We start from the raw sequence: 113,008 nt of genomic DNA, 5'->3' as shown, positions 1-113,008 counted from the left end.
AGTGGCCAAGTGGCTGAACCAATGTGCGGGTGGCGTCGCCCCTACGTCAAGGATGCGCCCGAAGATTGGTTCAGCCACTGGGCCATTCCTTCGGTCCGCTGTTACGCTGCGGAACCCCAGGGAGGAGGGCCCCATGACCGACGCACTGCGGCCGATGACGGCCAGGCCGCGCCTGTACGAGCAGGTCCTCGACCGGCTGCGCGCCTACGTCGCCGAGGGCGGCCTGCGCGCCGGTGACCGCCTCCCGCCCGAGCGCGACCTGGCCGCTCGCCTGGGCGTGAGCCGCGCCTCCGTGAAGCAGGCCATCGTCGTCCTGGAGGTCCAGGGTCTGGTGGAGGCCCGGCACGGCGGCGGCACGTACCTCATGCGCGACAGCCTCGACGCGGAGCCCGTCGAGCACATGGTGGAGCGCAGGCGCCGGCTGCCCGACGTCCTGGAGGCCCGAGAGGCCCTGGAGACCAAGCTCGCCGAGCTGGCCGCCGAACGCCGCACCGACGAGGACCTCGCCGCCCTGCACACGGCGCTCGACCGCATGGCCGCCGACATCGAGGAGGGCGGCCACGGCGTCGAGGGCGACCGCCTCTTCCACGCGGCCGTCACCGCGGCCGCCCACAGCGCGCTTCTCGCCGAGTTCATGCGGTCCATCGCCGACCAGGTCACCGAGTCCCGCACCGAGTCCCTGCGCCAGCCGCGCCGCCCCGCCCGCTCCCTCGCCCAGCACCGGGCGATCCTCGAAGCGATCGAGACGGGCCGCCCCGCACAGGCCGCGGCGGCGATGCGCCGCCATGTGCGGACCGTGGCGAAGGTGCGGCTCCTGGACTGGGACCCGGACGAGGGTGAGTAGCCGGTCCCTGCCAGGGGGGTTGTTAGCCTGCGGAGCGCTATTCGTACGACCGCACCGACGTATGGAGTTCCCGTGGCAGACGCCCCCAACGGCAGCACGAGCCGGATCGCTCTGGTCACCAGCCGGCCCGGCATCGAGATCGACGGGGACCTGCCGCTGCTCGCGAAGGCGCTGAGTGAGCGGGGCGCCGAGGCCGCGACCGTGTTCTGGGACGACCCCGAGGTCGACTGGGCCTCGTTCGACCTCGCCGTCATCCGCTCCACCTGGGACTACAGCTGGCGCACCGCCGAGTTCGTCGCGTGGGCCGAGCGGTGCTCGACGCTCACCCGGCTCGCCAACCCGGTGGACGTCGTGCGCTGGAACACCGACAAGCGGTACCTGGGCGAACTGGCCGGACGCGGCGTGCCCGTCGTCCCGACCCGCTACTTCGCGCCGGGCGACACTCCCGAGCTGCCCGCCGACCGCGCGTACGTGATCAAGCCGACCACGGGCGCGGGCGCCCGGCTGGCGGGCCGCTACCGGCCCGAGGAGCGCGACACCGCCCTGCGCCAGCTCGCCCGCATGCACGGCGACGGCCTCACCGCGATGGTGCAGCCCTACGTCACGGACATCGACGTCACCGGCGAGCGCGCCGTCGTCTTCTGCGGCGGACGCCTCCTGCACGCCATACGCAAGGGCGCCGTCCTCGCCGAGGGTGTGGCCTACGACGCGCACAAGACGCCCCACCCGGCGCTGGAGCCCTGGGAGCCCACGACCGCCGAACTCGACGTGGCGGAGCGGGCGCTGGCCGCCGTGCCGGGCGCCCCCGAACTGCTCTACGCGCGCGTCGACCTGGTCGACGGTAACGACGGGAAGCCGTGCGTCATGGAGCTGGAGCTCGTCGAACCCAACCTGTTCCTCGGCACGGTCCACCCCGGCTCCCTGCCGGTCGTCGCCGACGCGATCATCGAGGTGGCCACCGGCGTCAGCCGGTGAGCGTCCAGCGCTGGAGCAGCCCGTAGGTGAACTCCGCCCTGACCTCCCGAAGCGTCCCCTCCGCGTCCGGCGCCGCGAAGGCGAGGCCCCAGCGCGTGGGCGCCGAGCCCTCCAGCGGGCGGGCCGGCGGGAACGCCCCGGACACCTCGTCCACGGTGCAGGACCAGGGGACGAGGTCGTCGAGGGTGCGGAGCGCGGGCGCGGGTGCGCCGGGGGCCCGGACCAGCCACTCGTTCCACACCGCGCCGTTCGGGCCGGCCAGCGCCTCGAAGAGCAGACCGGGCCAGAGCGGCACACGCCATTGGAGGGCCTCACAGGTCAGGTCCCCGATCTGCCGGGTGACGGTCTGTTCGGGAGCGCCGAGGAGCGAGCGGTACAGGGACCGCGTGGTGAGCGGGCCCCTCACATGGCGCCTGGCCTGGTAGCGGCGGTTCGCCTCCCGCATCTGCGCCACCGACGCGCCGAGTTCCCGGCGCGCGTCCTCCACCAGTTCCGGGTTGTGGTCCGCCATGCGGCGCAGCAGGACCAGCTGGAAGTCGGTGACCGTGAAGGGCTCACCGGTGGGGGCGGGCCCGCGTCGCGCTGACATACGGTCCATGGTCGCGCACGGCGGCCGCGCCGTCAGGGCGACATCCGATCGAGCAGCCGCTCGTGCTCGTCCTCCGGGACCTGCTCGCCCGACGAGGGCAGGAGCTGGGGGATGCCGTCGACGATCGGGTAGCGGCGCCGCAGCCGGGGGTTGTAGAGCGCCTCGCCCGGCAGGAGGGCGTCCTCCTCGGGCGGCAGGAGGTGCAGCGGGCCCTTGTCGAGCGGGCAGGCCAGGATCCTCAGCAGCGGGTCATCGGGCTTCACGGTGGGCCAACTCCTTGGAGGGCGAGGGTGGTGGGGGCGGCCGGTCGTCGTGCTTCGGCATGAGGAGGAGTACGGACACGGCGAGGACCGTGCCGGTCAGGCGCAGCGCCAGGGGCACCGGCTCGCGCGGCAGTGACTCGCCGAACGCGAGCGTGCCGAGCACGGCCGTGAACAGGCACGTCACCGTCGAGCACACCGGCACGATCAGGGAGGCGCGGCACCGCTGGAGCGCCGCCTGCGACATGACGAGCCCGAACCCGCCCGTGCACAGCAGGAGATAGGGGTAGGGCGAGGTCAGCAGGTGCAGCGCGGCCGCGCCGGGCCGGTCCGTGGTCAGATACCCGGCCACCCCCTTGATGGCCAGCGAGCTCACGCCGTAGAGCAGGCCCACCGCGACCCCGTACTCGACGCCGGTCGTCGGGAGGCGGTGCCGGCGGCGCGTCCTGCGCTCGGCGAGGCCGTACAGGAGGAGCCCCGCCGCGAGCGTCGGTACGCACACCCCGAGGATCAGCGCGGCGGGTGCGCCCTTGCTGACGGTGTCGCTGCCCTGGCGCAGGGACAGTACGACCATGAGGAGCGCGGCGAGGATCGCTCCGATCGCGTACCGCTCCCGGCCCGTCGTGCGTTCCCCGAGGAGCGCCGAGGACAGGAGCAGCAGGAGGACGAGGCCGGAGACGAAGATGGCCTGCGCGGCGGCGATGGGCAGCGTCCGGTAGACCGCGAGCTGTGCCCCGAACCCGGCGGCCAGGGCCAGGGAGCCGCCGAGCCACAGGGGGCTGCCCGCGACGAGGCGCACCAGGTGGGCCGGGCGGCGCACGCTGACCTGCGGCAGCGCGGCGAGCGCTCGCTTCTCCAGGACGAACCCGGTGCTGTAGAGGACGTTCGCGAGCAGCGCCGCGCCGACGCCCCACCACATGGCGGTCATCCCGCTCACGTCTTCCTGGCGTGCAGCAGGAGGATCGAGGAGAGGGACGGCGCCGCGCAGGCGAGCCGGTCCAGGGGGCGCAGCGGGCGCGGCACCCCGTGGAAGGGCGCGCCCGTGACCCGTACGACGTCGAAGCCCGCCGCCGCCACGAACGAGCGCAGCGCGCGGGCGGTGTACAGCCGCAGATGGCCCACGACCTCGCTGCCCGGGCGGCCGTGCACCCCGCGCAGGCTGACCTCGGAGAAGACGGGCTGCACCCCGGCGAGCAGCAGCGCGCGGTTGTACCAGGCGGCGAGGTTCGGCGTGGACAGCATGAGATGGCCGCCGGGGCGCAGGATCCGGCGGATCTCGTCCAGCGCGGCATCGGGGTCGACGAGATGCTCGATCACCTCGCTGAACAGGACGGCGTCGGCGGATCCCGCCGCGAACGGCAGCCCGCTCGCGGTGAGTTCACCGCGCACCACGTCCGGGATGCGGGCCCTGGCCCGCTTGAGGGCGTCCTGCGACCAGTCGACGCCGACGATGCGGTGGCCCGCGAGGAGCGGCGCGGCGGTGGCGGCGGCCTGTCCGTCTCCGCAGCCGATGTCGACGACGGTGGCGGGGACGGGCGCGGGCCGGCCGAGCGCGACGGCGAGCGCGCGGGCCTGGCGGTGGGAGCGCTGTTCGCCGGAGGCGACCGGGGTCGCCGGGTCCTCGTAGAAGTCCCGCAGCCCGGGCGGGGCGGACGTGGTGGTCATGGCGTCGCCTCCTGCGTCGCGTGCAGGTAGTGCTCGAACAGGTCCCGCAGCCGGTCGCCGTCGCCCGGTCCGAGCAGGGTGCGCGACCAGCGCAGGGCGAGGTGCAGCCGGCCCGCCGTGGACGCGGTCGTCACGGTCAGGCCGCGCGGCATGCGCGCGGGGGCCGAGAACCAGACGGCGTGGGCGCGGCCCGCGTCGCCGAAGTCGAGCGGGTAGGGGACGCGGCCGATGTTGCTGAGCAGCGTGGTCGACGTCCAGGGTGCGGCGGCCCTGCGCAGCCCGCGGGTGACCGCGGCACGCCAGGCGACCGGGGCGAGCGGAGCGGTCAGGAGGGCGGCGCCGTGACCGAGCTGGGGCCGGTCGAGGGCCTTGAGCGCGCGGGTGCGCACCGAGGTGCGGTGCAGCAGGAGCGGAATGCCGGTGGCCGTCAACTCCTCTGGTTCGAAGGTGACTTCGACGAGCCGGGTGCCGTTGCCGATGGGCATGTCCGCGCCCCGGGGCCGGTCGTCCACCGGCATCGTGATGCGCAGGGGGCGCGGGCGCGCGCCCCGCTCCCGGTTCCAGTGCGTGATCATCAGGGCGGTGGCGGCCATGAGCTGGTCGTTGACGGTGTACGGGGCGCCGGCGGGCCGGTGCGGCACGGGCAGGTCCGCGACCAGGAGGCCGTTGCCGGGCGGGACGGCGGGGGAGGTGTCGGGGGTGCCGGGGGCGACGCGGGCGGGCGGGGTCCACGGCGAGGGCCCGCGCAGGGCGGGCCCCGGCGCCCCATGCGGCGCCCGGTGCGGCGCGGGCGAGCCGGGGGCGTCGTCGTGGCCCCCGTAGATCTCGGCCGCCGTCGCGAGGACGCGCAGGCAGGCCGGGCCGTCCAGAGCGGTGTGGTTGATGGTGAGGAAGAGGACCGCGGCACCGTCCTCCCGCTCCCGCACCACCTCCAGACGGATCGGCGGCGACGCGGTCAGCGGCGGGGCGTGCGTCAGCGCGCGCGTCCTGGCGTCCTCGAGCGCGTCCGGTCCCGGCGGCGGGAAGGTGACCACGTCCACATCGGGTCCGCGGGTCAGCTCCCACTCGTAGCGCCGCCGGTACCAGGGGCCCGCCGCCTCCCGCATCAGGATGCGCGGATGGCGGCGCAGCGCCTCGGCGAAGGCGGCCGTCAGCCGGGCGGGGTCCGGGGCACCCGGCAGGTGGACCTCGATGTGGACGGTCTCCGGCTCCTCGTCCTGGAGACAGTGCCGGGCGACCTCGTCGACCACGGGGAACGGGACGCGCCGCGGCGCGACGGGGGCCGGCACGCTCATGCCGATCCTTCCTGCGAGGGGCCGCCGGGCGGCCGCGACGGATCGGCCGGGGTCCTCGCCGGCCTGCGAGTGGTCGTCAGTGCCGCGAACAGGGCGACCAGCGCGAGGAGTTGGGCCACCGGGCCGAAGGCGCCCACCGACGACCGGGACGGCTCCCCGGATCCCGCCGCGGCGGCGATGCCCGCGCCCGCCATCGCCAGGAACGCGATCGGGACGAGGAGCGCGTGCCGCCGCCACGCCACGAGCGCGAGCGCCGGGACGAGCAGCGCGAGCGGACCCGCGATCACCGCGCCGACCAGGGTGAGCGCCACCGTGCCGAGCAGCAGCCCGGGTGGCGGGGCGGGCGGCGTCACATCCGTGGTCGTGGCACGCCGCCGGAAGAGGGCGATCCCGGCGAGCGCGAGCACGCCCGCGGCCCCGCCGAACAGCCCCGCCTCGTACGTCCGCGCCGGTTCGTAGCTCAGCCTCACGGTGCCGCCCGCGCCCTGGGGGACGAGGAAGCCCTGCTGCCAGCCGTCCAGGCGCAAGGGCGTCAGCTCCTTGCCGTCGAGGGTCGCCTTCCAGCCGTCGTTGACGTTCTCGTACGTCGTCAGATAGGTGGCGGGGCCGGAGCCGACGGTCACCTCCCTGCGGTCGCCGAGCCAGTCGCGGATGCGCAGGGCGCGACCGGCGGGCGGGGTGGTGGAGGGTGCGTCGGTGCGGGTGAGGGTGGCGTCGGTGAGGCGGAGGGGGCCCTTGTCCTGCGGTGTCTCCAGGGTGTGGGTGCCGGCGGGGAGCGTCAGCGGCGCGGGGGCCTGTCCGCACAGCGTCACGTCGATCGGGCGGCGCTCCACGAGGTCCCTGACCGTTCCCTTCGCGCCGGTCCGGTGGCGTGTGCCGTCGACCGTGACGTCCGGGCCCTTGCCGCACGGCAGGCTGAACGTGCGGGTGGGCGACGGCTGCGGGGTGCGGTACTGGTCGAGCGCCGGGAGGTACGCCTCCGTCAGGCCGACCGGCAGTTGCAGATCGGCGTCCGCCACCGGGTTGTGGACGGTGAGGGGAGCCGTCGCGGTGACGGTGATGTCCAGGCGGTCCGTGGTGATCGGGTCGAAGCGGGCCACGCCGTTCTCGTCGACGCCCGCCACGGCCGCCCCGTCCGGCGAGCTGATCTCGATCTTCTCGGGGCGGGTGGACAGGCCGCCCGCGGCGGCGAGTACGACTTCTCCCACCGGCTGCTTGTCCGGCCAGCGCAGATGGATGGTGGGCCGGTCGCCCGCGATCCACGCCGTGGTCAGGTCGCCGTCCGTGAGATTGCGCGCCGACAGGTCGCCGCCGAGCGCGGACGTGGAGTCCGCGGTGGCCGTGAGGCGGCGGCGCTGATCGGGCGCCACCTCGTAGAGGAGCTTGTCGAACGCGTCGCCCGGAGCGGGCCGCGCGCTCGCCCTGAGGGTGTACGTGCCGCCGTCGGCGGTCGTGAACCGGCGTCCGAGGTTCGGCTCCTCGCCGGTCGTGTGGAAGCTGAACTGCTGCGCGTCCGTGGAGTCCTGGGGCAGCCGAAGCAGCCGGGTCACCCGGACGCCCGGGATGTCGACGTCCGAGAAGCCCGCTCCCGCGAGACCCGTGTGTCCCGCCTGCGCGCCCAGGATGGTGATCCGCAGCCAACTGCTGACGCCCGCGGGCGCCTTGACGGTCTGGCGCCTGCCGTTCGGCTGGAGGGTCGAGGTGGCCGAGCCGGATTCCGTCTGTATGCGGATCCGGGTCGGCGCGGCCCTGACTCCCTCCTGCGGCAGGGGAGTCACCCGGAGCGTGCCGGGCACGGGTGTCTTCGAGGAGAACGCGATCCGCAGCCACTGCCCGTCGGGCGTGCCCGGTGTGCCCTCGGCCCACGCCGTGTCCGGGTTCCCGTCGAACGCGTTCACCGGGTCGTACTGCGGCAGGTGGAACAGCCAGTTCCCGCTCGACGACGCCGTGACCTGCGCGGCGCCGCGCAGCACGGCGGTCGTCTGATGGCGGATCCCCTCGCCCGGCAGGATCTGCCGGGGCTTCGCCCCCGGGTCCTGCGTGCTGCCCGGGGAGTTCCGCTCGGTCGGCGTGTACGTGTACGAGGTGTTGGAGCCGACCAGCCCGAAGCGGGTGTCGGCGCGGCGCAGGCCGTCACCGGCCGTGCGCAGCGCGGGCGTACCGATGCCCGGGTGGTTGTCGCCGGCCAGGACGGTGGGCCGGCCGCGCATCGCCGGGTCGGCGGACAGCGGCAGGAGCGACTCGGGGCCGCCGCTGACCTCCGCCGTACCGGAGACCGGCAGCAGGGCGGCCTGCCCGGGGCGCCGCGCGGAGCCGGGCGCGTAGATCTCCACCGCCCGCTGGCGCGGATAGAGCCCCTCGACCTGGAGCGGGGTGCCCTCGGCGATGCGCCCACCGGTCGTGACGGGCCCGAACCCGGTGACGCGCCGGTACCCGGACTCCTCCAGGGTGCGCTTGACGGTCGCGGTCGGTACGTAGCCCAGCTGGTCGGGGTCGAGGTCATTGCGAACGACGACGAAGTGCAGGCCGGCCCGGCTCAAGTAGTCCTGCAGGCCGGGGACTTCACCGCCGGTGGTCAGGGCCTGCTCGACGGCGTCGAGGGCGCGGCGGTTGCCGGGCGTGCCGAACGGGACGTAGTCGCGCTGCGCCCAGCGCGAGTCGGCGAGGACGTCGAGGGGCTGGTCGATGGGGGAGCCCCAGGTGTAGATGCCGTGCGCGGTGGCGGGCACGACGAGGGCGCGCGAGTCGGGCGAGTGCTTCTTCAGCCAGTGCGCCGTCGTGTCCCAGTACGCGGGCAGGGAGCGGAACGAACCCGGTTGCAGGATCGAGCCGTTGAGGTACGGCCAGGCGAGACCCGGCAGGATCAGCACCGCCGCCAGGAGCGGCGCGTACCGGCGGTGGCGCAGGGGGCGGGCGCCGCGCGGCTCGGCCGCGACCGCCGTCACATGCATCAGCCCGAAGGCCAGGGCGAGCCCGAGTCCTGTCTGGAACTTGTAGATGTTGCGGAACGGGACGAGGCCGCCGTTCAGCCAGGACTGCACCGTGGAGTGGAAGGGTGCGCCGAGCGCGCCGCCGTAGCCCGCGAGGGTGATCAGCGCGACCGTGAGGACCGTCAGGACGAGCCAGCGGCGTTCCGGCAGATCGCGGCGGGCGAGCCCCGCGAGCCCGAAGGCCGCCGCGAGCGCCGAGCCGACGACGGTCACGGCCGCCGTCGCGACCGTCCAGCCCGCCGGCAGCCAGGCCTCGCCGAAGTGCAGGTACGCCACCCAGTTCCCGGCGCCGCGCAGGGACTCGGTGGCCGACATGGTGCCCGTCGTGGTCTGTGAAGTCTCCACGTACGGAAGGAAGTTCTCGCCGTAGATGCCCAGGAGGAGCAGCGGAAGGATCCACCAGGCCGTCGCGAGGATCACCGACGGGGTCCACCACGCGATCAGCTTGCGGCGGCGCGGGCCCGGCGGGCGGGAGAGGAGATAGAGGCCCACCGGGAGGAGGGAGGCGAGGGTGGCCGCCGCGTTCACCCCGCCCATGAACGGGATGAGGAGCGCCGAGCGCGTCGCCGCGACGCGCGCGCTCGTGCGGTCGTTCGTGAGCGGCAGCAGCACCCACGGCAGGAACGCGCCCGGCAGGGCGGCCGCCGACGTCGAGCCGACGACGATCGTGAATGCCGGCCACAGCGCGTACGCCACCGCGCCGAGCAGCCGGGTCCGCGGGCTGCCGATCCGCAGGCGCTCCGCGAGGCGCAGGGCGCCCCAGAACGCCACCGTCACGATGATCGACAGCCACAGCCGCTCGGCCAGCCACACCGGCAGATGCGTCAGCCGCGCGAGCCCGTAGTAGGGCAGCATCGGGAACGAGTAGCCCACGTACTGGTCGAAGATCCCACCGAAGCCCGCCCGGTCGTGCCACAGGTCGCCCAGGTCCGTGAGGAACTTCCACGGGTCGAGCGCGACACCCAGCTTCGTGTCGAACGTCATGCGCCCGGGCGACACCGCCACGAACAGCACGAACAGCGTCGCCCAGAAGGCCAGCAGCCAGCGCCGCGAGCGCGGCCCCCGCCCGTGTCCTGGCCGGGAGGGGGCGGGGCGGGCCGCCGCCGGGGGCGGCGCCTGGACCGTGCTCGTCATGGGGAACACCGCCGGAGGATGAGGAGGAGGTTCCAGGTGGCGAACTCGCGCACCCCCGGCACCTTCGCGACGGTCGCCGCGAGGAACGGCCAGTAGCGGGAGCGCGCGGAGACGACGGTGATGTCGTCACGGGCCCTGACCTGGCGCAGCGTCGGGCCGATGTGATGCGCGAAGAGGTTCTCGCCGAGCGTGTGCTTGGGCGGCCTGCCCGTACGCCGCTGGTAGCGGGCGCGGGCCCGGTCTGCGCCCAGGTAGTGCCAGGGCGCCCACTCGTGACCACCCCACGGGGAGAGCCAGTTGGTGAACGAGAGATAGACGATCCCGCCGGGCCGCGTCACCCGGACCAGCTCGCTGAGGAAGGTCTGCGGGTCGTCCACGTGCTCCAGGACGTTCGAGGAGAACGTGACATCGGCGGCGCCCTCCGCGAGCGGCAGCAGATAGCCGTCCGCCACGACAGCGGGCGCGCCCGGCCGCGCGCCCAGCTCCCGCGCGTCGGGCTCGAAGAGGAAGCCGTGCGCGCCGCGCCGCCGGAACTCCCGCGTGAAGTGGCCGGACCCGCCGCCCACATCGACGACGACCTTCCCCGCCACGCCCCCGCAGACCGCCTCGACCTGGTCGGCGGCGTCGCGGGCCAGCAGGGAGTAGCAGGCCTCGGGGTCCTGCTGTTCGCGCAGGAAGGCGCGGAACAGGGCGAGCGAGCGGCGTAGCGACGGGTCGGGCGGGGACGTGCGTGTCGAGTGCGTCATGACGCGGGACTCCTCACCGCCTCGGCGGCCACGGCTCTGAACTGCCGCACCGTGTGGGCCCAGCGGAAGGTCGCGGCGCGCTCCTCGGCGGCCTTGCCCATCAGCCGGCGCCGCTGCCCGGACAGGGCCAGGGCGCACCAGGCCGCCGCGAACGACGACTCACCGCGTGCGAGCAGACCCGTGACGCCGTCCTCGACGGAGTCGCGCAGACCCGGCACGTCGAAACCGATCGCCGGGGTCCCGCGCGCCGCCGCCTCCGTGACGACCAGACCCCACCCCTCCACGGCGGAGGGGTGCAGGAGCAGCCACGCCTCGCACAGCAGCCGGTTCTTCTCGGCCTCGGAGACATGGCCCATGAACTGGACGCCGGGGCCCGCGAGTTGTTCCAGCCGTTCCCGCTCGGGTCCGTCGCCGACGATGAGGAGCCGGCCGCCGGTGACCGGCCGCACCCGCTCCCACAGGCGCAGCAGCAGATCGATCCGTTTGTACTCGACGAGCCGGCCCATCGCGAGGAAGAGCGGTTCACGGGAGCGGTCCGCGCGCGGGCCCGGCTCCTCGACGCCGTTGTGGACGACGCGGATGCGTTCGCGTTCGATGCCGAGCGCCCGCAGCGCGGTGGCCGTCGACGGCGAGACGGCCACCAGCAGACCGCGGCGCTCGGCACCGGACAGCGCCCAGTGCTCCAGTCGTCGCCCGAGCCGCGCGGCCGGCGCGAGCGGCCCGCCGAAGCGCATGCGCCACAGATCGGTGTGGACGTGGTTGACCAGGCGCAGCGTCGGGCCGCGGTGCCACAGCGGCGCCAGATACGGCATGCCGTTGCACACCTCCACGAGCAGGTCGCAGTCGCCGACCTGGCGGGCGAACGCGGAGCGCGCCCGCAGGTAGTGGCCGAGGTCGCCACCGGCCGACACGACGCGGTAGTCGCGGAACGCGGCGGGCCCGCCGCACAGCAGCGTCACCTCGTGGCCCAGGCGGGTCAGCCCGTAGGCCAGCCGGTCGACGAGGAGTTCGGAGCCGCCCGCGGCCGGGTTGCCGAGGTCGCGGTGGGCGAGGAAGACGATCCGGCGCGGCGGTGGGGGAAGTGCGGGGTGGGGACGTGCGTCGCCCGGGTGGGGCGTGCGCAGGGGGGTGGGCACGTGCTGGGGCATGGGTGCTCCAACTCGTCTCGGGGTGCGGAACTGTGTGTGGGGGGACGTGTGCGCGGAGCGTTCGGGGACGACGCCTTTGCGGACGCCTTCACGGGGACTGGCTCAGGCTGCGGAACGGGGTGCCGGGGCGGCGGTCACGAAGGAGCTGTGCCGGGGCTGTGCGGGGGCCGTGCACGAACTGTGCGGGGGGTGGGGTGGGACAGTTTTCGCCGAGCTGTTCGATGCGGCTACTCACCGAGGTGACAAATTCTCAGCTTTCCGGAGCTGACGTCTCATCACATCGTGGAGGGTTCCAGCACTGTTGGGGACGAATCGGGATTCGACGGTCCGCTCCTGTCCGTACCGCCCCGTCCGCCCCTGCCCCGTACGACGAACACGGCACCCAGTGCCGCGAGCACCAGGCCGGCCGCGCCCGCCCCGAGCGGGAGCGTGGTGCCGAGGAGGTGGAGCCGGCCGCTGTCGTCGTCGGCGAGAGCGACCTGCTGCCGCTGGGTGGCCGGGGTGAACGCGATGCGCTCGCTGTCCAGGAGCACCACCGCGTCCTTCGCCGAACCGGGGGCGCGCAGCGTCTTGCGCGGGCCGATCGCCGCGTAGACGATCCGGCCCGTCCTGGGATCGGCGACCAGTTCGATGCCGTGGTTCGCGTACCACTCCTCGGCGAGCACCTGATTCCGCTTCGGCTGTCCCACGATCGTCCCGGGCACCAGACGCGACCCGGTCCTCGTGGCGGGGACGGTGCCGGTGAAGCGGTAGCCCTCGTACCCCTGGACCCTCTTCGTGCCCCGGTAGGAGAGCGTGACCGTCGCGCCGAGCGTGTTGTCCCACCAGCGGTAGGCGCGCTTCTGCACGTCGAAGGGGAACTTGAGGTAGGCCTCGCCCTCGAAGGACGGCTGCTCACCGCAGCAGTGCACCGGAGCGTTGGTCCTGCGGTCGGTGACCCAGCGCTCCAGGGTCCACTGGAGCGCGTCGTGCGGGTCCGCCGCGGGCAGCGACGCGTCGGTGTCGACGGACGTGGACACGTCCCACACCGCCCGGCCGCTCTTCTCGGACGCGGCGACGTCACCGCGCACCTGGCGCGTGACGGTGATCCTCCTGTCGTGCACGGTCTTCACCGCGCCGGTGTCGAAGTAGCTTCCGGTTCCGGTGAACACGGTCGTCGTGTCGACGTCGACGGGGGTGCGTTCGGCGCGTGGCTCGACGTACCACGCGAGCAGCGGGGCCAGGGCGAGCAGGAACGCGCCGAGACCCAGCGTGAGCAGGGAGAAAGGTGAGACTGTCCGACGCATCCGGCACTCCTGGGGGTGGGGGAGGGAGGTCTGGTGCGGGCGCAACGCGGCTTTGGGCCGGGAACCGTAGGCGCACCCTTGACGGAGTGTCAATGCATTGCAGAGACTGGGCACTTGCCGGAACGGGGCCCGGCACGCGCTGCGCACGGGTGGGGATTCGACCTCCAGAACGAGAGGCTGACCCTGCGATGAACCGACTGCTGGCCGCCGCCCTGACCGTCGCGGCAGGTGCCGTGCTCGCCCTCGGCGCCTCCCTGGGCGTCGTCGCCCTCCTGAACGCCACCCCGGACCAGCCGAACGTGCCGCTCGTGACGTACGAGACGGCCGGCCGGGAGCGCTGAGGGGTGCCCCCCGTTCCCGTCGGCGGCCCCGCCGCCCACAGCGGCGTGCGGCCCGAGCGCTCGGCCTGGCGCGATGTGCCCCGGCTCCAGGTGAAACGGTTCGCCGGGCTCGCCATGGCCGAGGCGCCCGCCCTCGCGGAGGACATCCTTCGGGAGATCCGCCGCGAATACCCCCACTTACCCCTTGTGCTCGACGAGTCCGGCGAGCCCATGGCGCTCGTCGGCATCCGCAGAGCCATCGAGGGCTTCGTGCAGCTCCAGCTCGCCGACGCGGAGGACCGGCCGCGCTCCCACCCGGCGGTCTTCCAGGAGTTCGGCCGCGGCCAGAGCCTGCACGGCCGCAGCCTCGACTCCCTCCAGGCCATGTACCGGCTCGGCGTACGCCTGGCCTGGCGCCGCCTCGCCGAACTCGGCCAGCGGGCCCTCATCCCGCCACCCGCCATGTACGAACTCGCCGAGTCGGGCTTCGAGTACCTCGACGGACTCGTCGACCAGTCCGTACGCGGCTACGCCGAGGCCGCCGCCCGGCAGGCCGGCGAACGCCTGCGCCTCCAGCGCAAACTCATCGACCTGCTGCTCACCGAGCAGACCGAGCACACCGGCCATCCCGAACGCGGCGGCACCGCCCCGCCCGACCCCGCGCGGGCCCTCGCCGAACGGGCCGCGCGGATCGGCTGGACCCTGCCCTGCCGGGTCTCCGTCGGCGTGCTCCTGCGCCCCGCGCGCGAGGCCGTCGCGCCCGCCGTCGGACAGGGCGTGCTCCTCGACATGGAGACCGAGCAGCCCCGCATGGTCGTGCCCGACCCCGACGCGGCGGGCCGCCCCGAACTCCTGCGCCGCGCCATGGCCGGCTGGTCCGGCGCGATCGGCCCGCCCGTGCCGCTGCCCGACGCGGCGAAGTCCCTGCGCTGGGCGGAGGCCGCGGTCCGGCTCGTGGAGCGCGGGCTGCTCCCGGCGGGCGAGGTGCTCCACTGCACCGAACACACCCAGGCCCTTGTGCTGCTCCAGCCCGAGGAACTCATCGACGACCTGTCGCGCCGCGCGCTCGCGCCCCTCGCCCACTGCGGCCCCACCCACGCCCGGCGCATGGCCGACACCCTCCTCGCCTGGCTGGAGACGCGCGGCGGCGCACCCGAGGTGGCCGCCCGGCTCGGCGTCCACCCGCAGACCGTCCGCTACCGGCTGCGCCAGATCCGCGAGCTGTGGGGCGACGAGATCGACGACCCGGACCGCCGCTTCGAGCTCGAACTGGTGCTGCGGGCGCGGCGGTTGAGGGATCTGCGCGGCGGGCCGTGACCGGCCCGTCAGTCCTTCCGCCGGCTGCGGGCCTGCCGCACCTCGCGGTCGACCGCCCACGGGTCCGACACCGGGCCCAGGTGCCCGAGCTTGTCGGGGTTGATCACCAGGCGGATCGTCTGGATCTGCCCGTCGAGCACGTCGAGGGTGACGGTGTTGAGGACCCTGCCGTCCCGGTCGCGCAGGATCGCGCCCGGCTGACCGTTCATCTCGTGCGGCTCGGACGTCACGTCGATCCGGAACATCACGGGGAAGACCGAAGCCAGCAGCCGGGCCACGTTGCTCGCGCCCGCGACGGGCCTGGCGAGCTGCGGGGCGTTGCCGCCGCCGTCGCCGACGAGGGACACATCGGCGGCGAGCAGCTCTTGCAGGCCGTCGACGTCGCCCACCCGCAGCGCGTCGAAGAACCGCGCCGCCAGTTGCTCCCGCTCCTGGCGGTCCGCCTCGAACCGGGGGCGGCCCGCGTCCATGTGGCGCCGCGCCCGCACCGCGAGCTGACGGCACGCGGCCTCCGAGCGGTCCACGGCCGCGGCGATCTCCGGGAAGCCGAACGCGAACACCTCGCGCAGCACGAACACCGCCCGCTCCAGCGGGCTGAGCCGCTCCAGGAGCAGCAGGGCCGCCATGGACACCGAGTCGGCCAGCTCCGCCGAGCGCGCCGGATCCTCATAGGGGTCGGACAGGAGCGGCTCGGGGAACCACGGCCCGACGTAGGCCTCCCGCCGCACGCGGGCCGAGCCCAGCACGTCGATCGAGATCCGGGTGACGGTGGCCGACAGGAACGCCTTGGCCGACCGGGGCTGTGTCGTGGACGCCGCGAAGCGCAGCCACGTCTCCTGCACCGCGTCCTCGGCCTCGCTCACGCTGCCCAATATCCGGTAGGCGATCGAGAACAGCAGCGGCCGCAGCTCCTCGAACTCCTCGAACTCCTCGACCCGTCTCACGCAAGTTCCTCCCCGTCCTCGGCGGACAGCCCGCACCCGTAGATCATCACCATGCGACGGGACCGAGGCGGTCGGTGAAGGTTCCGGTCGGCCCGTCGGCGTCGAGCAGCGCGAGCCGGACGATCGAGTCGGTGCCCTCGGTCACGGTCAGTGTGCCGGTGTGACCGTTCATGTCGGTGGCGGCGAACGTGCGGTTGGCGACTTCGCCGGGGGTGACGGCGTTGAACTTGATCGCCGGGAGCGCCTGCGCGTACCGGACGGTGAGCATGTTCAGCGCCGCCTTCGACGAGCTGTAGCCGAGCTCGTGGATCTTCGAGAAGGGCTGGTCCGGGTCGGTCACGGTCGCGAAGGAACCGCCGGCGCTCGACACCATCACCACCCGCGGGTTCCCCGCCGCCTGGAGCAGGGGGAGGAACGCCTGCGTGACCCTGATCGGTCCGTACACATTGGTGTCGTAGACGGCATGGATGTCGTCGGCCGTCGCGTCCGCCGGCGCGGTCCCCTTCCCCGGCGCTCCGGCGTTGTTGACGAGGACGTCCAGCCGGTCGGTGTGCTCGCGGACGAGCCGTACGGCCGCGGCCACCGACTCGTCCGATGTCACGTCCAGCGGGACCGTCACGACGTTCGCGCCGCCGGCGGCCAGCTTGTCGGCGGCCGCCCGCCCGCGGCCCTCGTCGCGCGAGCCGAGGAAGACCGTCCAGCCCAGTTCCCCGAGCCGCCGGGCGGTCTCCAGGCCCAGTCCCTTGTTGGCTCCGGTGATGAGTACCGAGATCTGCTCCGAGGTGTGCTCCGTGTTCGTCATGCCCCCTGAGACGATCGGGCCCCCTCGGCTGTGACACGCGTGCGGGGCATGTGAGCGTCGTCACAACGCTGCGGCCCGGTTCGCGGAGGCGCTTGCGGGCCCATTGCCCGCTCAACACGGCTGTGAGTAGCCTATGTTCGTGATACCGACCGACTGTTGAAATTTCGAACATCAGAGAGGGGGCCGGCCGTGGGGCGTCTCGTACCCGCCGTGACCCGGGCTCTCGACATACTCGAGCTGTTCCTGGACGGGGATGGCACTCTGTCCGCCCCGGACATCGTCCGCAAGCTCCAACTGCCGCGCACCACCGTGCACGAGCTGGTGACGACGCTGACCGCCCGCTCCTACCTCGTGACCGTCCCGGGCGAGCCCGGCCGCTACCGCCTGGGCGTGCGCCCGTACCAGCTCGGCAGCCGGTACGCGGAGCAGCTCGACCTCGCCGCCGAGGGCCAGCAGGTCGCCCGCGAGGTCGCCGAGACCTGCGACGAGACCGTGCACGTGGCGATCCTCGAGGACACCGACGTCATCTACATCGCGAAGGTCGACAGCACCCACGCCGTGCGGATGGTCTCCGCCGCGGGGCGCCGGCTGCCCGCGCACTGCACGTCCGTCGGAAAGATGCTCCTCGCCTCGCTGCCGCAGCCCGAACTGGCGGCCCGCGTCCCCGACGACGCCGAGCTGGCGGCGATGACGGAGAACAGCATCACCGACCCGGCCCTCCTGCGCGAGGCCCTCGCCGGCATCCGGGAGCGCGGCGTCGCCGTCGAGAGCCGCGAGTCCAACCCGGACGTCAGCTGTGTCGCCGCCCCCGTGCGCGACCGCTCCGGACGGGTCGTCGCCGCGCTCTCCGTGTCGGTGCCGATGATCCGCTGGAGCGCGCCCCGCGAGGAAGAGCTGACGCAGCTCGCCGTGAAGGGCGCCGCCGACCTCTCGGAGCGGCTCGGGTACCGGGGGGCCGGCCGATGAGGCCGGAGGTGGCCGTCCGCGCGGAGGCCACGCTCGGGGAGGGCCCCACCTGGGACGCGGAGGCCGGCCGGCTGATCTGGGTCGACATCCTCGGCAGCCGGGTCCACACGTACGACCCCGCGACCGGGCGCCGCACGGTCATGGCCACCGAGCAGCACGTCGGCGCGGCCAAGCCCCGGGCCGGCGGCGCGGGACTCGTCGTCAACCTCCGTGACGGCATCGGTCTGTACGGCCCCGGCGGCACCGACTTCCGGTGGCTGCACCGCGACCCCGTGCCCGGCCGGCGCGGCAACGACGCGGCGATCGCCCCGGACGGCTCGCTCTGGGCGGGCAGCATGGCGTACGACGAGTCGCCGGGCGGCGGCAACCTCGTGCGGATCGCCGCCGACGGGACCGCCACCGAGATCCTCGACGACGTCACGGTCAGCAACGGCACCGGCTGGAGTCCTGACGGCTCGCTCATGTACTACGTCGACACCCCGACGCGGCGCATCGACGTCTTCGACTTCGATGGCCGACAGGCCGTGCGACGCCGGGAGTTCGCGGTCGTCGAGGAGGGCGCGGGTCACCCCGACGGGCTGACCGTCGACGCCGACGGGTGCGTGTGGGTCGCCCTCTGGGACGGCTCGGCGCTGCGCCGCTACACCCCGTCCGGCGCGCTCGACCGCGTCGTGGAGCTGCCCGTGAAGCGCCCCACCGCGTGCGCCTTCGGCGGCGCGGACCTCACCGACCTGTACGTCACGTCGGCCCGCGTCGGCCTCGACGCCCCGTCGCCGTACGCCGGTTCGCTGCTCGTCCTGCGTGACCTGGGCCATGGGCTGGCGCAACCCGCGTTCGAGGGCTGAGCCCGGAGCGAGTGCCGACAGGTGCGGGACCCCCACGCGGGTGGGGGTCCCGCACCTTTGTGTTGCGCAACCCATTGACGTCGCCACGTCCCGAACCTACGGTCCCGTTCGAAGTTACGAGCATCATTCGATATATCGAACAGTAAGGGCAGGGAATGGGACGACCTGGCCTGAACCGCAGGCAACTCCTCGCCGGAATAGGCGGGTTGACCGTGGCGGGCAGCATCGGCTTCGCGGCGCTCGGTACCGGCGCCGACGCGCTCGCCTCCGGCGCGGACACCCGTGTGCGCTACTGGAACCTCTTCAGTGGCGGCGACGGCTACAACATGATCGCGATGCTGGACGCCTTCCGTAAGGCGAACCCCGGCATCGACGTGAAGGACTCGACCCTCCAGTGGGGCAACCCCTTCTACACCAAGCTCGCCATGGCGGCCGCGGGCAACCGCGCGCCCGACCTCGGCGTCATGCACCTGGGCCGTGTCACCGGCTTCTCGCCGGGCCGTCTCCTGGACCCCTGGGACATGGACCTGCTCGCCAAGTACGGCGTGAGGGAAGCGGACTTCAACCCCAAGCTGTGGAAGCGCGCCGTCATCGACGGCAAGCTCTACGCCCTCCCGCTCGACATCCACGTCCAGCTCTGCTTCTACCGCAAGGACGTCCTGAAGAAGACGGGCCTGATCGGCGACGACGGCAAGCTCGTCCCGGTCACGTCGGTCGACGAGTGGTTCGGCATGCTGAAGGAGGCCAAGAAGGTCACCAGGAAGGGACTGCAGACCATCGGTCTGTGGATCAACGACCAGAACTTCCAGTGGTGGTTCTTCGTCGCGTTCTACACCCAGCTCGGCGGCACCTGGTTCAACGCCGGCAACACCGAGGTCACCTTCGACGTCGACAAGGCCACCCAGGTCCTGGAGTTCCTGCGCCGGCACGTCGCCGACGGGTACGCGAACACGGGCATGGGGACCGTCGGCGCCGAACAGTTCGTCAACGGCACCCCCTTCACCTGGGAGGGCAACTGGTCCGTACCGGTCTTCTCCGGCGCGAAGCTGGAGTACGGCGCGACCCCGCTGCCGCCCGTGTTCGGCAAGCAGGCCACCCACGCCGAGTCGCACTCCTTCGTCCTGCCGCACCAGGCCGGCCGTGGCGGCGCCACCAACGAGGGCGCCCACCGACTCGCCGCGTACGTCGTCAAGCACGCCCGGCAGTGGGCGGCCGGCGGCCACATCCCCGCCTACACACCGACCCTGTCCACGGCCGCGTACAGGAAGCTCGAGCCGCAGCACGAGTACGTCGGCGCCATGAACCACCAGGCCAACGAGCCGAAGGTGTGGTTCGCGGGCTCCACCGGCATCCTCGCGCAGGAGGTCGGCCCGACCGTCGTCTCCTCGACCGTGGGCTCCGCCAAGCCGGCCGCGGCCGCCGCCCGCATGAGGAAGCAGCTCGCCGAGCTCCTCGCCATGAAGAACCCGATGGACGGGCACACCGCCGCACAAGGAGGTGCGGTCGCATGACGACGACCAGCGCTGAGACCGTCATCGCCCCGGCACGGGCGAGAACCGCCGCGGACAGTGCCACCGTCCGCCGCAAGCAGGGCTTCCAGCACGGCGGCTGGTTCGTGGCCCCGTTCCTTCTCCTCTTCGTCCTGTTCGTGACCTGGCCGCTGCTGCGCGGCGTCTACCTCAGCTTCACCGACGCCAACATCGCCGGCGACACCGCGAGCTTCATCGGGCTCGACAACTACCGCGAGGCCCTGCACGACTCGATGATGTGGGACTCGCTCGGCCGCAGCGCCTACTTCACGCTGCTCGTCGTCCCCTGCATCACGGTCCTCGCCTTCCTCCTCGCGATGCTCGCCCACCACATCGAGCGCGGAAAGTGGCTGTGGCGACTGTGCTTCTTCATGCCGTTCCTGCTGCCGTCCACCGTCGCGGGCAACCTGTGGCAGTGGCTGTTCAACTCCGGTACGGGCATGGTCAATTACGTCTTCGGCCTCGACACGCCCTGGCTGACCGACAAGTCGTACGCCATGCTCGCCATCGTCATCGAGACGCTGTGGTGGACGGTCGGGTTCGCGTTCCTGCTCTATCTGGCCGCGCTCCAGGGCATCCCCGGCCACCTCTACGAGGCCGCGAAGCTGGACGGCGCGAACGCCTGGCACCGCATGGTCCACATCACGCTGCCGATGCTGCGCAACATCACGGGTCTGGTCGTCGCGCTGCAGATCCTTGCCTCGCTGCAGCTCTTCGACCAGTCCGTCGTGATGATGGACTTCGGCCCGGGGCCGGAGAACAGCACACGCTCCTTCGTCCAGTACACCCTGGAAGAGGGCTTCACCAGCTACCGCGTGGGCTACGCCTCCGCCATCTCCATCATCTTCTTCGTGATCATCGCGGCCGTCGCTCTCGCGCGGATGTGGCTGCTGCGCAACCGTGAGGAGGGCGCGCGATGACCACCGACGCCGCGCAGATACGCATCAAGTCCCGTACGCGCAAGGCCTGGACGCCCAGTCAGATCGTGCTCACCCTCCTCGGCGTCGCCGTCTCCGCCGTCTTCCTGGCGCCGCTCGCCTGGGCCCTGTTCACCTCGCTGAAGTCGGAGACCGAGGCCGTCGAGGTGCCGCCGCACTGGCTGCCGAAGGAGTGGACCGGCCAGGCCTGGAAGGCGCTCTTCGAGACCGGCAACATCACCGACTGGTTCGTCAACTCCCTTGTGGTGTCGGTCTGTGTGACCTCGATCGTCCTGACGGTGAGCGCGCTCGCCGGCTACGGATTCGCCCGTACCGAGTTCCGCGGCAGGAACGTCCTGATGGGCGTCGTCATGGCCGGACTCATGGTCTCCCCGGCGGTCCTCGGCGTGCCCCTGTTCACCACCGTCCAGCAGATGGGGATGGTCGACACCTACTGGGGCATGATCCTGCCGCAGTGCGCGCCGGCCGCGATGGTCTACATCCTCTACAAGTTCTTCCAGGGCATCCCCAAGGAACTGGAGGAGGCCGCGTTCATCGACGGCGCCGGACGCTGGCGGGTCTTCTTCACCGTCGTCGTGCCGCTCGCCCGGCCCTCGCTCGCGGCGGTGGGCATCTTCACCTTCATCGCGTCGTGGAACAACTTCCTGTGGCCGTACATGGTCACCAACAACCCCGACCTGATGACCATGCCGAACGGCATCGCGACCGTCATGAACTCGTACGGCATCCAGTGGGCCCAGCTGATGGCCGGCGGCCTCATGGCGGGCCTTCCCCTGATCGTCGTCTTCGTCTTCTTCCAGCGCCAGATCGTCAGCGGCGTGGCCCACACGGGCCTGGCCGGCCAGTAAGGGAAGGAACCCATGCACACCGCACGCTTCACCCTCGACCCCGCCTTCACCGTCGGTGAGGTGGACCCACGCCTGTTCGGGTCCTTCGTCGAGCACCTCGGCCGCTGTGTCTACACCGGGATCCACGAGCCCGGTCACCCGGCCGCCGACGAGGCGGGCCTGCGCACCGACGTCCTGGCGCTCGTCCGCGAGCTCGGCGTCACCGCGATCCGCTACCCCGGCGGCAACTTCGTCTCCGGCTACAAGTGGGAGGACTCGGTGGGCCCGGTGGACGAGCGGCCCCGCCGCCTCGACCTCGCCTGGCGCTCCACGGAGACGAACCGTTTCGGCCTGTCCGAGTACATCGCGTTCCTGAAGAAGATCGGCCCCCAGGCCGAACCCATGATGGCCGTGAACCTCGGCACCCGAGGTGTCGCCGAGGCCCTCGAACTCCAGGAGTACGCCAATCACCCGGCGGGCACGGAGCTGTCGGACCGCCGCATCGCCCACGGCGACAAGGACCCCTTCGGCATCAGGCTCTGGTGCCTGGGCAACGAGATGGACGGGCCCTGGCAGACCGGGCACAAGACCGCGCAGGAGTACGGCAGGCTGGCCGCCGAGACCGCGCGCGCCATGCGCCAGATCGATCCCGGGGTCCAGCTCGTCGCGTGCGGCTCGTCGGGACAGGGCATGGAGACCTTCGCCGAGTGGGAGGCGACCGTCCTCGCGGAGACGTACGACCTCGTCGACCACATCTCGCTGCACGCCTATTACGAGGAGCACGACGGCGACCGCGACTCGTTCCTGGCCTCCGCCGTCGACATGGAGTCGTTCATCGAGAACGTCGTGGCGACCTGCGACCACGTGGGCGCGCGCCTCAAGTCGCAGAAGAAGATCAACCTCTCCTTCGACGAGTGGAACGTCTGGTACATGTCCCGGACCGAGGCCGAGGTCTCGGCGCTCGACTGGCCCGAGGCGCCCCGGCTCCTGGAGGACGTCTATTCCGTCACCGACGCCGTGGTCTTCGGCTCGCTGCTCATCGCGCTCCTGCGCCACGCGGACCGCGTCACCGTCGCCTGCCTCGCCCAGCTCGTGAACGTCATCGCGCCGATCATGACGGAGCCCGGCGGCCCGGCCTGGCGGCAGACGACGTTCTTCCCGTTCGCGGCGGCGTCGCGGTACGGGCGCGGCGAGGTCCTCGACGTCCGCGTGTCTGGACCGACGTACGACACGAAGCGCCACGGCACCGCGGACCTGCTGCACGCGACGGCGGTGCGCGCAAAGGACGGCACGGTCACGGTCTTCGCGGTCAACCGCGGCCAGAGCGAGGCCCTGCCCCTCGAAGTGGCCCTGAACGGTCTCGACCTGACGTCGGTCGTCGAGCACAGTGCCCTCGCCGACGCCGACCCGGAGGCCCGCAACACCCGTACGGAGCCGGAGCGCGTCACCCCGCACCCGGTCACCGGCACGGTCCTGGCGGAGGGCACCCTCACGGCCACCCTGGAGCCCCTGTCCTGGAACGTGATCAGGCTGGCCTGACACGCACGCGAAAGCGGGCCGGCCCCCCGTGGACCGGCCCGCTCTTGCGTGCGCGGATGGATCTACGAACCGACCTTGCGCTTGTTCCACACGTCGAAGCCCACCGCCGCGAGCAGGACCAGGCCCTTGATGACCTGCTGCCAGTCGGTGCCGACGCCGACGAGGTTCATGCCGTTGTTCAGGACGCCGAGGACGGTGCCGCCGATGATCGCGCCGAGCACCGTGCCGACGCCGCCGCTCATCGACGCGCCGCCGATGAACGAGGCGGCGATCGCCTCGAGTTCGAAGTTGACGCCCGCCTTCGGCGACGCGGCGTTGAAGCGGGCCGCGAAGACCAGGCCCGCGAGCGCCGCCAGCATCCCCATATTGAGGAAGACAGCGAAGGTGACCTTCTTGTCCCGGACGCCGGAGAGCTTCGCCGCCGGCAGGTTGCCGCCGATCGCGTACACATGGCGGCCGATCACCGCGTTGCGCATCACGTAGCCGAAGGCGACGAGGAGCACGGCCAGGACGATCAGTACCACGGGCGCGCCCTTGTAGCTGGCGAGCAGCAGGGTGAAGACGAGGACGGCGGCGACCAGCGCGGTGAGCTTCAGCGCGAACAGCTTCGCGGGCAGTACGTCGAGCGCGTACTCCTGCTGGCGCTTGCGGTCGCGCACCTCCTGCCACACGACGAGGGCGATGAGTCCGAGGCCGAGGAGCAGGGTGAGGTTGTGGTAGTTCGTGTCGGGGCCGACCTCGGGCAGGAAGCCGTTGGCGACCTTCTGCAGTCCTTCGGGGAACGGGCCGAGCGTCTGCCCCTTGAGGAAGATCTCCGTCAGTCCGCGGAAGAGCAGCATGCCCGCCAGGGTCACGATGAACGACGGTATGCCGAGGTAGGCGATGAAGAAGCCCTGCATGGCCCCGGCGACCGCGCCGACGGCGAGGACCGCGATCGCGGCCACCGGCCACGACCAGTGGTGCGTGACCATGAGCACCGCGGCGAGCGCCCCCGTGAACGCGGTGATGGAGCCGACCGACAGGTCGATGTGGCCCGCGATGATGACGATCATCATGCCGATCGCCAGGATCAGGATGTAGCTGTTCTGCAGCACCAGGTTCGAGACGTTGCGCGGCAGCAGCAGGTCGCCGCCCGTCCAGACCTCGAAAAGGATCACGATCAGGCCGAGGGCGAAGAGCATCCCGTACTGCCGCATGTTGCGGCGCATGCCGTCGATGATCAGCCGGCCGAGACCGGCCGCGTGCCCGGTGTCTCCGGACTCGTTCGGGGCCGCGGCGCCGGCCGGTGGCCCGGCCTTCAGGTTCGTGCTCATCGGTCCTACCTCTTGTCCTTGGTCATGTGCCGCATCAGCACTTCCTGGGTGGCCTCCGCTCGCGGGACCTCACCGGTGAGCCGTCCGGCCGACATCGTGTAGATCCGGTCGCACATGCCGAGCAGCTCGGGCAGTTCGGAGGAGATGAAGACAACGGCCTTGCCCTCGGCGGCCAGTTGGTCGATCACCGTGTAGATCTCGTACTTCGCACCGACGTCGATGCCGCGGGTCGGCTCGTCGAGGATCAGCACATCGGGCCCCGCGAAGATCCACTTGCTGAGGACGACCTTCTGCTGGTTGCCGCCGGACAGCCGGCCCACGGGCTCGGAGACGTTGGGTGCCTTGATGTTCATGGACTTGCGGAAGCCCTCGGAGACCTTCCGCTCCTCGTGCTCGTCGACGACCCCGCGCCGGGCGACCTTGCGCAGCGCGCTCAGCGAGATGTTTCGGTTGATGGAGTCGATGAGGTTGAGGCCGTAGTGCTTGCGGTCCTCGGTGACGTACGCGATGCCGTGGCCGACCGCCTCGGGGACGGTGCGGGTACGGATCTCGGTGCCGTCCTTGAGGACGCTGCCGCCCGCGTATTTCCCGTAGGCCCGCCCGAACACGCTCATCGCGAGTTCCGTGCGGCCCGCGCCCATCAGCCCCGCGATGCCGACGATCTCCCCGCGGCGCACGTTCAGGGACACCGAGTCGACGACCTTGCGCTGCTGGTCGATGGGGTGGAAGACGGTCCAGTCGCGGATCTCGAGGGCCGGCGCCGCCGTGTGGTCCTGCGGGTGCGGGGTGCGCTCCGGGAAGCGGTGGTCGAGGTCGCGGCCGACCATGGCGCGGATGATCCGCTCCTCGGTCGTCTCCGCGGCCTTCACGTCGAGCGTCTCGATGGAGTGCCCGTCGCGGATGACCGTCACGGAGTCCGCGACCCGGGCGATCTCGTTGAGCTTGTGCGAGATGATGATCGAGGTGATGCCCTGGCCCTTCAACTCCAGGATCAGATCGAGGAGTTTGCCGCTGTCCTCGTCGTTGAGCGCGGCCGTCGGCTCGTCGAGGATGAGCAGTTTCACCTCCTTCGACAGGGCCTTGGCGATCTCGACCAGCTGCTGCTTGCCGACGCCGATGTCGGCGACGCGGGTCTGCGGGTGCTCGTTCAGACCGACCCGCCGCAGCAGGTCCGTGGCGTGCTTCAGGGTCTCGCCCCAGCTGATCACGCCTCGCGTGGCGTGCTCGTTGCCGAGGAAGATGTTCTCGGCGAGTGAGAGGTACGGCACCAGGGCGAGCTCCTGGTGGATGATCACGATGCCGCGCTTCTCGCTCGCCCCGATGTCCTTGAACCGGCACGGCTCGCCCTCGAAGAGGATCTCCCCCTCGTAACTGCCGTGCGGGTGAACGCCGCTGAGGACCTTCATCAGCGTCGACTTCCCGGCGCCGTTCTCCCCGCAGACGGCGTGGACCTCGCCCGCGCGCACGCTCAGAGAGACGTCCGCGAGCGCCTTGACGCCGGGAAAGGTCTTGACGATCGAGCGCATTTCCAGGACGGGTCCCGCCATGGTCGTGCCTTTCTGCTCCGTGTGGACCGGTGGTGTGGGCGGGCTACTTGAGGTCGCTCGCCTTGATGTAGCCGGTGTCGATGAGCTCCTTCTGGTAGTTGCTCTTGTCGACGCTCACCGGCTGGAGCAGGTACGACGGCACGACCTTCTTGCCGTTGTTGTACGACGTGGTGTCGTTGATCTGCGGCTTCTTCCCCTTCAGCACCGCGTCGACCATGCTGGACGCGACCTTGGCCAGCTCCCGGGTGTCCTTGTAGACGGTCTGGGTCTGCTGGCCCGCGACGATCGACTTCACCGAGGCGACCTCGGCGTCCTGCCCGGTGACGACGGGCAGCGGCTTGCTCGCGGAGCCGTAGTCGTCGGACTTGAGCGCGGACAGGATGCCGATCGAGATGCCGTCGTACGGGGACAGGACGGCGTCCACCTTGGCCGAGGAGTAGGACGAGGTGAGCAGGTCGTCCATGCGCTTCTGCGCGGTGCCGCCGTCCCAGCGCAGCGTCGTCACCTTGTTGAGCGCCGTCTGGCCGGACCTGACCACGAGCTGCTTCTTGTCGATGTAGGGCTGGAGCACCTTCATCGCGCCGTTGAAGAAGTACTTGGTGTTGTTGTCGTCGTTCGAGCCCGCGAACAGTTCGATGTTGAAGGGCCCCTTCTTGGAGCCGTCCTTCAGACCCAGCTTCTCGGTGATGTACGTGCCCTGGAGCCGGCCGACCTTCTCGTTGTCGAAGGAGGCGTAGTAGTCGACGTAGGGGGAGTTGAGCAGGAGGCGGTCGTAGGAGATGACGGGGATGTTCGCGTCATGGGCCTCCTTGAGGACGTTGGAGAGCGCGTCGCCGTTGATCGCGGCGATGACCAGCGCGTCCACGCCCTGCGTGATCATGCCCTCGAGCTGCTGGACCTGCTGGTCGACGTCGTCCTCGCCGTACTGGAGGGTCGTCTTGTAGCCGGCCTTGTGCAGCGTGGTGACCATGTTCTTGCCGTCGGCTATCCAGCGCTCGGAGGACTTGGTCGGCATGGCGATGCCGACGGTCATCTCCTTCTTGTCCTTGGCTTCCTTGCTGCCGCCCTCACCGCTCTGCCCGCAGGCGGTCAGGGCGAGGGCGAGAGCGGCGGCTCCCGCCACGGCGGAAACGGCACTTCTGCGGTTGCGCATGGTCATCAGTCCTTGTCGGTCGCGTCGGGGGAGCGGAAACGTCAGCGGGAAACGCCGGCGGAGATTCAGTGGGAGACGGTCAGCGGGAAACGGTCGAGAGTGCCCGGCAGCCGCGAGCCGAGCGGCGACATGCCGCCGTCCGCGCCGTGCCGGGCCAGCAGGTCGAGGGCGAGCCGGCCGCGGCGCACACGCTCACGGGCGGTGTCGAGAGTGACGTCGCGCAGGTGGGCGCCGTACGGGTAGATGGCGGGGGCCTTCGCGAGCCCGAACTTCAGGTACAGCGGCGCCCCGCGGCGGATCAGTTCCGCGATCTCGTACATCCGTACATAGCCGCCGAGGTCGTCCGGCGCCTCGACGTACAGGTCCATGGGGGCGGCGGAGACCCGGCGGATCTCGGTGAGGTGGGCCAGTGTCAGGTCGCTCGGCACATTGAGCGAGTCGGCGCCGAGCCGCTCGAAGACGGCGTAGGAGGCCGGGTTGACCGGGCCGATGAGCGCGGAGACCTTGAGCGTGGTGTCACCGGGGATCACCCCCTGCTCGCGCGCCCGGTGCAGCGTCCACAGCACGCCCTCGTCGGCGACGAGCAGGCACTTCACGCCCAACTCCGTGGCCCGGACGGCGTCTTCCACGCATCCGGCGACGGCGTCGTGGCCACGGGCGCGCAGGCCGGCGCCGTGCGAGTCGGTGCGCACGGAGGCACCGGTGTCCCAGGTGCCGCGCGGTCCGGTGAACAGGCACAGTTCGATGTCCCGCTCGGCGGCCGACTCGACCATCTCGGTGATCTCGGCGTCGGTGAGCATCCACACGCCGCTGCCCTGGCTGATCCGGTGGACCGGCACGTCGAGGCGCGAGGACTCCTTGAGGACGACGGCCAGTGCCTCGGGGCCCTCGACGGAGGGGATCTCGGTGCGCCAGGTGCCGCCGTCGGGGAAGGCGTGCGGGGAGGTGTCGCTGTCGTCGGTGGAGGGGGCGGACAGGCCCAGGGCCGCGAGGGCGGGTTCGCCGGGGCGGCGGGGAGAGAGGGAGTCGGTCACGGGCAGTCCTTCACGTTCGGTGTTGTTCGGTATTCCGAACGAAGTTCGGATCGGTGGGTGCGGGCACGCCCGGAAGGTGCTGGGCGGCAGGGGCCGGTGGCAGGCCGGGGCTAGGGGCGCAGCAGCACCTTGCCCACCTTCGGGTCACCGGATCCCACCAGCTCGATGGCGTGCGGGAATTGATCCAGCGGCAGCTCGTGCGTCACCAGCGGCAGCGGATCCAGGAGCCCCGCACCGAAGACCCGCACGGCGTGCGCCCAAGCGGCCGGCGGCGCCCCGAACACGGTCCGCACCTCCAGCTGCCGCACGACGAGGCCGGTCGGATCGAGCCCCGCCGCACCGGACGCCGGGAGCCCGGTGAGGACGAGCCGCCCCCCGCGCCGCAGCAGCGACGCCGCGGTACGGGCCGAGTCCGCGGACCCGGCGGTCTCGATCACCACGTCGAAGTCGCCGGGCAGCCCCTGGCCGGGCGTACGGAAGTCCGTCGCTCCGAACTGCCGAGCCAGGACGGCCCGTTCGGGCCGGGTGTCGACGGTGAGGAGCTCGGCGGGGGAGTTCGCCGCGAGGAACTGCACGGCGAACATGCCGAGGGTGCCCGCGCCGACGACGGCGACCCGTTCGCCGGGCCGCGCGTCCGCCTTGAGCGCGGCCGCGGCGACGCAGGCCGCGGGTTCGAGCAGTGCGGCCGCCGTCAGGTCGGCGTCGTCCGGCAGGACGTGCAGGAGACGGGCGGGCAGGGTCAGCGTGGCGGCCATGGCGCCGGGCTGCGTGAACCCGGTCTCCTCGTACCCGGCCGTGCACAGCGTGGTCTCGCCGGCGTGACACCGGTCGCAGACCTGGCAGTTGCGAAAGCCCTCGCCGACGACCTTCCTGCCGACGAGCGACTCCGGGGCGCCCGGCCCGACGGCCTCGACGGTGCCGGACCACTCGTGGCCCGGGGTGAGCGGGTACCGCACGTACCCCTCGGGCCGGTTGCCCTGGTACACCTCGCGGTCGCTGCCGCAGATGCCCACGGCGTGGACGCGGACCAGCACCTCGCCGGCGCCCGGCGGCGTCGGCCCGTGAGGGACGATCCGGTGCGCGCCCGGCGCCTCGACGACGACCGAGCGGCTCACTTCGGTTGCCTCTTCTCCCAGCCCTCGGCCCACAGGTCGAACCGAGCCTGCTGCTGCGGGAACTCGGCCGCCGCGTCCACGTCCAGCTCCACCCCGAGCCCCGGCTCGTGCGACAGCTCGAAGCACCCGGTCTCCGGATCGACCTGCGGCGCGCCCTTCACCACCTTCTTGATGTCCGCGTCCGCGAAGTCGTTGAAGTGCTCAAGGACCTTGAAGTTCGGCGTGGTGAAGCCGACTTGGAGCGAGGCCGCGGTGAGCACGGGACCGCCCACGTTGTGCGGGGCGACCAGCACGTAGTGGGACTCCGCCGTCGCCGCCAGCTTCCGGGTCTCCCAGATGCCACCGATGTGGCCGACGTCCGGCTGGATGATGTCCGCCGCCTGGCTCTCGAACAGCTCACGGAACTCGATCCGGTCATGGATCCGCTCACCCGTGGCGACCGGGACGTCCACCTTCGCGGCCACCTTCTCCAGCGCCTTGAGGTTCTCCGGCGGCACCGGCTCCTCCAGCCACGCGGGTTTGAAGGGAGCGAGATCGCGCGCCAGCCGGATGGCGGTGGAGGGCGAGAACCGGCCGTGCATCTCCAGCATCAGCTCGGCGTCGGGCCCGATCGCGTCGCGCACCGCCTCGATCAACGACACGGCGTAGAGGCTCTGTTCGTGGTCCAGCTCGTAGTGCCCCGTGCCGAACGGGTCGATCTTCAGCGCCCGGTAGCCGCGCTCCATCACGGCCCGCGCCGCCTTGTGGTACGCCTCCGGGGTGCGCTCGGTGGTGTACCAGCCGTTCGCGTACGCCTTGACCCGGTCCGTCACCTTGCCGCCGAGCAACTGCCACACCGGCACGCCCAGCGCCTTGCCCTTGATGTCCCAGCAGGCCATCTCGACGACCGCGATGCCGGACATCACGATTTCTCCGGCCCGCCCGTAGTCCCCGTACTTCATGCGCCGCACGAGGTCCTCGGTCGCGAACGGGTCGGAGCCGATGATGTGGTTGGCCTGAGCCTCGTTCAGATAGCCGACGAGCGCGTCGGTGTGGCCCAGCATCCGGGTCTCGCCGACCCCGGTGATTCCCTCGTCGGTGTGCACCTGGACGTAGGTCAGGTTGCGCCAAGGCGTCCCGACCACGTGTGTGCTGATTCCCGTGATGCGCACGGCAGTTGCCCCCTGCGACGTTCGATATTTCGTCATGCGTTCGAAATCTTGGCGTGACAGTAAGGAGGCGCGTGCGAGGTGTCAATGGTTCGCGCACCGGATCGCCCGGTACGTCGTGCACAGAAGCCGTATGGAGGGTCAATTCTTCGGAACACGCGGTTCCGCACAGAACATTCACAGCACCGGCTTTTTCCGTTACCGGCGCTGCGCCTAGCCTCCATGCGTCATGGATTACTGCCACCCGTGCCGAAGGCACCTCAACGGCGCCCTCGCCTGCCCTGGGTGCGGCACGCCCGCCGAAGCCTGCCGCGAGCACGCGGAGGCGATCGCGGCACAGGAGTCGGCCGAGAACGCCGGCGCCCCCTACGCCGACGAGCCCACGCACACCCGCCGCTCCCGCAGGGAACGCCGTGAGCGCGGCGCCCGCAGGGCCCACCGGCGCCGGCGCAACAAGATCGTGATCGCCGCCGCGGGGCTCGCGCTCGCCGCGGGCGGCCTCAGCTTCGCGGAACTCGGCACCGAGTCGTCGGCGGACGGCGACGGGCGGGGCTCGTCCACGTCGGCCGAGGAGGCCGCCGACCAGGAGGCGGAGGCCGCCGCTTCCTCGGCGGCCGCCACCCCGACCGGCGCCGCGGCGGCCGAGGCGGACCCCCGGGCGTCGAGCGCATCGGCGTCCCCCTCCCCGTCCGCGTCGGAGTCCGAGGACGCGAAGGACGGCAAAGACAAGAAGACGGGGGAGACGGAAGAAGGGACCGAGGGGCGCGCCACCTCGGTGCCCGCCGCCACCCCGACCCCGGACACCCCGGCCGGCCCCGGCACGCCCGCCCCTGCGCCCACCACGACACCGCCCCCGCCGCAGCCCACCCCGACGAAGACGTGCGACCGCTTCCTGTGGTGGTGCACCTGAGGGCTGGGCCTGGCGGCCGACGTCGATTTCCCGGCGGGAGTCACGGCTTGTCGCCGGACGCCGCGGCCGGCGTCAGGCCGTGGCGTCGCCGTCCATCATCTTGGCGAGGAGCCTGCGCAGCGCGTCCCGCTCCTCGCCGGTCAGTGAGGCGAGGGCCCCGCGGGCGAAGCCCAGGTTCCCCTGCACGCCGCGCGCCATCCGCACGCCCTCTTCCGTCGGCGCGGCCAGCTTCACGCGCCGGTCGGCCGGGTCGGGGCGGCGCTCGACGAGGCCTCGCGCTTCCAGACGGTCGATGAGCCCGGTGATGTTCGACGGCTCGCAGTTCACCTGCTGGGCTATGCGCCGCATGGGCATCGGCTCGCGGGACAGCAGGTCGAGGACCCGCGCCTGCGCCGTGGTGAGTCCCTGGCCCCCGGCGGCCTGCTCGTACTCCTTGTAGTGACGTGAGACCAGCGTGCCGATGAGCTCGACCAGGTCGGCGGTCACCGGATCGGCTGTCACGGGGTCGTCTGTCACGTGTTTCGGGGCGGAGCTGCTTGCGGCCATGTACTCCAGAGTACCCATTTACTTGACACTATGAAATATCGAGGAGCATGGTTGTTTCAGTAAGTGAAGCAATCAGGAGGCGCCCCGCCATGTCTGTCGACACCCCTCAGATCCCCGCCACCAGCCGCGAGTGGCACCTGACCAGCCGCCCGGTCGGCTGGCCCAAGCCCGAGGACTTCCAGCTCGCCGAGGTGGAGATCCCCCAGCCCGGCCCCGGCCAGGTGCTCGTCAAGAACCTGTACGTGTCCGTGGACCCGTACATGCGCGGCCGCATGAGCGCCGCCAAGTCGTATGTCGCCCCGTACGAGCTCGGCAAGGCGATGCAGGGCGGCGCGGTCGGCGCGGTCGTCGCCTCGAACGACGAGGGGGTGGCCGTCGGTGACCACGTGCTGCACTTCAACGGCTGGCGCGAGTACGCCACGTTCGACGCCAAGCAGGCCGTGAAGGTCGACCCGCAGGCCGCGCCCCTGTCGGCGTACCTCGGTGTCCTCGGCATGACGGGCCTGACCGCGTACGCGGGTCTCCTGCGCACCCTCTCCTTCAAGGAGGGCGACACGGTCTTCGTCTCCGGCGCGGCCGGTGCCGTCGGCAGCCAGGTCGGCCAGATCGCCAAGCTCCTCGGCGCCGGCCGCGTCGTCGGCTCGGCCGGCTCGGCCGAGAAGGTCAAGCTCCTCATCGAGGAGTACGGCTTCGACGCGGCGTTCAACTACAAGGACGGCTCCGTCTTCGAGCAGCTCAAGCAGGCGGCCCCCGACGGCATCGACGTCTACTTCGACAACGTCGGCGGCGACCACCTCGAAGCGGCGATCGGCCAGCTCAACCGGGACGGGCGCATCGCGATCTGCGGCGCGATCTCGGTCTACAACAACACCGAGGCCGCCCCCGGCCCGCGCAATCTGTCCCGCCTGATCCAGACCCGCGGTCGCATCGAGGGCTTCCTCGTCGGCGACCACTACGACCTCCAGCCGCAGTTCGTGCAGCAGGTCGGCGCCTGGATCCGCTCCGGCGAGCTCAAGTACCGCGAGACCGTCGTCGAGGGCATCGAGAACAACCTGGAGGCGTTCCTCGGGGTTCTGCGCGGCGACAACATCGGAAAGATGGTCGTCAAGCTGGGGGAGTGACCCCGGTCACGCTCATTCCTTCCGGGATTCGGTAATCTCTTTCCGCCTACCGGATCGAATGAGGGAGTACGGGATGCCCATCCAGCAGTCGGACGTCGTCTACACCGCCGTGGCCACCGCGGAGAACGGCCGTGACGGCCGCGTCTCCACGGACGACGGCAAGCTCGACGTCGTCGTGAACCCGCCCAAGGAGCAGGGCGGCAGCGGCGCCGGCACCAACCCGGAGCAGCTGTTCGCCGCCGGCTACAGCGCCTGCTTCCAGGGCGCGCTCGCCGTGGTCGCCCGCCAGGAGAACGCCGACATCTCCGGCTCGACCGTCACCGCGCACGTGGGCATCGGCAAGAACGACGAGGGCTTCGGCCTCATCGTCGAGATCGCCGCCAAGATCCCGAACGTGGACGAGGCCACCGCCAAGTCCCTGGTCGAGAAGGCCCACCAGGTGTGCCCGTACTCCAAGGCCACCCGCGGCAACATCACGGTCACGCTCTCGGTGTGACCGATGCGACCCGGTCCCGGCCCGCACCCCGCGCAAGGGGTGCGGGCCGGTCCCATAGGGTGGTGCCCATGCGTGATCTCGGGGCGGGCTTCGGCTACTTGATGAAGGGCCAGCGCTGGGTCTCCCAGCACGGCAAGCAGTTCGGCATGGGGCTCCTGCCCGGCCTGATCACCCTCGTCCTGTACGCGGCCGCGCTGATCTGCCTGGCCCTGTGGGGTGACGACTTCGTCACCTGGGCGACCCCCTTCGCCGACGACTGGACGTCGCCGTGGGCCGGCCTGTTCCGCGGCTTCCTGACCGCCGTGCTCTTCGCCCTCGTCCTGCTGCTCGCCGTCCTCGCCTTCACCGCCGTCACCCTCCTGATCGGCCAGCCCTTCTACGAGTCCCTGGCGGAGAAGGTCGACCTCGCCGAGGGCGGCCACGCGCCCGAGTCGGGCCTCCCGCTCTGGCGCGAACTGTGGGTCTCCGCCCGCGACAGCCTGCGGATCCTCGTGCGCGCCGCGCTCTGGGGCGTCCTGCTCTTCGCCCTCGGGTTCGTCCCGTTCGTCGGCCAGACCGTCGTCCCGGTGCTCGGCTTCTTCGTCACCGGCTTCTTCCTCACGGAGGAGCTCGCCGCGGTCGCGCTCCAGCGCCGCAGCGTCGAACTCCGCGAGCGCCTCGCCCTGTTGCGCTCCCGCAAGGGCCTCGCCTGGGGCTTCGGCACGCCGCTCGCGGTCGCCTTCCTGGTGCCGGTCGTCGCGGTGTTCCTGATGCCGGGAGCGGTGGCGGGCGCGACCCTGATGGCCCGGGACCTGCTGGGTGAGACGACCCCGGAACCGGCCCCGGAGCCCGGGGAACCGGCCACGCGCTGACGCGGAAGCCCGGGGAACCGGCCACGCGCTGACGCGGAAGCCCGGGGAACCGGCCGCGTGCCGGAGCCGGGCCTGGGGAACCGGCCGCCGCGCCGACGGCGGGCCCGGGAAACCGGCCGCCGCGCCGACGCCGGAATCCCGCGAACCGGCCGTGCATTGACGCCTCGGGGCGCGGGCACGGGCTAGCGTCGGAGCATGGAAAAGATCGCCTTCCTCGGCCTCGGCCACATGGGCGCGCCCATGGCCCGCCATCTCCTCGACGCCGGACACCCGCTGACCGTCTGGAACCGCACCCCGGCGAAAGCCGCCCCGCTCGTCGAACGGGGCGCCGTACTCGCCGACAGCCCCGCCGACGCCGTGCGCGACGCGGATGTGGTCATCACGATGCTCGCCACCCCGGACGCCGTGTCCGAGGTCGCCGACGCCATCGCGCCCGAGCTGCGGCCCGGCACCTGCTGGGCGGAGATGTCGACCATCGGGCCCGAGGCCGTACGGCAGCTGGCGGCCCGCCTCGGTGACGGGGTGACCCTCGTCGACGCCCCGGTCATGGGCAGCACCGACAAGGCCGAGTCGGGCGAGCTCGGCATCCTCGCGGGCGGCGACGCGGACCGGATCGAAGGCGTACTCGCCCACCTCGGTACGGTCACCCGCACCGGCGCGCCCGGCTCCGGCGCCGCACTCAAACTCGTCGTCAACACCGCCGTCATCGGCGGCGTCGGCCTGGTCGCCGAGGCCATGGCGCTCGCGGACGCCCTCGGCCTGCCCGAGGACGTCGCGAAGGGCGCCCTCGCCGCGGGCCCTCTCGGCGGAGCCGTCGCCCGTGCCTTCGCGCAGGGCGTGCACTTCGGCTCGGACCTCGCCGTCAAGGACATCGCCCTGGCCACCGGGACCACCGAACTCCCCGCGATGGAAGCCGTGTTGGGCCACTTCAAGAAGGCCGCGGCGGACCCGTCCCTCGCCCACGAGGACATCGCGCGAGCCGTCACCCGTATCCGCGAGCGGTAGGCCGTCAGGCCGGGGCATACTGCGCCCATGAAGACGGCGAACCTGGGTGTGCTCTTCCTGATAGAACTGGCGGCGCTCGGGGCCGTCGGGCGCTGGGGGTTCACCCGCGACGTCTCTGCCCCGCTCGCCTGGCTGCTCGGCCTCGGGGTCATCGCCGTGATGATCACGCTGTGGGCGCTGTTCGGGTCCCAGAAGGCGTCGTACAAGACGCGGGGTGCGGGACGGGTCGCCTTCGAGCTGGTGTGGTTCGGGGCGGGCGCGGCCGCGCTCCTGCTGGCCGGGGCCGTCGGCTGGGCCATCGCCTACGTCCTGGTGTGCGCGGTGAGCAAGACGCTCGCGGTCGTCTGGCGCCAGTAGCCGCCGCGCACACGGGAGTTCACCCGGGGTCTGCGTCCCCTGTGTCGCTCCTGTCACCCGGGTCGCCTTCGATGAGTGCCAGGAAGTCGCGGAACGCGCCCGGCATGTCGACCGACTCGGGGTCCAGCAGCCACTGGTACTGCAGCCCGTCCATCACCGCCACGAGCAGCGGCGCCGCCCGCTCGGGTGTGAGGCCGCCGGGCAGCCGCTCCCCGTACTCGGTGCGCAGCACGGAGGCCATGCTCTCCCGCACGTTCCCGTACCGCTGTGTGAAGTAGGGCCGTGCCGGGTGGTCCTCCGTGACGCTCTCGCCGAGCAGCGCGGAGAACGTCTGGACGATGCCGGGACGCATCGCGTTGTACTCGACCAGTGAGGCGAGCAGGTCGAGGCGCCACCGGCTGTCCGGCACCGCGTCCCACTGGTCGCGCTCCTCCAGGACCGCGACGAGCAGCGCCTCCTTGGTGCGGAAGTAGTGCAACAGCCCCTGCTGCGTGAGCCCGACGCGCTCGGCCACCGCCCCCAGTGTCGCGCCGCGGTACCCGCGTTCGGCGATCACCTCCAGGGCGGCACGGAGGATCTCCGCGCGCCGTTCTTCGCTCCTGGCGGTTCTCGTACCCATGCCGTCACCGTACGACATCAATCATAACGGCGAGATAACGAAACCTACCGATCTACAGGTAATGGGTGCAGGATGACGGACAAGGGCCGGACTTCAACGAGGAGGCGCCGTCGTGGCGGACACCCAGCAGGACCAGGCACGCGAGGCGGTCGTCGAGGCCGCACTCGGCAAGCTCGACCTCGACACCAAGGCGGGTCTTCTCGCCGGGCAGGACATGTGGTCCCTGCCCGCCGTCCCCGGCATCGGCCTCGCGTCCCTCGTGATGTCGGACGGCCCGATCGGCGTCCGCGGCATCCGCTGGACCGCCGACGACCCCTCGATCGCCCTTCCCTCGCCGACCGCGCTCGCCGCCACCTGGGACCCCGAACTCGCGTGCAGGGCAGGTCGGTTGCTCGCCCAGGAGGCCCGGCGCAAGGGCGTGCACGTGCTGCTCGCCCCGACGGTCAATCTGCACCGCGCGCCCGTCGGCGGCCGGCACTTCGAGGCATACAGCGAGGACCCGTACCTGACCGGCGCGATCGGCACCGGCTACGTACGCGGTGTGCAGTCCGGCGGAGTCGGCACCACCGTCAAGCACTTCGTCGCCAACGACGCCGAGACCGACCGCTTCACCGTGGACAACGTGGTCAGCGCCCGCGCACTGCGCGAGCTCTACCTCGCCCCCTTCGAGACGATCGTCGAGAACGCCCACCCCTGGGGCATCATGACCGCCTACAACACGGTCAACGGCACGACGATGACCGAGCACCGCTACCTCGTGAACGAGGTGCTGCGCGGCGAATGGGGCTTCGACGGCTTCAACGTCTCCGACTGGATGGCCGCCCGCTCCACGACCGGCGACATCGAGGGCGGCCTGGACGTGGCCATGCCCGGCCCGGAGACGGTGTACGGGCCCGCGCTCGCCGCCGCCGTCCGTGCCGGAGAGGTCGAGGAGTCCACCGTCGACGAGGCCGTGCGCAACGTGCTGCGCCTCGCCGCCCGCGTCGGCATCCTGGAAGGCGCCGAGCCCGTGGTCACCGACACCCCTGCCGAGATCGACGGCGAGGCACTCGCCCGCGAGATCGCCCGTCGCGCCTTCGTCCTCGTGCGCAACTCCGGTGCGCTTCCGCTGCGTTCGGACGGCAGTGTCGCCCTCATCGGCGCCGCCGCACGCGACGCCCGCGTCCTCGGCGGCGGCTCCGCCACCGTCTTCCCCGCCCACGTCGTCTCCCCGCTCGACGGACTGACCGGCGCGCTCCCCGAGGGCACGCTCACGTACGCGATCGGCGCCGACCCGAACGAGGAACTCGCCGCCGCGGGCGCCGGGTTCGAGCTGCGTGCCCGCTGCCTGGACGCCGCGGGCGACGTCATCGGCACCGCCTCCGTGCCCGGCGGCCGCATCCAGTGGATCGGCGCCGACCTGCCCGAAGGCGTCACCCACGACACCCTGGACACCGTCGAGTTCACCGGCACCTTCACCCCGCGCGCCTCCGGGCCGCACACCTTCGGCACCCAGGGCATCGGGGGCTTCACGCTCACCGTCGCCGGTCAGGTCCTCTTCGACGGGGAGCAGCCGCTCGCCTCCGCCGCCGACCCGTTCGCGGCGTTCTTCGGCAGCCCCGTCGGCCGCGGGGACGTCGACCTCGTCGCCGGCGAAACCGTCGACGTGTCCCTGCGCTACGTCGTCTTCAAGCCCGAGGGCGCCCCGCTTCAGGCCGTCGCGTTCTCGCTGGTCCACCGCGAGCCGCAGCGCGACCCCGACGAGCTGATCGCCGAGGCCGTCGAGGCCGCGCGTTCCGCCGACACCGCGGTCGTCGTGGTCGCCACGACCGAACGCGTCGAGTCCGAGGGCTTCGACCGCAAGGACCTGCGCCTGCCGGGCCGCCAGGACGACCTCGTCCGCGCCGTCGCCGCCGTCAACCCGAACACCGTCGTGGTCGTGAACTCCGGCTCCCCGGTGGAACTCCCGTGGCGCGAGGACGTCGCGGCCGTGCTCCTGAGCTGGTTCCCCGGCCAGGAGGGCGGTGACGCCCTCGCCGACGTCCTCACCGGAGCCGAGGAGCCCGGCGGCCGGCTGCCCACCACCTGGGGCACGTTCGACGACGCACCCGTCACCGAGGTCACCCCCACCGACGGCCGGCTGGCCTACACCGAGGGCGTGTTCATCGGCTACCGCGCCTGGGAGCGGTCGGGCGCCACCCCGTCGTACGCCTTCGGCCACGGCCTCGGCTACACCGACTGGACGTACGAGGGGATCGAGGTGCGGGACGCGGGCGCGACGGCCGTGGTCCGGGTGCGCAACTCCGGCGCGCGGTCCGGCCGAGAGGTGGTCCAGGTCTATCTGGCGCCCGAACAGGCCGACCCTGCCCGCCCGGCCCGCTGGTTGGCCGGCTTCGCGGGCGTCGAGGCGGCACCCGGCGAGAGCGTCGAGGTCACGGTCCCGCTGCCGCGCCGCGCCTTCGAGATCTGGGACGAGAACGCCGACGCGTGGGCCCACCAGCCGGGCACGTACGAGGTCGAGGCGGGCCGCTCGGTCGCGGACCGCCGTGTGAGCACGCGGGTCAAGGTCTGAGCGGATTCCGCCGGGGACGAGGGCGGGTGCGGGTGCCCGGGCTGGTGGGGGTGCGGGTTCCGGTGCCGGCTCTGGCTCCCGCGGTTCAGGCGCGGGTGCCGAACCCGTACACCGTCTCCGACCGGAACACCTGCCCCGGCCTCAGTTCCGTCGACGGGAACCGGGGCCGGTTGGGGGAGTCCGGGAAGTGCTGGGTCTCCAGGGCGATGCCGGCGCCGGGCGCGAACGGGAGTGTCTCGTCGAAGTGGTCGGCTGTGTACAGCTGGAGCCCCGGCTCGGTCGTCGCGACGGTCAGCGTCCGCCCCGACGCCGGGTCGTGCAGCTCGGCGACCTCCACCGGTGTCTCGGTGACTCCCTTGTCGAGCGCGTAGTTCCGGTCGTGGCCGAGCCCCGGCTTCCGCGGCTCCCGGAAGTCGAAGGCCGTCCCGTCCACCTCGGTGAAGTCGCCGGTCGGGATCAGGTCCCCGTCCGCCGCGGTGAACCGCGAGGCCGCGATCCGCACCTCGTGCCCGCCCGCCGCGTCACCGGAGTCCGCGCCGCCCAGGTTCCAGTACGAGTGGTTCGTCAGGTTCACGACGGTCGGCGCGTCGGTCACCGCCTCGTACGCGATCCGCAGCGCCCCGCCCTCGTCGAGCGTGTACGTCGCCGAGACCTCCATGCGCCCCGGGAAGCCCTCCTCGCCGTGCGGGCTCACCCGGTGCAGGCGCACACCGTGCTCCAGCTGCTCCGCGTCCCACACGCGCTTGTCGAAGCCGCGCTCGCCGCCGTGCAGCGCGTTCGTCCCGTTGTTCTGCGCCAGGTGGTAGATCCGGCCGTCGAGCGGGAAGCGGCCGCCCGCGATCCGGTTCGCGTACCGGCCGACCAGCGCGCCGAGGAAAGGACCCGGATGGGCGAGGTACCCGTCCAGTGAGGGAAACCCGAGTGCCACATCCGCCGTGGCACCGGCCCGGTCGGGAACCTCCGCCGACTGCACGATCCCGCCGTACGTCAGGACGCGCACCCGCACCCCGTCGCGTTCGAGGATCCAGCGGTGGACGGGCGTGCCGTCGGGGAGCGTGCCGAAGAGTTCGCTGCGCATGATCGAGACCTTACGCCCGGGAGCCCCTGGCTCAGGTGATCGGCTCCTTGGCCGTCACCCGGCGATACGCCATCGCGGCGAGCCGCGACTGGCCGTCCTTGCTGGGGTGGAACCAGTCCCAGTGACTCAGCTGCCGCCCGTCGAACCGGTAGTCGAAGACCGCCCCGCCGTCGTACCGGCACCGCCGGTCCTTCGCGCACACGTCCTGGAGCACCTCGTTGTACGCCACCACCCGGTCCTGCACCGACGCCCGGCGCCGCGTCGCCGCCGCGGCGAGGTCGTCCGGGTCGGCCAGCATCGACGAACAGATGCCGAGCTTCCACACCTGCTTGCCCAGCGGGTTCGTCCGGCCCGCCGACCACAGGCGCTTGAGGTCCGGCACGCTCGACACGTACACCTGCGCCTTGGGCACCTCGCGCCGCAGTGTGCGCATCGCGTCCTCGAAGTCGGCGCGGAACGTGTCGACCGGCGTCATCGAGGCGGGTGTCGGCCGGCACGCGTCGTTGGCCCCCGCCATCACCGTCACCAGGCCCGGCGACACCGCGGCCGCTTGCTCCATCTGCGCGGGAAGGTCAGCCATCCGGGCGCCGGTGCGCGCGTAGTTCCAACTGTGCGTGGCGGCTCGGTCCTTGCCCAGGAGCCGGACCGCGAGACTGCGCACCCCGGTGTCGGAACCGGTCGCCCACGACACCTCCGGGCAGTCCGTGAGGACCGAGCAGGCGTCGAAGCCGCGCGTGATGGAGTCGCCCACGGCGGCAACGGAGCGCGGGCTCGTGTCCCACGTGGGGGTGGGCTTGGGGGACGGCTTCGTACCGGCCGTACTGCCCTTCGGGACCGGGGAGTTGCCGCCGATCGCGTCGCACGCGGCGAGGCCCGCGGCGCCGAGCAGAACCGCCGTCACACCGGCGACGGCGGCCTGGACGGCAGCTGACCGGTGGCTTCGGATCCGCATCCCGTTGTCCTCTCTCACCGCTTCTGGCCGCTGCCGGCGCCTCTGTCGTCGAACGTGACGCCGTGCACCCCGCCGCGGTTGAGTCCCCGCGGGTGAAACGTCGGTGTTTGAGGGCGCCGGGACCGACGGTACGTCACACTCCTTGCGCCGCCACACGGTAGCCTCGCCCCGTGGCGGCCCGGCCACTGTTGTCACGGCAGCGACAGGGCGGTCGGCCGACCCGGTGACACCCCGCAGTACAGCTTCCGCTAAATTACATCACGTCACATCTGTCCCATTTTTCCTGGTTCCCCTGGTTCACCTGGTCTTTGGGGAAAACTGCTCGGCACGGGCGCGAGGTCGCCGGGGAAGGCGAACCTCGTCCCACACTGGAGGTCCCGGTGACGACACGTGGAGTCCTGTACGTGCACTCCGCACCGCGCGCGCTGTGCCCGCACGTCGAATGGGCAGTCGCGGGCGTGCTCGGCGCGCGCATCAACCTCGACTGGATCCGCCAGCCGGCGGCGCCGGGAACGTGGAGATCCGAGTTCTCCTGGCGCGGTGAGGCGGGCACCGCCTCCAAACTGGCCTCCGCGCTGCGCGGCTGGCAGCTCCTGCGCTTCGAGGTGACGGCGGAACCCTGCGCGACGGCCGAGGGCGAGCGCTACAGTGCCACCCCCGAACTGGGCATCTTCCACGCCGTCACCGGCATCCACGGCGACATCCTCATCCCCGAGGACCGGCTGCGCGCCGCGCTCGCCCGCTCCAAGAGCGGCGAGACGGACCTGGAGGCCGAACTCGCCAAGCTCCTCGGCAAGCCCTGGGACGACGAACTGGAATCCTTCCGCTACGCGGGCGAGGGCGCCCCGGTGCGGTGGCTGCACCAGGTGGTGTGAGGCGTACGAACGTAGTGGTTCGCAATAGACGCAATAGACGTAGTGGTTCGCAATAGCCGAAGGGGCCCCCACCGTGATGGTGGGGGCCCCTTCGGCTACGTACGTGTACGCGGGGGTCAGACCGAGCGGAACGCCAGCACGACGTTGTGACCGCCGAAGCCGAACGAGTCGTTCAGCGCGGCGATGCGGCCCTCGACGGGCAGCTTGCGAGCCTCACCGCGGACGATGTCGGCGGCAGCCTCCGCCTCCGGGTCGAGGTTCTCGACGTTGATCGTCGGCGGAGCCACCCGGTGGTACAGGGCGAGCACCGACGCGACCGACTCGATACCGCCGGCGCCGCCGAGGAGGTGGCCCGTCATCGACTTGGTGGCGGAGACCGCCATGTGGTCGGTGTCGTCGCCGAAGACCTTGCGCAGCGCCTTGAGCTCGGCCACGTCACCGGCCGGCGTCGAGGTCGCGTGCGCGTTCACGTGCACGATCTCGGCCGGGTCGAGGTCGGTGTTGTCGAGCAGGTTCTGCAGGGCCTGCGAGATGCCGCGGCCGCCCGGCTCCGGCTGGACGATGTCGTGGCTGTCGGCGGAGATGCCCTGACCGACTGCCTCCGCGTAGACGCGGGCACCGCGCTTGGCGGCGTGCTCGGCGGACTCGAGGACCAGGACACCGGCGCCCTCACCGAGGACGAAGCCGTCCCGGCCGACGTCGTAGGGACGCGAGGCGCCCTGCGGGTCGTCGTTGTTCTTGGACATCGCCATCATGTTGCCGAAGGCGGCGATGGGCAGCGGGTGGATGGCGGCCTCGGTGCCACCGGCGACCACGACGTCCGCACGGCCCGTGCGGATCATCTCGATCGCGTAGCCGATGGCCTCGGCGCCGGACGCGCAGGCGGAGACCGGGGTGTGCACACCCGCGCGGGCGTTCACGGCCAGGCCGACGTTGGCCGAGGGGCCGTTCGGCATGAGCATCGGGACGGTGTGCGGGGAGACGCGGCGTACGCCCTTCTCCTTCAGCACGTCGTACTGGTCGAGGAGCGTCGTCACGCCGCCGATGCCGGAGGCGATGACCGCGCCGAGCCGGTCGGGGGCGACGGCCGGGTCCTCACCGGCCTTGTCGGTGTAACCGGCGTCGGCCCAGGCCTCCTTGGCCGCGATCAGCGCGAACTGCGCCGAGCGGTCCAGGCGACGGGCCTGCGGGCGCGGGATGATCTCGCTCGGTTCCACGGCGATCTGCGCCGCGATGCGGACCGCTTGGTCGGCGGCCCACTCCTGTTCGAGGGGACGGACACCGGAACGACCGGCGACCAGACCCTCCCAGGTGGACGTCGCGTCGCCACCCAGCGGTGTGGTTGCGCCGATACCGGTGACGACCACGGTGCGATTGGTCGGGCTCACAGGAATTCTTTCTCCAACGGATGCGAGGGATTCAGCGGCGCCACCGCCGGGTGGCGGAGCGGCAGCACTAGGCGAACTGTTGATCAGGCCTGGTGCTTGACGATGTAGTCGGTGGCGTCACCGACGGTCTTGAGGTTCTTGACGTCGTCGTCCGGGATCTTGACGTCGAAGCGCTCTTCGGCGGCGACGACGACCTCGACCATGGACAGCGAGTCGACGTCCAGGTCGTCGGTGAAGGACTTGTCCAGCTGGACGTCCTCGACCGGGATGCCGGCGATCTCGTTCACGATCTCCGCGAGACCGGCGACGATCTCTTCCTGAGTGGCGGCCATGTTGGCGCTCCTTCTTATGTATCCAGAGGGTGTGGCGGCGTTTCCGCCCGGAGTGATCCGGACGGTCTGCCTAGGGGAGGGTAACGACCGTGGCGGCGTAGACGAGACCCGCCCCGAAGCCGATGACGAGGGCGGTGTCGCCGCTCTTCGCCTTCCCGGTCGCCAGAAGCCGCTCCATCGCGAGCGGAATCGAGGCGGCCGAGGTGTTGCCGGTGGTCTCGATGTCACGGGCGACCGTGACATGCTCCGGCAGTTTCAGAGTCTTCACCATCGAGTCGATGATCCGCATGTTTGCCTGGTGCGGAATGAAGACGTCCAGGTCGTCCGCGCTGATCCCGGCCGCGTCCAGCGCCTGCTGGGCGACCTTCGCCATCTCGAACACGGCCCAGCGGAACACCGCCTGGCCCTCCTGCGTGATCGCAGGGAACTTGATGTCGCCCTTGCTGTCGAGCGGCAGCTTCGAGACATCGCCGACGCGGAACTCGTCCCACGGCACGGTCTGCTTGATCGTCTCGGACTTGTCGCCCTCGGAACCCCAGACGGTGGGGCCGATGTGCGGCTCCTGCGAGGGGCCCACGACGACGGCGCCGGCGCCGTCACCGAACAGGAAGGCCGTCGCGCGGTCCTCCAGGTCGGTCAGGTCGCTCAGCCGCTCCACGCCGATCACCAGCACGTACTCGGCGCTGCCCTCGACGACCATGCCCTTGGCGAGGGTCAGGCCGTAGCCGAAGCCCGCGCACCCGGCGGAGATGTCGAACGCGGCCGCCTTGGCGGTGCCGAGCTTGTCCGCGATCTCGGTCGCGATGGCCGGGGTCTGCTTGAAGTGCGACACGGTCGACACGACCACGGCGCCGATCTGCTCCGCGCTGATCCCGGCGTCCGCGATGGCCTTGCCGGAAGCCTCGATCGACATCGCGGCCACGGTCTCCGCGTCGGAGGCCCAGTGGCGCGTCGCGATGCCCGAACGGGAGCGGATCCACTCGTCGGACGAGTCGATCTTCTCGAGGATCACCTCGTTCGGCACGACCCGGGTCGGCCGGTAACCGCCGACGCCCATGATGCGCGCGTAGGGGGCGCCCTGACTGGGCTTGATCTTCGACATGCTCTCGGGGCTCCTTGTCAGGCCGTCTGCGTGTCCGCCGCGGCGGAGGAGTGCTCGGCGATCAGGGCGCGGGCTGCGTCGAGGTCGTCGGGGGTCTTGAGGGCGAGGGTCTTCACACCCGGCAGGGCGCGCTTGGCGAGACCGGTGAGGGTGCCGCCCGGGCACACCTCGACGAGCGCGGTCACGCCGAGCTCCTTGAAGGTCTCCATGCACAGGTCCCAGCGGACCGGGTTGGCCACCTGGCCGACCAGTCGCGAGACGACCTCGGCACCGGTGGCGACCGTCCGGCCGTCCTTGTTCGACACGTACGCGACCGTGGGGTCGGCGGGCGTCAGGGCCTGGGCGGCCTCTTCCAGCTTCGCCACCGCGGGAGCCATGTGACGGGTGTGGAACGCGCCGGCCACCGTCAGCGGCACGACCCGGCGTACGCCCTCGGGCTTGTCGGCCTCGAGCGCGGCGAGCTCCTCGAGGGTGCCCGCGGCCACGATCTGGCCGGCGCCGTTCACGTTCGCCGGGGTCAGACCCAGCTTCTCCAGGTGCGCGACGGTGACCTCCGGGTCGCCGCCGAGCAGGGCGGACATACCGGTCTTGGTCACGGCGGCCGCATCGGCCATGGCCAGGCCGCGCTTGCGCACGAGCTGGAGGGCGGCGGTGTCGTCGAGAACCCCGGCGAAGGCCGCCGCGGTGATCTCGCCGACGCTGTGGCCCGCGACGGCGTCGGGAGCGATGTCGCCGAGTGCGGCGGCCGACAGGAGTCCGGCCGCGACGAGCAGAGGCTGAGCGACGGCCGTGTCGCGGATCGCGTCCGCGTCGGCCTGCGTGCCGTAGTGGGCAAGGTCGAGCCCGATGGCGTCCGACCACGCGGCGACGCGGTCTGCGGCACCGGGGAGGTCGAGCCAGGGAGTCAGGAAGCCGGGCGTCTGAGCGCCTTGGCCGGGAGCGACGAGTACGAGCACTCTCACACTCTCTCTTGTGGACGGCCACGGCCGCCCGTGGGGACAGGGACGAAGAACCGAAGGGGGAATTGTAGACCCCCGACAAAGGGCTACGACTGAGGATCTGCGTCGGCCAGGCGCCCCAGGATCAGCGCGATCCGCAGCGTGAACGCCGACCTGACATCGGAGGGTGACCAGCCGGTGACGTCTGTCACACGTCGGAGCCGGTAGCGGACGGTGTTCGGGTGGACGAAGAGCATCCGGGCCGCTCCTTCGAGACTGCTCGCCTGTTCCAGATAAACGCTGAGCGTCTCCAGAAGAGCCGAGCCGGCCTCCTCCAGCGGTCTGTAGATCTCCTCCACCAACTGCTCGCGCGCGGCAGGGTCGCTCGCGATCGCCCGCTCCGGAAGGAGATCATCCGCCAGAACGGGGCGTGGAGCGTCCTGCCACGCCCCGCACGCCTTGAGCCCGGCGGCCGCGGCCTGCGCCGACCTGGTGGCGGCGAGCAGGTCCGGCACCACGGGGCCGGCCACCACGGGACCCGCCGCGTACGGGCCGATCAGCGACTTCGCGACCTGGAGCGGATTGTTGTTGCCGCCCGCGATGACGACGAGACGGTCCCCGAGTACCCCGGTCAGGACCTGGAGCTTGGCGTGCCGGGCGGCCCGCCGGATGGCCTCGACCGTGAGCTCGCTGTCGCCTTCGGGAGCGGTGCCGAGCACCACGCACACGTGCTCCGGCGAGTTCCACCCGAGCGCCGCGGCCCTGCTGACGGCACCCTCGTCGGCCTCGCCCGAGAGAACCGCGTTGACCACCAGGGACTCCAGGCGGGCGTCCCACGCGCCTCGCGCCTCAGCCGCCTGCGCGTAGACCTGAGCGGTCGCGAAGGCGATCTCCCTCGCGTAGACGAGGAGTGCCTCACGCAGGATCGACTCGTCGCCGGGCGCCGCCACCTCGTCGATCGCGGACTCCATGACCTCGATGGTCGTGCGGACCATCTCCACGGTCTGGCGCAGCGTGATGGCCCGGGTCAGCTCGCGCGGCGCGGTGCCGAACACGTCGGTCGAGATCGCCTGGGGGGCGTCCGGGTGCCGGAACCACTCGGTGAAGGCCGCGATACCGGCCTGCGCGACCAGCCCGATCCAGGAGCGGTTCTCCGGTGGCATCGCCCGGTACCACGGCAGCGTCTCGTCCATGCGCGTGATGGCCTGCGCGGCGAGGCTCCCGGACGACTTCTCCAGGCGCTTCAGGGTCGCGGAGTGCGGGTGGGGGTTCGCACGGCGGTCGCGATGGTCCGGGGCTTCGTTCGCTGAGGGTTCGGGCACGGGGACAAGACTGCCTTATCGGGACGGCTCAGCGGTGTGGAGGGTGCAAGGTGGCCGCGCGGACGTCCCCGTCCGGGGGTCTACCGTGTATGACGTGATGGATGTACGTCGCTCCGGCGACCGGTACCCCGGCGGCGAGCCGGACGCCGGAATCGAGTCGTTCCACGCCTTCTCCTTCGGGCCCCACTACGACCCCGACAACCTGCGCTTCGGATCGATCCTGGCCTGCAACGAGGAGCGCCTCGCACCGGGTGCGGGCTTCGACGAGCATCCGCACAGCCACACCGAGATCGTCACCTGGGTCGTCTCGGGCCGGCTCACCCACCGCGATTCGACGGGGCACGAGTCCGTGGTCGCACCCGGCGATGTGCAGCGCCTCAGCGCGGGCGGCGGAGTGCGCCATGTCGAGCGCAACGACGGCCCCGACCCGCTCGTCTTCGTCCAGATGTGGCTCGCCCCCCTGGAGCCGGGCGGCGACCCGGTCTACGAGGTCGTGCACGGCATCGCCGACTCCACCCCCTACGACGTGCCCGAGGCCGGCTCCCTACTGCATGTGCGCCGCCTCGGACCGGGGGAGCGAGCCGCCGTCCCGGACGCGGCCCAGGTGTACGTCCATGTCGTCCGCGGTGAAGTGCTGCTCGGCGGCGAGGAGTTGGGACCGGGGGACTCGGTCAGGATCGCCGGTCAATCCGGTCTCGAGGCCGTGGCGTCGGGACCGGCGGAACTGCTGCTGTGGGAGATGGCCGCCACCCGCTGAGACCTCCACGGTGAACGGCCGCGCGCCCTCACGCCGAGCCCACGCACCCGGCCCCTCACGCCCGGCCCGCCCGCCGACCACAGTCGCTCGAGGTCCGGCACGCTCGACACGTACACCTGCGCCTTGGGCACCTCGCGCCTCACGCCCGGCTCACACCTCGGCGAGCACCGCGTCCGTGAAGGGGGGCCACACCTCGGCCGCCCACGGTCCGAAGGCCCGATCGGTCAGCGCCACGCATGCGACGCCCGCGTCGGGGTCGACCCACAGGAACGTGCCCGACTGGCCGAAGTGTCCGAACGTTCGCGGCGACGACGAACTGCCCGTCCAGTGCGGCGACTTGGCGTCCCTGATCTCGAACCCGAGGCCCCAGTCGTTCGGGTTCTGGTGCCCGTACCCCGGCAGTACGCCCTTGAGGCCCGGGTACTGCACGGTCATGGCCTCGGCGACGGTGCGCGGATCGAGCAGCCGGGGAGCCTGCACCTCGGCCGCGAACCGTGCCAGGTCGTCCACCGTCGACACCCCGTCCTTGGCGGGCGAGCCCTCCAGGGCGGTCGAGCTCATCCCGAGGGGCTCGAGAACCGCTTGGTGGAGATACTCCGCGAACGGGATCTCCGTCGCCTTCGCGATGTGGTCCCCGAGCACCTCGAACCCCGCGTTCGAGTACAGCCGCCGTGTGCCGGGCGCCGACGTCGCCCGGTGCTCGTCGAAGGCGAGTCCGGAGGTGTGCGCGAGGAGGTGGCGCACCGTGGAACCCTCAGGTCCGGCCGGGTCGTCGAACTCGATCGCGCCCTCTTCGTAGGCGACGAGGGCCGCGTAGGCGGCGAGCGGCTTGGTGACCGAGGCCAGCGGGAAACGGTGGGCCGTCGGGCCGTGCGCCCCGAGGACCGTGCCGTCCGCGCGGACGACGGCTGCGGCGGCGGTCGGTACCGGCCAGTTCTCGATCATCGCAAGGCTCTGCATGGCCACGAGCCTAACGGGCCCGGCGAGGACGCCCTCCTGTGCCCACAGGCCGGGCCGAACCGTCGCGCGGTTCGAATCGCATCGACGGACACCGTCCGGAATTCCTCCCCGATGTGCTTGCTTGGAGTGCACTTCAACGTTCTAGCGTGGGGGTATGACGGTGATGGAGACCACCCCCGCACCCAGCAAGGCCGACGTCTGCGCATCGGGCCCCACCGCTCACCCGCGCCCGGACGGCCAAGACCACTACACGATCAGCGAGGTCGTGGCCTTCACCGGACTGACCGCCCACACGCTGCGCTGGTACGAGCGGATCGGGCTCATGCCCCACGTCGACCGCTCGCACACGGGCCAGCGCCGCTACAGCAACCGCGATCTCGACTGGCTCGCCTTCGTCGGCAAGCTGCGGCTGACCGGGATGCCGGTGGCACACATGGTGCGCTACGCCGAACTCGTGCGGGTCGGCGAGGACACGTTCGAGGAGCGCCGCGAGCTTCTCGAATCGACACGCAGGGACGTGCTGTCCCGGATCGCCGAACTCCAGGACACCTTGTCCGTACTCGATTTCAAGATCGACTTCTATGCGGGCGCCCGGCGGGCGTCGGAGAGGGCCTGAACCGCATGAGCAGCACGGAGCAGATGCAGCACACGGGGGAGCCGCAGCGGATTTCCACTGTGGAGTTGGGAAACAACGGGCCCTTGGTGGGCGTGCAAGGCCTCGGCTGCATGGGCATGAGCTGGGCTTACGGTCCGACGGACGCCGACGAGGCGCGGGCCACCCTGGAGCGTGGCCTGGAACTCGGCGTCACCTTGTACGACACCGCCGACGCCTATGCCGCCGGCGAGAACGAGAAGTTCCTTGCTCCCTTCATCAAGGCGCACCGTGACGAGGTGGTGCTGGCCACCAAGTTCGCCCTGGGCGTGGACCCGAGCGACCCCACAAAGCGCGTCATCAACAACGATCCCGCGTACATCCGTGCCTGCATCGACGCCAGCCTCCGGCGTCTCGGCGTCGACACCATCGACCTCTACTACATGCACCGCCGCGATGTGAACGTGCCGATCGAGGAGACCGTCGGCGTGATGGCCGAACTCGTCGCCGCCGGCAAGGTCAAGCACCTCGGCCTCAGCGAGGTCACCGGCGGCGAACTGCGTGCCGCCCAGGCGGTCCACCCGATCGCCGCCCTCCAGTCCGAGTGGTCGCTGTTCAGCCGCGACATCGAGAAAGAGGTGGTGCCGACCGCCGCCGAACTGGGCGTGGCCCTCGTGCCGTACTCGCCGCTCGGGCGCGGCTTCCTCACCGGCTCGTTCGTCAGCGCCGACAAGGAGCTCGATCCGGACGACTTCCGCCGCCAGCAACCCCGCTTCACCGGCGACAACGCCGCCGCCAACGCGGCCCTGCTCGAGCCGGTGCGCCAGGTCGCCGAGGCCCATGGCGCATCCCTCGGCCAGATCGCCCTGGCCTGGGTACAGCAGCAGTCGCAGGCCTTCGGACTCCCCGTCGTCCCGATCCCCGGCACCCGCAAGCGCAGCCGCATCGAGGAGAACGCCGCGGCCACCCGCATCACCCTCACCGACGACGAACTCGCCCTGGTCGCCCCCATCGCTTCCCAGGTCGCGGGCAACCGCTACGCCGACATGACCTTCACCTCGGCGGGGCGCGAGTAACACCCCGGAGTCACCTGCCCGGTCCGTCGCCGGCGGCATCTTTTGCCCCGGCGGCGACCGGTCGGCACCTCACGCGAGCCCCAGGGCGAACACGGCGAACCCCGCTGCCAGCAGCCCGGCCAGCGCGCGCCGCACATGCGTGGCCCTCTTCCAGGGAGCCTCGAAGCCCCGCGTGTACCTGCCGATCAGCACGAGCAGCCCCGCGAAGACCGGAAGCCACGCGATCCTCGCCGCTATCCAGCCCAGCGAGTCCGGACTCGTCGTCAGCCCCGGTATCGCGCCGGCGAAGGAACTCGGTATCGCCGCTGTCAGCAGCGCCGTCTGATGCCAGCAAAGGATCGTCATCGCCGAGAGGTTGATGATCACCACCGGCGCCCACAGCGCGGGCCGCCGCAGCAGCCTGCCGATCCGGTCCCGCAGGAGCATCGCCGCACCGCTCTGCGCAGCCGCCAGTGCGAGCACCAGCAAGGACGGCGGATGGGAGTTCGTCCGCGACTCACCCGGCACGCCCACCATCGACTCCGGGTAGTGGAACGCGAGAAGCAGTGTCGCGAACAGGGCAGCGCCGCCGATCAACAGCGCCCACGCGCCACGCCTGCCGATCCTCTTCTCGCCCCAGCAGACCCCCAGTTGGTAGGCGAACATCCAGCCGGGGAGCAGATTGAGCAGACTCAGCCAGGACGGCATGGCGTCCGCGCACGGCCCGTAGCGCAGGAAGTCGATCACGGCTACGGACCCGAGCAGTGGCGCCGCCGCCCACGCCCCCATTTTCCGGGTGGCCCGCACGCAGTACGGCGTGAGCGCGGTGATCACCGTGTAGACGCCCACGAACCACAGCGGTTGTATCACCAGCGTCGATCCTGTGTGGAGGGTCTGCTCCGGCACTCCGAGCGCGTACAGCGCGGGGATCAGCGCGGCGCACACCGCCGTCACCCCGAGGACCGGGCGGCCCAGGCGAGCCAGCCGGCCACGCAGCCAGGCGCTCGTCGATCCGCCCGCCGCCAGCGTCCGCCGGTACGACAGAACGGATGCGTAGCCCCCCACCAGGAAGAAGATGCCGAGCATCTGCAGGACCCAGCTGATCGGGGCGAGGAATCCGAACGAGGACAGCGGGCTCGCGTTGTGCAGCGCGCCCTGGCCGTCGAGGGAGAAGCCGCCGAGGAGCCAGTGGCCCATGGGCACGGCGAGCAGCGCGAGCGCGCGCAGACCGTCTATCGCCCGGTCCCGGTGGGCCGGTGTCTTCGCGTCGATGGCGGACGCGGTCCTGCGCAGGGTCGAGATACTCATGACGTGGCTCCGGTGGCGATGCGGGTGAAGGCGCGCAGCGAGTCCGTGCCGGGCGCGAAGTAGCCGGTGTGGCCCTCGGCGTGGTGGGCCGGAATGCGGCGAGCGCCGAAGGAAGGGTCGGTGGGGTCGGTCCCGTGCCCCAGGCCGAACAGCTCGACGTTCGGCACGCGGCCGATCCAGTCGCTGTCGTCCCGCGCGGCCCATACACGGGCCTTGGTGCGCAGATCGGCCACCGAGTCCGCGCGCAGACCCGGGGAGCCGAGCACCACGAGGTCGGACGCGGGCAGCCGGGCGGCGGAGAGTCCACAGACCACCGATCCGTAGCTGTGGCAGAACAGGACGGGACGCGGCGCGCCCGAGGCCGTCAGTCCCTGGACGAAGCGGGTCAGCCTCGGCACGCCCGCCTCAGCGAGCCGGCCGGTGGCGGCGTCGGGTCCCAGGCCGACAGGCGTCGTGTATCCCACCCACGCCACGACCGCAGTGCGGCCGCCCGACGCCTCGTACAGCGAGCGGGCCATTCCCGCCGGGGTGCCGTACGGGTCCTTGGCGCGGTCGAACGAGCTCAGGTCGATGTCCGAGCCGGGCACGACGACGGAAACATGCTCGGCGACCGCCAAGTCCCCGAAAACTTCGGCTACTTGGCCACGGCCTCGCGGGTCGAAGGCCAGTATCTGCCGTCCAGGCTCGAGAAGTTCGGTGTATCGCGTGACGAGGAAGCGGGCCTGCGCGCGGTCCTGGGGCGTGAGGGACGCGTCCCCAGCGCGCGCCCGGACTCGGTCACGCTCGGCCTTCAGCGCACGGGTGTTGGCCTCGTAGCGAAGGTCGGCCGGAGCGCCGTCCAGATTGCCGACCACGGCCGGATGCCGCTCGACCAGCTCCTGCCGCTCGGCGTCGTCCAAACCGCCGAAGAACGCCGTTACCTGGGCCGGCTTCGCGGTTGCCGGATCAGGCAGCCTGACACCGAGCGCATGGTCCGCACGCCACGATGCCGCGCCGGGCGGCGGTCCGGTGAGGGGGCTCTGCTCGCTGCCGACGGCCCAGCCCGTCGTGCCCGCCACGACAGTCGTCGTGAGCGCGGCGGCGACCAGTGTCCTTCGGCCGCGTTGTTTCCATGAGCGCAGGCGCATCGCCCGTCTCCCCTCCGTCCGGTGGCGTGACGAGGGGAAGGTAGGGAGACGACGCCCGGCTCCACGTCACACCGGAGAGCCAACTCTCGGGTGATACCGGGGTATTCGGAGGTGCTACTCAGGTAGGGGGTGCGTTGTGAAGACCGGCGCCGACCTGCGCGCGGCGGGTGATACCGGAGCCAGGTCCTATTGGTCGCCGGGCGTGACGAGGCCGGTCTCGTAGGCGAAAATCACGGCCTGCGCCCGGTCCCGCAGCCCCAACTTCGCCAGCACACGGCCGATATGGGTCTTCACGGTCTGCTCCGCGAGCACCAGCTTCTCCGCGATCTCCTGGTTGGAAAGGCCCCGGGCGATGAGTTCGAGGACCTCGGTCTCGCGTGGCGTCAGACAGTTCAGCTCCGGCGAGCGGTCCCTGCGGCCGGACGGGCGCTGCCTCGCGATGTCCTCGATGAGCCGGCGCGTGACCGTCGGGGCGAGCAGCGCCTCTCCGGCGGCCACCACACGCACCGCCGCGATGAGATCGGCAGGCGGGGCGTCCTTGAGGAGGAACCCCGAAGCGCCCGCGCGCAGAGCCTCGTACACATAGTCGTCCACGTCGAACGTGGTGAGCATCAGGACCTTGGGGCGGTGGATCACGCCCGGCGGAGGGTCGAGGAGCGCACGCGTCGCGGCGATCCCGTCCATCTCGGGCATCCGCACGTCCATGAGGACGACGTCGGGATGTGTGGTCCGGCTGACTTCGACCCCCTGCTTGCCGTCCGGAGCCTCGCCCACGACGTCGATGTCGCTCTGCGCGGCCAGCAGCGCGGCGAACCCCGCTCGCACCATGGCCTGGTCGTCGACGATGATCACACGGATGGTCATGCGGTGCCGAATTCCTTTACGACGAGGGGGAGTCGGACTCGGCCAGCGGGAGTCGGGCCGCGACGCGGAAGCCTCCCCCGGGCAGCGGGCCCACGTCGAGTGTGCCGCCGACCAACCGTACGCGCTCGTGCATCCCGATGAGACCGTGTCCCGTGCCGGTCGTTTCCACGGGTGACGCGTGCTCGCCCGCCGGGCCGTTGACCACGATCACCAGCAGGGCGTCCTTGTCCTTGGAGACGGAGATCTGCGTGCGGGCACCGGGAGCGTGCCGCACGACATTGGCCAGGGCCTCCTGCACGATGCGGTATGCCGAGAGGTCCACCGCGGGCGGTACATCGGTCAGCTCCCCGACCAGGGTCAGCTCGGGCATCGACAACTCCGCCGGGACACCGCCCCGTACCGTGGCCTCCACCAGTTGTTGAAGCCGGCCGAGACCCGGCTGGGGTGCACGCTCACCACCCGATGCGTCCTCGCTGCGCAGCACCGCGAGGAGCCGCCGCATCTCACCGAGCGACTCCCTGGCACCCGCCGCTATCGAGCCGAACTCCTCGCACGCCTCGGGCGTCAGGCCCTGGAGCCGGTACGGAGCGGAGTCCGCCTGCACCGTGATCACCGACATGTGATGAGCCACCACGTCGTGCAACTCCCGCGCGATACGCGCACGTTCCTCGAGAAGGGTGCGCCGGGAACGCTCGGCCTCGTTGATCGTCTCCTGCTCGACGAGTCTGCGCTGCGCCTCTCCGCGCTCGCGCAGCAACGCCCCGAACAGCAGCACCCCACCGCTCAGCACGATCATCAGCACGCTCGTGGCCTGGCTGTCCGAGGGACGGAACATGTCGAGGACGAGTCCGGACACCACCGTGACCAGCCAGACCCCCAGGACCGTGCGCCTGCCCTCCCGCAGGGACAGGGCGAAGCACAGGGCCAGATATCCCACGATGACCATGGGGGTCCAGGGCGCGGCGTGATGGGAGGCCGAACCCTGGATGACGATCGCCCCCACAATGTCCGCGACGATCACGATGCCCCACGCGAGCAGTGGCCGACTGACGGCGAGCATCAGGGGCGCGGCCTGTGCGACCGCCAGGGCGCCGGCGAGACCACCGGGGACCCCGTAGTCGTTCGACAGGACCTGGGTGGTGACCGGGATCAGCGTGGCGACGAAGCCCAACGCGATCACATAGGGGACCAGGCGCACCCAACGCCTCGACGACCGGCCGAGCAGAGGCTCGGCCGGTCCCGCGGGAGCGGCGAGTGATGCCCCGGCCAGCCGCAGCCCGCCGAGGACGGTGGCGAACATGCGACGCAGACCCCCCGGCGATGCGGCCTTGCCGTCCGGCGGGCGGGGCTCCTGGTCAGGTGCAGTCGATGTGGTGCTCATGGCCTGTTCAGCGTAGGCAACAACCACCCGCGGCGCCGTCATACCGAGGAGCTCAACCGACCCCGTACCCAGGTATGACATGAGGGGCCCGTCGACGGACGCCGAACCTCGGCGAGGCCGCCTGCGCCCGGCCGTCCGCGGAGCCGCACCCCGTGCCGGGGTGCCGCCTGCGCCCGGCCGTCCGCGGAGCCGCACGGAGCCGCACCCCGTGCCGGGGTCGCGCCCCGAGGCCGCCCTACAGCTCCGCCAGCAGCTCGGCCTTCTTCGTCGAGAACTCGGCGTCGGTGACGAGGCCCGCCTGGTGCAGCTCGCCCAGGTGACGGATGCGGTCGGCGATGTCCGCGGGGTCGCGCCGGGAGGGGGAGGCGCCGGACGCGGGCACGGGAGAGCTCCCGGCCCGTACGGCGGCGAGGATGGACGCGGCGAAGGGCAGCGACTCGTGCACGGGCCCGTACCCGAGACCGAAGATCACGGCGGCCGGGTCCTGGTCGGCCTGGGCGGGCTGCTCGGACGCGTCGCGGCGCAACAGTCGCAGATGGCCCTCGAAGACCTCGGGCGAGCGCCATTCGACGCCGCTCAGATCCGAGACGGGAAAGCTCTTGTCGCCGGCCTTCCACTTCGCGGACGACGCCCCTGTCCAGAACCATCGGAAAGCCACGGACTTGCCGTCGAAGGAGGCCTTGCCGTCGTAGGCCTTGAAGTTCAGCGGCGCCTCGGGTGCCGCCACCAGATAGCGGCCCACTGGTGCGCCGTCGTCCAGGGCCAGCACGCCGCGCAGCTCGTCCGCGTAGTACTCGGCGAGCGTCTCGCGCTCGGCGGGCAGGACGAGCCGGTAGGGGTCGCAGCCTTCCTTGAGCTGTCCCGCCGCCGCGTCCATCAGCGGATCGGCGCCCGGTCTCGGCACGGCGCGCAGGACGACGGTCCCGCGCTTGCCGGGAGTGAGTGTCACCGCCGCGATCGCCTCAAAGGGGATGCGGCGCTCACCGAGTGCATTCAGCAGCTTCGGCGTGCGGATTCCCCGTTCGAAGCGGATGAGCACGGAGTCGGACTCGAACTCCCAGGCGGCATGAAATCCGGCCAGTACATCACCCATGCGGCTCATCGTATGCGGCACGCGCGCCTCCGTCCCCTGTTGCGTCGTGCCCCTGTTTCACCGATTTCTACGCGCGTCAGGCAGACGTGGCGCCGGAAGATCCTTCACGACAGGTGTCATGCCCTCTCGCACACCGCAGGGTGCTGTACGAACCGACGCCGATGTCGGCGAAGTTGCTGAGGCTCTCCGTACCGGGCTCGAAATAGCCGGTGTGCCCATGTGCGCCGGCTGCCGACAGGACCCGGGCGCCGAATCCCCGGGAGACGGGGTCGGCGCCGTGGCCGATCCCGCCGACCTCCAGATACGGCACGTCCTGGATCCAGTCGTCGCTGTCCCGCATCGCCCACACGCGCGCGTGGGTACCCAGTTTCGAGACCTTCCCGGCGCGCATGCCGGGGCTGCCGGCCACCGCTATGTCGCTCACCCGGGAGGGAAGCTTGTGTGCGGCGACACCGCACACCACGGAGCCGTAACTGTGGCAGTACAGGGCCACGGGGGCGCGACCCGGCAGGGCGCGCACCAGGGCGTTGAGCCGGGTGGCGCCCTCCTCCGCGCGCATCGCGGTGGCCGCGTCGACGCCGAGACCCGCGGGCGTCGTGTAGTCGGCCCAGGCGATCACGGCGGTCCGTGTGCCGGGTCCGGCGGCGCGCTCCGCGTCGTACAGGGAGCGAGCCATGCCGACGGGCGCCGAGTACTTGCGGAAGGTCCGCTGGAACGTGAGGAGGTTGGTGTCGACTCCGGGGACCACGACCGAGACACGCTGGGCCTTGTCGAGGTCCCCGAAGACCTCGGCGACGCGGCCGGTGCCCAGGGGGTCGAAGGCGAGGATCTTGCGGTCGGGTCGCATCAGGGACGCGTACCGGTTCATGCGCTGGCCGGCGTCGTGCTGTCCCGCGGCGGAGAGCCGGTTGTCGTGCGTGCTCTTCCGCGCCACTCTGCGTGCCTGGTCGAGGGCGATGCGGTTCGCGCGGTAGCGCAGTTCCACCGGCGCGCCGTTCATGTTGCCGACGGCGAGCGGGTAGCGGGTGACGAGCCGGGTGCGCTGCTGGCTGGTGAGTGAGGCGAAGAACTGCGCGAGGCGGGCGGGCGAGCCGTCCGGGTCCGGCAGGGCGCGCCCGTTGAGGTGGCCGTGTTCCCACGCCGTGATGGCGGCGTTGACCGGCGAGGTGACGCCCTTGTGGCGCACGGCGGTCCAGCCGGTGGTCGACAGCATGACGAACACGACGGCCAGTGCGAGCAGTGCACGCCAGACGCTGAGTTGCGGGGATGAGTCGAAGGAAGTCACTGCGGGACACCCTAGGAGACCCGCGGACCAACCCGCGAAATCGGTGAGGCAGATCACGTTTCCGGTGGGTCAATTAGGGCAAAACGGGCCTAGCTTAGGTGGTGTCATCACACTGCGTAGGTGCCGATTGCGCCCCTCGCGCACGGGAGTGCACGGACGGTCACTCTGTGCGCCACTTCCCCGCCAACACCGGCCCCAGCTGGTCGAGATAAGACTCCGTGAGCTCGCGGATCGACTCGACGCTGATGTCCTCACCGGCGCCCCACAGCCGCCCGGCCATGCGCATCACGCCGCTGAACGCGGCCACTGTCACGCGGGGGCGCGGGTCCGTCTCCATGTCGAGGCCCTCGCGCTCGGCGATCACGCGTGCGATCTCCTCCTCCAGCTCCGTGGAGCGGCGCAGGTGGACGGCGACCAGGGAGGGGGTGGATTCGATCATCTGGTAGGTGCGCATGTGGAGTTCGACCGGAACGACCTCCTCGATGGGCTCGCCGAGGGTGTCCCAGGCATCGAGCACGGCACCACGCAGGGCCTCGAACGGGCTGTCGGTCGCGGGGCGTTCGCGCAGGAGGGAGACGAAGCGGGACTCCACCATGTCCTGGACCGCGAACGCGGTCTCCTCCTTGCTGGTGAAGTACCGGAAGAAGGTGCGCTGCGAGACGTCGACGGCCTCCGCGATTTCGTCAACCGTCGTGCGGTCGTACCCCTTTGTGGTGAAGAGTTCCAGCGCGGAGCGCAGCAGGGCGTCGCGGGTGCGCTGCTTCTTGCGTTCCCGTAGTCCTGAATGCGCTTCCCGCGTCTTCACCCGCGCCCCTCTTTGCGTCTGTTTGCCCAGCTCAGCTTACCTGTGAGCAACGTGACAGTTACCGACTTGTGAATTGGTTTGTCAACTGTCAGTGACTGTCATTAGCCTCGCACGCATGACTAGTCAGACCACCGTCGACAAGGCGGACAAGGCCCCGGAGCCCGTGTCCGTTCCGGCCCCGGCCAAGGGGCTTCGCGGCCACCCCTGGCTGACGCTGTTCTCCGTCGCGATCGGCGTGATGATGGTCGCCCTCGACGGCACCATCGTGGCCATCGCCAACCCGGCCATCCAGAAGGACCTCGGCGCGAGCTTCGCCGACGTCCAGTGGATCACCAACGGCTACTTCCTCGCCCTCGCGGTCACGCTGATCACCGCGGGCAAGCTCGGCGACCGGTTCGGTCACCGGCAGACCTTCCTCATCGGCGTGATCGGGTTCGCCGCGGCCTCGGGGGCCATCGGCCTGTCGGACAGCATCGCCCTCGTGGTCACCTTCCGGGTGTTCCAGGGCCTGTTCGGCGCGCTCCTCATGCCGGCCGCGCTCGGCCTCCTGCGGGCGACCTTCCCCGCCGAGAAGCTGAACATGGCGATCGGCATCTGGGGCATGGTGATCGGTGCCTCGACCGCGGGCGGCCCGATCCTCGGTGGGCTGCTCGTCCAGCACGTCAGCTGGCAGTCCGTCTTCTTCATCAACGTCCCCGTCGGCGTCATCGCCCTCGTCCTCGGGCTCCTGATCCTCAGGGACCACCGCGCCGAGAACGCGCCGCGATCCTTCGACATCCTCGGCATCGTGCTGCTCTCCGGCGCGATGTTCTGCCTGGTCTGGGCGCTCATCAAGGCCCCGACGTGGGGCTGGGGCGACGGCCTGACATGGACGTTCCTGGCGGCCTCCGTGCTGTGCTTCGCGGCCTTCGCGATCTGGGAGACGCGCGTCAAGGAGCCGCTGATCCCGCTGGCTCTGTTCCGCTCGGTGCCGCTGTCGGCCGGTGTGGTCCTGATGGTGCTCATGGCCATCGCCTTCATGGGCGGGCTCTTCTTCGTCACCTTCTACCTGCAGAACGTGCACGGCATGAGCCCTGTCGACTCCGGTCTGCACCTCCTGCCGCTGACCGGAATGATGATCGTGGGCTCGCCGCTGGCGGGCGCGATGATCACGAAGGTGGGTCCGCGTGTCCCGCTCGCGGGCGGCATGCTGCTCACCGCCGTCGCCATGTACGGCATGTCCACGCTGGAGTCGGGCACGGGCAGTGGCGTCATGTCGCTGTGGTTCGCCCTCCTCGGCCTGGGCCTCGCTCCCGTCATGGTGGGCGCCACCGAGGTCATCGTGGGCAACGCCCCGATGGAGCTCTCCGGCGTCGCGGGCGGCCTCCAGCAGGCCGCCATGCAGATCGGCGGAAGCCTCGGCACCGCCGTGCTCGGCGCCGTGATGGCCTCGAAGGTGGACAACGACCTCGCGGGCAACTGGACCGACGCCAAGCTTCCGCCGCTCACGCCCGCCCAGCTGGACCAGGCGTCCGAGGCGGTCCAGGTCGGCGTGGGCCCGGTCCCGAAGGGCACCCCGGCCGCGCTCGCCGAGAAGATCACCTCGGTCGCGCACGACACCTTCATCTCCGGCATGAGCCTGGCCTGCCTGGTCGCCGCGGGCGTCGCCGTCGTGGCGATCTTCGTCGCGCTGCTGACCAAGCGCGGGGCGAACGCGGAGGAGGGCGCGGGGGCCGCACACATCTAGCGCGCATCGGGGGAAGCGACTCTCGGAGAACGCCTTCGTCGGAGGGCAGCACCCATCGGGACCATCGCCCCTCGGGGGAAACCCGCAGACCACCCCCGAACCACCCCCGTACGCACCGCGCAATGCCCTCAGGGAAATCCTGGGGGCATTTCGCTTGTCCGAGTGATCTGATTCGTCAGCTCTTCCCGTCCGATCGTCCAGCGGTTCAGAGTGCAGACAAGTGACCGGCACGACACGGGGGTTGATCGATATGGGTACGAGGATGCGCGCCGCGATGGGGACGACGTTGCCGATGACGGCCGCGGCCGCGCTGGCGGCCGTCCTGCTGACACCGGTTCATGCGGGCGCCGCCGTCCCGCCGACATCGGGGGACTGCGCGGCGGGGGAACTGTGCCTGCGGGAGAAGCCGGAGTTCAAGGGGCACCGGCAGGCGTACGAGTTGTCCGGGATCGACATCGAGAGCTGTGTCGCGCTGCCGGAGGGGGGCAGCGCGCAGGCTCTCGCCAATCGCACCGGACGCCCGGTCACGGCCTATCAGTCGGCCGAGTGCGCGGAGACGGGGGAGTTCCAGACCTATCCCGGCAGCGGCACATGGGCGCCTCAATCTCCTTACCGGGTGAGGGCGTTCAAGGTCTGGGAGCGCTGAGATGAAAGAAAGCGAGGTGCGGTGCGGCCCCCGTGGCCGCACCGCACCTCGAACCTCTACGACAGTCGGGACCAGGTCCCTACGCGTCGCCGCCCGCCGGGCCGGGGTCGGCCGCCGTGACGTCGAGGAGCTGGTAGCGGTCGATCGCCTGCTTCAGGACCGAGCGCTCGACCTTGCCCTCCCGGGCCAGCTCCGTGAGCACACCCACCACGATCGACTGGGCGTCGATGTGGAAGAAGCGCCGGGCCGCGCCGCGCGTGTCCGCGAAGCCGAAGCCGTCCGCGCCGAGCGACTGGTACGTGCCCGGCACCCAACGGGAGATCTGGTCGGGCACGGACCGCATCCAGTCGGAGACCGCGACGAACGGGCCCTCCGAGCCGGACAGCTTCTGCGTGACATAGGGGACGCGCTGGTCCTCGTCGGGGTGCAGCAGATTGTGCTGCTCCACCTCGACGGCCTCGCGGCGCAGTTCGTTCCAGGAGGTCGCCGACCAGACGTCCGCCTTGACGTTCCACTCCGTGGCGAGGATCTGCTGCGCCTCCAGGGCCCACGGCACCGCGACACCCGAGGCGAGGATCTGCGCCGGGATGGTGCCCGAAGTGCCCGGGCTGAAGCGGTGGATGCCCTTGAGGATGCCCTCCACGTCGACATCGGCGGGCTCGGCCGGGTGCTGCAGCGGCTCGTTGTAGACGGTGAGGTAGTAGAAGATGTCCTCGCCGTGCGGGTGCTCGGCGGTGGCGCCGTACATCCGCCGCAGACCGTCCTGCACGATGTGCGCGATCTCGAAGCCGAAGGCCGGGTCGTAGGCGACACAGGCGGGGTTGGTCGAGGCGAGCAGTTGCGAGTGACCGTCCGCGTGCTGCAGACCCTCACCGGTCAGGGTCGTCCGGCCGGCGGTCGCACCCAGCACGAAACCGCGCGCCAGCTGGTCGGCCATCTGCCAGAACTGGTCACCGGTGCGCTGGAAACCGAACATCGAGTAGAAGACATAGACCGGGATCAGCGGCTCGCCATGCGTCGCGTACGCCGATCCCGCGGCGATCAGCGAGGCCGTGCAGCCCGCCTCGGAGATGCCGTCGTGCAGCATCTGGCCCGTCGGCGACTCCTTGTACGCGAGGAGCAGCTCGCGGTCCACGGACTCGTACTGCTGGCCGAGCGGATTGTAGATCTTCGCGCTCGGGAAGAACGAGTCCATGCCGAACGTGCGGTACTCGTCCGGCGCGATCAGCACGAAGCGGCGGCCGATCTCCTTGTCCCGCATGAGGTCCTTGAGCAGCCGGACGAACGCCATGGTGGTGGCGATCGACTGCTGGCCGGAGCCCTTCTTCACACTCGCGTACGTCTTGTCGTCGGGGAGTGCCAGCGGCTTGGACCGCACGACGCGGGTCGGCACATAGCCGCCGAGCCCGTGCCGGCGGTCGTGCATGTACTGGATCTCCTCCGAGTCGCGGCCCGGGTGGTAGTACGGCGGGGCGCCGTCCTCGAGCTGCTTGTCGGTGATGGGCAGGTGCAGCCGGTCGCGGAAGCCCTTGAGGTCGTCGACCGTCAGCTTCTTCATCTGGTGGGTCGCGTTGCGGCCCTCGAAGTTGGGGCCGAGGGTCCAGCCCTTGACCGTCTGCGCCAGGATGACCGTCGGCTGGCCCTTGTGCTCCTTGGCCGCCTGGAAGGCCGCGAAGATCTTCTTGTGGTCGTGGCCGCCGCGCCCCAGGTGCAGGATCTGGTCGTCGGTCATGTTCTCGACCATCGCGCGCAGCCGGTGGTCGCCACCGAAGAAGTGGTCGCGGATGTACGAGCCGGGCTCGGTGGCATACGTCTGGAACTGGCCGTCGGGCGTGGTGTTCAGCTTGTTCACCAGGACGCCGTCGCGGTCCTGCGCGAGCAGCGGGTCCCAACTGCGGTCCCAGACCAGCTTGATGACGTTCCAGCCGGCGCCGCGGAACTGGGACTCCAGCTCCTGAATGATCTTGCCGTTGCCGCGCACCGGGCCGTCGAGGCGCTGCAGGTTGCAGTTCACCACGAAGGTCAGGTTGTCGAGGCCCTCACGGGCGGCGATCGACAGCTGGCCGAGCGACTCGGGCTCGTCCATCTCGCCGTCGCCGAGGAACGCCCAGACGTGCGACGCGGAGGTGTCGGCGATGTCGCGGGCCTGCATGTAGCGGTTCATCCGCGCCTGGAAGATCGCGCCCAGCGGGCCGAGGCCCATGGAGACGGTGGGGAACTCCCAGAAGTCCGGCATCAGCCGGGGGTGCGGGTACGACGACAGGCCGTACGGAGCCTTCGACTTCTCCTGGCGGAAGGAGTCGAGCTGGCCCTCGGTGAGGCGGTCCAGGAGATACGCGCGGGCGTAGATGCCCGGAGACGCATGGCCCTGGAAGAAGATCTGGTCGCCGCCCTTGCCGTCGTCCTTGCCGCGGAAGAAGTGGTTGAAGCCCACGTCGTAGAGCGAGGCGGAGGAGGCGAAGGTGGCGATGTGACCGCCCACTCCGATGCCGGGGCGCTGGGCGCGGGAGACCATCACCGCGGCGTTCCAGCGGGTCGCGTTCAGGACCTTGCGCTCGATCTCCTCGTTGCCGGGGAAGAAGGGCTCGTCCTTGGTCGCGATCGTGTTGATGTAGTCCGTGCTGCGCATCTCGGGCACGGCCACACGCTTCTCGCGGGCGCGCTCGATCAGCCGGAGCATCAGATAGCGGGCCCGCTCGCGCCCGCGCTCGTCGACGGCGGCGTCGAGGGAGTCGAGCCATTCCCGGGTCTCTTCGGGATCGAAGTCCGGGACCTGGCTGGGGAGGCCGCCAATGATGATCGGATTGCGATCGGATCCGGAAACCACGCTGTTCCTTCACTGTCGGTCGAGATGTGCAATTGGGGTGCAATGGGGCTGCGCCGCTCCCCATCGTGTACCTCGGGGGCACAATCGTCATCTCTACCGCGGGGTAATCGGAGTGATTCCCCGGGGTTCCCCGGACGGGTGCGGCCAAATCGCAACGATACGCTCATGTGGTTCACCAGTTTCGTGAGGCCGTTCGGCCGAGGTGGACGACCGTCATCCATAGGGTGGGCAAATCCGGCAGAACGGCGTGGCATACATCACCGGCCTGCGGGGATCCTTGACTGAAGATGCGGTGACACCGCCTGGAACGTCACCGTTTCGGCGGTCTCGGGGGCCGGGTACTTGCGCGATCCGCCCCGCCCGTGTGGACTACGGCCAACGCTTCGCGCACGCGCGAAGCAGCAGACAACTTCGTAAACATGATCAGGAGGCAATCCGTGAGCGCGACCGCGGACCACGCGGAGGAGCGGACCAACCCTGCCGCGAGGCTGGGTTTCCAGCCCGAGCAGGTGGTCCAGGAGATCGGCTTCGACGACGACGTCGACCAGGAGCTCCGCGAGTCCATTGAGGAAGTCATCGGCAGCGAGCTCGTCGACGAGGACTACGACGACGTCGCTGACGCGGTGGTGCTGTGGTTCCGCGAGGACGACGGCGATCTGACGGACGCGTTGGTAGACGCCAGCCAGCTGGTCGACGACGGTGCCCCTGTCTGGCTGCTGACCCCGAAGACCGGCCGCGACGGCTATGTCGAGCCGAGCGACATCAACGAAGCCGCGCAGACCGCGGGTCTCTCGCAGACCAAGAGCATCAACGCGGGCAAGGACTGGGCGGGCAGCCGCCTCGTCACGCCGAAGGCGGCCGCCAAGAAGCGCTAGCCGACGAAAGACCCCAGCAGACACTCCGGGCGGCCCCCGCCGACGCCATGACGCGTCGACGGGGGCCGCACGCTTGCCCGGCGACACGCGGGGCCCCACGCGGCAGCACCGCCTTCGGGACCTAGGCTGGGCCTCACCCGAACGGCTCCACGGAAGGAAAGCTTGACCATGACGATCGAGGTCGGCACGAAGGCTCCGGATTTCGAGCTCAAGACGCAGCACGGCGAGACCGTGCGGCTCTCGGACTTCCGGGGTGAGAAGAACGTGGTGCTGCTCTTCTACCCGTTCGCCTTCACCGGCGTCTGCACCGGCGAGCTGTGCGCCCTGCGCGACGAGCTGCCGAAGTTCGTCAACGACGACGTCCAGCTGCTCGCCGTGTCGAACGACTCGCCGTTCAGCCTGCGTGTCTTCGCCGAGCAGGAGGGCCTCGAGTACCCGCTCCTGTCGGACTTCTGGCCGCACGGCGAGGCCTCGCGCGCGTACGGCGTCTTCGACGAGGAGAAGGGCTGCGCGGTGCGCGGCACCTTCATCATCGACAAGGAGGGCGTGGTCCGCTGGACCGTCGTCAACGGCCTGCCGGACGCCCGCGACCTCAACGAGTACGTCAAGGCGATCGACACCCTCTGACCCCTCAGGGGTCACAGGGGAGTGCTTCGCGCATCTCTCCGGGATGTCCCGGGGATGACACCCTGGGATTCTTCGGGTGCGGAGCCTGTGGCTGCCGGGAACCGGTCACTAGGATCCAGACGTTGATCCGATACCAATGCACGACGGGGCTCCCCGCCCCCGACACCAATGGGAGGACTCGTGGGAGTCAGCCTCAGCAAGGGCGGCAACGTATCGCTGACCAAGGAGGCTCCTGGCCTGACCGCGGTCATCATCGGCCTCGGGTGGGACGTCCGTACCACCACCGGTACGGACTTCGACCTTGACGCCAGCGCCATCCTGACGAACGCGGAGGGCAAGGTCAGCAGTGACGCCAACTTCGTGTTCTTCAACAACCTGAAGAGCCCGGACGGCTCGGTCGAGCACACCGGCGACAACACCACGGGTGAAGGCGAGGGTGACGACGAGCAGCTCAAGGTCAACCTCGCCGGCGTCCCGGCCGATGTGGACAAGATCGTGTTCCCGGTCTCGATCTACGACGCCGAGAACCGCCAGCAGTCCTTCGGCCAGGTGCGCAACGCGTTCATCCGCGTCGTGAACCAGGCGGGCGGGGCGGAAATCGCCCGGTACGACCTCTCCGAGGACGCCTCGACGGAGACCGCCATGGTATTCGGCGAGCTGTACAGGAACGGCGCGGAGTGGAAGTTCCGCGCCATCGGCCAGGGCTACGCCTCAGGTCTGCGCGGCATCGCGCAGGACTTCGGCGTCAACGTCTGAGCCGAGCACGACCGCATGACCGTCCGGCGCCGCACGCGAGTGCGGCGCCGGACGCGCTCGACAACTCAAGCGACATCACACCGGGGAGGACCACGATCATGGGCGTCACGCTCGCCAAGGGGGGCAATGTCTCCCTCTCCAAGGCCGCACCGAACCTCACACAGGTGCTGATCGGACTCGGCTGGGACGCGCGTTCCACCACCGGAGCCGACTTCGACCTCGACGCCAGCGCGCTGCTGTGCAAGGACGGGCGGGTGCTCGGCGACGAGTGGTTCATCTTCTACAACCAGCTCACCAGTCCGGACGGCTCCGTCGAGCACACCGGGGACAACCTCACCGGTGAGGGCGAGGGCGACGACGAGTCGATCCTGATCGACCTGTCCAAGGTGCCGGCGTTCTGCGACAAGATCGTCTTTCCGGTCTCGATCCATGACGCGGACAACCGAGGACAGACGTTCGGCCAGGTCAGCAACGCGTTCATCCGCGTGGTCAACCAGGCGGACGGTCAGGAACTCGCCCGCTACGACCTGAGCGAGGACGCCTCCACGGAGACCGCGATGATCTTCGGCGAGGTGTATCGGTACGGCGGCGAATGGAAGTTCCGTGCCGTCGGGCAGGGGTACGCGTCGGGCCTCCGCGGCATCGCTCTAGACTTCGGGGTCAATGTTTCGTAAAGCCGTGCGCGGAGCGGGGGAGCCCCGTCCTACCGGCGCGGGGGAGACCCGTACTCACTTGATGGGGTAGCCAGTGGTTTTGAAAACCTTCGGCTGGTCGTTCGCAATTACTGCGCTCGGCCTGGTCGCGGCGGTGTTCTACGACGGATGGACAGCATTCGGGGTCGTCGCGATCCTTGCTGTCCTCGAGATCTCGTTGTCCTTCGACAACGCGGTGATCAACGCCGGAATCCTGAAGAAGATGAATGCCTTCTGGCAGAAGATCTTCCTCACGGTCGGTGTGCTGATCGCCGTCTTCGGTATGCGACTGGTCTTCCCCGTCGTGATCGTCGCGGTCAGCGCCAAGCTCGGCCCCATCGAGGCGGTCAAGCTCGCGCTCAACGACAAGGACAAGTATCAGCAGCTGGTGACCGACGCGCACCCGTCGATCGCCGCGTTCGGTGGCATGTTCCTGTTGATGATCTTCCTCGACTTCGTCTTCGAGGAGCGGGACATCCAGTGGCTGCGCTGGATCGAGCGTCCGCTCGCCAAGCTCGGCAAGGTCGACATGCTGTCGGTCTGCATCGCGATGATCGTGCTCCTGATCTCCTCGTTCACCGTGGCCACGCATGCCCACCAGCACGGTGGCGTCCATGTGGACAAGGCCGAGACAGTGCTCATCTCCGGCATCGCCGGTCTGATCACGTATCTCATCGTGGGCGGCCTCTCCGGGTTCTTCGAGAACCGCCTGGAGGAGGAAGAGGAGCGTGAGCACGAGGCCGAGGAAGAGGCCAGGAAGAGCGGCCAGGCCGCGCCGGCCATAGTGATGGCGGGCAAGGCCGCGTTCTTCATGTTCCTGTACCTCGAGGTCCTGGACGCGTCGTTCTCCTTCGATGGAGTCATCGGCGCTTTCGCCATCACCAACGACATCGTGCTGATGGCCCTCGGCCTCGGCATCGGTGCCATGTACGTCCGTTCGCTCACGGTCTACCTGGTCCGCCAGGGCACCCTGGACGACTATGTGTACCTGGAGCACGGCGCGCACTACGCGATCGGCGCCCTCGCCGTGATCCTCATGATCACGATCCAGTACGAGATCAACGAGGTCATCACGGGCATGATCGGCGTCGTCCTGATCGCCTGGTCGTTCTGGTCGTCGGTGCGTCGCAACTCGCGTATCGCGGCCGCCGAGGGAAAACCGGCCTCGGGCGAGAAGACTGAGGTTTCGTCCGGGCTCTGATCCTGGAACGCTGTGAGCGGGGCGGTCTGCGAGGAGAACTCCTCACCGGCCGCCCCGTCGGCGTAACTGGACCATGAAACATGGGCACTTGGGGGCGATATGTCCTTCTGGGACGGACTGTGGCGGGGGCGTGCGGCGGAGTTCGAGTCGGGCAGCGCCGCATCGAACTCCATCGAACTCACCAAGCGGCACCCGGTTGTCTCGCTCACCAAGCAGGGGGCGGCCACCGGAAATCTGCGCATCAACCTGTCCTGGCGGATGCGGACCTCGGACATCGGCGGCCCCGAGCGCGAGAGCCTGCTGCGCCACCCCTTCAAGCTGTTCAAGCCCGATGTGGTGCAGGCCCATACGCAGAGCATGGTCAATGTGGACCTTGACCTCGGCTGTCTCTACGAACTGACCGACGGGGAGAAGGGCGTGGTGCAGCCGCTCGGCAGCTTCTTCGGCGCGCTCAACGCGCCGCCGTACGTGAAGCTCAGCGGGGACGACCGGTTCGGCTCGGCGTCGGGTGAGACCATCTACGTCAATCTCGATCACCGCGAGTCCATCAAGCGACTGCTTGTCTTCGTCTACATCTACGACCAGACACCGGCGTTCGACCGTACGCACGCCCACGTCACGCTCTACCCGAGCAACGGACCACGCGTCGAGATCAGCCTCGACGAGCGCGCCCCACAGGCCCGCTCCTGCGCCGTCGTCACGATCGAGAACGTCAAGGGCGAGCTGATCGTGCGACGCGAGGTGAAGTTCGTCTACGGGTTCCAGGCCGAGCTGGACCGGTTGTACGGGTGGGGACTTCAGTGGGGCCGGGGGTACAAGTCCAAAGTCGGGGAGCGCTAGGCCCGACGCGGGGGCCTCTGCCCCGCCGCCCTGTCCAGCTCCGATCCGGCCCTGTCCGGCCCCGAGTCGTTCCGGGGCCGGTCGCGGTATCAGCGGGAGATGAACTGCGGGCCCTGCGGCGGCAGGGTGAAGTTCGGGTCGGGCGGGGGCTGCACCGGCTGCGGATAGCCGTACGCGGGCTGCGTCGTCGGCACCGGCATGGCGAGCGGCGCGGGCTGCGTGGGCGCCGCCGGCGGATACCCGTACGACGGCTGGGAGGCGGGCTGGGGCGCGGTCTGGGGGAGCGACGCGGCGAGGGGCTGCGGCGCGGGCGCCTGCGGATACCCGTAACCCGAACCGGATCCCCAACCTGACCCCGACCCCGACTCCGAGGCGGCCCCCGACGTCGATGCCGTGAACGAGGTGTCGGGGGCCGGGGGCGGGAACGACGGTTCGGCGGCCGGCATGGGGCCCGGCGGGGACGACGCCGGGAGATCCGGCGCCGGCTCCGATTCGTCCACCGAGATGCCGAAGTCCGTGGCCAGACCGACCAGGCCGTTCGAGTAGCCCTCGCCCAGGGCGCGGAACTTCCAGCCCTCGCCGCGCCGGTACAGCTCGCCGCAGATCAGTGCCGTCTCGGCGCCTGTCTCCGGCTTCACGTCGAAGTGGGCGATGGGCTCGCCCTCGGCGGCCGTGGCGTCGTACAGGAGGATCCGCAGGGCGGGTACGCGGTCGAAGGGGACGTCGTCCGCAGAGGCCACGAGGAGGACGCGGCCGACCTCGGGGCCGAGGCCGGCCAGGTCGGACTGGATGGTGTCGGTGAGTCCGTCGGTGACGCGCTTCTTGCCGAGCCGCCAGACCTTGCCCGAGGGGTGCCGGGGCTGGTTGTAGAAGACGAAGTCCTCGTCGGACCGTACGCGACCGTCAGGGCCGAGGAGCAGCGCCGAGGCGTCGACGTCGGGCACGCCCTGGCCGCTGGTCCAGCGCAGCACGGCGCGGACCGCCGTGGATTCGAGAGGGACGTTCGACCCCTTCAGCATCGCGTGCGTCATGCGGTCATCCTGCCTTCCCTGTCCTGGCCAGGACAATGCGGGGGCCCGAGATGGCGGGGCCGAGCGACATACTCGACATGGGTGGGTTACCTGAATTTCATGCCCGATGGGAACCCTTGACACGGGTCCCTACGTACTATTACCGGCCACTTAAATTCGGGCCTGAGCGGCACGACGGGGGAGTCTCATGCGTCATTTCGGGCATATTGCCCCTGAGGTGCGGCAGCGCCTGTTCCACCGGGAGCCCGGTGACTTCACCGCGGACTCGTCGCCTCGCATGCTCGCGGCGGCCCTCGGAGCCACGCTCTACAGCCCGGCCACGCGGCCGCGCCTCGCCGACGACGTCCTCAAGCAGGCGGGCCGGGGCGTCGTCTCGATGGTGCTGTGCCTGGAGGACTCGATCGACGACGCCGAGGTCGCGGACGCCGAGGAGAACCTGGTCAGGCAGTTCACCGACCTCGCGGCCCGGCCGGACGCGCAGCCTCCGCTGCTGTTCATCCGCGTCCGCGCCGCCGGGCAGATCACGGACCTCGTGCGCCGCCTCGGCCCCGCCGTGCGGCTGCTGTCCGGATTCGTACTGCCGAAATTCACCGAGGAGCGGGGAGGGCCGTTCCTGGAGGCGCTCTCCGCCGCGGAGGCGGCCACCGGGCGGCGCCTCTTCGCGATGCCCGTCCTGGAGTCGCCCGAGCTTCTGCATCTGGAGACGCGGGGTGACACTCTCGCCGGGATCGCCCGCACCGTCGACAAGTACCGCGACCGCGTCCTGGCCCTGCGCCTCGGCGTGACCGACTTCTGCTCCGCGTACGGGCTGCGCAGGCCGCCGGACATGACCGCTTACGACGTCCAGATCGTGGCCTCCGTGATCGGCGACGTGGTCAATCTGCTCGGCCGCGCCGACGGCACCGGCTTCACCGTGACCGGCCCTGTCTGGGAGTACTTCCGGCATCAGGAGCGGATGTTCAAGCCGCAGCTGCGCCGCAGCCCTTTCATGGAGGGCCGTGCCGTCGAGCTGCGCCAGGCGCTCATCGAGCACGACATGGACGGCCTGCTGCGCGAGATCGAGCTGGACCGGGCCAACGGCCTGCTCGGCAAGACCTGCATCCATCCCTCGCACGTGATGCCCGTGCACGCGCTGTCCGTGGTCAGTCACGAGGAGTACGGGGACGCCCAGGACATCCTGCGGCCCGAGCGAGGCGGTGGCGGCGTCCTCAGATCCGCGTACACGAACAAGATGAATGAAGTGAAGCCGCATCGGGCCTGGGCCGAGCGGACCCTCCAGCGGGCGGAGGTCTTCGGCGTCGCCCATGAGGACGTCGGCTTCGTGGAGCTGCTCAACGCCGGCCTGCCCGCGTGACGAGCGCGCGAGTCATGATGAAAACAACGAAAAGGGGCGAAGTGGTCTGGTCGGGGACATGGGTCGCACAGCGGCTCGGAGTCGAGCTCGTCGGTGACGAGGAGATATCCGGGCTGCTGGGCCTTGCCCTGCGCCGCAATCCCAAGCGGGCCCATCTGCTCGTGTCGAACGTCCTGGGCAAGCACGTGCCGCAGTCGCCGGATGTGGTCTGGCGCGCCGGGTACGACCTCGGTCTGCGGGTGCGCGAGCTGCTCGGTGACGACGCGGCGCGGCAGGCCGTCGTGCTCGGATACGCCGAGACGGCGACGGGCCTCGGGCACTCCGTCGCCGACGGCCTGGGCCTCGCGCCCTATCTGCACTCGACGCGGCGCCCCGTCGACGGAGTGGCGCGCGCCGGCGGCTTCGAGGAGTCCCACTCCCACGCCACCTCGCATCTGCTGCTGCCCGAGGACCCCCGCCTCCTCGCGGGTGACGGGGCGCTCGTCCTCGTCGACGACGAGTTCTCCACGGGCAACACGGTCCTGAACACGATCCGCGCCCTGCACGAGCGCTACCCGCGCGAGCGCTACGTCATCGTCGCCCTCGTCGACATGCGCTCGCCCGACGACCGGGGCCGCCTGGCCGACTTCGCCCGTGAGATCGGCGCCCGCGTCGACCTGGTCGCGTCCGCGTCCGGCACCGTCAAGCTCCCCGACGACGTCCTCGCCAAGGGCCAGGCCCTGGTCGCCCACCACGAGTCCCTAGCCGAGGCCCCGACGGCGCGCACCGCGCCGGGCGGCGAGGCGCGCATCGAGCCCGGCAGCGTGACGCGTGTGGACCTCGGCTGGCCCGCGTCTGTGCCCGACGGGGGCCGGCACGGCTTCACGCCGGAGCACCGCGCGGCGCTCGACGCGGCGCTGCCCGCGATGGCCGCCCGCCTCGCCGCCCCCATGGGGGACGCCCGCCGCGTACTGGTCCTCGGTTTCGAGGAGCTGATGTACGCGCCGCTCGCCCTGGCCCGCGAGGTCGAGAAGGGCACGCAGGCGCAGGTGCGCTACTCCACCACGACGCGTTCGCCGGTCCTCGCCGTCGACGACCCCGGCTACGCGATCCGCACCCGCCTCGTCTTCCCCGCCCACGACGACCCGGCCGACGGACCGGGCGAGCGGTACGCGTACAACGTCGCGGGCGGCGACTTCGACGCGATCGTCGCCGTCGTCGACTCCGCCGCGGACACGCCTCAACTGCACGCCCCCGACGGTCTGTTGGCGCGCCTCGCCGAGCACACCCCACGCGTGCTGCTCGCCGTCGTGCCCTCGTACGTCCCCGACAGGGCTGCCCCCACACAGACCGTCCCCGACAGGGCTGCCCCCACGCAGGCCGTCCCCGACAGGGCTGCCCCCACGCAGGCCGTCCCCGACAGGGCTGCCCCCACACAGACCGTCCCCGACAGGGCTGCCCCCACGCAGGCCGTCCCCGACAGGGCTGCCCCCACGCAGGCCGTCCCCGAGAGGGCTGTCCCCACACAGACCGTCCCCGACAGGGCTGCCCCCACGCAGGCCGTCCCCGAGAGGGCTGTCCCCGCAAAGCCACTCCCCGAGAGGGCTGCCCCCGCAAAGGCCGCCCCCGAAAGGCCCCTCGTGCCCCCCAAGCTCCCCGAGCCCCTCCGCGGCCCCGCCTTCTCCTCGTACGCGCCCGACGAGGTCGGCTGGCTGCTCCAGGACCTCTCGGACGTCGAGCTGGAGGCCCCGACCGAGGAGCGCGAGGAGGCGATACAGGGCGGTGGCGCGCACTACGCCGAGTCGCTGCCGGTCGAGTACCAGCCGAGCGCCGAGTACCAGGCGCTGTTCCAGTCCGCCCTGGAGGTGTCCGCCGCGCGGATCGCGCAGGCCGTCGGCGTCGTGACCGAGACCGTGCTCGCGGAGCGGTCCCCGCGCCCCGTACTCGTCTCGCTCGCCCGCGCCGGGACGCCCGTCGGCGTGCTGATGCGCCGGTGGGCGCAGGCGCGGCGCGGCCTCGACCTGCCGCACTACGCCGTCTCGATCGTGCGCGGCCGCGGCATCGACGCGAACGCGCTGCGCTGGCTCGCCGCCCATCACGACCCGGCCGACGTCGTCTTCGTCGACGGCTGGACCGGCAAGGGCGCGATCACTCGCGAACTGGCGGAAGCCCTCAAGGAGTTCCCCGGCTTCGACCCCGAGATCGCGGTGCTCGCCGACCCCGGTTCCTGCGTGCGCACCTACGGCACCCGTGAGGACTTCCTCATCCCGTCCGCCTGTCTCAACTCCACGGTCTCCGGCCTGATATCGCGCACGGTGCTGCGGGCCGACCTCGTCGGGCCGAACGATTTCCACGGCGGAAAGTTCTACCGCGAGCTCGCCGAGGCGGACGTCTCCACGCACTTCCTCGACACGATCGAGGCCCGTTTCGACGAGGTCGCCGACGCCGTGGACGCCCAGGTCAAGGAGATGCTCTCCGCCGACCGTGCGCCCACCTGGGAAGGCTGGGCGGCCGTCGAGCGGATCAGCGAGGAGTACGAGATCCACGACGTGAACCTCGTGAAGCCGGGCGTCGGCGAGACGACCCGCGTGCTGCTGCGCCGCGTCCCGTGGAAGATACTCGCCCGCACGGGCGCCGGCGCCGACCTCGACCACGTACGCCTGCTCGCCGAGCAGCGCGGGGTGCCCGTCGAGGAGGTCGCCGAACTCCCTTACACCTGCGTCGGGTTGATCCACCCGAAGTACACGCGGGGCGCCACCGGCGCGGACGGCAAGGCGGTGGGCGCGAAGTGAGCGCGACGCCCGTCACCCTGGTCGCCAGCGACCTCGACCGCACCCTGATCTACTCCGCCGCAGCCCTCGGCCTGACCATGCCCGACGCCCGGGCACCGCGCCTGCTGTGTGTCGAGGTCTACGAGGGCAAGCCTCTCTCCTACGTCACCGAGGACGCGGCCGCGCTGCTCGGCGAACTCGGCCGCAGCGCGCTCTTCGTCCCGACCACGACCCGCACCCGCGAGCAGTACGGACGCATCCATCTCCCGGGCCCCGCACCGCGGTTCGCGATCTGCGCCAACGGCGGGCACCTGCTGGTGGACGGGGTGTCCGACCCGGACTGGCGTGCCGGTGTGGACGAGCGGCTCGCCGCCGAGTGCGCGCCGCTCGACGAGGTGCGGGCGCATCTGGTGCGGACGGCCGACCCGGCGTGGCTCCTGAAGGAACGCGTCGCCGAGGACCTCTTCGCGTATCTCGTGGTCGAGCGGTCCCTGCTCCCGGAGGGCTGGGTCAAGGAACTCGCCGTGTGGGCGGAGAGCCGCGGCTGGACGGTCTCCCTCCAGGGCCGCAAGATCTACGCCGTCCCGAAGCCGCTCACCAAGAGTGCGGCCATGCGTGAGGTGGCCCGCCGCTCGGGCGCCGACCTGACGCTGGCGGCCGGCGACTCCCTGCTCGACGCGGACCTGCTCCTCGCGGCCGACCACGCCTGGCGCCCCGGCCACGGCGAGCTGGCGGACGTGGGCTGGACGGCACCGCACGTCACGGCCCTGGAGGACCGGGGTGTCGCGGCGGGCGAGACGATCCTGCGGGAACTGATCGGGGAGGTCCGGAACCCCCGCACGCACCCGTAGGGGCCGCCCGCACACCGTGCGTACGGGCCAGGCCCCATGCGCTCACCCGCCGGAGGTCACCCGCAGCAACCCCCGCCGCAGCAGCCTCCGCCTCCGCCCCCGCCGCCCGCGGGGCGGGCCGGGGCGGAGGTCGATGCGGTGCCGCCCACGGCGACCGTCGACAGCAGCTTCACCGTGTCGTCGTGGCCCGCGGGGCAGTCCGCGGGGGCCGAGGACTCGGCCATCGGGCGGCTCAGTTCGAACGTGTCGCCGCAGGTCCGGCAGCGGTACTCGTAGCGTGGCATGGGCACAGGTTAGCGGCCGCGCCCGGCGGACGTCAGCGCACGACGGTGCCCTGGCCCGCCCCGAGCAGCCCCAGTTCCGTCCGCGTGGGCGCCCCCTCCCAGTCGCCCGGCTGCGCGACCGCGAAGGCGCCGGTCGTCACGGCGCGGTCGAGGCACGCGGCGATGTCCTCGCCGTCGAGGAGCGCGGAGAGATAGCCGGCGACGAAGGCGTCACCGGCCCCGACGGCGTCCACCGCGCGCACCGGCCGGGCCGGGACACGTAGCTCACCGTCGGCCGAGTGAGCGAGCGCCCCGTCGGCGCCGAGCTTGACGACGACCTCGCGCACCCCGAGATCGAGGAGGGCCTTGACCGCGTCCGGCCCGGGCGGCGCGCACAGCGGCAGCTCGTCGTCGGAGGCGATGAGGACGTCCACGTACGGGATCCAGTCGCGCAGTTCGGCGGCGGCCTCCTCCGAACTCCACAGTCGAGAGCGGTAGTTGGCGTCCAGGCTGACCGGAACGCCGTGTTCGCGGGCGAGCCGCAGGGCGCGCCGGCACGCGTCGCGCGCGGAGGTGCCGAGCGCGGGCGTGATCCCCGTCAGATGCAGGACGCGGGGCGGTGGACCGGCCGCGAAGGCCCGCTCGACGCGGTCGGCGTCGAGCCGGGAACCCGCCGAGCCCGCGCGGTAGTACTGGACCCGCGTCACCTCGGGCAGCCGCGGCTCGAACAGGATCAGGCCCGTAGGGGCGCCGGTGTCGCGGGTGACGCAGGACGTGTCGACGCCTTCGGCGCGCAGTGTGCGCAGGACCAGTTCACCCGCCTCGTCGGCGCCGACCGCGCCCGCCCAGCGGACGCTGTGGCCGAGCCGGGTGAGCCCGATGGCGACGTTCGACTCGGCGCCCGCGACGGACAGGTCCATCGAGCCGCCCAGCTTGAACGGCCCGTGGCCGCGCAGGGCGACCATGGTCTCGCCGAAGGTGAGCACGTCGACAGGGGAGGCGGCGGGGGAGGCGGCGGGGGACGTGGTGGGAGAAGCAGCAGGGGAGACGACCGAGTGCGGGCTCGACCCCGAAGTCGGTCCCGGCGCCGTCATCCGCACACCGTCTTGAACTCGGCCGCCCGCCTGCGCAGCCCACCCAGGTCCCCGCCGTCCGCCGCGTCGCCGATGAGCGGCGAGCCGACCCCGACCGCGATCGCGCCGTTCTCCAGATAGGCGGTCGCCGCCGCCGCGTCGACCCCGCCCACCGGCACGAACGGCGTCCGGGGGAACGGCCCCCGTAGCGCCTTCAGATACGACGGGCCGCCCATCGCCGACGCCGGGAAGATCTTCAGGGCTGTCGCTCCCGACGCCTCGGCCGCGATGACGTCGGTCGGGGTGAGCACCCCGGCGAGCACGGGCAGGCCCTGCCGCAGGGACTCGTCGACGCCGGGGCCGAGCCCGGGCGTCACGATGAGGTTCGCCCCGGCCGCGGCCGCCTCGCGGGCGTCCTCGGCGGTCAGGACCGTGCCCGCGCCCAGCCAGACGTCGTCGCCGAGCTCGTCCCGCGCCCTGCGGATCACCGTGAGGGCGTCACGGCCGCTGAGCGACACCTCCACCAGCGGGATTCCGGCCTCGGCCAGGGTCATGACCGTGCGGAACGACGCGTCCGGATCGCTTCCCCGGACGATCGCCACGAGGCGCTCGGCGCGCAGTGCGGTAGTGAAGTCCATGGTGCTCTTCCTCGGTTCCTTTCAAGGGGCGCTTACGCGACATCTAAGGATGTTCAGAGTGCGGCGGTTAAGGGCATTTTTGCCGTTTTGTAAAGCTTAGATACTCGGCTGGGGTCACCACTCGGCGAACGAGCCGTCCTCGTACCGCCACACGGGGTTGCGCCAGGCGTGCCCCCTGGCGTCGGCGGCGCGCACGGCCGCCTCGTCGATGTCCACGCCGAGGCCGGGCCGTTCGGTGCGCAGCAGTGATCCCCCGACGAAGCGGAACGGCTCGCGGTCGGTGACGTAGTCGAGAAGTTCGGCGTCCTTGTTGTAGTGGATGCCGATCGACTGCTCCTGAATCAGGAAGTTCGGTGTGGTGAAGGCGACTTGGAGGCTCGCGGCGAGGGCCACGGGGCCGAGCGGGCAGTGCGGCGCGATGTGGGCCCCGTACATCTCGGCGAGCGCGGCGATGCGGCGCAGCTCGGAGATGCCGCCCGCGTGCGAGATGTCGGGTTGCACCACGGCGACGCCGGCCTCCAGCGGGGCGAGGAACTCCCGTCGGGTGAAGAGCCGTTCGCCGAGCGCGATCGGGATGTTGGAGGCGTTCACCAGGTCGGGGACGGCGTGCATGTGCTCGGAGAGAACGGGCTCCTCGACGAACAGGGGCGCGTACTCGGCGAGCAGCGGGAGCAGTCGGCGGGCGTTCGCGGGGGAGACGCGGCCGTGGAAGTCGAGCGCGAAGTCCCGTTCGTCGCCGAGGACTTCACGGGCAGTCTCCGCGCGTGACAGGCACGCGCGGACCTCCTCGCGTGTGGCGAGCGGCGTCATGCGCCCGCCGGCGTTCATCTTCACCGCCGTGAACCCGGCCTCGACCTGGGCGTTCACCGCGTCCCTGACCTCGCTCGGCTCGTCCCCGCCCACCCAGGCGTACGCGCGGATCCGCTCGCGCACCGGCCCGCCGAGCAACTGGTGCACCGGCTGCCCGTACGTCTTGCCCTTGATGTCCCACAGCGCCTGGTCGAGCCCGGCGACGGCGGACGACAGGACCGGCCCGCCGCGGTAGAAGCCGCCCTTGGTCATGACCTGCCAGTGGTCCTCGACGCGCAGCGGGTCCTGGCCGATCAGATGTTCGGCGAGCACCTCGACGGCGGCTCGCACCGGCTCCGCGCGCCCCTCGACGACGGGCTCGCCCCAGCCGACGACCCCTTCGTCGGTCTCCACGCGGACGAACATCCAGCGGGGCGGGGCGAGGAAGGTCTCGATGCGGGCGATCTTCACGTACGGGTTCCTCTCGGGGCGTTACGGGGGTGGGGGTGGGGCCGGTGTCAGGGGTGTCCGCGCCGGGACAGTTCGATCACGTCGAGCATCGCCGCGAACGCGCCGTCCTGGTCCCGCGCGCGTACGCGGTCGGCGACCCGGGCGTGGGCGGGCAGCGGGTGCTCGTGCCGTCCGGCGTGCACGAGGCGGTCCCGTACGACCAGGGCCGGGATGATGACGCGCCGCATCTGCGCGAAGAAGGGGTTGCCGGAGGCGGTGAGGAGCGCCGTGTGGAAGGAGGCGTCGGCGCGCACGGCGAGAACGGGGTCGCCTTCGGTCATGACGGCGTCGGTCATGACGGGAGTCTGCTCGGCGGCGGCCATCGCGCTCAGTGCGGCGTCGAGGGCGGCGAGATCCGCGTCCGTGCGGTGCAGCGCGGCGAGCGCGGCCGCGGCGGGCTCGACGGCGCGGCGGAGTTCGAGGAGGTCGGTGAAGAAGGCGCCGGGCGCGCCGGAGTCGATCGTCCAGCGCAGTACGTCGCTGTCGAGGAGGTTCCAGTCGTCTCGCGGGCGTACGAACGTCCCCCGCTTCTGCCGGGCGTCCAGCAGGCCCTTGGTGGTCAGCACCTTGATCGCCTCGCGCAGCACCGTCTGGCTGACGTCCAGCTCGGCCATGAGCCCCGGCAGATCGAGGAGATCCCCCTCCGCGTACGTCCCGTCGAAGATCCGCCGCGCGAGCGCCTCCACGGCGATCCGATGGACGCCGCGTCCGGTGTACGAGACCCCGGGTGCGCCGTCCCGGCTCGGGCTGTCCGTGCGCGGGGCGCCCCTGTCCTTGCGCGTCATGGGGGGCAGCCTCGCACGCGAGTCGGTTATTTATCAATTATTCTCGGCGCCCCGGGCCCATCAGTGATCTTTGTGGTCCCGATGGCGCCGGAGAGCTCGGTGGCCCCGGCGGCTTTGGCGACCTCAGGGGTGGGGTGCGGCGGCCGGGCGGCGCGGGAGCGGTCCTCGCGGGCGGCGGCTTCCGGATGGCGCGCACGCCAGTACGGGTTGTCGTGCGGCAGCGTCCCGCTGACGCGCCCGTACATCCCGAAGGCCATGAGCATCACGCCGACCACGAAGCTGAACAGCACGTTCTGGATCTGGAACGCGAGGAAGTTGTAGCCGGTCTGGAGAAGGGCGAGGTTCACGAAGCCGCTGAGGATGAACAGGATGCCGAAGGTCATGTTGATCGTCGAGGCGACGTTCCGTCCGATGACCATGCCCGCGAAGAGGATCAGGCCGACGCAGATCGACAGGACGCTGAGGGCGCCGTTGGTGTTCAGGCCGGCGACCCGGTCACCGCCGGTGTCGAAGAATCCGATGTGATCGATGAGCCCCAGAATGCCGAAGGCGACCAGCACGAGCCCCATCAGACCCGCGCCTATCCGGTAGACCTTGCTGAGCCCGTGGTCGACGGGCAGATGATCGTCGAGGACGACGCGCTGGTGCCGGAACCGGGTGGGGCGGATCTTGGGTACATGCGTGGCCATGATCGCCTCCCTTGCACGTACTTACCTCAAGGATCCGCCCGTAGCCCTGGGGGCGCCAGCAGGGGCGGCTCGGGGGGCAGGTGGGGGGCGGGCAGCGCGAGAGTTGGCATAGGAGCGGGAGTTGGCGTAGGAGGGTCAGCTCAAGGGAGCCGCCCAGGACGGACGCACGCCTCAGGAAGGGGCCGTGCATCGGGGCGCGGCTGAGAAGGGGACGTGCATCGGGGCGTGGCTGAGAAGGGGACGTGCATCGGGGCGTGGCTGAGAAGGGGACGTGCATCGGGGCGTGGCTGAGAAGGGTGCGAGGCAGCAGGGCGCGGCTCAGGAGCGAGCCCCCTGCTCCTCCCTCAGTGCGCCCCCCGCTCCTCCCTTATCTGGGCGACGACGCGGGCGACCGTCTGCCGGACGGCCTCCGTCTCCGTGAGGAAGTGCCAGTAATCGGGGTGGCGGCCCTCGAGAGCGGCGACGGCGCGGTCGAGGCGGCCCACGGAGTCGTCGAGGGGGCGGGCATGCCGCGGCTCGGGCGTGCTGCGCCCCGACATGGCGAGCCGCTGCGCATCCCGGATGGCGAACCGCGTCCGGTCGATCTCCTGCTGCGGGTCCTTCGCCACGGCGTTCAGCCGCTGCAGCCGGTCGGACGCGGCGGACACGTCCTCGTCCGTCGTGTTCAGCAGGGCCCGGACCGTCGACAGGAGCGACGTCGCGTCCGGCCACCGCTGCTCGTCCCGCGCCGCACGCGCCTCGCCGAGCTTCAGCTCCGCCTGCCGTACGTTCTCCGCGGCGCGCTCCGGTACATGCTGGAGGTCCTGCCAGCAGGGAGCCGTGAACCGTCTGCGCAGCTCGCTCAGGATGGGCTCGACCTGCCCGGCCCGCGTGGTCAGGGCCTGCGCGCGCGTCCGCAGCGACACGAGGCGGCGGTCGATCTCGGCGGCGCGCTCCGGCAGCCGCTGGGCCTCGGCCCGCACGGCCTCGGCATCGCGGGCGACCCGCTCGGCGCGCTCCAGGGTCTCCGGCACGCCATGCCGGCCCGCGCCCTGGTTGAGCCGGGTGAGCTCGGGCCCGAGGGCGGCGAGACGGGCGGCGAGATCGTCGGCCTTGAGCCCGGCGCCGCGCACGGCGTCCAGGGAGTTGCTCGCCGCGAGGAGAGCCTGCCGCGCCCGCTCGACGGCGGGGGCGAGCCGCGCCAGCTGCGTCTCGGCCTTCCCGAGCAGCGGCCCGAGGCCCTGCGAGAACCGGTCGAGGTCGAACTTCACCTTGGTCAGCTCGTCCTTGGCACGGCTCAGCTCGGCGCGCGCCCGCGAGGCGACCGACGCCTCCAGGTCGTCCCGGTCGAGGTCGTGCGCGTCCACGGCGGTGATGTACTGCAGGCTGGCCTCGTCGATCCGCCGGCCGAGAGCCTCGAAGTCGGAGACGGTGCGGCGCGCGGCGGGCGAGTCGTCGACGGCCGTGATGGTCTCGATGGAGATCCGCAGATCGCGCTGGGCGGTGTCGAGTTCGTAGAACGCGGCCGCGGCGGCGTCCTTGGCGGCCTGCGCCTCCGCCCGCTGGCCCTCCCCGCGACCGAACCAGCGCCGGGTACCGCCCCCGGCGAACGCGGCCGGCGCCGCGGCGACCGCTACGGCGACGAGCGGCAGCGGAAGCAGGACGAGCCCGAGCAGATCGCGAAGCGCGGCGCGCGGTCGCATCGACGACGCATACGGCCGCATCGGTGGTGTCGCCGTCACTACCCTCTCCCGTGCTGCCCTGGACCGTGCCTTCATCCGCCCTTGCCCGCTGTCATTCTCCCACCGGTTAATGACGAACACACGGGCCGGATAGTTCGCTCCGGGTCCTGGGACTTTGCCGGACGATACGGGTTTGCGGGGTACCACCACGGGCAAGGTAGGCTGTCGAATCATCCCGGGCGCGTAGCTCAGTGGTAGAGCGCTGCCCTTACAAGGCAGATGTCGGCGGTTCGAAACCGTCCGCGCCCACCTGGGAGAAGACCCCCGGCCGTTCTCGGCCGGGGGTCTTCGTCATCCAGGGCTGAGATCAACGCCCATGGTCACTCGCGGGCACGCGCTGATGGCGATGACGTACCAGGGCGCCGCGATGGTTCTCACCAAGGTGAGGGAGACCGGCCTTGCGTGGATCGCGGCGGATCGTGGGTTGACCGCGGCACAGCAGTCCGGCAACACGGTAGTAACGTGGGTCGCTCTTCCGATCGGTGGCCCACTGCCTGTTGTCCAACGGTCGTTTCGACGCTGCGGTACAGCTCGTCGGTGACGCATCGGACCACCTTCGCCCGGGACTCGATGACGCCAGTCCCGAGTTCCTGTCGGTCTACGGGACGCTCTTCCTTGCTGGCTCCATGGCCGCGACTCGCGCAGAGGACCGCTCGACGCCCCAAACGTTTCTGGCTGGGGCCGACCAGGCTGCACGGCGACTTGGCCGCGATCCCAATCATGTCTGGACCGCCTTCGGACCGACCAACGTCGCCATTCATCGCGTAGCCACGGCGGCCGGGTTCGGAGACATGCAGCCATTGGTCTCGGGCCGCAGATCGATACGAGCGCTCTTTCGATCGAGCGTCGGACGCGGCACAACCTCGAAATGGCCCGAGCGCTCAGCGCACACAACCGAGTGGATGACGCTCTGGCGATGGTCGACCGAGCCGAGACATGGCGGATCTGGCCAACCGGCTGCACGTCGTGTGACGTGGGTACGCTCGGGCGCATGGCAGCGAATGAGCACGAGGCGAAGATGGCGCATCCGCGCATGGCAGCGGGTGCGCTCTTCTTTGATGCCGAGGGGCGCGTCCTCATGGTCGAGCCCACGTACAAGGACTACTGGGAGATCCCTGGCGGCTACGTCGAGACGGGGGAGTCGCCGCTACAGGCTGCCGTTCGGGAGGTGGAGGAGGAGTTGGGGATCACTCCTCCGCTGGGGCGCCTGCTTGCCGTCGACTGGGCGCCCAGCACCGGCGAGGGGGACAAGGTGCTGTACCTCTTCGATGGCGGTCAGCTCACGCCGGAGAGCCTGGCCGCGGTGACCTTGCAAGCGGATGAGCTCAAAGACCTTGCCTTCCTCTCTCCCGACGAGATCAACAGGCGCACGATTCCCCGTTTGGCCCGTCGCATCTTCGCCGCCGTAGAGGCCCGATCCAAGGCGACGCCGATCTACCTCGAGCATGGTCAGCAGCCCGAATAACGCTATCGCGTAGCCATACGTCCGCCCCGGATTCCTGAACAGAGCGCGGTGGAAGTTTCTCTACTTCATCAAGCGCCCGGCTGCGCTCCGCTCTGTCGGGCGGGCTTCCCGGCTCCGCTCGGGGCGCCGCTCCTGCCTTCGGCCCACGGTCGTGCCCCTCGCGTGCCCGATGGAACGGGAACTGACGGGAAATCACGGTCGCCACCGGGCAGCGAGCATGACGAAGGCCCCCGGCCAATGTTCATGGTCAGGGGCCTTCAACCTGCGCGGTGGGTGTGGGATTTGAACCCACGGCGACATCGCTGCCACGACGGTTTTCAAGTTTGTTGACAGCCTTGCCTCGCCGTTGAGACTCCGCTGACCTCATGCGGAAAGACGCGCCACGCGCCACCAGGACCATTGGGCTGGGTGATGGCGAGGTGCGCGCCACGAGGGGGATCAGTCCGTGGCGATCAGCACGTCTCCCTCATTGTCATGCCAGCCGATGCTCACTGCCCCGTCGCCAGTGTCACGTACGTCGAGTTCCCTGCTCTCGTCCGGAACGGTCATGGCCGGCAGTCGCAGGGTGTAGAGGAGCCGTCCGGTGCCCGAGTCGAGGACGAGCAGGTCGGCGCGGATCCGGCGACCTGTGTCCGTTCCAGTGAGGAACGGCTGGCGTACGACGTACACCCGGCCGTCGGCGATCTCGGGGAACCCGTACTCCTGGCCGGTCGGCGCCCGCAGCTGCCAGGCAAGGTGTCCGTCCCGGGCGCCGTAGGCGCGCAGAAGAGTGTCGTGTTCCTCCTCGGATCGGCTACCGGGGTCGATGGCCGACAGTACGATGCCGCCTCCCGCGGCGACCGCGTTCCACGCATCCGCGGCAGTGAGAGCACGCGCAGTGGCTCCCTGGCGGTTCACGTCGAGCAGCTGAACGGCCGGCGGGTGGTCCTCATCAGGGATGACCAGCGTGTGCTCGCCTGCCCTGACCATCAGCTTGGGGGCCGCGGTGTGCCGCTGCCACAGAACCTTGCCCGTGCGGTTGTCGATGCCGAGCAGGAGGTTGTACGTGCCCCTGTCGGGGTTCGTCACGTTGCAGACCAAAGGGACGACGCTCAGGTGGCCCGGTAGGGCGTACGCAGTGATCAGGAGTCCGTCGGGGCAGGATTTGGGCGTCTTCGCAGTCCACAGACTCCGGCCGTCGCGCTCGGCGAAGGCACGCACGGCACCGGGGGCCTCGGTGAGAGCTTGGCCGCTGGCGAGCGCCGTGGTCCGATGCCCCTTGGCATGCTGGATGTCTACGTGCCACAGCGGCTTGCCCGTGCTCAGATCGACGCCCATGAGCCTCCCGTCGCCGAAGGCGGCCACCACGGTGCGTTCCGACACGTCGAGCGTATTCACGCCGGCCTCCGAGTCTGGGCGCTCGTAGCGTCAGTACTCCTTGCCGGTCCGCACGTTCACCGCAGTCACGCCGGAGAGCGAACCTGTCTCCCGTACGTACAGTCCGTGGACCAAGGCTTCATCGAACCCCGAAGTCCGACGTACGACGCGTTCAGGCGCCAACGGGGCCCCGGCGCCGAACGAGGCGGGAAAAGGGCCGTGGGCTCCAGTGACCACGTCCCGTGGCTGGTGCCCGTGCGCCCACAAGTGGCCCGTCGCGAGGAGCAGCAGGGCAATGAGCAGTGTGATGAGCAGACCCCACACCTGACCGCGGGCCACCGCCCGCACGTCCGCAACGTTCGGAACAGGCTTGCCCGGTCCCCCCGACAGCCGCACTCCTGGTTCTCCCAGCAAATTCATCCGTCGCGCCACAACAGCCCCCCGGCCCTGCCCCTGATCACCGTGACCCGATGGCTGAGGGATTCTCACCTCCCGCAGAAGGGCAGCACAAGGGCTGCGGCGGGGTTGCCGTGACTCGCAAGGTGGTCCCCGAGGGCCCCTGTACGCGTGCCCTAGCCGTGCCACATTGCACGGTCACTCACGGTCAACAACGGCTCGCCGCAGTCGAGATGCGCCGTTGAGCCGGGCTGCCGCTACAGCCGGGGTGACCCCTGGGCGCTTCCGCTTCGGATCACGTCCGCCCTTACAAGACGGTGCTCACGAGGGGCCAACTCCGGGGCCGATGGCCGTAATGCGCACGCGGGGCAGGGCTGCTCAGGGTCCGACCGGCGGGGCGATCTCGTCGATCAGGCCACGGATGCGCTTTTCGATCTCGTCGCGGATGGGCCGTACGGCGTCGACACCCTGCCCGGCCGGGTCCTGGAGCTCCCAGTCGAGGTACCGCTTACCGGGGAAGACAGGGCAGGTGTCGCCGCAGCCCACCGTGATGACCACGTCGGAGGCTTGCACGGCTTCGACCTTGAGCACCTTGGGGACCTCGGCCGAGACGTCGATACCGACCTCCGCCATGGCTTCGACGACGGCCGGGTTGACCGTCACGGCGGGCGCCGACCCGGCGGAGCGCACCTGGATGCGGTCGCCCGCCAGGCGCGCGAGGAATGCGGCGGCCATCTGGGAGCGCCCGGCGTTGTGGACGCACACGAAGAGCACGGACGGCTGCTCAGCAGGGGTGTTCATGGCGGGTGTGCTTTCTGGCTGAGGGGTGGGTCAGGGGATTGTGGGGGGCGGCGGGTTCGGGTTGGTCCTGGAGGCCGGCGGGGACGGCCGGTACGGGGGCCAGGCGCCCGAAGACCGCAACCACCAGGCCCAGCCCCAGCGTGACGCCCACCAGTTGGGCCGCGACGAACGGGCCGAGGGAGCCAGGGGCGATTCCGGCGAACGTGTCGGTGAAGGCCCGGCCGATGGTGACCGCGGGGTTCTTGAACGAGGTGGACGACGAGAACCAGTACGCGGCACCGATGTAGGAAGCCACGGCCACGGCCACGGCCACGGGCGCGTAGCGAGCCTGACCGGTGCGGGCCAGGCCGAAGATCAGGCGCAGGCGCACCGGGTCACCGAGCGCCTTGAACAGCTTGGCCAGCTCGGCCGCCTGATCGTCGTCCAGTGGCGCGGCCACCAGGCCGGGGCAGCACGCGCCGTTCTCGTCAGTCCGTACGAGGACCACAAGCCCTTGCTTCGGGATGCATCTACATTGACACCCCTCGATACAAGGCCCAAGCTTGAATCGACAAACATCAATGCAAGCCGATGGGAGCCCTGCCATGTCCCGCGTCCAGCTCGCCCTGCGTGTCAGCGACCTCGAAGCGTCGATCACCTTCTACTCGAAGCTGTTCGGCACCGAGCCCGCAAAGCGGCGCGAGGGCTACGCCAACTTCGCCATCACCGAGCCCCCGCTCAAGCTCGTCCTGATCGAGGGCGGCCCCGGCGAGGAGACCCGACTCGACCACCTGGGCGTCGAAGTGGAGTCCACCGACCAGGTCTGTGCGGCCACCACCCGGCTCAAGGACGCCGGCCTCGCCACCTTCGCGGAGAACGACACCTCCTGCTGCTACGCCCTCCAGGACAAGGTGTGGGTCCACGGCCCTGGCAAGGAGCCGTGGGAGGTGTACGTGGTCAAGGCCGACGCCGACACACTCGGCAAGAGCGCCGACCCCGCCGCTGCCGGCGACGGCTGCTGCACGACCCAGGCCGCCGTGGAAACCGACCCCGCGGCCGCGGGCTGTGCCTGCGGACAATGAGTCAAACGGCCTGACTCGCCAGCCCTGTCCGCCCCGGTTTCCTCCGCTCCAGGAACGCGCTCGTGCCAGACGCGTGCCAGATCGTGCGGCAAACCACGGGGAACGGCGGGGGGAATGGCCCGCCAGGCGAGCAGGCCCTCTGACCGATCCACCCCAGGTCAATCCGGCGACCCCCCGTGGAAAACCTGAGCTTCCCGAGCTTGGGTCCCTGAGCTCCCGACCGAACAACTCAGCCTCAGCACTCGGCCTGAGCCGACCGCTACCAGCCTCGACAGGCCGACTGTGCCCCCGCAGGCCACAACGGTTTCGGCCTATATCGCCCAGGTTTCAAAAATGCCCCACTTCTTGCCGATGAAGAGCGCTGCCGAAGTAGGAATCAGCAAGCACATGCCGATGCCGCCCAGCACATATGGTGCCACTGGCATCGATTTCGGGAAGTGGCCATCGGGTCGAGGCTTGCGCGCGATAGCGAAGCGCCGGATGAACAGAGCGGCACTCAACATGAGCAGGAACGCGCCGAAAATCTGCAGCGCCATCAAGCCGCATTCAACAAGGAAAATTACCAGGTACGAGAGCAGCACCCCCACGACTACCCTCACTTACTCGGATTTCGACATTGATCAGAATCCGGTCGGCTTTCATTGCCGTCGGCTGCAACCACGTGCAGGGCGGACAATAGGATCATGGTCTGGACTGCGTCAACCCGTGCAGCTGAACGCGTGCCCGATGCGTGCCCGACCGGTTGGTAAGTCGCGGCCGGCTACGGGCTCCCCGGCCCTGGACCAGCGACCGCGGCAAGCACCACCACGGCAGGTCAAGGGCACTTACGGCAGATGTCGGCGGTTCGAAACCGTCCGCGCCCACCTGGGAGAAGACCCCGGCCGTTCTGGGCCGGGGTCTTCGTCATCCAGGGGTGACATCAACGCCCATGGTCACTCACGGTCGAGCCGCCTTCTGGGCAGCCGATCCATGTGGCTCGCTGCCTCGCGCCACGTGTCTTGGACGACGTGCGCGTACACCTTCGTCGTGACACGTAGCCGGTATCAGACCAGCGAAGTCCAACGATCTCCCCTCGGCGGAAGCGGAGCGCGATGGCGAGCACGAAGGCCGTGTACGCCAGGAGCGATGGAGCAACTTGCCGAGCAAGGAACGGAACAGCGCAAGGAACGGAACAGCGCAAGGAACGGAACAGCGCAAGGAACGGACCACGTCAGAAGCGGCTCGGACGGGTGATCCCTCGGCGACGACCGCGCAGAGCTTCCAGGAGCGCTCCCAGGGCGAACGACTGGACCAAAGCGCTGATGATGACCCCGCTGACCAGGTACCAGATGGGCGCATCCACACCCCAAACCGCCCCGACGACCCCTGCCGCCAGCAAGGAAGTAGGGGCGGTGAGAAGGAACGGCCATATCCCGACGATTCCGGGATCCGCGAGCAGCGCGGCAGCCACCTCGAACACGACGGACGCGCCGACGATCCCCAGATAGACGGCAGAAGCAGCATTGGTGAAGGTCAGACGCGACAGAGTGCGAGCGTTCATCGATTCCCCCCGGAGGTGTGATGCTCCCCATGCTCCTGGCGGAACCATGACTCAGGCGTGAGTATCCGTACTCAATTCGACCTGTCTCAGCGACAGTAGGCAGTCGCATCACCGGCCCCGACCTCGCGACCGCTTCACCGCTGAAGCCGCCTTTGAGCGGGGGATTGAAACCGAATGGCGGGTGCCCTCCACTGGTGACCGGGTACGCGTCGCGGGGGGTGTGGCGAGGGGAGCCGGCCAGGACATGGGGGAGCGGGGTGGTCGAGGAGATCCTCGAGGCGGCCGAGCGGCGGCGCTGGATTCAGTGGTTGCCGCATGAGGGTGCGGAAAGTGCCGCGAGATCGTGCGGGCTGAATGAGGCGCCTGATCTCGGTGCTGGCCTTGGGTAATTTTCCGAGGCGGGCTGAGTTACCGTTGCGCGGAAATCGGGCCGGCCTCCGTCCCGATTTCCGTCCGTCTCTCTCTGCGCTCGGGCTCCCGAGTCTCCTTCGTTCGCCCTTCACCGTGGTCGCCTGAAGGCCCTGTTCCGCCTCTGGACGGCCGAGGGTGTGTCAGCAGCGCTCGTTGAACTTGACTGCGTTGAACTTCACCGGCCGGCCGTCGAGTTGGGTGCCTGACGTCGGGTTCTGGGTGCAGATCTGCCAGTTGGACTCCATGAACACGATGCGGTTCTGTCCCGTCGCGTCGGTCACCGTGATGCTGTAACTGCCGTCGAGAGCCTCGCGCGCCGCCTTGACCGACTTGCCCTGGAAGTCGGGCATGGTCGACCCGGCCGGCTGCGGCTTGCCCGCGTCCTTCGACGGGCACTCCTCCTCCAGCTTGACCGTGGCGAAGTCGATCCTGGTGTCCGTGGCGTGCTTCCCGGCCGCAGGGGTCTGCGAGCACACCTTCCAGTTGCGGTCGAACGCCTGCATACGGCCTCGGCCGAGGGCGTCGTGGGACGTGAGCCCGTAGAAACCCGCGGCCTGTGCCTGGTCCTGGGCGTACTGGAGGCCCTTGCCGGTCATGCTCGGCAGGCTTGCCGTCTCCGTGGCGGTGGCCTTGCTCGGGGTGGCGGTGGTGGTCGGGGTGGGGGTTCCGGGCGTGGTCCGAGATGCTGCCGGTCGGTCGCTGACCGTTGCGGCTCCGCAGCCCGTGAGTGCGAGAAGTGCGGTGCCGGCGAGTGCGGCGACGGTCGTGCGGGTGCCCATGCCGTTGTCCCCCCTGGGATGGTGCGTGTACAGAAAGGCCATTATGTGCCATGTGAAGGGAACGTGAAGGAGTCTTCCGTTATGCGGGCCCAGGGGAGGGTGGAATGTCCGTGCGGAGTGGGCGTGTTGTCTGCGTGCGGGGTGCTTGACGTCGTAACTTCCGTCACTCCGTGGGGGTTTCACGCAGCCTTCACGTGCGTGGACGTAGGCTTCACGTTATGGCCACGACTTCCGAACCCGCGACCGTGCGGCCTGCCGCCGAGGTGAACGAGCAGATACGTGCCCTTTGGCTGCGCGCCGGGGGGCGGTTGAGCGCGGAGGAACGGGTGGAGTACGAGGCGCTCGTGGTCGAGTGGGCCGCCGCCATGCGTGAGGCCGCTTGAGCCTCGCCCCGCTTGAGCGCCGCCACGACTGAGGGGGCGGCCGGGTTCGGTTACTCCGGGGTGGGGATGTCCGCCTCGTGGGCCCGCTTGAGGCGCATGCGGGCGTCCACCGTGTCTTGGCCCGATACGTCCTTCCAGTAGCGGTGACACGTCACGAAGACCGCCAGCTCGCGCTCCCGCTGGCGGAGCTTTTCGACCTCGGCCTGTTCGTCCGGGGTCCAGCCGGGGGATGCGGGGCGCTCGCGCTTGCGCCAGCCGTGGTCGTCGCTGAACCCCTCGAGGGGGTCCACCGACCAGGGAAGCCGCTTCAGGAGGGTCAGGAGCTCCGCCCTGACCTGGTGCAGCTCCTCCTGGCCCGCCAGGAGGTCACTCGGGAAGTCATAGGTCGCTGCCACGCGGCAATGCTACGCCTGTTCGATTTCTTGAGGCGAGCGATGGAGGGTGCGTTCATTCGTACGTGTGTTTCGAACGTACGTTCTTTGCGAAGGTGTGCGCGAGGGCGGGGGAGCGCGCGAGACTGGAGGCATGTGCCGCAGCATCAAGACCCTTCGCCCGCCCGTCCTCCCCGAAGAGGCCACCGAGGAGGAGATCCGGGCCGCAGCCCTGCAGTACGTGCGCAAGGTGTCCGGCTTCCGGGCGCCCGCCGCGCACAACAGGGAGGTGTTCGACCGGGCCGTGGACGTTGTCGCCCAGGCGACCGCCGAGCTGCTCGACGGGCTCGAAATCCGTGGCCAGGGACGCCAGTTGGCCCCGGAGCCCGCCGCCTAGGGGACGGGCCGGGCCCCGGCGTGGGCCTGGGGTGGGTCAGCCGGCTCGTTCCGCCGCCGGTCGCCGCATGAGGAACGCCGCGCCCGACCCCGCCGCGAACAGCGCGAGCAGTGACACCCCCGTGGCCAGCCAGCTCGCGCCGAGCCACTGGCCGCCGAAGTAGCCGAGGGCCACGCTGTAGCCCGCCCAGGCCACGCCCGCGAGGGCGGACCACGGCAGGAACTCGCGGACCCGGCGATGAGCCGTGCCCGCCGCGAACGAGACGATCGAACGGCCCGCCGGGGCGAAGCGCGCGATGACCACGAGAATGCCGCCGCTGGAGCGCGCCAGCGCCCCGCCGAGACGTTCCTGCGCGCTGGTCAGGCGGCGGGAGCGGGCGATCGCGCGGTCGAGGCGCTCGCCGCCGCGCCAGGCGATGCGGTACGCGACCAGGTCACCCAGTACCGACGCGGTGGCCGCCGAGAGGAGCAGCGCCAGGATGGACGGCACCTCGTGCGTCACCTGCCCGGCCGCCGCCCCCGTGCCGGCTGCCGCGGCGGTGGCCGCGGTGATGATCAGGACGCCGCTCGGCAGGACGGGCAGGAACACGTCTAGCAGTACCGAGAGGGCCACCACCGCGTAGATCCACGGACCGCCGGTCAGCGACCCCACACTCTCCAGCACCGCGACTCCCCGTGATCCGTGTCCGTGAATTCCCCGCTCGGCGACTGACGCCGCGGTGTCGCGGGGAGCGGCAGGGGCGGCTGATGACAGCTGTACAGCGTACGCCTCGGTTGTGGCTGGAGGGTCACCAGGGGCTCAGGTGTTCTCCAGGTCACGTTCACCCGGGTGCCGCGTCGCACGCGCGGTACGCCCCGGTAACCCCGTACGAACGACAGGGCGGGAGAGCCGGCCCGCAGCGGGTGAGCGAAAGCTGGAGGAGCGGACGATGGTGGCACGAATCGTGGCGGGAGCCGTGGCGGCGCTCGTGCTCGCGGCGGGCGGCGGGACGGCGGGCGGAGAGGGCGCGGGCGGTGGGGCCGAGGGCGGCGGGCCGGCCGGCGGCGCGACAGTGGATCTGGGTGGGTACGGGGTGCGCGAGGCGGCGCGGTTCTCGCCCCCGAACGCCTTCGTGGCGTCGCCCGCGCTGACGTACGACATGAAGCTCGTGCCTGCCGGGGCGCGGATCGAGGTCGTTCAACGCGGCGGGCACGGTCGCGTGAGCGTGAGCGTGCGGGTCGAGGGGCTGGTCGCGGGGCGCGCGTACGGCGCGCATGTGCACCAGGGGGAGTGCGGCGGGGATCCGGCCGCGGCGGGCGGGCACTACCAGCACAGGGTGGATCCGGTGCAGCCGTCGATGGGCCCGGCCTATGCGAACCCGGAGAACGAGGTCTGGCTCGGGTTCACCACGGACGCGCACGGTGCGGGGGCGGCGACCGCGCGGCAGGGCTGGGAGTTCAGGCCTGGCGAGGCGCGGTCCGTGGTGCTGCACGGGATGCCGGGCGGAGCGGGCGCCCGGATCGCGTGCCTCACGGTCCCGTTCGAACCGGCGGCGGTCGAACAAGTGCCGGTCGAGGTGATGCCGGTTGAGCCGACGGCGGTCGAGTCGATGTCATCGATCCGGTGACGATCGCCGCGATGCCGTTCGAGCGGGTGCTGTTCGAACGGGGGCCGGTCGGGCCGGTGTCGGTCGAGTCGCCGGTTCGCCAGGGGAGATGAGCGGCGGGGAGGGGGCACCGGCACGACGCGGCGCGACACCGGTGCCCCCGTCAAGCAGTCACCGCATCAAGCCGCGGCGGGCTCCCGCTCCCCGGCGGACGCCGAGGCGGCCGGGCGCTCCGCGCTCTCGCCGCGGGCGGTGAACAGCCGGTCCACGCCGAGCGCGCCGGAGCCGGTGAAGACCAGGAGCAGCATGGCCCAGCAGAACATCGCGGACGGTTCGCCGCCGTTCTGGAGCGGCCACAGGGCCTCCGGCTGGTGGACCTTGAAGTACGCGTAGGCCATCGAGCCGGAGGCTATGAAGGCCGCGGCGCGGGTGCCGAGGCCGAGGGCGACGAGGGCGCCGCCGACGAGCTGGATGACGGCCGCGTACCAGCCGGGCCAGGTGCCGGTGGGGACGGTGCCGCCGCCCATCGCTCCGCCGAGGACGCCGAAGAGCGAGGCGGCGCCGTGGCAGGCGAAGAGCAGGCCCACGATGATGCGGAACAGGCCGAGGGCGTAGGGCTGGGCGCTGTTGAGACGTCCAGTCATGGGGGACTCCTTGTGTCGGTTGGGGACGAACCGATGGAGGCCACAGGTTAGGAGACCCTAATCAACGCTTGCAAGTTCAACATTCGGCCAGGGGTGCTGCTCCGGGCCGGGTTCCGCGCGCTCCCCGGAAGCCGTCCGCAGAGCCGCTCGCGCGACCGCGTCCGCGTCCGACAGGGTCACCGAATCGACCCCCGGCCGGGCCCCCGCCGCGGTCACCCAATGCACCCCTTCCGTGGGCACGCCGACCGCGAACCGCCTTGCGTGCGACCTGCCTTGACGGTCGATCAGACGGTACGGGCGCGGTGTCACGTCCACCCCGCCCGTCGCGTAACCGTCGAGCGTGTGCGGCCGGACGTGGCCCGTCTTCAGGAGCCCCGCGAGCAGTTGGTCGCCGGTGCGCGTCACGTCCGTCTCCGGCAGTCGCGCCTCGACGAGTGTGGTGGCTCTCACGGATGATCCGGGCACATCGGGCGAGTGCGCGACGAACGCGCCGTCCTCGGCCCGCACGTCCAGGCGCGGCCCGACCACGGTCAGGACGCCGGACTCGACGAGCGCGGTCATCTCCTCGATGCGCCGCCGGGGCGGGCCGATCGACAGGAAGGCGTTGAGCGGGGTGTACCAGCGGTCGAGGTGGTCGCGGCGCGACGCGCCGCCGATCCCGCCGTGGTCGACGGCCTGGCGCAGTTCGTTGCGCAGGTCGCGCAGCACGTCCAGGGCGGCCTTCACGGGACCGTCCGCGTTGCCGAGCGCGGCGTGCGCCGCGTCCTCGCGCAGATGGGCCAGGAGCCAGGTCCGCCACTCGTCGGGCGAGCCGAACGAGAGCTCCGCGTGCGGCCGGGAGACATGGTCCCAGGACCAGCGCAGGACCCCCGGAATCCCGAACTCGTACAGGACGTCGGCCTCTTCGGAGCTCTGGTGCCGCGTGGCGAGGAAGCCTTCGCGGAAACCGGTGTCCCCCGCTCCCGCGCGGCGCAGCAGGGTCTCGTAATAGACGGTCTCCACCTCCTTCGCGACGAGTGGCCAGATCTCGCCCAGGAAGTCCGGCGCGTCCCCCGAGTCCGCGCGCTTGCGGAAGCGGGCGATGACCTCGGGGGTGAGGACGGCGGGTTCGTGACGCCCGTACGGGCCCTTGGCGTTGTCGCCGCGCGCCTGGTACGGGATGCCGCGGCGCGAACCGGCGTACAGGCGCGGCTCGCGGCCCGAGGGCTTGTAGCGCAACTCGCCCGTGGACGTGCGGCGGTAGCGTCCGCCGCGGCCCTCGGTGAGCAGCGCCATGTGGTCGAAGAAGTTGAGGCCGAGCCCTCTCAGCAGGACGGGTTCGCCCGGGGCGAGGGCGGAGAGGTCCAGGTCGGCCGGGTTCGCGGGCTGGATGTGGCGCAGGCCGTGCTGCCGCGCGTACTCGGTGAGGCGCGTCTGGGCGGGGCTCGCGGCGGTGGGCAGATGGCCCTGGGCGAGGACGACGGCGGACAGGCCGGTCAGTTCGCGCCCGTTGTCGAGTACGAGGGTCTGGCGGCCGTCGTCCGCGTCGTCGAGGCGCACGGCTCGCGCGCGATGGACCTCGACGCGTACGGCGTCGGGCGCGCAGCCCACGGTTTCGGCGAACACCCACTCCAGGTACCGGCCGTAGAGGGCGCGGGTCGGGTAGTCGTCGGGGCCGAGGGTGAGGCCCTGGCGCTGGGCCCACTCATGCAGGCTCGGCCCCCGGCGTATCGGGCCCGAGCAGTCCACGCTGTCGTCGGTGAACAGGGTGACCTGTGAGGCGACGGTGTTCATCAGGAGTTCGGGAGCCTGCGAGGTCCGCCAGACGCTGCCGGCTCCCGGCGGGGCCGGATCGACGACGTGGACGGTGAGGCGGGCGCCGGGCGGCAGGAGCTCGCCGGCGGAGGCACAGAGTCGTTCGAGGACGCTGGTGCCGCGCGGGCCCGCGCCGACTATCGCTGCGGCCGGCGCCGAGCACACTGCGGACAAAGAGGGACTCCCGGGGCATGTGGGGCTGCTGGAAGCGGAACGTCCGCTCATCATGCCGGGTCGCCCTGTCAAGGGAAGAGCGGAGTCCGGGTGTGCGCCGTATCTTCACCGGGCGGCCTCGTGGGCGACAGCCCTGGTCACGCACGGTCATTCACGACATTCACTCCGTACGGTCATTCACTCAGCACGCTGTCCGCCGCCTCCCGCAGTCCGGCCTTTTCGCCCGGTGCCGCCTGCGCCTGCTGGAGGCGCAGCCGTGCCGTGCGCCCGCGCAGGGTCAGGGTCATCAGCTGATTGCCGAACCAGGGACCGCCCGTCTTGCGCCAGGAGACGGGGGGAGCGGGGAGGCGGCCGTGCCGGGCGAAGCGCCGGCCGAGGGCGCGGCCGAAGCGGCTCCAGCCGAAGCGGAATCCGACCTTTATCGAGCCGGGGATCGAGTTGTGCACCGGTGAGCAGGTCAGCTGGAGGACGCGCGCGGCCGGGGCCGGTGCGCCGTCGGGCCAGGCGGGTTCGGCCACGTATGCGTGGTGGACGTCGCCGGAGAGTACGCACACCGTCGCCGGTGCGCCCTCGCCGCCGCCCGCCTCGGCGATCAGCGCCGTCAGCGCGTCGAACGACGCGGGGAACGCGGCCCAGTGCTCCAAGTCGGCCCGCCTGCGCAGCTTTTCGCCGAACCGGGCCCAGCGCGCACCGCGCTCACCCCGGCACAGCGCGGCGTTCCACCCCTCGGCGTCGTGCACGAGATGCGGCAGCAGCCAGGGCAGCGAGGTCCCGATCAGGAGATGGTCATACGCCCCCGAGGTGCCGTCCGATGACACCCCCGTCCCCTCCAGTGCCTGCTCCCGCAGCCACGCAGCCTCCGACGGGTCGAGCATCGACCGGTCCGTCTCGGCCAGGACGCGGGCGGCCCGGGTGTCGACCATCAGGAGCCGTACGCGGCCGAAGTCGCGCCGGTAGCTCCAGCGGACGGAGGCCGCGTCGGCGTCGGCGCGGGCGGCGAACTCCCTGAGCGCGTCCGTCCCGTCGGGGTCCGCGCGCACCGCCGCGTACATGGGGTCGGCGGCCAGTTCCGCGGGCGCCAGATTGCCCAGGTGCTGATGGACCCAGTACGACATGAGGCCGCTGAGGATCCGCTCGTTCCACCAGTCGGTGGCCCGTATCTCCGCGAGCCAGGAGGCGCTGGTGTTCCAGTCGTCTATGACGTCGTGGTCGTCGAAGATCATGCAGCTGGGGACCGTGGACAGCAGCCAGCGCACATCGGGGTCGAGCCAGGACTCGTAGTAGAGCCGGGTGTACTCCTCGTAGTCCGCGACCTGGTTGCCCGGGGCATCGCTCAGGTCGCGGCGGGCGGCGAGATAGCGGCGGGTGGCCGGTGAGGTCTCGTCCGCGTACACCTGGTCGCCGAGCAGGAGCAGGACGTCGGGGCGCTCGGCGTCGGGCGCGGAGGCGAGCTCGGTGGCCAGCGTGTCCAGGGCGTCGGGGCCGACGGGATCGTGGTGGTCGTCGGCGGGCGGCGCGGCCCACCGGCACGAGCCGAACGCGATACGGACGGGGCGTGCCGCGTCGTCGTACGCGGGCGGGCGGATCGTGCTCGGCGGGAAGGGCGAGTCGGCGAGCGGCCAGACCTGCGCGCCGTCGAGCAGCACCTCGTAGGCCGTCGCGCTGCCCGGCGTGAGGCCCGTCACCGGGACCAGCGCGTAGTGGTGGCCGCAGATCTGGAACGTGCGGGCACGGCCCGACGAGCCGTCCGCGCAGCGCACTTCGGCGGTGCACGGACGGCTCGCCTCGACCCAGACGGTCGCCGACGACTCGTCCACGTATCTCAGCAGCGGTCCAAGTCGCAGCCGTGCCACGTGATCAGCCTCCTCAGTCGCCCCGTACGGTACGGAACGACGGGGGCCGGCGGGGAGGTTCCGGCGGGTCGGGATTCAGATCCGCGGCACGAGAGTTCAGCAGCCGCTGAGGTACGACGTCAGCGCGCTCTTCTCGGCGGAGTCCACCGTGAGGTTGTAGTAGTGCTTCACCTGCACCCACATGCGGACATAGGTGCACTTGTACGCGGCGCGCGACGGCATCCACTTGGCCGGGTCCTGGTCGCCCTTGGACTGGTTGACGTTGTCCGTGACGGCGATGAGCTGGGGCCGCGTGAGGTCGTTGGCGAAGCCCTGACGCTGGGCGGTCGTCCAGGCGTTGGCGCCGGACTTCCAGGCCTCGGAGAGCGGGACGACGTGGTCGATGTCGACGTCGGCCGCCGCGCTCCAGGTCGCGCCGTCGTACTCCGAGTACCAACTGCCGGACGTGGCCGCGCAACTGGAGTCCTGCGTGACGTTCGTGCCGTCGCGCTTGAGGACGACCTCGCGGGTGTTGCAGGCGCCGGACTGGGTGATCCAGTGCGGGAAGAGGTCGCGGCTGTAGCCGTCGGAGGAGCCCTCGGCCTTGACCGTGAGCTCGGAGAGGTACGTGCGGGCGGTGGCCCCGCTGACCGGGGTGGGGGGAGCGGCCTGCGCGGCCGGGCCGTTCAGCAGGGTGAGGGCGGAGACGACGACGGTGGCGGCGCCGAGTGCGGCGGCGCGTCGACGCGCGTAGAACATGCGCATGTGAACTCCCTTGAAGTGGGGGGAAGTTGGCCGAGCGGGCCCGGCCATGCTGGCGCCCCGGGGTTTCCGGGAGATGTGCGCCGAGTGACAGGGTCGCGTCAACGACGCGTACACATCAAGGGGGCGGACGTGACTTCTGGTGGGGCGGGCGGGACTTCGGGTGCGGGCCGGTGGTACCGGGGTGGCGCGTCCGGGCGTGACGCGGGTCATGTCGAATCGCTCAGTAGTTCGCGTACGATGGGCGGCGCAGAAGGGGAGTAGCTCTTCGCCGGACCGTCGACATACTGCTCAGCTCGTTCTGAGCCGGCGCCCGGAGGCAGGACCCGTACACCCGGTCCGGCCAGCGAGACCTTCGGCAAAGCAGTGATTCACCTGTGTGCACACCCGTGTACGCACCTGAGCGCTGCCGTGCCGAGGTGTCGTACAGGAGTTACGGAACTCTCGGCGGGGCAGCCCGACCGATTGAGGAATCTTGATCAGCATCAGCGTGATGGCGGTCGTCTTCGGCATCGTCTTCCTCGCCGAACTCCCCGACAAGACCGCGCTCGCCGGACTCGTCCTCGGCACCCGCTACCGCGCCTCGTACGTCTTCGCCGGTGTCGCCGCCGCCTTCGCCGTCCATGTCGCGCTCGCCGTCGCGGCGGGCAGCATCCTGACCCTGCTGCCGCAGCAGCTCGTGCACGCCCTGACCGGTGTGCTGTTCCTCGGCGGCGCGGCCGTCCTCCTGATGAAGAAGGACGAGGAGGAGGAAGAGGTCCGCAAGCCCAAGGACCAGAGCTTCTGGAAGGTCTCCGGCGCGGGCTTCATGCTCATCCTGGTCGCGGAGTTCGGTGACCTGACGCAGATCATGACTGCGAACCTCGCCGCCCGCTACGACGACCCGCTCTCCGTCGGCCTCGGCGCCGTCCTCGCCCTGTGGGCCGTCGGCGGCCTCGGCATCGTCGGCGGCAAGGCCCTGATGAAGCGGGTGCCGCTGGCGCTCATCACGAAGATCGCCGCGGTCCTGATGATCGGCATGGGTATATGGAGCCTCTACGAAGCGGTGGCGTAAGCCCTGGATCCGGCCCTGACCAGGGCCGCTGGCGTAGTCGCCATCCTGTTTTGTACAGTTGAGGAACAAAGTGGCTCCCGTCCACTCACCCTGACCGGTGGGCGGGGTCACCTTGTTCCTACGCCTGGAGGACCCCGCCGATGACGGCCACCACTGTTCTGTCCGCCCGCGCCCTTCTGCTCGACATGGACGGCACGCTGGTCAACTCCGACGCGGTGGTCGAACGCTGCTGGCAGCGCTGGGCGGCCCTCCACGGGCTCGACGCGGTCGAGGTCATGAAGGTCGTCCACGGCCGCCAGGGCTACGCGTCCATGGCGCTCCTCCTGCCCGACCGCCCCATGGCCGAGAACCACGCCGAGAACGCGCGCATGCTCGCCGAGGAGACCGCCGACATCGACGGCGTCGTCCCCGTGCCGGGCGCCGCCGCGTTCATGGCATCCCTGCGTGACGGCGGCCTCGCGCATGCCCTGGTGACCTCGGCCGACGTGGCCCTGTCCACCCGCCGCATGGCCGCCGCCGGCCTCACCCAGCCCGACCTGCGCATCACCGCCGAGAGCGTCGGTGCCAGCAAGCCCGACCCCGAGGGGTTCCTCAAGGGTGCCGCCGAGCTCGGCATCGACCCCGCGGACTGCATCGTCTTCGAGGACTCGGGGGCCGGGATCGCGGCCGGCCGCGCCGCCGGGATGCGCGTCGTCGGCGTCGGCCCCCGCGCGGGCGAGCACGGTCCCACGGTGGTCGTGGACGACCTGACGCAGGTACGGGTCGAGGCGGGCGCCGCCGGCGAGATCCTGCTGCGCATCGGCTGACCCGCACCCCTGTACAGACGAGTCCCGCGGCCCGGTGTCGGCGCGCTCGGCGCCGCGCCATCCGCCCGGTCCGCGCCGCGTCACCTGCCGGGCCCGGGCCGCCGTACCTCTCCTGAGCCCTCGGCCTCAACAGGCCAAACCGGGGCACACCGACCATTCTGGTAGATGGCAGAGCCCCCCGTCGGCCGTGTCCGGCGTGGTGTCTCAGGAGGTGTCCATGACCCAGGACGCTAGCGGGGGACTTCCCCGTACGGACCTGACGGCAGGCCCAGGCGTTGACCGCACCGGATCCACGATCGGCGGCGACCACGCGCCCCGCAGCGTGATGGTCTCGATCGGTGCGCTGCTGCTAGGCATGCTCCTCGCGGCGCTCGACCAGACGATCGTCTCGACGGCGCTGCCGACCATCGTGAGCGACCTCGGTGGCCTTGAACACCTGTCCTGGGTCGTGACCGCGTACCTGCTGGCGTCGACGGCCGCCACGCCCCTGTGGGGCAAGCTCGGCGACCAGTACGGCCGCAAGAAGCTCTTCCAGATCGCCATCGTGATCTTCCTGATCAGCTCGGCGCTGTGCGGTATGGCGCAGAACATGCCGCAGCTCATCGGCTTCCGCGCACTCCAAGGCGTGGGCGGCGGCGGCCTGATGGTCCTGTCCATGGCGATCGTCGGCGACATCGTGCCGCCGCGTGACCGGGGCAGGTACCAAGGTCTGTTCGGCGCGGTCTTCGGCGCGACGAGCGTGCTGGGCCCGCTGCTCGGCGGGCTGTTCACCGAACACCTCAGCTGGCGCTGGGTCTTCTACGTCAACCTGCCGATCGGCGTCGTCGCGCTCGCCGTCATCGCGACCACGCTCCACATCCCCGTACGCTCCGCCAAGCACACGATCGACTACCTCGGCACGTTCCTGATCGCCTGTGTGGCGACCTGCCTGGTCCTCGTCGCCTCGCTCGGCGGGACGACCTGGGACTGGGACTCGGCGCAGATCATCGGCCTCGCGGTACTCGGCGTCGTCCTCGCGGTCGTGTTCGTCCAGGTGGAGCGGCGGGCCGCCGAGCCGGTCCTGCCGCTGAAGCTCTTCCGTATCCGTACGTTCACGCTCTCCGCGGTGATCAGTTTCGTCGTCGGCTTCGCCATGTTCGGCGCGATGACGTATCTGCCGACGTTCCTCCAGGTCGTCCAGGGCATCTCGCCCACGATGTCCGGCGTGCACATGCTGCCGATGGTCATCGGACTGCTGCTCTCCTCGACGGCGTCCGGCCAGATCGTCAGCCGCACCGGCCGCTGGAAGGTCTTCCCCATCGTCGGCACCGGCGTCACCGCCATCGGCCTGCTCCTCCTGCACCAGATGGACGAGAACAGCTCGACCGGCGAGATGAGCGCCTACTTCTTCGTCTTCGGCCTGGGCCTCGGACTCGTCATGCAGGTCCTCGTCCTGATCGTGCAGAACGCCGTCTCGTACGAGGACCTGGGCGTCGCCACCTCCGGCGCGACGTTCTTCCGCTCCATCGGCGCCTCCTTCGGTGTCGCGATCTTCGGCACGATCTTCGCGAGCCGCCTCGGCGACAAGCTCACGCACGCCCTCGCCGGCCGCAGCCTGCCGCCAGGCGTCGACGTGAACGCGCTCCAGTCGGACCCGAGAGGCATCGGCGAGCTGCCGCCCGCCCTGCGCGGACCGGTCCTGCACGCCTTCGCGTCGTCCATCACGGACGTCTTCCTCTACGCCGCCCCGGTCGCCCTCGTCGCCTTCGCGCTGGCCTGGTTCCTGCGCGAGGACAAGCTGCGCGGCTCGGTCACCGCGCCGGACGCGACAGAGACCCTGGCCAGCAACCCCGTACAGCGCTCATCGCACGACGAGGTGGCGCGGGCCCTGTCGGTGCTCGGCACCCGGGAGGGGCGCCGCGAGATCTACGAGAAGATCACCGAACGGGCCGGCTACGACCTGCTGCCCGCCTCGAGCTGGCTCCTGCTGCGCATCAAGCGCTACGGGTGGGCGGAGCCGTCGGCGCTCGCCGAGCACAGCGCCGTACCGCTGCCCGTGATCATCGCGGCGACCCGGCAGGTGGAGGGGCGGCGCCTCGCCACGCGCGAGGGACTGGACCTCGTCCTCACCGACGAGGGCCGCGAGGTCGCCGCCCGGCTGTCCGCGTCCCGCGAGGAGTCACTCGCCGAACTGCTGGGCGACTGGTGGGGCCCGGACCGGCCGACGGACCTGTCGAAACTCGTGGAGGAGCTCAACGCGGAGCTGTGCGGGTCCGACGCGGAGCGCCCGCACGACGGGCTGGCGGCCGGCGCCTGACGCTGTCTACGCGTCCCGCACGAGCTTCTTGGTGAACCAGTGATCGGCGTACTCCTCGTCGTTGTGCGGGGCCGTCTCCTGGTAGCCGTGCCGCGCGTACATCATCCGGGCCTCCACCAGGTCGCCCCGCGTGTCGAGGACGACCCGCTCGGCGCCGAGATCCCGCGCGGCGCTCTCCACCTGCGCGAGCAGCACGGAGCCGCCGCCCTTCCCGCGCATTTCGGGCCGCACGAAGACGCGCTTCAGCTCGCCGGTCGAGGCGTCGATCATCCGCACGCCCGCGGTCCCGGCGGGCTCGCCCCGGTACCGCGCGACCAGCAACACTCCGCCCGGTGCCGCGAGATAGGCACCCGTGTCGGCGGCGACCTCGCGCTCCAGCTCGTCGGGGTCGGTGGTGCGCCCCTCGTGCAGCAGGTACCAGCGGTCGCTGACCTCCGTGTAGTACGCGCGCCACAGCTCCGCGGCGACGGCGGAGTCGAACGGCTCAGGGGTGACGGTCCACGGCGAAGTCATGGGGGCATTCTCGGCGAAGGGACGGCGCCTGGCGCAAGTGGTTTCGACCTGTACAGGCACCCGGGGTTCGGACATCCTCGGTACCTGTGACCGACGTATCCGTGACCGACGAGACCCCTGGTGAGACCGGTGCCGAGACCGGCGCCGGAACCAGCCCCGAGACCGGCGAGATCAAGGCGCTGCTCGACGCCCTGCGCGGGCAGCGCCGCCACATCCTGGGCATCATCGACGGGCTCGGCCCCGAGGCGTTGCGGAGGCCCGTGCTGCCGTCCGGCTGGACGTGTCTGGGGCTGGTCCAGCACCTGGCGCTGGACGTCGAACGCTTCTGGTTCCAGGCCGTCCTGACGGGTGATCAGGCAGTCATCGACAGCCTCGACGCCATTGAGGATGCCTGGCAGGTCGACCCGGAGCTGCCGGCGGCCGACGTCCTGGAGCGGTACCGCCGCGAGACGGACCGCGCGGACGGGATCATCGCCGACACGCCCGCGGACGCGCCCCTGGCCTGGTGGCCGCACCACCTCTTCGGGCCGCCGCACCTGCACAGCCACCGGGACGTCCTGCTGCACGTCGTCACGGAGACCGCCTGCCACGCCGGGCACCTGGACGCCGCCCGCGAACTCATCGACGGGCGGCGCTGGTTGGTGCTCACCGGGGACGGCGAGGCGGATCGCCCCTAGTCCACCACTCCACCACCGCGCTACGACTTGGGCGAAGCCTGCTGCACGACCTCGAACGACCATACCGATGACCCGCTGGCCGCAGGCTTCGGGCGGTCCGCGCCGCCCTGGTGGGCCTCCTTCATGGAGCCCTCCATCCACGCGGTGAACGACGCCTCGTCACGCCACCGCGTGTACACCAGGTAGTCGTCCGTGCCCTCGATCGGGCGCAGCAGCTCGAACCACTCGAAGCCGTCCGAGTTCTCCACCGCGCCCGCGCGCGAGGCGAAGCGCTTCTCCAGGATCTCGCGCTGTTCGGCCGGGACGGTCAGGACGTTGATCTTCACGATGCTCATGGCGCCCATCCTCGCTCACCACCGCGTGAGATCGGCGTCAGGTCCCCTGCGTCCCGCGTCGCTCGTGCCAGTCGCGGACGATCTCCTCGACGTCGTACGGCTTCAGGCCGAGGGGCGGGCCCGGCGGGGGCTTGAACATCATGTCGCGGATCTTGACGTTGATGTCGGTGACGATTTTGCGGACGATCCGTTCGGAAGGGGCCTGCGCCGCCTCGGCGAGCGCGTCCTCGGCCTCCTTGCGCAGGGCGAGCGACGGGGGCAGCACGGAGAAGCCCTCGCGGGCCATCTTCTGCTTGATCCACCAGTTCTCGTCGTACGTCGTGTCGGCCGTGCTCGGCAGCGGCTTGCCGGCACCGGCGAGATGGGAGAAGTCTCCGGCACGCTCCGCGTCGCGGATCTGCTTGTCGACCCATGACTCGAAGCTGACGTCGGGTGGCTTGCGTTCGGTCATGGGGCCATTGTCCCAGAGGGCATCCCGCACGGGCAGGGGACAACTTAGGATGCGGCGTCGGCGGACCCGGTACCGAGGGGCCGTCAAGGACCGAAGGAGCTGTGCGGGTGCTGGAGCTGACCATGGCCTCCGTCGCGGGGGCGGACGCGGGTGCGACGGCCGGGATGCTGATGGCCGACGCGCCGAGCGAGCCGGGAGCCGTGCTGCGCGTGGGGCGCGACCGGAACGTGTGCCGGCTGGCGACGCCCGACGACTGGCTGTTCGTCTCGCGCGTCCATCTCGAATTCCGGTGCGGACAGGACGGCGCCTGGTCCGTGTTCTGGCTGCGTGGCTCGCACGACGAGCCCTCGTCCGACGTGCGTCTCACGCTGACCGGCGGGCAGCCGCAGCCCCTCGTGTACGGAGGGGCCGCGGCTCTCGCGCCGGGCGCTTCCGGCGAGGTCGTGGTCCTCGACCGCAATGAGCCCCGCAGCGTGAACGTGGGTTTCTACCACGAGATATGACGGTCCATCAGGCCGTACGGGGGACGGGCGCTACGGGAGTACGCGGGCCAGTGCGAAGCCGTCGTAGCCCTTGACGCCCACCGTCTGGACCGCCGTCCCGTCCAGCTTCGGGTGGTCGGCGATCATCTGGAGCGCGGCGCGGGTGCCGCGGATGTCGGGGGCCGCGCCGGAGTCGTCCGTCACGCGGCCGCCGCGCACCACGTTGTCGACGATGATCACGCTGCCGGGGCGGGTCAGGCGCAGCGCCCACTCGACGTAGTGCGGGTTGTTCGCCTTGTCGGCGTCGATGAAGACGAGGTCGAAGGGGTCGGGGTGGTCGGCCGCGACGCCGGGCAGCGAGTCGAGGGCGGGGCCGACCCGCACCTCGGCGATCTTGTCGAGGCCGGCGCGGGCGAGGTTGCCGCGGGCCACCTCGGCGTGCCGGGGGTCGTACTCGAGAGTGACGAGAACGCCGTCGGCGGGGAGGGCACGGGCCAGCCAGATCGTGCTGTACCCGCCGAGCGTGCCGATCTCCAGGACGCGGCGGGCGCCCTGGATCTGTGCGATCAGGTGGAGGAACTTGCCCTGGTTCGGGGCGACGGCGATGTGCGGGAGGCCCGCCGCCTCGCTGTCCGCGAGGGCCGCCGTCAGGGCCTCGTCGCCGGGGGCGAGAAGGCCGGTCAGGTAGTCGTCGACGGCGGTCCACTGGTCTTCGGATGCGTGCTCAGCCATGAGCCCATCATGGGCTCACGCGGCGGCGGCGCGGGTGGGATTCAGCCCAACGGCGGCGGGGCGTGCACGGGCGGCGGGGGCGGCACGGGCCGACGGGAGCGCCGGCGGAACCACAGGGTGGCGGCCGCCGTCAGGAGCAGGGCCAGGGGCAGCGGGACGGTGAGCAGCCAGACCGGGACGCCCCCGGCGGTGAGGAGTTCGTCGTCCCACACGACGGTGCGGTGCGTGGCGTCGCTCGCGGTGCGCCGCAGCTCGTGGTCGTCGTAGATGCGCGACGGCTGAGGGAAATCCTGGGTGAGCGCGGTCAAGTACCGCTCGCCGCCCGCGAATTCGGGCAGCGGACCGCCGGACTTCGCCGGGATCCGGCCCGCGTACGTGACCTTCGGTGCGTCGCCGCCGATCGTGGAGCGCGGCTCCATGCGGTGGGCGGCGAGCACGTACAGGCGCAGATGCTGTTCGGTGCGGGCGAGCTTCGACAGCCGCATCGGGTAGACGAGGCGGTCGCCGGCGAAGGTGAGGTGGAGCGGGTCGAGGGCGCCGCCGAGCACGCTGTCGCCGTCGGCGGGCGCGAGGCGGATCGCCACGTACTCCCAGTCCTTGTCGACGTACGGGCGCAGCGCGGTGTCGAGGCGGTCGGGGAGCTGGAAGCCGTTCTCGTCGAGCCAGTCGGCGAGTGCGTCGGGGTCGGTCGCGGTGAGGCGGGCGACGTCGAACGGTCCGAGGTGCTCGCGGCCCACCACCCCGACCGGGCCGCCGGGTGCGGGGGCGCCGGCCGAGGCGCCGTCGCCGCTCCCGCCGTCGAAGGGCCAGTCGTCGGCGCCGGGCCAGAAGTGGTGCCGGGTCCGCTCGACGGGCGCCGTCACGTCGCTCAGCTGCGAGAAGAGGCCCGGATCGCCGAGTTCGACGGACGCGCGGTGCGGAACGGGCATGATCCAGGCGGCGTCGCGCACGTTGCCGCTCACCGACAGGCTCATCACGATCTGCTCGCTGCGCCCGTCCCAGCGCACGGCGGAGGTCTCGTCGTACACGGTGAGGTCCGTGCCCGCGGGCGGCACCATCGCCCCGCATCCGCACGCGTACGCCGGTGAGACGAGCGCGGCGATCTGGAACGCCATGAGGGCCAGGGCGGTCAGTAGCGCCCTGGCCCTCACGGTCAGTGGTTGTGCGGTTCTCATGCCGGCCCCCGAGGTCGCGCCCTGTGTGTCCGTGCCGTGTGCGGCGAAGGGGCAGACGAGGCGCGGGGGAGCGCGGTTCCTGGTGTTACGCGGCTGTTGCCGTCGCGGTCCGCGGCAGGTCGCCGGGCTCGACCGCGGGCAGCGAGCCCGGCAGCGGGCGGCGCGCCGACTCGGTCATGAACCACACGGCGATACCGCCGATGACGGCCGCGGCCATCATGTAGTAGGCGGGCATCATCATGTTCCCGGTCGCCCCGATGAGGGCGGTGACGACCAGCGGGGTCGTGCCGCCGAAGAGCGAGACGGAGATGTTGAAGCCGATCGACAAGGAGCCGTAGCGCACCCGGGTCGGGAAGAGCGCGGGCAGCGCGGACGGCATCGCCGAGGTGAAGCAGACCAGGAGCAGGCCGAGCGCGCCCATGCCGAGGGCGATCGCCCACAGGGAGCCGTCACGGATGAGGAGCAGGGCCGGGACGGACAGCGCGAGGAAGCCGACGCAGCCCGCGGCGATCACCGGGCGGCGGCCGACACGGTCGGAGAGCGCGCCCGCGAACGGCTGGACGATCATCATCAGCGCCATCACGCCGAGGACGACGACGAGGCCGTGCGTCTCGTCGTAGTGGAGCTCACTGGTGAGGTAGCTCGGCATGTACGACAGCAGCATGTAGTCGGTGACGTTGAAGACCAGGACCAGGCCGACGCACAGGAGCAGCGCCTTCCACTGGCCGGCGATCATGTCGCGCACCTTCACCTTGGCCCGGGCCTTCTCCGACGCGTGCGCGTTCTTCAGCTCGGCCGCGAACGCCGGGGTCTCTTCGAGCCGCATCCGCAGATAGAGGCCGATGATGCCCATCGGGCCCGCGATCAGGAACGGGATGCGCCAGCCCCAGGAGAGCAGGTCGTCCGAGGAGAGCAGCGCCGTCATCAGGGTGACGAGGCCCGCGCCGCCGATGTATCCGGCGAGGGTGCCGAATTCCAGCCAGCTGCCGAAGAAGCCGCGCTTCTTGTCGGGCGCGTACTCGGCGATGAAGGTGGACGCGCCGCCGTACTCACCGCCGGTCGAGAAGCCCTGCACGAGACGGGCCAGCAGCAGCAGGATCGGCGCCCAGACGCCGATCGTCGCGTACGACGGGATCAGGCCGATCGCGAACGTGCCCGCCGCCATCATGATCATGGTGACGGCGAGGACCTTCTGCCGGCCCACGCGGTCGCCGAGCGGTCCGAAGACCATGCCGCCGATCGGACGGACGAGGAACGCCGCGGCGAAGGCGCCGAACGTCGACAGGAGCTGGGCGGTGGGGTTGCCCGACGGGAAGAAGACCTTGCCGAGGGTGACGGCGATGTAGCTGTAGACACCGAAGTCGAACCACTCCATCGCATTGCCGAGCGCCGCCGCCTTGACCGCGCGCTTGACCAGCGCTGGATCGGTGACGGTGACGTCGGGGGAGGCGCCCTTCGCGGGGGCGTTGGTCCTGGGTGCGACGGTTAGAGCACTCGACAAGGGTCTGCTCGCCTGCTTTCGACGGGGACAAGGACATGTCCGCGTGGGGACGGACGAGGCCGCCCTCGGCGGGGCGGCCAGAAATCGACCATAGGGGCATTCGCGATCATTGCGGGTAGTGTGCACTTCGTTGCACAGCGTGAGAAAAGTGGGTCCGGCCAGGCACGACGCCCCGGCCCCGGCGCGACGCAAACGGACAAATCTGTGACCTATGTCGCGGCCCTCGACCGCAACCACGCAGACCCCGCATCATCGTCATCCGGTCAAATGCCGGTGGGCAGGCAGGTGAAGCAGGGGTTGCCTGCGTCTCACCCCGGGGGTAGTGCGAGCCTCTTGGGACAGTACGCATGGCGGGAGGGCCGACGGCGCGTGGCGAACGTGGAGCATGGACCGGGCAAAGCCTTGGTGGCGGGGGCCGCGACACCGCGGTTGGGCATGGTCCGGGCGGGCCTCTGGCTGATCGCCGCGGTTCTCGCGGTGCGGCAGGTCGTGGCCGTCCTGGGCACCCCCAGCGGTGAGCGGCTGACGGATCTGGAGACCTGGATCGGTCCCGCAGGTGTCCTCCACGTGAAGGGCTCCCTCTACGACGCCGGCCAGTTCACCGGTACCCCGTTCGGGGGACTCGTGCTGAAGCCTCTCGCCCGGGGCGCCGAACAGGCGCTCGGCTGGGCCTGGACCTTCGGCACGCTCGGTCTCGTCGTCGTCCTCGGTCTCGTCGCCGCCCGCGCCCTGCCCAAGCCCGTCACCCGGCGCACCTCGCTGCTCGCCGCCCCTGTCGCGATCAGCCTCCTGATGCTGTCCCTGCCGGTGCGCAACACCCTTCATCTCGGCCAGACCAGCATCATCCCGGTCCTTCTCGTCCTGCTCGGCTGCTTCGCCGCCCGCGGCGAGAAGAGCTCGGGTCTGCTCATCGGCGTCGGCGCCGCGCTCCAGCCGACCGTCCTCCTCTTCGCGCCGCTCCTGTGGTTCACCGGGCGCCGTCGCGCCGCCGTGTCCTCGGGCGTCACGTTCGCGGCGTGCACGCTCCTCGCGTGGGCCGCGATGCCGCACGACTCGTGGACGTACTGGGTGCACCACGTCGCGGGAGCGGGACTGGGTTCGAGCCCCGACGGGCTCGCCAACCAGTCGCTGCACGGCGCGCTCCTGCGCTTCGGCCTGGCGGGCCCCCTGGAGATCGGGCTCTTCCTGGTCCTGGGCTCCGCCGTCGCGGTGCTCGGACTGCGACGCGCGGTGCGCTACGCGCAGGACGGACAGCTCCTGCTCGCCGTCGCCCTCACCGGCTGCGTCGCCGTCGCCGTGTCGCCGACGACCTGGCAGCACCAGCTCCTGTGGGTGCTCCTCGCCGTGGTCGGCCGTGTCGGCAGGAAGGCGTCCGACCGGTACGTGTGGCCGGTCGCGGTCATCCTCGTGATGACGCTCCCCGCGAGGATGCTGCTGCCGGGCACGGCGCTCGCGGATCCGCTGCGCGACAACGTCGTGCTGATCGCCGCCGTCGCCGCGGCCACGCTCGTCCCGTTCCTGTCGCGCACCGCTCCCGAGTACCGGGCGCCCGTTCCCACCGAGTACGCGAAGCCCGTCCCGGCGCGCTGGTCGCGGGTCCCGCTCCTGCCGTTCTGGCGCCGGGTCCTGACCCGGCCGAACCTGCTGCTCGAAATGCTGCTGATCCGCGTCGGCTACTACGCGTACCAGCAGGTCAGGCTTGCCGCGACGGGCGGTACGAACTCCGGGGGCCGGGCCACCGCCGAGGCGCACGGCACGCAGGTCCACTCTCTGGAGAAGTTCCTCCACATCGACATCGAGCACTGGGTCAACCACGCGGTGGTGCAGGTCCCGTGGCTCAAGTCGTTCTTCAACTTCTACTACGAGTCGTTCCACTTCATCGTGCCGCTGACCGTCCTCGCCATCCTCTACGTCCGCAGGCCGGCCCAGTACCGCTGGGCCCGCTCGGCGCTCGGCTTCGCCACGGTCCTCGCCCTGATCGGCTTCTGGTTCTACCCGCTGGCGCCGCCGCGGCTGATGCCCGCGCTCGGCTTCATCGACACGCTGCACGGAGTCCAGGACTTCTCCAAGCCGGACTACGGCACACTGACCGCGCTCACCAACCAGTACGCGGCCATGCCCTCACTGCACTTCGGCTGGTCCCTGTGGTGCGGGCTCGTCATCGCGATCCTCGCCCCGAAGTGGTGGATGAAGGCGATCGCGCTGCTGCACCCCCTGTTCACCATCTCCGCGATCATCGCGACCGGTAACCACTGGGTGCTCGACGCCGTGGGCGGCGCGACGGTCGTCGGCGTGGGCTTCGGACTCACCTACCTGCTGAGCGGCCCGCGCGCCCACCTCGCCGGCGGGACCGTCCCCGAGCAGCCGAAGGCCGAGCCCGACCACGCGCGGCTGCCGGCGGAACACAACCGGTCCTGAGGCATGGGTCGTACGGGACGGAGTTCTTTCGCGAGGGCGGGCACACCGTGCCCGACGGCAAGGGTGTGATCCCGAAAGCGGTGCAGGTGTGCAGGGAGGCGGGGGCGTGGCGTAGGGGGATGGCCCCCGCCTCCCTGGGCCGGCGTGCGGCCGCCCGCGGTCAGCCGGTGCTGACCTGGAGTTCCTTGACGCCGTTGAGCCAGGCCGAGCGGAGCCTGCGCGGGTCGCCGGTCAGGCGGAGGTCGGGCATGGCGTCGGCCACGGCGTTGAAAATGAGGTTGATCTCGAGCGTGGCCAGCGACTTGCCGAGGCAGAAGTGCGGGCCTCCGCCGCCGAATCCGAGGTGCGGGTTCGGGTCGCGGGTGATGTCGAACTCGTCGGGGCGGTCGAAGACCTCGGGGTCGTGGTTGGCCGACGAGTAGAAGATGCCGACCCGGTCGCCCTTCTTGATCTGCGCGCCGCCGAGCTCGGTGTCCTGGGTCGCCGTGCGCTGGAAGGAGACCACGGGGGTCGCCCAGCGGACGATCTCCTCCGCCGTCGTCTCCGGGCGCTCCCGCTTGAACAGCTCCCACTGGTCGGGGTTGGTCAGGAAGGCGTGCATGCCGTGGGTGATCGCGTTGCGCGTCGTCTCGTTGCCGGCCACGGCGAGCAGGATCACGAAGAAGCCGAACTCGTCCGAGGAGAGGTTCCCCTCGTCCTCGGCCGCCACCAGTTGGCTCACGATGTCCTTGGCCGGGCACTCCTTGCGGGCGGCGGCCAGGTTCATCGCGTAGCTGACGATCTCCATGGCCGCCTCGGCGCCGACCTCCTCGGTGATCGCGTACTCCGGGTCGTCGTACGCGGCCATCTTGTTGGACCAGTCGAAGATCTTGGTGCGGTCGTCCTGGGGGACGCCGATCAGCTCGGCGATGGCCTGGAGCGGGAGTTCGACGGCGACGTTGGTGACGAAGTCGAAGGAGCCGTCGGGCGCGGCGTTCGCGAGCGCCGTCTCGACGATGGAGCGCGCACGGTTGCGCAGGGCGTCCTCGAGCGAGCGGATGGCGCGGGGCGTGAAGCCGCGCTGGACGATCTGCCGGACCCGGGTGTGCTCCGGCGGGTCCATGTTGAGCATGATCAGCTTCTGGACGTCGATCTGGTCGCGGCTGATCGACTCGTTGAAGCGGATGACGGCGGTGTTGAGGTTCGAGGAGAAGAGCTCCGGGCGCGTGGAGACGTACTTGACGTCCGCGTGCCGGGTCACGGCCCAGTAGCCCGAGTCTTCGAAGCCGGAGATGCCGGTCGGCTGGGCGATCCACCGGACCGGTTCCGTCTGCCGGAGCTGGGCGAACTCGGGGAAGGGGACGCGGTGCTGGAGAAGGTCGGGGTCGGTGAAGTCGAACCCTTCGGGCAGCGCTGGGCACGGCATGGGCAACTCCCGGTGACGGTCTGACGGGGCGTCAGCTTGTCGGCACCGTAGTAACGGGTTCTACAACTGGCAAGACCCGTGGTGCGCCCGATTGCGCGCGTGGTACGTGCACGACCCTTGCGTACCGGGAGTAGCACCGTCGAGACTGCACGGAGAACTGGTACGCGTTCTAGTTCTTACGTCTTCTGGTTCGGTCCGGGAATGTGTGGAGAGGACGAGCTCATGGCCGCGGAACCCGTCATCGTCGAAGCCGTACGTACGCCCATCGGCAAGCGCGGAGGCGCGCTCGCCAATCTTCATCCCGCGTATCTCCTCGGCGAGACGTACCGGGAACTGCTCGGCAGGACCGGCATCCACGCCGACTGCGTCGAGCAGATCGTGGGCGGCACGGTGACCCACGCGGGCGAACAGTCCATGAATCCGGCGCGCACGGCCTGGCTGACCATGGGCCTGCCCTACGAGACGGCGGCGACGACCGTCGACTGTCAGTGCGGCTCCTCGCAGCAGGCCGCGCACATGACCGCCAACATGATCGCCGCCGGTGTCATCGACATCGGCATCAGCTGCGGGGTCGAGGCGATGTCGCGGGTGCCGCTCGGCTCCGGCTCCAAGCACGGGCCCGGCAAGCCGTTCCCCGAGGAGTGGAACGTCGACCTGCCCAACCAGTTCGAGGCCGCCGAGCGCATCGCGCGCCACCGCGGACTGACCCGCGAGAACGTCGACTCGCTCGGCCTCATCTCGCAGGAGCGTGCCGCGACCGCCTGGGCCGAGGAGCGCTTCAAGCGCGAGACGTTCGCCGTGCAGGTGCCCACGAACGAGGACGAGCAGGCCGCCGGGCAGGGCATGTGGCGGCTCGTGGACCGGGACGAGGGCCTGCGCGACACGACCATGGAGGGGCTCGGCGGGCTCAAGCCGGTCATGCCGACCGCCGTGCACACCGCGGGGAACTCCTCGCAGATATCCGACGGCGCCTCGGCGATCATGTGGGCGTCCAAGCGGATGGCGCGCGCCCTGAAGCTCAAGCCGCGCGCCCGGATCGTCGCCCAGGCACTCGTCGGCGCCGACCCGCACTTCCATCTGGACGGGCCGATCGACGCCACGCGCGCCGTGCTCGGCAAGGCGGGCATGTCGCTCAAGGACATCGACCTCGTCGAGATCAACGAGGCCTTCGCGTCCGTCGTGCTCAGCTGGGCGCAGGTCTTCGAGCAGGACCTCGCGAAGGTCAACGTGAACGGCGGGGCCATCGCCCTCGGCCACCCCGTCGGCGCCACCGGCGCCCGGCTCATCACCACCGCCCTGCACGAACTGGAGCGTCAGGACAAGGAGTTCGCGCTCGTCACGATGTGCGCGGGCGGCGCGGTGGCGACGGGCACGATCATCCAGCGGCTGTAACGGGGCCCGCGCCGGGCGGGCCGGAACGCACGACGAAGGCGGCACCCTCCCACGGGGGGAGGATGCCGCCTTCTCAGGTCGCTGCGGGCCGCCCGGGCTCAGTACGAGCCGGCGGACTGCCAGTGGGTCCAGGCGGCGCAGGGGCTGCCGTAGCGCTCGTTCATGTAGTTGAGGCCCCACTTGATCTGGGTCTCGGGGTTCGACTTCCAGTCGCCGCCGGCCGAGGCCATCTTGTTGGCGGGCAGAGCCTGGACCAGGCCGTAGGCACCCGACGACGCGTTCGTCGCGTGGGGGTTCCAGCCGCTCTCGTGGGACACGATCTTGTCGAAGCACGCGAACTGTGCGGCGCTCATCTTCTGCTGGGCGATCGACTTCGGCGAAGAGGTGGCGGCGGCGTTCGACGCCGGGGCGGCGGCCATGACCATGCCGGCGGTGGCGGCAGCCAGGGCGACACCGGCGAGGGCCTTCTTCGGAGCGGCGATGCGGCGGAGGATGGTGGCGGACAAAGCGTGAACCTTCCGTGGGGGACACAGGGGCCGCTTCGCACGCCCTGCGGCGTACAGAAGCGCCGGGGCCCTGGCGGGGGCCGTCGGCGCCTTGCGACTCCTCCAGAGAAACAGCCCCGGACCCTCGTGGCAATCGCCCCTTTTACTAGTTGGGGTCGCATGTGGTCGAAATGTCCCCTACGTGACCTGGCTCTCATTGCCCAGGTCAGGGGGTGTTTTGTTGGGGACGCGTCAAGTGGTCGCGTCTACGACCGCGCCTCGTAGGTGACCTGGGTCATGTGGGGTGCTTCACCGCGTGGGCGTGTTTCGGTGACGCAGCGCGCGTGAAGCCCTACGGCTCGGTGCCCTCGAATGTGACGGGGGCCTCGAACGCCGCCCGGCGTGTGGCCCGCCGCAGCGCCCTCAGGAGCGCCGGGCCGACGGTGACGGTGAGGACGACGGTCAGGGCCGCCCGGCCCAGGTCCCAGCCCAGTGACGTGGCCAGACAGTAGGCGAGGAAGCGGACCAGGTTCTCGTGCAGCGGGGCGCCCGCCTGGAAGGCGACGCTCGACGACAGCGAGTCCAGGAACGGCCAGCCGGCCAGGTTCATGACGGTGCCGTACGCGAACGCGGCCAGGAACCCGTACGCCGCCAGCATCAGCACCTCGGCGCGGCCGCGCAGCCTGTCCGGGCCGGGGAGCAGGCCCGCGCCCATCGTGAACCAGCCCATCGACAGCATCTGGAAGGGCATCCACGGGCCGACCCCGCCGGTGAGCAGCGCGGACGCGAACATGGTCACGGACCCCAGCACGAACCCGAAGCCGGGCCCGAGGACGCGCCCGCTCAGCACCATCAGGAAGAACATCGGCTCGATCCCGGCGGTCCCCGCCCCGATCGGCCGCAGCGCCGCGCCCGTCGCGGCAAGGACCCCGAGCATCGCCACCGCCTTGGG

107 protein-coding genes, 1 tRNA gene and 1 pseudogene (1 of these 109 only partly in view) are annotated in these 113,008 nt (G+C 70.8%); 45 read left to right on the top strand and 64 right to left on the bottom strand.

From position 1 onward, the window contains the following. Positions 1-133 precede the first annotated feature (133 nt). Positions 134-844, top strand: a complete 711-nt coding sequence (locus LGI35_RS16190; RefSeq protein ID WP_227294533.1) for a FadR/GntR family transcriptional regulator — start codon at positions 134-136, stop codon at positions 842-844. A 72-nt stretch (positions 845-916) separates the two neighbouring features. Then, positions 917-1,819: an ATP-grasp domain-containing protein gene (locus tag LGI35_RS16185; protein WP_227294532.1), complete on the top strand. Its 903-nt coding sequence runs from the start codon at positions 917-919 to the stop codon at positions 1,817-1,819. Here LGI35_RS16185 and LGI35_RS16180 read toward each other — a convergent pair. The 9 genes from LGI35_RS16180 to pgfA form a co-directional block, all read right to left on the bottom strand. After that, positions 1,809-2,408, bottom strand: a complete 600-nt coding sequence (locus LGI35_RS16180; RefSeq protein ID WP_227294531.1) for a hypothetical protein — start codon at positions 2,406-2,408, stop codon at positions 1,809-1,811. The genes LGI35_RS16185 and LGI35_RS16180 overlap by 11 nt on opposite strands. A gap of 32 nt (positions 2,409-2,440) precedes the next feature. Further along, on the bottom strand, positions 2,441-2,671 hold the full coding sequence (locus LGI35_RS16175; protein WP_116502239.1) for a Trm112 family protein: 231 nt from the start codon (positions 2,669-2,671) through the stop codon (positions 2,441-2,443). Next, a complete protein-coding gene (locus LGI35_RS16170) occupies positions 2,658-3,587 on the bottom strand; it encodes a hypothetical protein (protein WP_227300323.1) in 930 nt (309 codons plus the stop codon). The genes LGI35_RS16175 and LGI35_RS16170 overlap by 14 nt, the downstream gene beginning before the upstream one ends. Positions 3,588-3,601: 14 nt before the next feature. Beyond that, complete coding sequence (locus LGI35_RS16165) at positions 3,602-4,333, bottom strand: class I SAM-dependent methyltransferase (RefSeq protein WP_227294530.1); 732 nt, start codon at positions 4,331-4,333, stop codon at positions 3,602-3,604. Next, positions 4,330-5,628 (bottom strand): condensation protein, encoded by a 1,299-nt coding sequence (locus tag LGI35_RS16160; protein WP_227294529.1) that lies wholly within the window; start codon positions 5,626-5,628, stop codon positions 4,330-4,332. Before LGI35_RS16160 ends, LGI35_RS16165 begins: the two co-directional genes overlap by 4 nt. Next, positions 5,625-9,752: an alpha-(1->3)-arabinofuranosyltransferase gene (locus LGI35_RS16155; RefSeq protein WP_227294528.1), complete on the bottom strand. Its 4,128-nt coding sequence runs from the start codon at positions 9,750-9,752 to the stop codon at positions 5,625-5,627. The genes LGI35_RS16160 and LGI35_RS16155 overlap by 4 nt, the downstream gene beginning before the upstream one ends. Then, a complete protein-coding gene (locus LGI35_RS16150; protein WP_227294527.1) occupies positions 9,749-10,498 on the bottom strand; it encodes a class I SAM-dependent methyltransferase in 750 nt (249 codons plus the stop codon). The genes LGI35_RS16155 and LGI35_RS16150 overlap by 4 nt, the downstream gene beginning before the upstream one ends. Further along, positions 10,495-11,646, bottom strand: a complete 1,152-nt coding sequence (locus LGI35_RS16145; protein WP_227294526.1) for a glycosyltransferase family 4 protein — start codon at positions 11,644-11,646, stop codon at positions 10,495-10,497. Before LGI35_RS16145 ends, LGI35_RS16150 begins: the two co-directional genes overlap by 4 nt. A 275-nt stretch (positions 11,647-11,921) precedes the next feature. Beyond that, positions 11,922-12,932, bottom strand: a complete 1,011-nt coding sequence (pgfA, locus tag LGI35_RS16140) for a cell envelope lipid trafficking protein PgfA (RefSeq protein ID WP_227294525.1) — start codon at positions 12,930-12,932, stop codon at positions 11,922-11,924. A gap of 188 nt (positions 12,933-13,120) precedes the next feature. On the opposite strand from pgfA, the gene LGI35_RS16135 reads away from it, so the two are divergent. Together LGI35_RS16135 and LGI35_RS16130 are read left to right on the top strand one after the other, a co-directional pair. Beyond that, complete coding sequence (locus tag LGI35_RS16135) at positions 13,121-13,273, top strand: hypothetical protein (RefSeq protein ID WP_165914430.1); 153 nt, start codon at positions 13,121-13,123, stop codon at positions 13,271-13,273. 3 nt (positions 13,274-13,276) lie between these two features. Further along, the gene (locus LGI35_RS16130; RefSeq protein WP_227294524.1) at positions 13,277-14,569 is read left to right on the top strand and encodes a PucR-like N-terminal domain-containing protein; all 1,293 of its coding nucleotides are present in this window, start codon (positions 13,277-13,279) and stop codon (positions 14,567-14,569) included. 8 nt (positions 14,570-14,577) lie between these two features. Here the strand turns inward: LGI35_RS16130 and LGI35_RS16125 are convergent, their stop codons facing one another. Next, positions 14,578-15,513, bottom strand: a complete 936-nt coding sequence (locus LGI35_RS16125; RefSeq protein WP_227294523.1) for an RNA polymerase sigma-70 factor — start codon at positions 15,511-15,513, stop codon at positions 14,578-14,580. Positions 15,514-15,559: 46 nt separating this feature from the next. Continuing rightward, positions 15,560-16,315, bottom strand: a complete 756-nt coding sequence (locus LGI35_RS16120) for an SDR family oxidoreductase (RefSeq protein ID WP_227294522.1) — start codon at positions 16,313-16,315, stop codon at positions 15,560-15,562. Between the two features lie 189 nt (positions 16,316-16,504). On the opposite strand from LGI35_RS16120, the gene LGI35_RS16115 reads away from it, so the two are divergent. From LGI35_RS16115 to arfA, 6 genes are all read left to right on the top strand, one after another. After that, positions 16,505-17,281, top strand: coding sequence for an IclR family transcriptional regulator (locus LGI35_RS16115; RefSeq protein ID WP_227294521.1), 777 nt, complete (start codon positions 16,505-16,507; stop codon positions 17,279-17,281). Continuing rightward, positions 17,278-18,126, top strand: a complete 849-nt coding sequence (locus LGI35_RS16110; RefSeq protein WP_227294520.1) for an SMP-30/gluconolactonase/LRE family protein — start codon at positions 17,278-17,280, stop codon at positions 18,124-18,126. The genes LGI35_RS16115 and LGI35_RS16110 overlap by 4 nt, the downstream gene beginning before the upstream one ends. A gap of 155 nt (positions 18,127-18,281) precedes the next feature. Beyond that, positions 18,282-19,637: an extracellular solute-binding protein gene (locus LGI35_RS16105; RefSeq protein WP_227294519.1), complete on the top strand. Its 1,356-nt coding sequence runs from the start codon at positions 18,282-18,284 to the stop codon at positions 19,635-19,637. Then, positions 19,634-20,575 carry a carbohydrate ABC transporter permease gene (locus tag LGI35_RS16100; protein ID WP_227294518.1) on the top strand — a complete coding sequence of 314 codons (942 nt, stop codon included), beginning with the start codon at positions 19,634-19,636 and terminating at the stop codon, positions 20,573-20,575. The genes LGI35_RS16105 and LGI35_RS16100 overlap by 4 nt, the downstream gene beginning before the upstream one ends. Next, positions 20,572-21,441, top strand: coding sequence for a carbohydrate ABC transporter permease (locus LGI35_RS16095; protein ID WP_227294517.1), 870 nt, complete (start codon positions 20,572-20,574; stop codon positions 21,439-21,441). The genes LGI35_RS16100 and LGI35_RS16095 overlap by 4 nt, the downstream gene beginning before the upstream one ends. Before the next feature lie 12 nt (positions 21,442-21,453). After that, on the top strand, positions 21,454-22,959 hold the full coding sequence (arfA, locus tag LGI35_RS16090; protein WP_227294516.1) for an arabinosylfuranosidase ArfA: 1,506 nt from the start codon (positions 21,454-21,456) through the stop codon (positions 22,957-22,959). Positions 22,960-23,021: 62 nt separating this feature from the next. Here the strand turns inward: arfA and mmsB are convergent, their stop codons facing one another. The 6 genes from mmsB to LGI35_RS16060 form a co-directional block, all read right to left on the bottom strand. Then, positions 23,022-24,272 carry a multiple monosaccharide ABC transporter permease gene (gene mmsB / locus LGI35_RS16085; RefSeq protein ID WP_227294515.1) on the bottom strand — a complete coding sequence of 417 codons (1,251 nt, stop codon included), beginning with the start codon at positions 24,270-24,272 and terminating at the stop codon, positions 23,022-23,024. A gap of 5 nt (positions 24,273-24,277) precedes the next feature. Further along, positions 24,278-25,804 carry a multiple monosaccharide ABC transporter ATP-binding protein gene (mmsA, locus tag LGI35_RS16080; RefSeq protein ID WP_423835770.1) on the bottom strand — a complete coding sequence of 509 codons (1,527 nt, stop codon included), beginning with the start codon at positions 25,802-25,804 and terminating at the stop codon, positions 24,278-24,280. Between the two features lie 58 nt (positions 25,805-25,862). After that, positions 25,863-26,972, bottom strand: coding sequence for a multiple monosaccharide ABC transporter substrate-binding protein (gene chvE / locus LGI35_RS16075; RefSeq protein ID WP_227294514.1), 1,110 nt, complete (start codon positions 26,970-26,972; stop codon positions 25,863-25,865). Between the two features lie 65 nt (positions 26,973-27,037). After that, positions 27,038-28,006, bottom strand: coding sequence for a hypothetical protein (locus LGI35_RS16070; RefSeq protein ID WP_227294513.1), 969 nt, complete (start codon positions 28,004-28,006; stop codon positions 27,038-27,040). Between the two features lie 110 nt (positions 28,007-28,116). Beyond that, positions 28,117-29,121 carry a zinc-dependent alcohol dehydrogenase gene (locus LGI35_RS16065; RefSeq protein WP_227294512.1) on the bottom strand — a complete coding sequence of 335 codons (1,005 nt, stop codon included), beginning with the start codon at positions 29,119-29,121 and terminating at the stop codon, positions 28,117-28,119. Continuing rightward, positions 29,118-30,272 (bottom strand): mandelate racemase/muconate lactonizing enzyme family protein, encoded by a 1,155-nt coding sequence (locus tag LGI35_RS16060; protein WP_227294511.1) that lies wholly within the window; start codon positions 30,270-30,272, stop codon positions 29,118-29,120. Before LGI35_RS16060 ends, LGI35_RS16065 begins: the two co-directional genes overlap by 4 nt. Positions 30,273-30,498: 226 nt before the next feature. Between LGI35_RS16060 and LGI35_RS16055 the strand changes: the two genes are divergently transcribed. Beyond that, a complete protein-coding gene (locus LGI35_RS16055; RefSeq protein WP_227294510.1) occupies positions 30,499-31,179 on the top strand; it encodes an SCO2400 family protein in 681 nt (226 codons plus the stop codon). A 72-nt stretch (positions 31,180-31,251) separates the two neighbouring features. Here LGI35_RS16055 and LGI35_RS16050 read toward each other — a convergent pair whose 3' ends face one another. Then, positions 31,252-31,725, bottom strand: coding sequence for a MarR family winged helix-turn-helix transcriptional regulator (locus tag LGI35_RS16050; protein WP_227294509.1), 474 nt, complete (start codon positions 31,723-31,725; stop codon positions 31,252-31,254). A gap of 89 nt (positions 31,726-31,814) precedes the next feature. On the opposite strand from LGI35_RS16050, the gene LGI35_RS16045 reads away from it, so the two are divergent. The 5 genes from LGI35_RS16045 to LGI35_RS16025 all read left to right on the top strand — a co-directional run bounded on the left by LGI35_RS16045 (position 31,815) and on the right by LGI35_RS16025 (position 35,555). Then, positions 31,815-32,846 carry an NADP-dependent oxidoreductase gene (locus LGI35_RS16045; protein WP_227294508.1) on the top strand — a complete coding sequence of 344 codons (1,032 nt, stop codon included), beginning with the start codon at positions 31,815-31,817 and terminating at the stop codon, positions 32,844-32,846. Between the two features lie 73 nt (positions 32,847-32,919). Beyond that, positions 32,920-33,342 carry an organic hydroperoxide resistance protein gene (locus tag LGI35_RS16040; RefSeq protein WP_100591911.1) on the top strand — a complete coding sequence of 141 codons (423 nt, stop codon included), beginning with the start codon at positions 32,920-32,922 and terminating at the stop codon, positions 33,340-33,342. A gap of 68 nt (positions 33,343-33,410) precedes the next feature. Continuing rightward, positions 33,411-34,193 carry an EI24 domain-containing protein gene (locus LGI35_RS16035; protein WP_227294507.1) on the top strand — a complete coding sequence of 261 codons (783 nt, stop codon included), beginning with the start codon at positions 33,411-33,413 and terminating at the stop codon, positions 34,191-34,193. Positions 34,194-34,388: 195 nt separating this feature from the next. Beyond that, complete coding sequence (locus LGI35_RS16030; RefSeq protein WP_227294506.1) at positions 34,389-35,198, top strand: NAD(P)-dependent oxidoreductase; 810 nt, start codon at positions 34,389-34,391, stop codon at positions 35,196-35,198. A gap of 27 nt (positions 35,199-35,225) precedes the next feature. Beyond that, positions 35,226-35,555, top strand: coding sequence for a YrdB family protein (locus tag LGI35_RS16025; RefSeq protein ID WP_227294505.1), 330 nt, complete (start codon positions 35,226-35,228; stop codon positions 35,553-35,555). Positions 35,556-35,574: 19 nt separating this feature from the next. Here the strand turns inward: LGI35_RS16025 and LGI35_RS16020 are convergent, their stop codons facing one another. Beyond that, a complete protein-coding gene (locus LGI35_RS16020; protein ID WP_227294504.1) occupies positions 35,575-36,192 on the bottom strand; it encodes a TetR/AcrR family transcriptional regulator in 618 nt (205 codons plus the stop codon). A gap of 94 nt (positions 36,193-36,286) precedes the next feature. Here LGI35_RS16020 and LGI35_RS16015 point away from each other — a divergent pair, with 94 nt between their 5' ends. Continuing rightward, on the top strand, positions 36,287-38,725 hold the full coding sequence (locus LGI35_RS16015) for a beta-glucosidase (RefSeq protein ID WP_227294503.1): 2,439 nt from the start codon (positions 36,287-36,289) through the stop codon (positions 38,723-38,725). Between the two features lie 85 nt (positions 38,726-38,810). Here the strand turns inward: LGI35_RS16015 and LGI35_RS16010 are convergent, their stop codons facing one another. After that, positions 38,811-39,803: an aldose epimerase family protein gene (locus LGI35_RS16010; RefSeq protein ID WP_227294502.1), complete on the bottom strand. Its 993-nt coding sequence runs from the start codon at positions 39,801-39,803 to the stop codon at positions 38,811-38,813. A 31-nt stretch (positions 39,804-39,834) separates the two neighbouring features. Further along, positions 39,835-40,755: an SGNH/GDSL hydrolase family protein gene (locus tag LGI35_RS16005; RefSeq protein ID WP_227294501.1), complete on the bottom strand. Its 921-nt coding sequence runs from the start codon at positions 40,753-40,755 to the stop codon at positions 39,835-39,837. A 380-nt stretch (positions 40,756-41,135) separates the two neighbouring features. On the opposite strand from LGI35_RS16005, the gene LGI35_RS16000 reads away from it, so the two are divergent. Beyond that, positions 41,136-41,630 carry a DUF3145 domain-containing protein gene (locus tag LGI35_RS16000; protein WP_227294500.1) on the top strand — a complete coding sequence of 165 codons (495 nt, stop codon included), beginning with the start codon at positions 41,136-41,138 and terminating at the stop codon, positions 41,628-41,630. 116 nt (positions 41,631-41,746) lie between these two features. Here the strand turns inward: LGI35_RS16000 and LGI35_RS15995 are convergent, their stop codons facing one another. The 5 genes from LGI35_RS15995 to LGI35_RS15975 all read right to left on the bottom strand — a co-directional run bounded on the left by LGI35_RS15995 (position 41,747) and on the right by LGI35_RS15975 (position 46,712). After that, positions 41,747-43,018, bottom strand: coding sequence for a beta-ketoacyl-[acyl-carrier-protein] synthase family protein (locus LGI35_RS15995; RefSeq protein ID WP_116502272.1), 1,272 nt, complete (start codon positions 43,016-43,018; stop codon positions 41,747-41,749). Between the two features lie 83 nt (positions 43,019-43,101). Continuing rightward, positions 43,102-43,350 carry an acyl carrier protein gene (locus LGI35_RS15990; RefSeq protein WP_100591921.1) on the bottom strand — a complete coding sequence of 83 codons (249 nt, stop codon included), beginning with the start codon at positions 43,348-43,350 and terminating at the stop codon, positions 43,102-43,104. Positions 43,351-43,420: 70 nt separating this feature from the next. After that, positions 43,421-44,452 carry a ketoacyl-ACP synthase III gene (locus LGI35_RS15985; protein ID WP_227294499.1) on the bottom strand — a complete coding sequence of 344 codons (1,032 nt, stop codon included), beginning with the start codon at positions 44,450-44,452 and terminating at the stop codon, positions 43,421-43,423. Between the two features lie 17 nt (positions 44,453-44,469). Beyond that, entirely contained in the window at positions 44,470-45,408 is a 939-nt protein-coding gene (locus tag LGI35_RS15980) for an ACP S-malonyltransferase (protein WP_227300322.1), read from the bottom strand. Between the two features lie 89 nt (positions 45,409-45,497). Next, positions 45,498-46,712 (bottom strand): PucR family transcriptional regulator, encoded by a 1,215-nt coding sequence (locus LGI35_RS15975; RefSeq protein ID WP_116502275.1) that lies wholly within the window; start codon positions 46,710-46,712, stop codon positions 45,498-45,500. A gap of 97 nt (positions 46,713-46,809) precedes the next feature. Between LGI35_RS15975 and LGI35_RS15970 the strand changes: the two genes are divergently transcribed. Further along, a complete protein-coding gene (locus tag LGI35_RS15970; protein ID WP_227300321.1) occupies positions 46,810-47,469 on the top strand; it encodes a pirin family protein in 660 nt (219 codons plus the stop codon). Between the two features lie 150 nt (positions 47,470-47,619). Here the strand turns inward: LGI35_RS15970 and LGI35_RS15965 are convergent, their stop codons facing one another. Then, a complete protein-coding gene (locus LGI35_RS15965) occupies positions 47,620-48,435 on the bottom strand; it encodes a serine hydrolase domain-containing protein (protein ID WP_227294498.1) in 816 nt (271 codons plus the stop codon). Between the two features lie 148 nt (positions 48,436-48,583). Between LGI35_RS15965 and LGI35_RS15960 the strand changes: the two genes are divergently transcribed. Next, complete coding sequence (locus LGI35_RS15960; RefSeq protein WP_116502277.1) at positions 48,584-49,045, top strand: MerR family transcriptional regulator; 462 nt, start codon at positions 48,584-48,586, stop codon at positions 49,043-49,045. A 23-nt stretch (positions 49,046-49,068) separates the two neighbouring features. Beyond that, complete coding sequence (locus LGI35_RS15955) at positions 49,069-50,097, top strand: aldo/keto reductase (protein WP_227300320.1); 1,029 nt, start codon at positions 49,069-49,071, stop codon at positions 50,095-50,097. 69 nt (positions 50,098-50,166) lie between these two features. On the opposite strand, the gene LGI35_RS15950 is transcribed toward LGI35_RS15955, so the two are convergent. The 7 genes from LGI35_RS15950 to LGI35_RS15920 form a co-directional block, all read right to left on the bottom strand. Next, on the bottom strand, positions 50,167-51,384 hold the full coding sequence (locus tag LGI35_RS15950; protein WP_227294497.1) for an acyltransferase family protein: 1,218 nt from the start codon (positions 51,382-51,384) through the stop codon (positions 50,167-50,169). Next, positions 51,381-52,511, bottom strand: coding sequence for an alpha/beta hydrolase (locus LGI35_RS15945; protein WP_227294496.1), 1,131 nt, complete (start codon positions 52,509-52,511; stop codon positions 51,381-51,383). Before LGI35_RS15945 ends, LGI35_RS15950 begins: the two co-directional genes overlap by 4 nt. Positions 52,512-52,697: 186 nt before the next feature. Then, positions 52,698-53,375 (bottom strand): response regulator, encoded by a 678-nt coding sequence (locus tag LGI35_RS15940; RefSeq protein WP_116502281.1) that lies wholly within the window; start codon positions 53,373-53,375, stop codon positions 52,698-52,700. 16 nt (positions 53,376-53,391) lie between these two features. Further along, positions 53,392-54,756 (bottom strand): sensor histidine kinase, encoded by a 1,365-nt coding sequence (locus LGI35_RS15935; RefSeq protein WP_227294495.1) that lies wholly within the window; start codon positions 54,754-54,756, stop codon positions 53,392-53,394. 235 nt (positions 54,757-54,991) lie between these two features. Next, positions 54,992-55,849 (bottom strand): DUF4429 domain-containing protein, encoded by an 858-nt coding sequence (locus LGI35_RS15930; protein WP_227294494.1) that lies wholly within the window; start codon positions 55,847-55,849, stop codon positions 54,992-54,994. A gap of 76 nt (positions 55,850-55,925) precedes the next feature. After that, positions 55,926-57,134, bottom strand: coding sequence for an alpha/beta hydrolase (locus LGI35_RS15925; RefSeq protein ID WP_227294493.1), 1,209 nt, complete (start codon positions 57,132-57,134; stop codon positions 55,926-55,928). 160 nt (positions 57,135-57,294) lie between these two features. Further along, positions 57,295-57,939: a TetR family transcriptional regulator gene (locus LGI35_RS15920; protein ID WP_227294492.1), complete on the bottom strand. Its 645-nt coding sequence runs from the start codon at positions 57,937-57,939 to the stop codon at positions 57,295-57,297. A gap of 115 nt (positions 57,940-58,054) precedes the next feature. Here LGI35_RS15920 and LGI35_RS15915 point away from each other — a divergent pair, with 115 nt between their 5' ends. Both LGI35_RS15915 and LGI35_RS15910 read left to right on the top strand, forming a co-directional pair. Beyond that, positions 58,055-59,665 (top strand): MFS transporter, encoded by a 1,611-nt coding sequence (locus tag LGI35_RS15915; protein WP_227294491.1) that lies wholly within the window; start codon positions 58,055-58,057, stop codon positions 59,663-59,665. 274 nt (positions 59,666-59,939) lie between these two features. Beyond that, on the top strand, positions 59,940-60,311 hold the full coding sequence (locus tag LGI35_RS15910; protein WP_227294490.1) for a peptidase inhibitor family I36 protein: 372 nt from the start codon (positions 59,940-59,942) through the stop codon (positions 60,309-60,311). Positions 60,312-60,390: 79 nt separating this feature from the next. Here the strand turns inward: LGI35_RS15910 and aceE are convergent, their stop codons facing one another. Next, complete coding sequence (gene aceE / locus LGI35_RS15905) at positions 60,391-63,138, bottom strand: pyruvate dehydrogenase (acetyl-transferring), homodimeric type (protein ID WP_227294489.1); 2,748 nt, start codon at positions 63,136-63,138, stop codon at positions 60,391-60,393. A 437-nt stretch (positions 63,139-63,575) separates the two neighbouring features. On the opposite strand from aceE, the gene LGI35_RS15900 reads away from it, so the two are divergent. The 6 genes from LGI35_RS15900 (at position 63,576) to LGI35_RS15875 (ending at position 68,129) form a co-directional block, all read left to right on the top strand. Next, complete coding sequence (locus LGI35_RS15900; RefSeq protein ID WP_100591937.1) at positions 63,576-64,013, top strand: DUF3052 domain-containing protein; 438 nt, start codon at positions 63,576-63,578, stop codon at positions 64,011-64,013. A gap of 168 nt (positions 64,014-64,181) precedes the next feature. After that, positions 64,182-64,640 (top strand): peroxiredoxin, encoded by a 459-nt coding sequence (locus LGI35_RS15895; RefSeq protein WP_100591938.1) that lies wholly within the window; start codon positions 64,182-64,184, stop codon positions 64,638-64,640. 180 nt (positions 64,641-64,820) lie between these two features. After that, positions 64,821-65,396, top strand: coding sequence for a TerD family protein (locus LGI35_RS15890; RefSeq protein WP_116502287.1), 576 nt, complete (start codon positions 64,821-64,823; stop codon positions 65,394-65,396). Positions 65,397-65,494: 98 nt separating this feature from the next. After that, the gene (locus LGI35_RS15885; RefSeq protein ID WP_100591940.1) at positions 65,495-66,070 is read left to right on the top strand and encodes a TerD family protein; all 576 of its coding nucleotides are present in this window, start codon (positions 65,495-65,497) and stop codon (positions 66,068-66,070) included. A gap of 73 nt (positions 66,071-66,143) precedes the next feature. Continuing rightward, the gene (locus LGI35_RS15880; protein ID WP_227294488.1) at positions 66,144-67,289 is read left to right on the top strand and encodes a DUF475 domain-containing protein; all 1,146 of its coding nucleotides are present in this window, start codon (positions 66,144-66,146) and stop codon (positions 67,287-67,289) included. Between the two features lie 99 nt (positions 67,290-67,388). After that, complete coding sequence (locus LGI35_RS15875; RefSeq protein ID WP_116502289.1) at positions 67,389-68,129, top strand: TerD family protein; 741 nt, start codon at positions 67,389-67,391, stop codon at positions 68,127-68,129. Between the two features lie 89 nt (positions 68,130-68,218). Here LGI35_RS15875 and LGI35_RS15870 read toward each other — a convergent pair whose 3' ends face one another. Next, the gene (locus LGI35_RS15870; RefSeq protein ID WP_227294487.1) at positions 68,219-69,160 is read right to left on the bottom strand and encodes a TerD family protein; all 942 of its coding nucleotides are present in this window, start codon (positions 69,158-69,160) and stop codon (positions 68,219-68,221) included. Positions 69,161-69,347: 187 nt separating this feature from the next. Between LGI35_RS15870 and LGI35_RS15865 the strand changes: the two genes are divergently transcribed. Genes LGI35_RS15865 through LGI35_RS15855 form a run of 3 tightly spaced genes read left to right on the top strand, consistent with a single transcriptional unit; the run spans position 69,348 to position 74,115 of the window. Continuing rightward, positions 69,348-70,514 carry an HpcH/HpaI aldolase/citrate lyase family protein gene (locus LGI35_RS15865; RefSeq protein ID WP_227294486.1) on the top strand — a complete coding sequence of 389 codons (1,167 nt, stop codon included), beginning with the start codon at positions 69,348-69,350 and terminating at the stop codon, positions 70,512-70,514. A 14-nt stretch (positions 70,515-70,528) separates the two neighbouring features. After that, the gene (locus LGI35_RS15860) at positions 70,529-73,285 is read left to right on the top strand and encodes a phosphoribosyltransferase (RefSeq protein ID WP_227294485.1); all 2,757 of its coding nucleotides are present in this window, start codon (positions 70,529-70,531) and stop codon (positions 73,283-73,285) included. Next, positions 73,282-74,115 carry an HAD family hydrolase gene (locus LGI35_RS15855; protein ID WP_227294484.1) on the top strand — a complete coding sequence of 278 codons (834 nt, stop codon included), beginning with the start codon at positions 73,282-73,284 and terminating at the stop codon, positions 74,113-74,115. Before LGI35_RS15860 ends, LGI35_RS15855 begins: the two co-directional genes overlap by 4 nt. A gap of 56 nt (positions 74,116-74,171) precedes the next feature. Here LGI35_RS15855 and LGI35_RS15850 read toward each other — a convergent pair whose 3' ends face one another. The 7 genes from LGI35_RS15850 to LGI35_RS15820 all read right to left on the bottom strand — a co-directional run bounded on the left by LGI35_RS15850 (position 74,172) and on the right by LGI35_RS15820 (position 80,583). Further along, positions 74,172-74,399 carry an FmdB family zinc ribbon protein gene (locus tag LGI35_RS15850; RefSeq protein WP_116502294.1) on the bottom strand — a complete coding sequence of 76 codons (228 nt, stop codon included), beginning with the start codon at positions 74,397-74,399 and terminating at the stop codon, positions 74,172-74,174. Between the two features lie 32 nt (positions 74,400-74,431). Continuing rightward, positions 74,432-75,472: a sugar kinase gene (locus LGI35_RS15845; RefSeq protein ID WP_227294483.1), complete on the bottom strand. Its 1,041-nt coding sequence runs from the start codon at positions 75,470-75,472 to the stop codon at positions 74,432-74,434. After that, on the bottom strand, positions 75,469-76,089 hold the full coding sequence (locus LGI35_RS15840; RefSeq protein ID WP_227294482.1) for a bifunctional 4-hydroxy-2-oxoglutarate aldolase/2-dehydro-3-deoxy-phosphogluconate aldolase: 621 nt from the start codon (positions 76,087-76,089) through the stop codon (positions 75,469-75,471). Before LGI35_RS15840 ends, LGI35_RS15845 begins: the two co-directional genes overlap by 4 nt. 114 nt (positions 76,090-76,203) lie before the next feature. Next, entirely contained in the window at positions 76,204-77,349 is a 1,146-nt protein-coding gene (gene dgoD, locus LGI35_RS15835) for a galactonate dehydratase (protein WP_227294481.1), read from the bottom strand. Positions 77,350-77,396: 47 nt separating this feature from the next. Further along, complete coding sequence (locus LGI35_RS15830) at positions 77,397-78,173, bottom strand: FadR/GntR family transcriptional regulator (protein ID WP_227294480.1); 777 nt, start codon at positions 78,171-78,173, stop codon at positions 77,397-77,399. A 26-nt stretch (positions 78,174-78,199) separates the two neighbouring features. After that, on the bottom strand, positions 78,200-78,862 hold the full coding sequence (locus tag LGI35_RS15825) for a DUF4383 domain-containing protein (RefSeq protein ID WP_227294479.1): 663 nt from the start codon (positions 78,860-78,862) through the stop codon (positions 78,200-78,202). 344 nt (positions 78,863-79,206) lie between these two features. Further along, on the bottom strand, positions 79,207-80,583 hold the full coding sequence (locus LGI35_RS15820) for a hypothetical protein (RefSeq protein WP_385653204.1): 1,377 nt from the start codon (positions 80,581-80,583) through the stop codon (positions 79,207-79,209). A 177-nt stretch (positions 80,584-80,760) separates the two neighbouring features. Between LGI35_RS15820 and LGI35_RS15815 the strand changes: the two genes are divergently transcribed. Together LGI35_RS15815 and LGI35_RS15810 are read left to right on the top strand one after the other, a co-directional pair. After that, a tRNA-Val gene (locus LGI35_RS15815) sits at positions 80,761-80,832 on the top strand. Positions 80,833-81,574: 742 nt separating this feature from the next. After that, on the top strand, positions 81,575-82,048 hold the full coding sequence (locus tag LGI35_RS15810) for an NUDIX domain-containing protein (RefSeq protein WP_227294478.1): 474 nt from the start codon (positions 81,575-81,577) through the stop codon (positions 82,046-82,048). A 438-nt stretch (positions 82,049-82,486) separates the two neighbouring features. On the opposite strand, the gene LGI35_RS15805 is transcribed toward LGI35_RS15810, so the two are convergent. The 3 genes and pseudogenes from LGI35_RS15805 to LGI35_RS15795 all read right to left on the bottom strand — a co-directional run. Continuing rightward, a complete protein-coding gene (locus LGI35_RS15805) occupies positions 82,487-83,425 on the bottom strand; it encodes a PQQ-binding-like beta-propeller repeat protein (protein WP_227294477.1) in 939 nt (312 codons plus the stop codon). Positions 83,426-84,178: 753 nt separating this feature from the next. After that, positions 84,179-84,601 (bottom strand): arsenate reductase ArsC, encoded by a 423-nt coding sequence (locus LGI35_RS15800; RefSeq protein ID WP_227294476.1) that lies wholly within the window; start codon positions 84,599-84,601, stop codon positions 84,179-84,181. Further along, a pseudogene (locus LGI35_RS15795) lies at positions 84,585-84,959 on the bottom strand (hypothetical protein); the annotation flags it as partial. The gene LGI35_RS15800 and the pseudogene LGI35_RS15795, both read right to left, overlap by 17 nt. A gap of 226 nt (positions 84,960-85,185) precedes the next feature. On the opposite strand from LGI35_RS15795, the gene LGI35_RS15785 reads away from it, so the two are divergent. Then, entirely contained in the window at positions 85,186-85,662 is a 477-nt protein-coding gene (locus tag LGI35_RS15785) for an ArsI/CadI family heavy metal resistance metalloenzyme (protein WP_227294475.1), read from the top strand. 311 nt (positions 85,663-85,973) lie between these two features. On the opposite strand, the gene LGI35_RS15780 is transcribed toward LGI35_RS15785, so the two are convergent. The 3 genes from LGI35_RS15780 to LGI35_RS15765 form a co-directional block, all read right to left on the bottom strand. Next, complete coding sequence (locus tag LGI35_RS15780; protein ID WP_227294474.1) at positions 85,974-86,249, bottom strand: hypothetical protein; 276 nt, start codon at positions 86,247-86,249, stop codon at positions 85,974-85,976. Between the two features lie 623 nt (positions 86,250-86,872). Continuing rightward, on the bottom strand, positions 86,873-87,202 hold the full coding sequence (locus tag LGI35_RS15770) for an SCO4225 family membrane protein (RefSeq protein ID WP_227294473.1): 330 nt from the start codon (positions 87,200-87,202) through the stop codon (positions 86,873-86,875). A gap of 551 nt (positions 87,203-87,753) precedes the next feature. Continuing rightward, positions 87,754-88,392: a hypothetical protein gene (locus LGI35_RS15765; protein ID WP_227294472.1), complete on the bottom strand. Its 639-nt coding sequence runs from the start codon at positions 88,390-88,392 to the stop codon at positions 87,754-87,756. A 218-nt stretch (positions 88,393-88,610) separates the two neighbouring features. Here LGI35_RS15765 and LGI35_RS15760 point away from each other — a divergent pair, with 218 nt between their 5' ends. Continuing rightward, the gene (locus tag LGI35_RS15760; protein ID WP_165914432.1) at positions 88,611-88,775 is read left to right on the top strand and encodes a hypothetical protein; all 165 of its coding nucleotides are present in this window, start codon (positions 88,611-88,613) and stop codon (positions 88,773-88,775) included. 50 nt (positions 88,776-88,825) lie between these two features. Here the strand turns inward: LGI35_RS15760 and LGI35_RS15755 are convergent, their stop codons facing one another. After that, the gene (locus LGI35_RS15755) at positions 88,826-89,170 is read right to left on the bottom strand and encodes a hypothetical protein (RefSeq protein ID WP_227294471.1); all 345 of its coding nucleotides are present in this window, start codon (positions 89,168-89,170) and stop codon (positions 88,826-88,828) included. A 130-nt stretch (positions 89,171-89,300) separates the two neighbouring features. Between LGI35_RS15755 and LGI35_RS15750 the strand changes: the two genes are divergently transcribed. Further along, positions 89,301-89,543 carry a DUF2277 domain-containing protein gene (locus tag LGI35_RS15750; protein WP_227294470.1) on the top strand — a complete coding sequence of 81 codons (243 nt, stop codon included), beginning with the start codon at positions 89,301-89,303 and terminating at the stop codon, positions 89,541-89,543. A 36-nt stretch (positions 89,544-89,579) separates the two neighbouring features. Here LGI35_RS15750 and LGI35_RS15745 read toward each other — a convergent pair whose 3' ends face one another. Beyond that, positions 89,580-90,206: a DedA family protein gene (locus LGI35_RS15745; protein WP_227294469.1), complete on the bottom strand. Its 627-nt coding sequence runs from the start codon at positions 90,204-90,206 to the stop codon at positions 89,580-89,582. Positions 90,207-90,471: 265 nt separating this feature from the next. Between LGI35_RS15745 and LGI35_RS15740 the strand changes: the two genes are divergently transcribed. Continuing rightward, positions 90,472-91,149, top strand: a complete 678-nt coding sequence (locus tag LGI35_RS15740; protein WP_227294468.1) for a superoxide dismutase family protein — start codon at positions 90,472-90,474, stop codon at positions 91,147-91,149. A 158-nt stretch (positions 91,150-91,307) separates the two neighbouring features. Here LGI35_RS15740 and LGI35_RS15735 read toward each other — a convergent pair whose 3' ends face one another. The 4 genes from LGI35_RS15735 to LGI35_RS15720 all read right to left on the bottom strand — a co-directional run bounded on the left by LGI35_RS15735 (position 91,308) and on the right by LGI35_RS15720 (position 96,337). Next, positions 91,308-91,772, bottom strand: coding sequence for a DoxX family protein (locus LGI35_RS15735; RefSeq protein WP_227294467.1), 465 nt, complete (start codon positions 91,770-91,772; stop codon positions 91,308-91,310). Between the two features lie 57 nt (positions 91,773-91,829). After that, on the bottom strand, positions 91,830-93,791 hold the full coding sequence (locus LGI35_RS15730; RefSeq protein ID WP_423835769.1) for an FAD/NAD(P)-binding protein: 1,962 nt from the start codon (positions 93,789-93,791) through the stop codon (positions 91,830-91,832). 122 nt (positions 93,792-93,913) lie between these two features. After that, the gene (locus LGI35_RS15725; RefSeq protein WP_227294465.1) at positions 93,914-95,593 is read right to left on the bottom strand and encodes an alkaline phosphatase D family protein; all 1,680 of its coding nucleotides are present in this window, start codon (positions 95,591-95,593) and stop codon (positions 93,914-93,916) included. Positions 95,594-95,689: 96 nt separating this feature from the next. Continuing rightward, positions 95,690-96,337, bottom strand: a complete 648-nt coding sequence (locus tag LGI35_RS15720) for an HNH endonuclease family protein (RefSeq protein ID WP_227294464.1) — start codon at positions 96,335-96,337, stop codon at positions 95,690-95,692. A gap of 472 nt (positions 96,338-96,809) precedes the next feature. Between LGI35_RS15720 and LGI35_RS15715 the strand changes: the two genes are divergently transcribed. The 3 genes from LGI35_RS15715 to LGI35_RS15705 all read left to right on the top strand — a co-directional run bounded on the left by LGI35_RS15715 (position 96,810) and on the right by LGI35_RS15705 (position 100,490). Then, a complete protein-coding gene (locus tag LGI35_RS15715; RefSeq protein ID WP_227294463.1) occupies positions 96,810-97,388 on the top strand; it encodes a TMEM165/GDT1 family protein in 579 nt (192 codons plus the stop codon). A gap of 140 nt (positions 97,389-97,528) precedes the next feature. Beyond that, positions 97,529-98,194: an HAD-IA family hydrolase gene (locus LGI35_RS15710; protein WP_227294462.1), complete on the top strand. Its 666-nt coding sequence runs from the start codon at positions 97,529-97,531 to the stop codon at positions 98,192-98,194. 325 nt (positions 98,195-98,519) lie between these two features. Further along, on the top strand, positions 98,520-100,490 hold the full coding sequence (locus tag LGI35_RS15705) for an MFS transporter (protein ID WP_227300318.1): 1,971 nt from the start codon (positions 98,520-98,522) through the stop codon (positions 100,488-100,490). Between the two features lie 6 nt (positions 100,491-100,496). On the opposite strand, the gene LGI35_RS15700 is transcribed toward LGI35_RS15705, so the two are convergent. Then, positions 100,497-101,003, bottom strand: coding sequence for a GNAT family N-acetyltransferase (locus tag LGI35_RS15700; RefSeq protein WP_227294461.1), 507 nt, complete (start codon positions 101,001-101,003; stop codon positions 100,497-100,499). A gap of 86 nt (positions 101,004-101,089) precedes the next feature. On the opposite strand from LGI35_RS15700, the gene LGI35_RS15695 reads away from it, so the two are divergent. Next, positions 101,090-101,680: a DinB family protein gene (locus LGI35_RS15695; protein ID WP_376567035.1), complete on the top strand. Its 591-nt coding sequence runs from the start codon at positions 101,090-101,092 to the stop codon at positions 101,678-101,680. A gap of 20 nt (positions 101,681-101,700) precedes the next feature. Here the strand turns inward: LGI35_RS15695 and LGI35_RS15690 are convergent, their stop codons facing one another. Both LGI35_RS15690 and LGI35_RS15685 read right to left on the bottom strand, forming a co-directional pair. Beyond that, positions 101,701-102,015, bottom strand: coding sequence for an antibiotic biosynthesis monooxygenase family protein (locus tag LGI35_RS15690; RefSeq protein WP_227294460.1), 315 nt, complete (start codon positions 102,013-102,015; stop codon positions 101,701-101,703). Positions 102,016-102,052: 37 nt separating this feature from the next. Beyond that, entirely contained in the window at positions 102,053-102,466 is a 414-nt protein-coding gene (locus LGI35_RS15685; protein ID WP_227294459.1) for a DnaJ family domain-containing protein, read from the bottom strand. A 107-nt stretch (positions 102,467-102,573) separates the two neighbouring features. On the opposite strand from LGI35_RS15685, the gene LGI35_RS15680 reads away from it, so the two are divergent. After that, positions 102,574-102,969: a hypothetical protein gene (locus LGI35_RS15680; RefSeq protein ID WP_227294458.1), complete on the top strand. Its 396-nt coding sequence runs from the start codon at positions 102,574-102,576 to the stop codon at positions 102,967-102,969. A gap of 30 nt (positions 102,970-102,999) precedes the next feature. Here the strand turns inward: LGI35_RS15680 and LGI35_RS15675 are convergent, their stop codons facing one another. The 3 genes from LGI35_RS15675 to proP form a co-directional block, all read right to left on the bottom strand. After that, entirely contained in the window at positions 103,000-103,680 is a 681-nt protein-coding gene (locus LGI35_RS15675) for an O-methyltransferase (protein ID WP_227294457.1), read from the bottom strand. 41 nt (positions 103,681-103,721) lie between these two features. Beyond that, on the bottom strand, positions 103,722-104,855 hold the full coding sequence (locus LGI35_RS15670; protein WP_227294456.1) for a DUF2330 domain-containing protein: 1,134 nt from the start codon (positions 104,853-104,855) through the stop codon (positions 103,722-103,724). Between the two features lie 85 nt (positions 104,856-104,940). Further along, on the bottom strand, positions 104,941-106,356 hold the full coding sequence (gene proP / locus LGI35_RS15665; protein ID WP_227294455.1) for a glycine betaine/L-proline transporter ProP: 1,416 nt from the start codon (positions 106,354-106,356) through the stop codon (positions 104,941-104,943). Between the two features lie 369 nt (positions 106,357-106,725). On the opposite strand from proP, the gene LGI35_RS15660 reads away from it, so the two are divergent. Continuing rightward, complete coding sequence (locus LGI35_RS15660) at positions 106,726-108,774, top strand: bifunctional glycosyltransferase 87/phosphatase PAP2 family protein (RefSeq protein WP_423835707.1); 2,049 nt, start codon at positions 106,726-106,728, stop codon at positions 108,772-108,774. 160 nt (positions 108,775-108,934) lie between these two features. Here the strand turns inward: LGI35_RS15660 and LGI35_RS15655 are convergent, their stop codons facing one another. Continuing rightward, the gene (locus LGI35_RS15655; RefSeq protein ID WP_227294453.1) at positions 108,935-110,179 is read right to left on the bottom strand and encodes a cytochrome P450; all 1,245 of its coding nucleotides are present in this window, start codon (positions 110,177-110,179) and stop codon (positions 108,935-108,937) included. 222 nt (positions 110,180-110,401) lie between these two features. Between LGI35_RS15655 and LGI35_RS15650 the strand changes: the two genes are divergently transcribed. After that, a complete protein-coding gene (locus LGI35_RS15650) occupies positions 110,402-111,571 on the top strand; it encodes a steroid 3-ketoacyl-CoA thiolase (protein ID WP_227294452.1) in 1,170 nt (389 codons plus the stop codon). A 98-nt stretch (positions 111,572-111,669) separates the two neighbouring features. Here LGI35_RS15650 and LGI35_RS15645 read toward each other — a convergent pair whose 3' ends face one another. Both LGI35_RS15645 and LGI35_RS15640 read right to left on the bottom strand, forming a co-directional pair. Then, positions 111,670-112,077 carry an aggregation-promoting factor C-terminal-like domain-containing protein gene (locus LGI35_RS15645; RefSeq protein ID WP_227294451.1) on the bottom strand — a complete coding sequence of 136 codons (408 nt, stop codon included), beginning with the start codon at positions 112,075-112,077 and terminating at the stop codon, positions 111,670-111,672. A 331-nt stretch (positions 112,078-112,408) separates the two neighbouring features. Further along, positions 112,409-113,008: the 3' portion of an ECF transporter S component gene (locus LGI35_RS15640; protein WP_227294450.1), read on the bottom strand. 246 nt of this gene lie beyond the right edge of the window; the window shows 600 of its 846 coding nt (coding positions 247-846); its start codon lies beyond the right edge, outside the window; its stop codon occupies positions 112,409-112,411.

The sequence above is a fragment of the Streptomyces longhuiensis genome, from assembly GCF_020616555.1.
Lineage (GTDB): Bacteria > Actinomycetota > Actinomycetes > Streptomycetales > Streptomycetaceae > Streptomyces > Streptomyces longhuiensis.
This window is presented reverse-complemented; position numbering and strand designations above follow the sequence as displayed.

Bases quoted from the DNA above. Each gene is read 5' to 3' on its own strand.
- LGI35_RS16190 (WP_227294533.1), top strand. From the start codon at position 134: ATGACCGACGCACTGCGGCCGATGACGGCCAGGCCGCGCCTGTACGAG.
- LGI35_RS16180 (WP_227294531.1), bottom strand. From the start codon at position 2,408: ATGTCAGCGCGACGCGGGCCCGCCCCCACCGGTGAGCCCTTCACGGTC.
- LGI35_RS16170 (WP_227300323.1), bottom strand. From the start codon at position 3,587: ATGTGGTGGGGCGTCGGCGCGGCGCTGCTCGCGAACGTCCTCTACAGC.
- LGI35_RS16165 (WP_227294530.1), bottom strand. From the start codon at position 4,333: ATGACCACCACGTCCGCCCCGCCCGGGCTGCGGGACTTCTACGAGGAC.
- LGI35_RS16160 (WP_227294529.1), bottom strand. From the start codon at position 5,628: ATGAGCGTGCCGGCCCCCGTCGCGCCGCGGCGCGTCCCGTTCCCCGTG.
- LGI35_RS16155 (WP_227294528.1), bottom strand. From the start codon at position 9,752: ATGACGAGCACGGTCCAGGCGCCGCCCCCGGCGGCGGCCCGCCCCGCC.
- LGI35_RS16150 (WP_227294527.1), bottom strand. From the start codon at position 10,498: ATGACGCACTCGACACGCACGTCCCCGCCCGACCCGTCGCTACGCCGC.
- LGI35_RS16145 (WP_227294526.1), bottom strand. From the start codon at position 11,646: ATGCCCCAGCACGTGCCCACCCCCCTGCGCACGCCCCACCCGGGCGAC.
- pgfA (WP_227294525.1), bottom strand. From the start codon at position 12,932: ATGCGTCGGACAGTCTCACCTTTCTCCCTGCTCACGCTGGGTCTCGGC.
- LGI35_RS16135 (WP_165914430.1), top strand. From the start codon at position 13,121: ATGAACCGACTGCTGGCCGCCGCCCTGACCGTCGCGGCAGGTGCCGTG.
- LGI35_RS16120 (WP_227294522.1), bottom strand. From the start codon at position 16,315: ATGACGAACACGGAGCACACCTCGGAGCAGATCTCGGTACTCATCACC.
- LGI35_RS16110 (WP_227294520.1), top strand. From the start codon at position 17,278: ATGAGGCCGGAGGTGGCCGTCCGCGCGGAGGCCACGCTCGGGGAGGGC.
- LGI35_RS16105 (WP_227294519.1), top strand. From the start codon at position 18,282: ATGGGACGACCTGGCCTGAACCGCAGGCAACTCCTCGCCGGAATAGGC.
- LGI35_RS16100 (WP_227294518.1), top strand. From the start codon at position 19,634: ATGACGACGACCAGCGCTGAGACCGTCATCGCCCCGGCACGGGCGAGA.
- LGI35_RS16095 (WP_227294517.1), top strand. From the start codon at position 20,572: ATGACCACCGACGCCGCGCAGATACGCATCAAGTCCCGTACGCGCAAG.
- arfA (WP_227294516.1), top strand. From the start codon at position 21,454: ATGCACACCGCACGCTTCACCCTCGACCCCGCCTTCACCGTCGGTGAG.
- mmsB (WP_227294515.1), bottom strand. From the start codon at position 24,272: ATGAGCACGAACCTGAAGGCCGGGCCACCGGCCGGCGCCGCGGCCCCG.
- chvE (WP_227294514.1), bottom strand. From the start codon at position 26,972: ATGCGCAACCGCAGAAGTGCCGTTTCCGCCGTGGCGGGAGCCGCCGCT.
- LGI35_RS16055 (WP_227294510.1), top strand. From the start codon at position 30,499: ATGGATTACTGCCACCCGTGCCGAAGGCACCTCAACGGCGCCCTCGCC.
- LGI35_RS16050 (WP_227294509.1), bottom strand. From the start codon at position 31,725: ATGGCCGCAAGCAGCTCCGCCCCGAAACACGTGACAGACGACCCCGTG.
- LGI35_RS16045 (WP_227294508.1), top strand. From the start codon at position 31,815: ATGTCTGTCGACACCCCTCAGATCCCCGCCACCAGCCGCGAGTGGCAC.
- LGI35_RS16040 (WP_100591911.1), top strand. From the start codon at position 32,920: ATGCCCATCCAGCAGTCGGACGTCGTCTACACCGCCGTGGCCACCGCG.
- LGI35_RS16035 (WP_227294507.1), top strand. From the start codon at position 33,411: ATGCGTGATCTCGGGGCGGGCTTCGGCTACTTGATGAAGGGCCAGCGC.
- LGI35_RS16030 (WP_227294506.1), top strand. From the start codon at position 34,389: ATGGAAAAGATCGCCTTCCTCGGCCTCGGCCACATGGGCGCGCCCATG.
- LGI35_RS16025 (WP_227294505.1), top strand. From the start codon at position 35,226: ATGAAGACGGCGAACCTGGGTGTGCTCTTCCTGATAGAACTGGCGGCG.
- LGI35_RS16020 (WP_227294504.1), bottom strand. From the start codon at position 36,192: ATGTCGTACGGTGACGGCATGGGTACGAGAACCGCCAGGAGCGAAGAA.
- LGI35_RS16010 (WP_227294502.1), bottom strand. From the start codon at position 39,803: ATGCGCAGCGAACTCTTCGGCACGCTCCCCGACGGCACGCCCGTCCAC.
- LGI35_RS16005 (WP_227294501.1), bottom strand. From the start codon at position 40,755: ATGCGGATCCGAAGCCACCGGTCAGCTGCCGTCCAGGCCGCCGTCGCC.
- LGI35_RS15990 (WP_100591921.1), bottom strand. From the start codon at position 43,350: ATGGCCGCCACTCAGGAAGAGATCGTCGCCGGTCTCGCGGAGATCGTG.
- LGI35_RS15985 (WP_227294499.1), bottom strand. From the start codon at position 44,452: ATGTCGAAGATCAAGCCCAGTCAGGGCGCCCCCTACGCGCGCATCATG.
- LGI35_RS15970 (WP_227300321.1), top strand. From the start codon at position 46,810: ATGGATGTACGTCGCTCCGGCGACCGGTACCCCGGCGGCGAGCCGGAC.
- LGI35_RS15960 (WP_116502277.1), top strand. From the start codon at position 48,584: ATGACGGTGATGGAGACCACCCCCGCACCCAGCAAGGCCGACGTCTGC.
- LGI35_RS15955 (WP_227300320.1), top strand. From the start codon at position 49,069: ATGCAGCACACGGGGGAGCCGCAGCGGATTTCCACTGTGGAGTTGGGA.
- LGI35_RS15950 (WP_227294497.1), bottom strand. From the start codon at position 51,384: ATGAGTATCTCGACCCTGCGCAGGACCGCGTCCGCCATCGACGCGAAG.
- LGI35_RS15945 (WP_227294496.1), bottom strand. From the start codon at position 52,511: ATGCGCCTGCGCTCATGGAAACAACGCGGCCGAAGGACACTGGTCGCC.
- LGI35_RS15940 (WP_116502281.1), bottom strand. From the start codon at position 53,375: ATGACCATCCGTGTGATCATCGTCGACGACCAGGCCATGGTGCGAGCG.
- LGI35_RS15935 (WP_227294495.1), bottom strand. From the start codon at position 54,756: ATGAGCACCACATCGACTGCACCTGACCAGGAGCCCCGCCCGCCGGAC.
- LGI35_RS15930 (WP_227294494.1), bottom strand. From the start codon at position 55,849: ATGGGTGATGTACTGGCCGGATTTCATGCCGCCTGGGAGTTCGAGTCC.
- LGI35_RS15915 (WP_227294491.1), top strand. From the start codon at position 58,055: ATGACTAGTCAGACCACCGTCGACAAGGCGGACAAGGCCCCGGAGCCC.
- LGI35_RS15910 (WP_227294490.1), top strand. From the start codon at position 59,940: ATGGGGACGACGTTGCCGATGACGGCCGCGGCCGCGCTGGCGGCCGTC.
- LGI35_RS15895 (WP_100591938.1), top strand. From the start codon at position 64,182: ATGACGATCGAGGTCGGCACGAAGGCTCCGGATTTCGAGCTCAAGACG.
- LGI35_RS15885 (WP_100591940.1), top strand. From the start codon at position 65,495: ATGGGCGTCACGCTCGCCAAGGGGGGCAATGTCTCCCTCTCCAAGGCC.
- LGI35_RS15875 (WP_116502289.1), top strand. From the start codon at position 67,389: ATGTCCTTCTGGGACGGACTGTGGCGGGGGCGTGCGGCGGAGTTCGAG.
- LGI35_RS15870 (WP_227294487.1), bottom strand. From the start codon at position 69,160: ATGACGCACGCGATGCTGAAGGGGTCGAACGTCCCTCTCGAATCCACG.
- LGI35_RS15865 (WP_227294486.1), top strand. From the start codon at position 69,348: ATGCGTCATTTCGGGCATATTGCCCCTGAGGTGCGGCAGCGCCTGTTC.
- LGI35_RS15860 (WP_227294485.1), top strand. From the start codon at position 70,529: ATGATGAAAACAACGAAAAGGGGCGAAGTGGTCTGGTCGGGGACATGG.
- LGI35_RS15850 (WP_116502294.1), bottom strand. From the start codon at position 74,399: ATGCCACGCTACGAGTACCGCTGCCGGACCTGCGGCGACACGTTCGAA.
- LGI35_RS15845 (WP_227294483.1), bottom strand. From the start codon at position 75,472: ATGACGGCGCCGGGACCGACTTCGGGGTCGAGCCCGCACTCGGTCGTC.
- LGI35_RS15840 (WP_227294482.1), bottom strand. From the start codon at position 76,089: ATGGACTTCACTACCGCACTGCGCGCCGAGCGCCTCGTGGCGATCGTC.
- LGI35_RS15830 (WP_227294480.1), bottom strand. From the start codon at position 78,173: ATGACGCGCAAGGACAGGGGCGCCCCGCGCACGGACAGCCCGAGCCGG.
- LGI35_RS15825 (WP_227294479.1), bottom strand. From the start codon at position 78,862: ATGGCCACGCATGTACCCAAGATCCGCCCCACCCGGTTCCGGCACCAG.
- LGI35_RS15810 (WP_227294478.1), top strand. From the start codon at position 81,575: ATGGCAGCGAATGAGCACGAGGCGAAGATGGCGCATCCGCGCATGGCA.
- LGI35_RS15800 (WP_227294476.1), bottom strand. From the start codon at position 84,601: ATGAACACCCCTGCTGAGCAGCCGTCCGTGCTCTTCGTGTGCGTCCAC.
- LGI35_RS15785 (WP_227294475.1), top strand. From the start codon at position 85,186: ATGTCCCGCGTCCAGCTCGCCCTGCGTGTCAGCGACCTCGAAGCGTCG.
- LGI35_RS15770 (WP_227294473.1), bottom strand. From the start codon at position 87,202: ATGAACGCTCGCACTCTGTCGCGTCTGACCTTCACCAATGCTGCTTCT.
- LGI35_RS15765 (WP_227294472.1), bottom strand. From the start codon at position 88,392: ATGGGCACCCGCACGACCGTCGCCGCACTCGCCGGCACCGCACTTCTC.
- LGI35_RS15760 (WP_165914432.1), top strand. From the start codon at position 88,611: ATGGCCACGACTTCCGAACCCGCGACCGTGCGGCCTGCCGCCGAGGTG.
- LGI35_RS15750 (WP_227294470.1), top strand. From the start codon at position 89,301: ATGTGCCGCAGCATCAAGACCCTTCGCCCGCCCGTCCTCCCCGAAGAG.
- LGI35_RS15740 (WP_227294468.1), top strand. From the start codon at position 90,472: ATGGTGGCACGAATCGTGGCGGGAGCCGTGGCGGCGCTCGTGCTCGCG.
- LGI35_RS15735 (WP_227294467.1), bottom strand. From the start codon at position 91,772: ATGACTGGACGTCTCAACAGCGCCCAGCCCTACGCCCTCGGCCTGTTC.
- LGI35_RS15730 (WP_423835769.1), bottom strand. From the start codon at position 93,791: ATGAGCGGACGTTCCGCTTCCAGCAGCCCCACATGCCCCGGGAGTCCC.
- LGI35_RS15720 (WP_227294464.1), bottom strand. From the start codon at position 96,337: ATGCGCATGTTCTACGCGCGTCGACGCGCCGCCGCACTCGGCGCCGCC.
- LGI35_RS15710 (WP_227294462.1), top strand. From the start codon at position 97,529: ATGACGGCCACCACTGTTCTGTCCGCCCGCGCCCTTCTGCTCGACATG.
- LGI35_RS15705 (WP_227300318.1), top strand. From the start codon at position 98,520: ATGGTCTCGATCGGTGCGCTGCTGCTAGGCATGCTCCTCGCGGCGCTC.
- LGI35_RS15700 (WP_227294461.1), bottom strand. From the start codon at position 101,003: ATGACTTCGCCGTGGACCGTCACCCCTGAGCCGTTCGACTCCGCCGTC.
- LGI35_RS15690 (WP_227294460.1), bottom strand. From the start codon at position 102,015: ATGAGCATCGTGAAGATCAACGTCCTGACCGTCCCGGCCGAACAGCGC.
- LGI35_RS15685 (WP_227294459.1), bottom strand. From the start codon at position 102,466: ATGACCGAACGCAAGCCACCCGACGTCAGCTTCGAGTCATGGGTCGAC.
- LGI35_RS15675 (WP_227294457.1), bottom strand. From the start codon at position 103,680: ATGGCTGAGCACGCATCCGAAGACCAGTGGACCGCCGTCGACGACTAC.
- LGI35_RS15670 (WP_227294456.1), bottom strand. From the start codon at position 104,855: ATGAGAACCGCACAACCACTGACCGTGAGGGCCAGGGCGCTACTGACC.
- LGI35_RS15655 (WP_227294453.1), bottom strand. From the start codon at position 110,179: ATGCCGTGCCCAGCGCTGCCCGAAGGGTTCGACTTCACCGACCCCGAC.
- LGI35_RS15650 (WP_227294452.1), top strand. From the start codon at position 110,402: ATGGCCGCGGAACCCGTCATCGTCGAAGCCGTACGTACGCCCATCGGC.